This window comes from Blastococcus sp. TF02A-26 (assembly GCF_003319125.1).
Lineage (GTDB): Bacteria > Actinomycetota > Actinomycetes > Mycobacteriales > Geodermatophilaceae > Trujillonella.
The window spans coordinates 1-112541 of record NZ_QOHG01000011.1 but is presented as its reverse complement, the minus strand read 5'-3'; the positions used below and the strand labels follow the sequence as shown (position 1 = coordinate 112541).

Annotated in this window: 113 protein-coding genes, 1 tRNA gene and 1 rRNA gene (1 of these 115 running past the window's edge); 37 read left to right on the top strand and 78 right to left on the bottom strand. The window is 75.0% G+C overall.

Translation table 11 applies throughout. The features are described 5' to 3' along the window. From tatC to DQ240_RS13995, 4 genes are all read left to right on the top strand, one after another. Positions 1 to 380, top strand: partial view of a twin-arginine translocase subunit TatC gene (gene tatC, locus DQ240_RS14010; RefSeq protein ID WP_113840222.1) — the final stretch only. Its footprint begins 481 nt before the window's first position; 380 of the gene's 861 nt are visible here — the last part of the coding sequence; its start codon lies beyond the left edge, outside the window; it ends in the stop codon at positions 378 to 380. A gap of 7 nt (positions 381 to 387) precedes the next feature. Continuing rightward, positions 388 to 1296 (top strand): diacylglycerol kinase family protein, encoded by a 909-nt coding sequence (locus DQ240_RS14005; RefSeq protein WP_113840221.1) that lies wholly within the window; start codon positions 388 to 390, stop codon positions 1294 to 1296. A 173-nt stretch (positions 1297 to 1469) separates the two neighbouring features. Beyond that, positions 1470 to 4334, top strand: coding sequence for an RNA helicase (locus tag DQ240_RS14000; protein ID WP_113840220.1), 2865 nt, complete (start codon positions 1470 to 1472; stop codon positions 4332 to 4334). Between the two features lie 110 nt (positions 4335 to 4444). Continuing rightward, on the top strand, positions 4445 to 5098 hold the full coding sequence (locus tag DQ240_RS13995) for a DUF4333 domain-containing protein (protein ID WP_158548688.1): 654 nt from the start codon (positions 4445 to 4447) through the stop codon (positions 5096 to 5098). 18 nt (positions 5099 to 5116) lie between these two features. Here DQ240_RS13995 and DQ240_RS13990 read toward each other — a convergent pair whose 3' ends face one another. Next, entirely contained in the window at positions 5117 to 6034 is a 918-nt protein-coding gene (locus DQ240_RS13990; RefSeq protein ID WP_113840291.1) for a 5'-3' exonuclease, read from the bottom strand. Between the two features lie 77 nt (positions 6035 to 6111). On the opposite strand from DQ240_RS13990, the gene DQ240_RS13985 reads away from it, so the two are divergent. The 4 genes from DQ240_RS13985 to DQ240_RS13970 are packed head-to-tail and all read left to right on the top strand — an operon-like array spanning position 6112 to position 10028. Beyond that, complete coding sequence (locus DQ240_RS13985; RefSeq protein WP_233498720.1) at positions 6112 to 7251, top strand: Xaa-Pro peptidase family protein; 1140 nt, start codon at positions 6112 to 6114, stop codon at positions 7249 to 7251. Beyond that, complete coding sequence (locus DQ240_RS13980; RefSeq protein WP_113840217.1) at positions 7226 to 7696, top strand: Lrp/AsnC family transcriptional regulator; 471 nt, start codon at positions 7226 to 7228, stop codon at positions 7694 to 7696. The genes DQ240_RS13985 and DQ240_RS13980 overlap by 26 nt, the downstream gene beginning before the upstream one ends. A 10-nt stretch (positions 7697 to 7706) precedes the next feature. Continuing rightward, positions 7707 to 8120 carry a nitroreductase/quinone reductase family protein gene (locus DQ240_RS13975; RefSeq protein WP_158548686.1) on the top strand — a complete coding sequence of 138 codons (414 nt, stop codon included), beginning with the start codon at positions 7707 to 7709 and terminating at the stop codon, positions 8118 to 8120. Positions 8121 to 8156: 36 nt separating this feature from the next. Further along, a complete protein-coding gene (locus DQ240_RS13970) occupies positions 8157 to 10028 on the top strand; it encodes an intein-containing Rv2578c family radical SAM protein (RefSeq protein ID WP_199589298.1) in 1872 nt (623 codons plus the stop codon). Between the two features lie 95 nt (positions 10029 to 10123). Here the strand turns inward: DQ240_RS13970 and DQ240_RS13965 are convergent, their stop codons facing one another. After that, positions 10124 to 10969, bottom strand: coding sequence for a hypothetical protein (locus DQ240_RS13965; RefSeq protein ID WP_113840215.1), 846 nt, complete (start codon positions 10967 to 10969; stop codon positions 10124 to 10126). 143 nt (positions 10970 to 11112) lie between these two features. On the opposite strand from DQ240_RS13965, the gene DQ240_RS13960 reads away from it, so the two are divergent. Further along, on the top strand, positions 11113 to 12288 hold the full coding sequence (locus tag DQ240_RS13960; protein ID WP_233498718.1) for a glutamate--cysteine ligase: 1176 nt from the start codon (positions 11113 to 11115) through the stop codon (positions 12286 to 12288). A gap of 43 nt (positions 12289 to 12331) precedes the next feature. Continuing rightward, entirely contained in the window at positions 12332 to 13192 is an 861-nt protein-coding gene (locus DQ240_RS13955; protein ID WP_113840213.1) for a 1-acyl-sn-glycerol-3-phosphate acyltransferase, read from the top strand. A gap of 4 nt (positions 13193 to 13196) precedes the next feature. Here the strand turns inward: DQ240_RS13955 and DQ240_RS13950 are convergent, their stop codons facing one another. After that, positions 13197 to 13727, bottom strand: a complete 531-nt coding sequence (locus DQ240_RS13950; RefSeq protein WP_113840212.1) for a GNAT family N-acetyltransferase — start codon at positions 13725 to 13727, stop codon at positions 13197 to 13199. Positions 13728 to 13956: 229 nt separating this feature from the next. On the opposite strand from DQ240_RS13950, the gene DQ240_RS13945 reads away from it, so the two are divergent. From DQ240_RS13945 to DQ240_RS13935, 3 genes are all read left to right on the top strand, one after another. Further along, on the top strand, positions 13957 to 15300 hold the full coding sequence (locus tag DQ240_RS13945) for an amidohydrolase (protein ID WP_233498717.1): 1344 nt from the start codon (positions 13957 to 13959) through the stop codon (positions 15298 to 15300). Positions 15301 to 15772: 472 nt separating this feature from the next. Next, positions 15773 to 17413, top strand: coding sequence for an apolipoprotein N-acyltransferase (lnt, locus tag DQ240_RS13940; RefSeq protein ID WP_113840211.1), 1641 nt, complete (start codon positions 15773 to 15775; stop codon positions 17411 to 17413). A 74-nt stretch (positions 17414 to 17487) separates the two neighbouring features. Next, on the top strand, positions 17488 to 17976 hold the full coding sequence (locus DQ240_RS13935) for an FxsA family protein (RefSeq protein WP_113840290.1): 489 nt from the start codon (positions 17488 to 17490) through the stop codon (positions 17974 to 17976). A 73-nt stretch (positions 17977 to 18049) separates the two neighbouring features. Here the strand turns inward: DQ240_RS13935 and DQ240_RS13930 are convergent, their stop codons facing one another. The 4 genes from DQ240_RS13930 to DQ240_RS13915 all read right to left on the bottom strand — a co-directional run bounded on the left by DQ240_RS13930 (position 18050) and on the right by DQ240_RS13915 (position 21024). Then, entirely contained in the window at positions 18050 to 18394 is a 345-nt protein-coding gene (locus tag DQ240_RS13930) for an RNA polymerase-binding protein RbpA (protein WP_113840210.1), read from the bottom strand. Positions 18395 to 18590: 196 nt separating this feature from the next. Beyond that, positions 18591 to 19376, bottom strand: a complete 786-nt coding sequence (locus DQ240_RS13925) for a thymidine kinase (RefSeq protein WP_233498716.1) — start codon at positions 19374 to 19376, stop codon at positions 18591 to 18593. After that, on the bottom strand, positions 19373 to 20251 hold the full coding sequence (locus tag DQ240_RS13920) for a 1-acyl-sn-glycerol-3-phosphate acyltransferase (protein ID WP_233498715.1): 879 nt from the start codon (positions 20249 to 20251) through the stop codon (positions 19373 to 19375). The genes DQ240_RS13925 and DQ240_RS13920 overlap by 4 nt, the downstream gene beginning before the upstream one ends. Next, on the bottom strand, positions 20248 to 21024 hold the full coding sequence (locus DQ240_RS13915; RefSeq protein WP_113840288.1) for a glycerophosphodiester phosphodiesterase: 777 nt from the start codon (positions 21022 to 21024) through the stop codon (positions 20248 to 20250). Before DQ240_RS13915 ends, DQ240_RS13920 begins: the two co-directional genes overlap by 4 nt. A gap of 138 nt (positions 21025 to 21162) precedes the next feature. On the opposite strand from DQ240_RS13915, the gene DQ240_RS13910 reads away from it, so the two are divergent. Next, a complete protein-coding gene (locus DQ240_RS13910; protein ID WP_233498714.1) occupies positions 21163 to 21597 on the top strand; it encodes a hypothetical protein in 435 nt (144 codons plus the stop codon). Positions 21598 to 21616: 19 nt separating this feature from the next. Here the strand turns inward: DQ240_RS13910 and DQ240_RS13905 are convergent, their stop codons facing one another. After that, on the bottom strand, positions 21617 to 21835 hold the full coding sequence (locus DQ240_RS13905) for a hypothetical protein (protein WP_113840207.1): 219 nt from the start codon (positions 21833 to 21835) through the stop codon (positions 21617 to 21619). 491 nt (positions 21836 to 22326) lie between these two features. Continuing rightward, positions 22327 to 23139: a metalloregulator ArsR/SmtB family transcription factor gene (locus tag DQ240_RS13900; RefSeq protein ID WP_233498713.1), complete on the bottom strand. Its 813-nt coding sequence runs from the start codon at positions 23137 to 23139 to the stop codon at positions 22327 to 22329. Between the two features lie 116 nt (positions 23140 to 23255). Here DQ240_RS13900 and DQ240_RS13895 point away from each other — a divergent pair, with 116 nt between their 5' ends. Next, entirely contained in the window at positions 23256 to 23969 is a 714-nt protein-coding gene (locus DQ240_RS13895; protein ID WP_113840206.1) for a dienelactone hydrolase family protein, read from the top strand. A gap of 29 nt (positions 23970 to 23998) precedes the next feature. Here the strand turns inward: DQ240_RS13895 and DQ240_RS13890 are convergent, their stop codons facing one another. Next, entirely contained in the window at positions 23999 to 24460 is a 462-nt protein-coding gene (locus DQ240_RS13890; protein WP_113840286.1) for a tRNA (cytidine(34)-2'-O)-methyltransferase, read from the bottom strand. Between the two features lie 356 nt (positions 24461 to 24816). Here DQ240_RS13890 and DQ240_RS13885 point away from each other — a divergent pair, with 356 nt between their 5' ends. From DQ240_RS13885 to DQ240_RS13875, 3 genes are read left to right on the top strand one after another with little or no spacing between them, the layout of a single operon-like run. After that, positions 24817 to 25176, top strand: a complete 360-nt coding sequence (locus DQ240_RS13885; protein WP_113840205.1) for a VOC family protein — start codon at positions 24817 to 24819, stop codon at positions 25174 to 25176. Positions 25177 to 25193: 17 nt separating this feature from the next. Beyond that, positions 25194 to 25988, top strand: coding sequence for an AraC family transcriptional regulator (locus tag DQ240_RS13880; RefSeq protein WP_113840204.1), 795 nt, complete (start codon positions 25194 to 25196; stop codon positions 25986 to 25988). Positions 25989 to 26043: 55 nt separating this feature from the next. Continuing rightward, the gene (locus DQ240_RS13875) at positions 26044 to 26640 is read left to right on the top strand and encodes a TIGR03086 family metal-binding protein (RefSeq protein ID WP_113840203.1); all 597 of its coding nucleotides are present in this window, start codon (positions 26044 to 26046) and stop codon (positions 26638 to 26640) included. A gap of 31 nt (positions 26641 to 26671) precedes the next feature. Here DQ240_RS13875 and DQ240_RS13870 read toward each other — a convergent pair whose 3' ends face one another. Both DQ240_RS13870 and DQ240_RS13865 read right to left on the bottom strand, forming a co-directional pair. Next, complete coding sequence (locus DQ240_RS13870) at positions 26672 to 27469, bottom strand: ABC transporter permease (protein WP_113840202.1); 798 nt, start codon at positions 27467 to 27469, stop codon at positions 26672 to 26674. After that, positions 27466 to 28386: an ABC transporter ATP-binding protein gene (locus tag DQ240_RS13865; RefSeq protein WP_113840201.1), complete on the bottom strand. Its 921-nt coding sequence runs from the start codon at positions 28384 to 28386 to the stop codon at positions 27466 to 27468. Before DQ240_RS13865 ends, DQ240_RS13870 begins: the two co-directional genes overlap by 4 nt. A 138-nt stretch (positions 28387 to 28524) precedes the next feature. On the opposite strand from DQ240_RS13865, the gene DQ240_RS13860 reads away from it, so the two are divergent. After that, positions 28525 to 29793, top strand: a complete 1269-nt coding sequence (locus DQ240_RS13860; protein ID WP_199589297.1) for a histidine kinase — start codon at positions 28525 to 28527, stop codon at positions 29791 to 29793. Further along, positions 29790 to 30464, top strand: a complete 675-nt coding sequence (locus DQ240_RS13855) for a response regulator transcription factor (RefSeq protein ID WP_113840284.1) — start codon at positions 29790 to 29792, stop codon at positions 30462 to 30464. Before DQ240_RS13860 ends, DQ240_RS13855 begins: the two co-directional genes overlap by 4 nt. Before the next feature lie 9 nt (positions 30465 to 30473). Here DQ240_RS13855 and DQ240_RS13850 read toward each other — a convergent pair whose 3' ends face one another. Beyond that, entirely contained in the window at positions 30474 to 31124 is a 651-nt protein-coding gene (locus tag DQ240_RS13850) for a LysE family translocator (protein WP_113840200.1), read from the bottom strand. A gap of 162 nt (positions 31125 to 31286) precedes the next feature. Between DQ240_RS13850 and DQ240_RS13845 the strand changes: the two genes are divergently transcribed. Then, a complete protein-coding gene (locus tag DQ240_RS13845; protein ID WP_113840199.1) occupies positions 31287 to 31991 on the top strand; it encodes a M50 family metallopeptidase in 705 nt (234 codons plus the stop codon). Here the strand turns inward: DQ240_RS13845 and DQ240_RS13840 are convergent, their stop codons facing one another. Further along, on the bottom strand, positions 31992 to 34355 hold the full coding sequence (locus DQ240_RS13840) for a glycoside hydrolase family 65 protein (protein ID WP_113840198.1): 2364 nt from the start codon (positions 34353 to 34355) through the stop codon (positions 31992 to 31994). Further along, entirely contained in the window at positions 34352 to 35116 is a 765-nt protein-coding gene (locus tag DQ240_RS13835) for a beta-phosphoglucomutase family hydrolase (RefSeq protein ID WP_113840197.1), read from the bottom strand. Before DQ240_RS13835 ends, DQ240_RS13840 begins: the two co-directional genes overlap by 4 nt. 127 nt (positions 35117 to 35243) lie before the next feature. Here DQ240_RS13835 and DQ240_RS13830 point away from each other — a divergent pair, with 127 nt between their 5' ends. Then, positions 35244 to 35789 (top strand): YbhB/YbcL family Raf kinase inhibitor-like protein, encoded by a 546-nt coding sequence (locus DQ240_RS13830; RefSeq protein ID WP_113840196.1) that lies wholly within the window; start codon positions 35244 to 35246, stop codon positions 35787 to 35789. A 12-nt stretch (positions 35790 to 35801) separates the two neighbouring features. Here the strand turns inward: DQ240_RS13830 and DQ240_RS13825 are convergent, their stop codons facing one another. After that, entirely contained in the window at positions 35802 to 36605 is an 804-nt protein-coding gene (locus tag DQ240_RS13825; RefSeq protein WP_233498712.1) for a GNAT family N-acetyltransferase, read from the bottom strand. 115 nt (positions 36606 to 36720) lie between these two features. Between DQ240_RS13825 and coaA the strand changes: the two genes are divergently transcribed. Together coaA and DQ240_RS13815 are read left to right on the top strand one after the other, a co-directional pair. Further along, the gene (gene coaA, locus DQ240_RS13820) at positions 36721 to 37680 is read left to right on the top strand and encodes a type I pantothenate kinase (protein WP_113840282.1); all 960 of its coding nucleotides are present in this window, start codon (positions 36721 to 36723) and stop codon (positions 37678 to 37680) included. Between the two features lie 289 nt (positions 37681 to 37969). Further along, complete coding sequence (locus tag DQ240_RS13815; RefSeq protein WP_113840195.1) at positions 37970 to 38170, top strand: DUF5999 family protein; 201 nt, start codon at positions 37970 to 37972, stop codon at positions 38168 to 38170. A 4-nt stretch (positions 38171 to 38174) separates the two neighbouring features. Here the strand turns inward: DQ240_RS13815 and DQ240_RS13810 are convergent, their stop codons facing one another. The 16 genes from DQ240_RS13810 to DQ240_RS13735 form a co-directional block, all read right to left on the bottom strand. Then, complete coding sequence (locus tag DQ240_RS13810; protein WP_113840194.1) at positions 38175 to 38717, bottom strand: hypothetical protein; 543 nt, start codon at positions 38715 to 38717, stop codon at positions 38175 to 38177. Between the two features lie 41 nt (positions 38718 to 38758). Beyond that, positions 38759 to 41761 carry an aminomethyl-transferring glycine dehydrogenase gene (gcvP, locus tag DQ240_RS13805; RefSeq protein ID WP_113840193.1) on the bottom strand — a complete coding sequence of 1001 codons (3003 nt, stop codon included), beginning with the start codon at positions 41759 to 41761 and terminating at the stop codon, positions 38759 to 38761. 130 nt (positions 41762 to 41891) lie between these two features. Then, positions 41892 to 42386: a MerR family transcriptional regulator gene (locus tag DQ240_RS13800; protein WP_233498726.1), complete on the bottom strand. Its 495-nt coding sequence runs from the start codon at positions 42384 to 42386 to the stop codon at positions 41892 to 41894. A 344-nt stretch (positions 42387 to 42730) separates the two neighbouring features. After that, the gene (locus DQ240_RS13795; RefSeq protein WP_113840191.1) at positions 42731 to 43213 is read right to left on the bottom strand and encodes a bifunctional nuclease family protein; all 483 of its coding nucleotides are present in this window, start codon (positions 43211 to 43213) and stop codon (positions 42731 to 42733) included. Between the two features lie 113 nt (positions 43214 to 43326). Further along, on the bottom strand, positions 43327 to 44067 hold the full coding sequence (locus DQ240_RS13790) for a MerR family transcriptional regulator (protein ID WP_113840190.1): 741 nt from the start codon (positions 44065 to 44067) through the stop codon (positions 43327 to 43329). A 4-nt stretch (positions 44068 to 44071) separates the two neighbouring features. Then, positions 44072 to 44593 (bottom strand): FHA domain-containing protein, encoded by a 522-nt coding sequence (locus DQ240_RS13785; protein WP_029432502.1) that lies wholly within the window; start codon positions 44591 to 44593, stop codon positions 44072 to 44074. A 308-nt stretch (positions 44594 to 44901) separates the two neighbouring features. Then, positions 44902 to 45306: a glycine cleavage system protein GcvH gene (gcvH, locus tag DQ240_RS13780; RefSeq protein ID WP_113840188.1), complete on the bottom strand. Its 405-nt coding sequence runs from the start codon at positions 45304 to 45306 to the stop codon at positions 44902 to 44904. Positions 45307 to 45391: 85 nt separating this feature from the next. Then, positions 45392 to 46222, bottom strand: a complete 831-nt coding sequence (locus DQ240_RS13775; RefSeq protein WP_113840187.1) for a DUF881 domain-containing protein — start codon at positions 46220 to 46222, stop codon at positions 45392 to 45394. Beyond that, positions 46219 to 46551, bottom strand: a complete 333-nt coding sequence (locus tag DQ240_RS13770) for a small basic family protein (protein WP_113840186.1) — start codon at positions 46549 to 46551, stop codon at positions 46219 to 46221. Before DQ240_RS13770 ends, DQ240_RS13775 begins: the two co-directional genes overlap by 4 nt. Positions 46552 to 46554: 3 nt before the next feature. Next, complete coding sequence (locus DQ240_RS13765) at positions 46555 to 47532, bottom strand: DUF881 domain-containing protein (protein WP_113840185.1); 978 nt, start codon at positions 47530 to 47532, stop codon at positions 46555 to 46557. Continuing rightward, a complete protein-coding gene (locus tag DQ240_RS13760) occupies positions 47532 to 48179 on the bottom strand; it encodes a CDP-alcohol phosphatidyltransferase family protein (protein WP_233498710.1) in 648 nt (215 codons plus the stop codon). Before DQ240_RS13760 ends, DQ240_RS13765 begins: the two co-directional genes overlap by 1 nt. A gap of 100 nt (positions 48180 to 48279) precedes the next feature. Continuing rightward, positions 48280 to 50358 carry an elongation factor G-like protein EF-G2 gene (locus DQ240_RS13755; RefSeq protein ID WP_113840184.1) on the bottom strand — a complete coding sequence of 693 codons (2079 nt, stop codon included), beginning with the start codon at positions 50356 to 50358 and terminating at the stop codon, positions 48280 to 48282. A 140-nt stretch (positions 50359 to 50498) separates the two neighbouring features. Next, positions 50499 to 52019, bottom strand: coding sequence for an aldehyde dehydrogenase family protein (locus DQ240_RS13750; RefSeq protein ID WP_113840183.1), 1521 nt, complete (start codon positions 52017 to 52019; stop codon positions 50499 to 50501). A 183-nt stretch (positions 52020 to 52202) separates the two neighbouring features. After that, complete coding sequence (locus DQ240_RS13745) at positions 52203 to 54143, bottom strand: MFS transporter (protein ID WP_113840182.1); 1941 nt, start codon at positions 54141 to 54143, stop codon at positions 52203 to 52205. A gap of 151 nt (positions 54144 to 54294) precedes the next feature. Beyond that, positions 54295 to 55380 (bottom strand): pectin acetylesterase-family hydrolase, encoded by a 1086-nt coding sequence (locus DQ240_RS13740; RefSeq protein ID WP_113840181.1) that lies wholly within the window; start codon positions 55378 to 55380, stop codon positions 54295 to 54297. Positions 55381 to 55477: 97 nt separating this feature from the next. Beyond that, positions 55478 to 56344: a hypothetical protein gene (locus DQ240_RS13735; RefSeq protein WP_113840180.1), complete on the bottom strand. Its 867-nt coding sequence runs from the start codon at positions 56342 to 56344 to the stop codon at positions 55478 to 55480. 169 nt (positions 56345 to 56513) lie between these two features. On the opposite strand from DQ240_RS13735, the gene DQ240_RS13730 reads away from it, so the two are divergent. After that, positions 56514 to 58028 carry an NAD(P)/FAD-dependent oxidoreductase gene (locus DQ240_RS13730; protein WP_113840179.1) on the top strand — a complete coding sequence of 505 codons (1515 nt, stop codon included), beginning with the start codon at positions 56514 to 56516 and terminating at the stop codon, positions 58026 to 58028. A gap of 39 nt (positions 58029 to 58067) precedes the next feature. Continuing rightward, a complete protein-coding gene (locus DQ240_RS13725) occupies positions 58068 to 58889 on the top strand; it encodes an alpha/beta fold hydrolase (protein WP_113840178.1) in 822 nt (273 codons plus the stop codon). Here the strand turns inward: DQ240_RS13725 and DQ240_RS13720 are convergent. Further along, positions 58846 to 59268: an ArsI/CadI family heavy metal resistance metalloenzyme gene (locus tag DQ240_RS13720; protein ID WP_113840177.1), complete on the bottom strand. Its 423-nt coding sequence runs from the start codon at positions 59266 to 59268 to the stop codon at positions 58846 to 58848. The two genes, DQ240_RS13725 and DQ240_RS13720, sit on opposite strands and share 44 nt — an antisense overlap. Before the next feature lie 48 nt (positions 59269 to 59316). On the opposite strand from DQ240_RS13720, the gene DQ240_RS13715 reads away from it, so the two are divergent. The 3 genes from DQ240_RS13715 to DQ240_RS13705 are packed head-to-tail and all read left to right on the top strand — an operon-like array spanning position 59317 to position 61237. Then, the gene (locus tag DQ240_RS13715; protein ID WP_233498709.1) at positions 59317 to 59715 is read left to right on the top strand and encodes an Rv2640c family ArsR-like transcriptional regulator; all 399 of its coding nucleotides are present in this window, start codon (positions 59317 to 59319) and stop codon (positions 59713 to 59715) included. Between the two features lie 5 nt (positions 59716 to 59720). Next, positions 59721 to 60839 (top strand): ACR3 family arsenite efflux transporter, encoded by a 1119-nt coding sequence (gene arsB / locus DQ240_RS13710; protein ID WP_113840176.1) that lies wholly within the window; start codon positions 59721 to 59723, stop codon positions 60837 to 60839. Beyond that, the gene (locus tag DQ240_RS13705; RefSeq protein ID WP_113840175.1) at positions 60836 to 61237 is read left to right on the top strand and encodes an arsenate reductase ArsC; all 402 of its coding nucleotides are present in this window, start codon (positions 60836 to 60838) and stop codon (positions 61235 to 61237) included. The genes arsB and DQ240_RS13705 overlap by 4 nt, the downstream gene beginning before the upstream one ends. A 4-nt stretch (positions 61238 to 61241) precedes the next feature. Here the strand turns inward: DQ240_RS13705 and DQ240_RS13700 are convergent, their stop codons facing one another. From DQ240_RS13700 to DQ240_RS13650, 11 genes are all read right to left on the bottom strand, one after another. Then, entirely contained in the window at positions 61242 to 62312 is a 1071-nt protein-coding gene (locus DQ240_RS13700) for a maleylacetate reductase (RefSeq protein WP_199589296.1), read from the bottom strand. Continuing rightward, positions 62309 to 63196, bottom strand: coding sequence for a dioxygenase (locus tag DQ240_RS13695; protein WP_113840174.1), 888 nt, complete (start codon positions 63194 to 63196; stop codon positions 62309 to 62311). Before DQ240_RS13695 ends, DQ240_RS13700 begins: the two co-directional genes overlap by 4 nt. After that, positions 63193 to 64977, bottom strand: coding sequence for an FAD-dependent monooxygenase (locus DQ240_RS13690; RefSeq protein WP_113840173.1), 1785 nt, complete (start codon positions 64975 to 64977; stop codon positions 63193 to 63195). Before DQ240_RS13690 ends, DQ240_RS13695 begins: the two co-directional genes overlap by 4 nt. A 132-nt stretch (positions 64978 to 65109) precedes the next feature. Then, entirely contained in the window at positions 65110 to 65997 is an 888-nt protein-coding gene (locus DQ240_RS13685) for a helix-turn-helix domain-containing protein (protein WP_199589295.1), read from the bottom strand. Positions 65998 to 66150: 153 nt separating this feature from the next. Then, positions 66151 to 67200, bottom strand: coding sequence for a branched-chain amino acid ABC transporter permease (locus tag DQ240_RS13680; RefSeq protein ID WP_199589294.1), 1050 nt, complete (start codon positions 67198 to 67200; stop codon positions 66151 to 66153). Next, entirely contained in the window at positions 67197 to 68066 is an 870-nt protein-coding gene (locus tag DQ240_RS13675; protein WP_113840171.1) for a branched-chain amino acid ABC transporter permease, read from the bottom strand. Before DQ240_RS13675 ends, DQ240_RS13680 begins: the two co-directional genes overlap by 4 nt. Then, on the bottom strand, positions 68063 to 68776 hold the full coding sequence (locus DQ240_RS13670; RefSeq protein WP_113840170.1) for an ABC transporter ATP-binding protein: 714 nt from the start codon (positions 68774 to 68776) through the stop codon (positions 68063 to 68065). The genes DQ240_RS13675 and DQ240_RS13670 overlap by 4 nt, the downstream gene beginning before the upstream one ends. Further along, positions 68773 to 69528 (bottom strand): ABC transporter ATP-binding protein, encoded by a 756-nt coding sequence (locus DQ240_RS13665; protein WP_113840169.1) that lies wholly within the window; start codon positions 69526 to 69528, stop codon positions 68773 to 68775. The genes DQ240_RS13670 and DQ240_RS13665 overlap by 4 nt, the downstream gene beginning before the upstream one ends. Next, a complete protein-coding gene (locus tag DQ240_RS13660) occupies positions 69528 to 70823 on the bottom strand; it encodes an ABC transporter substrate-binding protein (protein ID WP_199589293.1) in 1296 nt (431 codons plus the stop codon). Before DQ240_RS13660 ends, DQ240_RS13665 begins: the two co-directional genes overlap by 1 nt. Positions 70824 to 70982: 159 nt before the next feature. Then, the gene (locus DQ240_RS13655; RefSeq protein WP_113840168.1) at positions 70983 to 71969 is read right to left on the bottom strand and encodes a helix-turn-helix domain-containing protein; all 987 of its coding nucleotides are present in this window, start codon (positions 71967 to 71969) and stop codon (positions 70983 to 70985) included. 67 nt (positions 71970 to 72036) lie between these two features. Then, positions 72037 to 73014 (bottom strand): alpha/beta hydrolase, encoded by a 978-nt coding sequence (locus tag DQ240_RS13650; RefSeq protein WP_113840167.1) that lies wholly within the window; start codon positions 73012 to 73014, stop codon positions 72037 to 72039. 199 nt (positions 73015 to 73213) lie between these two features. Between DQ240_RS13650 and DQ240_RS13645 the strand changes: the two genes are divergently transcribed. Continuing rightward, positions 73214 to 74446 (top strand): ABC transporter substrate-binding protein, encoded by a 1233-nt coding sequence (locus DQ240_RS13645; protein ID WP_158548684.1) that lies wholly within the window; start codon positions 73214 to 73216, stop codon positions 74444 to 74446. 3 nt (positions 74447 to 74449) lie between these two features. Here the strand turns inward: DQ240_RS13645 and DQ240_RS13640 are convergent, their stop codons facing one another. From DQ240_RS13640 to DQ240_RS13605, 9 genes are all read right to left on the bottom strand, one after another. Beyond that, on the bottom strand, positions 74450 to 74869 hold the full coding sequence (locus DQ240_RS13640; protein ID WP_233498708.1) for a VanZ family protein: 420 nt from the start codon (positions 74867 to 74869) through the stop codon (positions 74450 to 74452). Continuing rightward, positions 74866 to 75012, bottom strand: coding sequence for a hypothetical protein (locus DQ240_RS23285; protein ID WP_158548683.1), 147 nt, complete (start codon positions 75010 to 75012; stop codon positions 74866 to 74868). Before DQ240_RS23285 ends, DQ240_RS13640 begins: the two co-directional genes overlap by 4 nt. A 76-nt stretch (positions 75013 to 75088) precedes the next feature. Then, complete coding sequence (locus tag DQ240_RS13635; protein WP_113840165.1) at positions 75089 to 75862, bottom strand: hypothetical protein; 774 nt, start codon at positions 75860 to 75862, stop codon at positions 75089 to 75091. Between the two features lie 171 nt (positions 75863 to 76033). Beyond that, positions 76034 to 76107 (bottom strand) — tRNA-Pro (locus DQ240_RS13630). 74 nt (positions 76108 to 76181) lie between these two features. After that, complete coding sequence (locus DQ240_RS13625) at positions 76182 to 77078, bottom strand: alpha/beta fold hydrolase (protein WP_113840164.1); 897 nt, start codon at positions 77076 to 77078, stop codon at positions 76182 to 76184. A 67-nt stretch (positions 77079 to 77145) separates the two neighbouring features. Next, on the bottom strand, positions 77146 to 78504 hold the full coding sequence (gene der, locus DQ240_RS13620; protein WP_113840163.1) for a ribosome biogenesis GTPase Der: 1359 nt from the start codon (positions 78502 to 78504) through the stop codon (positions 77146 to 77148). Continuing rightward, positions 78501 to 79187: a (d)CMP kinase gene (cmk, locus tag DQ240_RS13615; protein ID WP_113840162.1), complete on the bottom strand. Its 687-nt coding sequence runs from the start codon at positions 79185 to 79187 to the stop codon at positions 78501 to 78503. The genes der and cmk overlap by 4 nt, the downstream gene beginning before the upstream one ends. A 41-nt stretch (positions 79188 to 79228) precedes the next feature. Continuing rightward, positions 79229 to 79591, bottom strand: coding sequence for a chorismate mutase (gene aroH / locus DQ240_RS13610; protein ID WP_113840161.1), 363 nt, complete (start codon positions 79589 to 79591; stop codon positions 79229 to 79231). Positions 79592 to 79669: 78 nt separating this feature from the next. Further along, positions 79670 to 80452, bottom strand: coding sequence for a pseudouridine synthase (locus DQ240_RS13605; RefSeq protein ID WP_113840275.1), 783 nt, complete (start codon positions 80450 to 80452; stop codon positions 79670 to 79672). Between the two features lie 193 nt (positions 80453 to 80645). Here DQ240_RS13605 and DQ240_RS13600 point away from each other — a divergent pair, with 193 nt between their 5' ends. Beyond that, positions 80646 to 81089 (top strand): hypothetical protein, encoded by a 444-nt coding sequence (locus DQ240_RS13600; protein WP_113840160.1) that lies wholly within the window; start codon positions 80646 to 80648, stop codon positions 81087 to 81089. A 31-nt stretch (positions 81090 to 81120) separates the two neighbouring features. Continuing rightward, positions 81121 to 81363 (top strand): hypothetical protein, encoded by a 243-nt coding sequence (locus DQ240_RS13595; protein WP_113840159.1) that lies wholly within the window; start codon positions 81121 to 81123, stop codon positions 81361 to 81363. A 217-nt stretch (positions 81364 to 81580) separates the two neighbouring features. Here the strand turns inward: DQ240_RS13595 and scpB are convergent, their stop codons facing one another. From scpB to ald, 7 genes are all read right to left on the bottom strand, one after another. Beyond that, positions 81581 to 82417 carry an SMC-Scp complex subunit ScpB gene (gene scpB, locus DQ240_RS13590; protein WP_113840158.1) on the bottom strand — a complete coding sequence of 279 codons (837 nt, stop codon included), beginning with the start codon at positions 82415 to 82417 and terminating at the stop codon, positions 81581 to 81583. A gap of 13 nt (positions 82418 to 82430) precedes the next feature. Continuing rightward, the gene (locus tag DQ240_RS13585) at positions 82431 to 84113 is read right to left on the bottom strand and encodes a hypothetical protein (protein WP_113840157.1); all 1683 of its coding nucleotides are present in this window, start codon (positions 84111 to 84113) and stop codon (positions 82431 to 82433) included. 10 nt (positions 84114 to 84123) lie between these two features. Then, on the bottom strand, positions 84124 to 84957 hold the full coding sequence (locus DQ240_RS13580) for a ScpA family protein (RefSeq protein WP_113840156.1): 834 nt from the start codon (positions 84955 to 84957) through the stop codon (positions 84124 to 84126). A gap of 95 nt (positions 84958 to 85052) precedes the next feature. Beyond that, positions 85053 to 85562: a hypothetical protein gene (locus DQ240_RS13575; protein ID WP_113840155.1), complete on the bottom strand. Its 510-nt coding sequence runs from the start codon at positions 85560 to 85562 to the stop codon at positions 85053 to 85055. Then, positions 85559 to 86404 (bottom strand): AAA family ATPase, encoded by an 846-nt coding sequence (locus DQ240_RS13570; RefSeq protein WP_199589307.1) that lies wholly within the window; start codon positions 86402 to 86404, stop codon positions 85559 to 85561. The genes DQ240_RS13575 and DQ240_RS13570 overlap by 4 nt, the downstream gene beginning before the upstream one ends. 276 nt (positions 86405 to 86680) lie before the next feature. Then, positions 86681 to 87649, bottom strand: coding sequence for a site-specific tyrosine recombinase XerD (locus DQ240_RS13565; RefSeq protein ID WP_113840274.1), 969 nt, complete (start codon positions 87647 to 87649; stop codon positions 86681 to 86683). 8 nt (positions 87650 to 87657) lie between these two features. Further along, positions 87658 to 88773 carry an alanine dehydrogenase gene (gene ald / locus DQ240_RS13560; protein ID WP_113840153.1) on the bottom strand — a complete coding sequence of 372 codons (1116 nt, stop codon included), beginning with the start codon at positions 88771 to 88773 and terminating at the stop codon, positions 87658 to 87660. 153 nt (positions 88774 to 88926) lie between these two features. Here ald and DQ240_RS13555 point away from each other — a divergent pair, with 153 nt between their 5' ends. Next, positions 88927 to 89574 (top strand): hypothetical protein, encoded by a 648-nt coding sequence (locus tag DQ240_RS13555; protein WP_199589292.1) that lies wholly within the window; start codon positions 88927 to 88929, stop codon positions 89572 to 89574. Between the two features lie 159 nt (positions 89575 to 89733). Further along, positions 89734 to 90354, top strand: a complete 621-nt coding sequence (locus DQ240_RS13550) for a hypothetical protein (RefSeq protein WP_147261995.1) — start codon at positions 89734 to 89736, stop codon at positions 90352 to 90354. Here DQ240_RS13550 and DQ240_RS13545 read toward each other — a convergent pair. From DQ240_RS13545 to steA, 8 genes are read right to left on the bottom strand one after another with little or no spacing between them, the layout of a single operon-like run. Then, on the bottom strand, positions 90351 to 90950 hold the full coding sequence (locus DQ240_RS13545; protein WP_113840151.1) for an NUDIX hydrolase: 600 nt from the start codon (positions 90948 to 90950) through the stop codon (positions 90351 to 90353). The two genes, DQ240_RS13550 and DQ240_RS13545, sit on opposite strands and share 4 nt — an antisense overlap. Beyond that, positions 90950 to 92704: a CTP synthase gene (locus tag DQ240_RS13540; RefSeq protein ID WP_113840150.1), complete on the bottom strand. Its 1755-nt coding sequence runs from the start codon at positions 92702 to 92704 to the stop codon at positions 90950 to 90952. The genes DQ240_RS13545 and DQ240_RS13540 overlap by 1 nt, the downstream gene beginning before the upstream one ends. Further along, positions 92679 to 95093: a hypothetical protein gene (locus DQ240_RS13535; RefSeq protein ID WP_113840149.1), complete on the bottom strand. Its 2415-nt coding sequence runs from the start codon at positions 95091 to 95093 to the stop codon at positions 92679 to 92681. The genes DQ240_RS13540 and DQ240_RS13535 overlap by 26 nt, the downstream gene beginning before the upstream one ends. Beyond that, a complete protein-coding gene (locus tag DQ240_RS13530; protein WP_113840148.1) occupies positions 95090 to 96217 on the bottom strand; it encodes a glycosyltransferase family 4 protein in 1128 nt (375 codons plus the stop codon). The genes DQ240_RS13535 and DQ240_RS13530 overlap by 4 nt, the downstream gene beginning before the upstream one ends. Continuing rightward, positions 96214 to 97848, bottom strand: coding sequence for a murein biosynthesis integral membrane protein MurJ (gene murJ, locus DQ240_RS13525; RefSeq protein ID WP_113840147.1), 1635 nt, complete (start codon positions 97846 to 97848; stop codon positions 96214 to 96216). Before murJ ends, DQ240_RS13530 begins: the two co-directional genes overlap by 4 nt. Next, on the bottom strand, positions 97845 to 98690 hold the full coding sequence (locus DQ240_RS13520) for a hypothetical protein (RefSeq protein WP_233498705.1): 846 nt from the start codon (positions 98688 to 98690) through the stop codon (positions 97845 to 97847). The genes murJ and DQ240_RS13520 overlap by 4 nt, the downstream gene beginning before the upstream one ends. After that, positions 98687 to 99634 (bottom strand): copper transporter, encoded by a 948-nt coding sequence (locus tag DQ240_RS13515; RefSeq protein ID WP_113840146.1) that lies wholly within the window; start codon positions 99632 to 99634, stop codon positions 98687 to 98689. Before DQ240_RS13515 ends, DQ240_RS13520 begins: the two co-directional genes overlap by 4 nt. Next, on the bottom strand, positions 99631 to 100818 hold the full coding sequence (gene steA / locus DQ240_RS13510; RefSeq protein ID WP_113840145.1) for a putative cytokinetic ring protein SteA: 1188 nt from the start codon (positions 100816 to 100818) through the stop codon (positions 99631 to 99633). The genes DQ240_RS13515 and steA overlap by 4 nt, the downstream gene beginning before the upstream one ends. A 442-nt stretch (positions 100819 to 101260) precedes the next feature. Between steA and DQ240_RS24030 the strand changes: the two genes are divergently transcribed. Beyond that, on the top strand, positions 101261 to 101842 hold the full coding sequence (locus tag DQ240_RS24030; RefSeq protein ID WP_233498704.1) for a TetR/AcrR family transcriptional regulator: 582 nt from the start codon (positions 101261 to 101263) through the stop codon (positions 101840 to 101842). 8 nt (positions 101843 to 101850) lie between these two features. On the opposite strand, the gene DQ240_RS13500 is transcribed toward DQ240_RS24030, so the two are convergent. The 5 genes from DQ240_RS13500 to DQ240_RS13480 all read right to left on the bottom strand — a co-directional run bounded on the left by DQ240_RS13500 (position 101851) and on the right by DQ240_RS13480 (position 106539). Continuing rightward, positions 101851 to 102561 (bottom strand): methyltransferase, encoded by a 711-nt coding sequence (locus tag DQ240_RS13500; protein WP_113840144.1) that lies wholly within the window; start codon positions 102559 to 102561, stop codon positions 101851 to 101853. Between the two features lie 132 nt (positions 102562 to 102693). Further along, positions 102694 to 104493, bottom strand: coding sequence for a DNA repair protein RecN (gene recN / locus DQ240_RS13495; protein ID WP_233498703.1), 1800 nt, complete (start codon positions 104491 to 104493; stop codon positions 102694 to 102696). Next, complete coding sequence (locus DQ240_RS13490; protein WP_113840143.1) at positions 104471 to 105505, bottom strand: NAD kinase; 1035 nt, start codon at positions 105503 to 105505, stop codon at positions 104471 to 104473. The genes recN and DQ240_RS13490 overlap by 23 nt, the downstream gene beginning before the upstream one ends. Positions 105506 to 105562: 57 nt before the next feature. Beyond that, the gene (locus DQ240_RS13485; protein WP_113840142.1) at positions 105563 to 106360 is read right to left on the bottom strand and encodes a TlyA family RNA methyltransferase; all 798 of its coding nucleotides are present in this window, start codon (positions 106358 to 106360) and stop codon (positions 105563 to 105565) included. After that, positions 106360 to 106539 carry a hypothetical protein gene (locus DQ240_RS13480; RefSeq protein WP_113840141.1) on the bottom strand — a complete coding sequence of 60 codons (180 nt, stop codon included), beginning with the start codon at positions 106537 to 106539 and terminating at the stop codon, positions 106360 to 106362. The genes DQ240_RS13485 and DQ240_RS13480 overlap by 1 nt, the downstream gene beginning before the upstream one ends. Positions 106540 to 106725: 186 nt before the next feature. Here DQ240_RS13480 and DQ240_RS13475 point away from each other — a divergent pair, with 186 nt between their 5' ends. Then, positions 106726 to 107064, top strand: a complete 339-nt coding sequence (locus DQ240_RS13475) for an alkyl sulfatase C-terminal domain-containing protein (protein WP_113840140.1) — start codon at positions 106726 to 106728, stop codon at positions 107062 to 107064. A gap of 31 nt (positions 107065 to 107095) precedes the next feature. On the opposite strand, the gene DQ240_RS13470 is transcribed toward DQ240_RS13475, so the two are convergent. Then, on the bottom strand, positions 107096 to 108184 hold the full coding sequence (locus DQ240_RS13470) for an HAD-IIA family hydrolase (protein WP_113840139.1): 1089 nt from the start codon (positions 108182 to 108184) through the stop codon (positions 107096 to 107098). Next, on the bottom strand, positions 108181 to 108576 hold the full coding sequence (locus tag DQ240_RS13465; RefSeq protein ID WP_113840138.1) for a tetratricopeptide repeat protein: 396 nt from the start codon (positions 108574 to 108576) through the stop codon (positions 108181 to 108183). Before DQ240_RS13465 ends, DQ240_RS13470 begins: the two co-directional genes overlap by 4 nt. A 108-nt stretch (positions 108577 to 108684) precedes the next feature. On the opposite strand from DQ240_RS13465, the gene DQ240_RS13460 reads away from it, so the two are divergent. After that, entirely contained in the window at positions 108685 to 110007 is a 1323-nt protein-coding gene (locus tag DQ240_RS13460) for a DUF1015 family protein (RefSeq protein WP_113840137.1), read from the top strand. A 5-nt stretch (positions 110008 to 110012) separates the two neighbouring features. On the opposite strand, the gene DQ240_RS13455 is transcribed toward DQ240_RS13460, so the two are convergent. The 3 genes from DQ240_RS13455 to rrf form a co-directional block, all read right to left on the bottom strand. After that, the gene (locus DQ240_RS13455) at positions 110013 to 110372 is read right to left on the bottom strand and encodes a single-stranded DNA-binding protein (RefSeq protein ID WP_113840136.1); all 360 of its coding nucleotides are present in this window, start codon (positions 110370 to 110372) and stop codon (positions 110013 to 110015) included. A 106-nt stretch (positions 110373 to 110478) separates the two neighbouring features. Beyond that, a complete protein-coding gene (locus DQ240_RS13450) occupies positions 110479 to 111369 on the bottom strand; it encodes a tetratricopeptide repeat protein (protein ID WP_113840135.1) in 891 nt (296 codons plus the stop codon). A gap of 1052 nt (positions 111370 to 112421) precedes the next feature. Then, positions 112422 to 112538 (bottom strand): 5S ribosomal RNA (gene rrf, locus DQ240_RS13445). Between the last annotated feature and the right edge of the window lie 3 nt (positions 112539 to 112541).

Here is a 112541-nt window from a genome sequence, read left to right as displayed (position 1 = left end):
TCGTCATCTCGCTGCTGCTCGCCTTCGGGGTCAGCTTCGAGCTGCCGCTCATCGCCGTCGTGCTCAACCTGCTCGGCGTGCTGAGCTACGAGGTGCTGCGCAAGGGGCGGCGGTGGATCTTCTTCCTCACCATCGTCTTCGCCGCGTTCATCACCCCCACGCAGGACCCGTTCACGATGCTGCTGATGGCCGCCCCCATGTGCGTGCTGTTCGAGCTGGCGATCCAGATCGCCCGCTTCGTGGACCGGCGCCGGGCCCGGCGGGCGGCGGTCGAGGGCTTCCACGACCTCGACGACGACGAGGCCTCGCCGCTGGACGCCCGGCCCTCGGCGCTCGACGACGAGCCGGTCGCCGGACCGGCCACGCCCACCCCGCGCTGACGCTGCGGTGGGCACCTCCGTCTCCGCGGCCGTCCTCGTCAGCCCGGTCGCCGGCCGCGGGCGGGCCAGGGCCGTCACCGCCGGCGTCCTCGACGCCCTCCGCGCCGGTGGCGTGACCCCGCACGTGCTGCCCGCCACCACCCGCGCCGACGCGGAGCGGCAGGCGGCCGACGCCGTCGCGGGCGGCACCGCGGCCGTCGTCGCGGTCGGCGGTGACGGCGCCGCGCACGCGGGGCTGCAGGCCGTGGCGGGCACGACGACGCCCCTGGCCGTCGTCCCGGCCGGCACCGGCAACGACCTCGCGCTGGCCCTGGGCGTGCCGACCGACCCGGCCGTGGCCGCCTCCGCGATCGCCGAGGACCTGCTGACCGGCCACGCGCGGACCGTCGACGCCGGCCGCACGGGGGACCGGTGGTGGGCCACCGTGCTGTGCTGCGGCTTCGACTCGGCGGTGACCGACCGCGCCAACCGGCTGCGCTGGCCGCGCGGCCCCCGCCGCTACGACGTCGCCATCCTCGCCGAGCTCGCCCGCCTGCGGCCCCGGGAGCTCACCCTCACCCTCGACGGGGAGACGACGACGCTGCCGGTCACCCTGGTCGCCGTCGGCAACACCGCCTGGTACGGCGGCGGCATGCGGGTGTGCCCGGGCGCCGACCCCGCCGACGGCCGCTTCGACGTGACCGTCGTCGGCCCGGTCGGCCGCCTGGAGCTGGTGCGCACCCGGCCGCGGCTGACCGCCGGCACGCACGTGGCGCACCCGGCGGTCACGGTGCACCGCGCCGCCCGCGTGGAGCTCGCCGCGCCCGCGCTCACCACGTACGCCGACGGCGAGCGGGTGGCGCCACTGCCCGCCATCGCCGAGTGCGTGCCCGGCGCCCTGCGGGTCGCCGGCACGGGGCGGCGTCCGGCGGGCTGAGCGTCCGTCCACCGGCAGGAGACCGGATCTCGACCTGTGGTCGACCGTTATCCCCAACATCGTCGCCGCCGGAGGGGGTCGGGGTCACCCGACGAGCAGGGGAGGAGCAGTGACGAGCGCGCCGCACCCGGCTCCGGCTGAGCGCAACGGCCGCAGCGCCTACCGTGGGGGCCATGTCCAGCCCCGCTGAGCGGTACGCGGCTGCCCGGCGCCGGAACGCGCACCCCGCTCTCGCCGAGTTCACCGCGGAGCTGGGGTTCTCCCTCGACCCGTTCCAGGTGGAGGCGTGCGAGGCCCTCGACGAGGGCGCAGGCGTGCTCGTCTGTGCCCCCACCGGCGCCGGCAAGACCGTGGTGGGCGAGTTCGCCGTCCACAAGGCGCTCGCCGAGGGGCGCAAGGCGTTCTACACGACGCCGATCAAGGCGCTGTCCAACCAGAAGTACGCCGACCTCGTGCAGCGGTACGGCGCCGACCGGGTCGGGCTGCTGACCGGCGACAACGCCGTCAACGGCGACGCCCCCGTGGTGGTCATGACCACCGAGGTGCTGCGGAACATGCTCTACGCCGAGTCGCCGGCCCTGGCCGGGCTCGGCTACGTGGTCATGGACGAGGTGCACTACCTCGCCGACCGGTTCCGCGGCGCGGTCTGGGAGGAGGTGATCATCCACCTCCCGCAGTCGGTCACCCTGGTCTCGCTGTCGGCGACGGTCAGCAACGCCGAGGAGTTCGCCGACTGGCTGGTCACCGTGCGCGGCCACACGAAGGTGGTGGTCAGCGAGGTGCGGCCGATCCCGCTGTGGCAGCACATGCTGGTCGGCAACCGCGTGTTCGACCTGTTCTCCCTGCGGCCGGCCGCGCACGCCGCCGAGCAGGGCGAGGAGCCCCGGCAGCTGTCCACCCGCGAGCGCGGCGCCTCGGTGGTCGACCCGGAGCTGGTCCGCTTCGTCCGCGAGTACGAGCGCCGGCTGGACACCTGGGGCGGCGGGGGAGGGGGCAACCGCCGCCGCGAGGGCTTCGACACCCGGCCGCGGTTCCGCCCGCCGGCCCGTCCCGACGTCATCGAGCGGCTCGACCGCGCCGGGCTGCTGCCGGCGATCACCTTCGTCTTCAGCCGCAACGGCTGCGACGCCGCGGTCGACCAGTGCCTGCGCAGCGGGCTGCGGCTCACCGACGAGGCCGAGCGTGCCCAGATCGCCGCGATCATCGACGAGCGCACCGGCTCCCTGCCCGAGCAGGACCTGCACGTCCTCGGCTTCTGGGAGTGGCGGGAGGGCCTGCTCGCCGGGATCGCCGCGCACCACGCCGGCCTGGTGCCCGCGTTCAAGGAGACCGTCGAGGAGTGCTTCGTCCGCGGCCTGGTCAAGGCCGTGTTCGCGACGGAGACCCTGGCGCTGGGCATCAACATGCCGGCCCGCACCGTCGTCCTCGAGCGGCTGGTCAAGTGGAACGGCGAGGCGCACGTCGACGTGACGCCGGGGGAGTACACCCAGCTCACCGGCCGTGCCGGCCGCCGCGGCATCGACGTGGAGGGGCACGCCGTCGTCGTCTGGGCGCCGGGCATGGACCCCTCCGTCGTCGCCGGGCTGGCCAGCACCCGCACCTACCCGCTGCGGTCGTCGTTCCGGCCCAGCTACAACATGGCGGTCAACCTGGTCGGCAGCTTCGGCCGGGCCCGCGCCCGTGAGCTGCTCGCCTCGTCGTTCGCCCAGTTCCAGGCCGACCGCTCCGTCGTCGGCCTCGCCCGGTCCGCCGCCCGCCACGAGCGCGACGCCGAGCGCTTCGCCGCGGAGATGTCCACCGAGGGCGGGGACGTCGCGGGGTACGTGCGGCTGCGCCGGCAGATCTCCGACCGGGAGAAGGAGCTCTCCCGCGACTCCCAGGCCAAGCGCCGGCTCGAGGCCGCCGAGGCGCTGGCCGCGCTGCGCCCCGGCGACGTCATCCGCGTCCCCTCGGGACGGCGTCAGGGGCTGGCCGTCGTCCTGGACCCGGGCGTCTCCGAGAGCGGGCTCGGCGGGGACGGCGAGGCCCGTCCGCTGGTGGTCACCGAGGACAAGTGGGCCGGCCGGCTCGGGCCGGTCGACTTCCCCACGCCGGTGACCGCGCTGGCCCGCGTGCGGGTGCCGCGCAACTTCAACCACCGCAGCCCGCACGCCCGCCGGGACCTGGCGGCCACCCTGCGCAACGCCCGGCTGGAGCACGACCTCGGCGCCCGCCGGGTCAAGCACCGGTCGGCCGCCGCCGACGACCCGGTCCTCGACGACCTGCGCCGCGCGCTCAAGGCCCACCCGGTGCACTCCCTGCCCGACCGGGAGGAGCGGGTCCGCGCCGCTGACCGGTGGTTGCGCGCGGTCTCCGAGGCCGAGGCGCTGCAGCGGCGGATGGCCGACCGCACCGGCTCGCTCACCCGGCAGTTCGACCGCACCTGCGACGTGCTCGAGGAGCTGGGCTACCTCGTCCCGGAGGTCGCGCCGCTGACGCCGGCCGAGCCGGGGGAGGTGCCGGCCGTCGGGGAGACCCCGGTGGTCACCGACGAGGGCCGCCGGCTCGCGCGGATCTGGTCCGAGGCCGACCTGCTGGTGGCAGAGTGCCTCCGCGCCGGCGCGTGGCGGGGGCTGACGCCCGCCGAGCTGGCCGCCGCCGTCTCCACGGTGGTGTTCGAGGCCCGGCGCGACACCCCGAGCCAGCCCGCCGTGCCGGCGGGGAAGGTGGCCACGACGATCGCCGAGATGCGCCGGATCCGCTCCCGGCTGCTCGACGTCGAGGCCGACCACGGCGTGCCGCAGACCCGCGACCTCGACCTCGGCTTCGCGTGGGCGGCCTACCGGTGGGCCGACGGCCAGGACCTCGACCGGGTGCTCGCCGGGGCCGAGCAGGCCGGCACGGAGCTCTCCGGCGGCGACTTCGTCCGCTGGGCCCGGCAGCTGCTCGACCTGCTCGACCAGCTGGGCAAGGGCGCCGACGACGCCGTCGCCACGACCGCGCGCGCCGCGGTCGCCCGGGTCCGCCGCGGGGTGGTCGCCGTCGCCGTGAGCGGCTGACCAGCGCGCCGTACGCCGGTGCGCGGCACGGGAGTGGGGCAGAATGCCACCGCCTGCGTTCCGTGCGGATGCAGCGACCAGCACCAGACACCGTCCGACCGGGAGCGACGATGACCAACCCACCGCAGGGTGGCAACCAGCCGGGGCAGTACGGGCAGCCGGGCCAGCAGCCGGGGCAGCCGCAGTACGGCCAGCCGGCGCCCGGTGGGTACGGGAGCCAGCAGGGCGGGCAGCCCTCCTACGGGCAGCCGGGCCAGCAGGGACAGCCGCAGTACGGGCAGCCGGGCCAGCCGCAGTACGGCCAGCAGTACGGCCAGCCCTCGGGGCAGCAGTACGGGCAGCCGTCCTACGGGCAGCCGCAGGGCCAGCAGTACGGCCAGCCCGGGTACGGCCAGCCCGGCCCGTACGGCCAGCCCGGCTACGGCCAGCAGGGCCCCTACGGCCAGCAGCCGAAGAAGAAGTCGCGCACCGGTCTGATCGTCGGCCTCGCCGTGCTCGCGCTCGTGATCGTCGCCGCGGCGATCGTCCTGCCGCTGTTCGTCTTCGACAAGAAGGTGCTCGACGAGGGCGCCGTCAACCGGGACGTCAGCCAGCAGTTCCAGGAGCAGAACGACCTGGAGCTCAGCGACCTCGACTGCCCCGAGATGGAGGTCGAGGTCGACGCCGACTACCAGTGCTCGGCCACCGTCGACGGCGAGCCCACCACGATCACCATCGTGATCACCGACGAGGACGGCGCCTACACCTGGAACGAGACCTCGTAGCCGGTCCGGCCGGCGCGCTCAGCCGAGCGCGTCGGCCGGCCAGCCCAGGACGGCGGCCATCCGGCGCACCGAGGACTCGATGCCGTGCTGCTCGGCCAGCGCCGCCAGCGCCTCCGGGTCCGCCGGGCGGCGGGGGAGGGCGCCCTCCACGGGCGGCAGGTCGATGTCCTTCGCCACCGCCACCACGACCGGCGCCGCGTCCAGGTACTCCCCGCCGGCGTGCAACTTCTTCAGCACCGCCGCCGTCAGCGGCGCCTTCGGGACGACGGTGCGCGCCGCCGCGGCCCGGATCCCGGCCAGGTCGCCGAACTCGGTGACCAGAGCGGCCGCGGTCTTCGCGCCGATCCCGGCCACCCCCGGCAGGCCGTCGCTCGGGTCCCCTCGCAGGACGGCGAAGTCGGCGTAGGCACGCCCCGGGATCCCGTACTTCGCGGCCACCGCCGCCTCGTCCACGACCTCGATGTCGCTGATCCCCCGGTTCGTGTAGAGGATCCGCACCCCCCGGGCGTCGTCCACGAGCTGGAAGAGGTCCCGGTCGCCGGTGACGACGTCGACCGGGCCACGGGCCCGCGTGGCCAGCGTGCCGATGACGTCGTCGGCCTCGTAGCCGGGTGCGCCCACCCGGTCGAGCCCCGCGGCCGCGAGGACCTCGACGAGCACCGGCACCTGCGGGCCGAGCTCGTCGGGGGTCTCCTCGCCGCCGTCCGGGGAGAGCCGGTGCGCCTTGTACGAGGGCAGCGCCTCGACCCGGAAGGCCGGCCGCCAGTCGTCGTCCCAGCAGGCGACCCAGCGGTCGGGCCGGTGCGCGGCGATCAGCCGGGCGGACATGTCCAGGAAGCCGCGGACGGCGTTGACCGGCCGGCCGTCGGGCGCGGTGACGCTCGTCGGCACCCCGTAGAAGGCGCGGAAGTAGAGGCTGGCGGCGTCCAGCAGCATCGTCGTCACGACCCGGGACGGTAACGGCTGCCGTATCTCGCTCGGGATCGGTCGTGCCCCACCGATAGTCTCCGGGCGTGAGCGCGGACACGGGGGCACTGGTGACGATCGAGCGGGTGCACGCTGCCCGGGACGTGGCGGAGGAGGTGGGGCTGGACCTCCTGGTGCTGACCCCCGGCTCGGACCTGCGCTACCTCAGCGGCTACGACGCGCACGCGATGGAGCGGCTGACCGCGCTGGCCGTGCCGCGCCGCGGTGAGCCGTTCCTCGTGGTGCCGCGGCTGGAAGCCCCCATGGTCGGCGCGAGCCCGGCCGGTGCGCTGGATCTCGAGGTGCTGGCCTGGGACGAGACCGACGACGCCTTCGCGCTGCTGGCCCGGGCGGCCACCGGCCGGCTGGGCTCGGCGCCCGCCCGGGTCGCGGTCGGCTCGCGCACCTGGGCCGAGCACGCGCTCGGGGTCCAGCGGGCGCTGCCGGGCTCCGCGCTGGAGCTCGCCGGGCCGGTCCTGGACCGGCTGCGGATGGTGAAGACCGCCGCCGAGATCGAGGAGCTGGCCACCGCCGGCGCCGCGATCGACCGCGTGCACGCCCGGATGGCCGAGCTGCTCCGCGTCGGCCGCACCGAGGCCGAGGTCGGCGCCGACATCGCTGCGGCGATCCTCGCCGAGGGCCACGTGGCGGTGGACTTCACGATCGTCGGCTCCGGCCCCAACGGCGCGAGCCCGCACCACGAGCTCTCCGACCGGGTGGTGCAGGCCGGCGACCTGGTCGTGGTCGACATCGGCGGCGAGCTGCCCAGCGGCTACCGCTCCGACTGCACCCGCACCTACGTCGTCGGCGGCGAGCCCGACGCCGAGACCGCTGAGTGGTACGCCGTCCTGCAGGAGGCCCAGCGGGCCGCGTGCGCCGCCGTCCGGCCGGGGATCGCCGCCGAGGAGGTCGACGCGGTCGCCCGCCGGGTCATCACCGACGCGGGATGGGGCGAGCACTTCATCCACCGCACCGGGCACGGGATCGGGTTGGACACCCACGAGGCGCCCTACATCGTGGCCGGCAACGACCTGACGCTGGTGCCGGGCATGGCGTTCTCCGTGGAGCCCGGCATCTACCTCGCCGGCCGCTGCGGAGCGCGCATCGAGGACATCGTCGTCTGCACCGACGACGGCGTGCGGTCGTTCAACTCCGGCTCGCATGAGCTCGTCCGCCTCCCCGGCTGAGGCCGGCCCCGCCGACGTCGACCGGGCGCTGCTGGCCGCGCTCGCCCGCGACGGGCGGGCCAGCTACACCGAGCTGGCCGAGCGGGTGGGGTTGTCGGTCTCGGCGGTGCACCAGCGGGTGCGCCGGCTGGAGCAGCGCGGCCTGATCACCGGCTACCGCGCCTGCGTCGACGCGGCCGGCCTGGGGCTGGGGCTGACCGCCTTCGTCGCGATCACGCCGATCGACGTGGACCGCGCCGAGGAGGCACCGGGGAAGCTGGCGCACCTCGCCGCCATCGAGGCGTGCCACTCCGTCGCAGGTTCCGAGAGCTACCTGCTCAAGGTCCGGGTGGCCTCCACGCAGGCGCTGGAGGAGCTCCTGCGCGACATCCGCTCGCTGGCCAACGTGAGCACGCGGACGACCGTCGTCCTCTCCACGGTGTTCGAGGACCGGCCGCCCGTCTAGCCTGCCCGGCGTGTCCTCCGGATTCGCGGTGACCAACCGCCTGGCCAACCCCGTTCTGCGCCGGCTGCTCCGCTCCCGGCTGGGCGCCCGGCCCGGTCGCCGCCTCGCGGTCCTGCGCTACACGGGCCGGGTCACCGGGCAGCCGCACGAGCTGGTGGTCCAGTACGTCCGTGACCGCGGGACCGTCTGGGTGCTGGTGGGGGCCGCCGAGCGGAAGACGTGGTGGCGCAACCTGGCCGAGCCCGCCGAGGTGGACCTCTGGTTGGGCGGGGAGCACCACCGGGCCCGCGCCCGAGCGGTCCGCGGGGTGGATCAGCCGCAGGCGGTCGAGGAGGGCCTCCGCGTCTACCGGGAGTCGGTGCCCGGCGCGCCGGCCGATCCGGCCGGGGCGGTCCTCGTGCGGGCGGAGCTGGTGCGCGGCTGACTGGACAGCCCGTCGAACACGTGTTCGGATGAGCCGGTGCGGTGGGACGGTCAGCGACTGGACGCGGACGACGGGACCACGCTGCCCGGCATGCCGTCGGTCCGCGGCCTGCTGCGCAGCGTCGAGGTGCCGGAGTTCCCCGGGCAGACCTTCCACGAGGTGCTGGCGCGGTCGGCCCTGAACGCCGTCCCGGCCGACTCCGCGATGCCGTTCCGGCACACGGTCAATCCCTACCGCGGCTGCAGCCATGCCTGCACCTACTGCCTCGTGGGCGACACGCTGGTCCTCATGGCGGACGGCCGCCAGAAGCCCCTCGCCGATCTCCGGGTCGGGGACCGGATCGTCGGGACCGAGAAGCGGGACACCTACCGCCACTACGTGACGACGGAGGTCATCGCCCACTGGTCGACCGTCAAGACCGCATACCTGATCACCCTGGGCGACGGGACCGAGCTCGTCGCGAGCGGTGATCACCGCTTCCTCAGCGGTAGGGGCTGGAAGCACGTGACCGGTGCGATGTGCGGACCTGCCCAGCGCCCCCATCTGACGACGAACGACACGCTGCTCGGCTTCGGGCGCTCCGCCGAGCCCGTCACGGTCTGCCCGGACTACCGACGGGGCTACCTCACGGGCATGATCCGCGGCGACGCGAACCTGAAGGTCTACCGGTACGCGCGACCCGGCCGCCGGCACGGCGACCAGCACCGCTTCCGGCTCGCGCTCGCCGACGTCGAGGGCCTGGACCGGACACGTGAGTACCTCGCGGACCGCCGACTCCCGACAGGCGTCAAGACCGTCGGTGTCCGGGGCGGGCTCCGGGAGCATCTGCGGTTCGTCCACGAGGTCGACCCCGCGATCCGGCGAAAGTGCGGCGTCGAGGGCATCGCGGTCGAGAGCGACGCCGATCTCCGGGTGGTCAGCATCGAGCCACTGGGCCTCGACCTGCCCATGTTCGACATCACCACCGGGACCGGCGACTTCATCGCCAACGGCGTGATCAGCCACAACTGCTATGCCCGCGGGTCCCACCAGTGGCTGGAGATGGACAGCGGGCGGGACTTCGACACGCAGATCGTGGTCAAGACGAACCTCGTCGAGGTGCTGCGCCGCGAGCTCGGGCGTCGCTCGTGGAAGCGGGAGCACGTGGCGCTCGGCACCAACACCGATCCCTACCAGCGGGCCGAGGGCCGCTACCGCCTGATGCCCGGGGTGATCGGCGCCCTGGCCGACTCGGGGACGCCGTTCTCGATCCTCACCAAGGGCACGCTGCTGCGCCGCGACGTCCCCCTGCTGGCCGCGGCCGCCCGTGACGTCCCTGTCGGGCTGGGCGTCTCGATGGCCCTCTGGGACGAGGAGCTGCACGCCGCCCTGGAGCCGGGGGTGCCCTCGCCGCGCGCCCGCCTCGACCTCGTGCGCACCCTCACCGACGCCAGCCTGCCCTGCGGGGTCTTCCTCGCCCCGGTGCTCCCGGGCCTGACCGACGGCCGGGCGGAGCTCGACGCCGCGATCGGCGCGATCGCGGCCGCCGGCGCCACGGGGGTCACGGTGGTCCCGCTGCACCTGCGACCGGGCGCCCGCGAGTGGTTCACGGCCTGGCTGGGGCGCGAGCACCCGAAGCTGCTGCCGCGCTACCGCCAGCTGTACGGGCGCGGCGCCTACGTCCCCGCCGAGTACCGGCGGTGGCTGGCCGACCGGGTGGCGCCGCTGCTGGCGGCGCACGGCCTGGACCGGCAGGCCGGGGGAGAGGCGCGCGGGGTCGACGCCGGCATCCCGGGGGACGACGAGGCGGCGTTCCCGGCGGGGAGCCTGCCCGAGCGGCGCGAGGACCCGGCCGCAGGCCTGCCGGCGGCAGCGCCCTCCGCGGTCCGGCCGATGACCGAGGTGCCGGAGCAGCTCTCGCTGATGTGAGCGCCGCCGCCGGCCGAGCGGCATACGCCCCGGGCATGCTCGGGCTCTGCCCCGCATACGGGGCAGAGCCCGAGCGTCGGCGGGGAGGACCGGGGTCAGCCGGCGCGGCGGGCCTCGCGGGCGACGGCCCGCTCCGCACGGACCACGCCCCGGCTGCTGACCGGCGGCGCCCCGGCGGCCAGTGCCAGCCGCCGGAAGGAGTCGTAGGAGAGCTCCCGGTAGGCCTCGGCCAGGGCGGCGGCACGGTCCCGGCGGCCTGGGCCGGCGGTCGCCCGCAGGTGGTGCCCGGTGCCGACGGCGTGCTTGCCGAACGTCACCTGCAGCGCCTGGTTCGACAGCCGCCCGCCGATCCGTGAGTCGAGACCGGGGCCGCGGCGGAGCGCGGGCAGCACCCACGGGCTGCTCGCCAGGGCGGGGAACCGTTCGCGCACCGTCTCCCACGCGTGCCAGGCCGTCGTCGCGCCGGGTACCGACCACTCGCCGTCCTCGGTGCGGACGACGAGGCGACCCGCCGACGGGTGCACCTGGTCGCGCCGCAGCGAGCGGAACTGCCCGACGGCGGCGGGCCAGCCCAGGGCGAGGGCGCACCACGTCACCGCGCGCAGGTGCTCGGGGTCCTCGCTGCGGATCTCGGCGAGCGGCCGCAGGTCCAGGGTGTCCTGGTCCGGCTCCGGCGTCCTCGGCACGGGCAGCGCCACGCCCCCGTACCGGGCCACCTTGCTGTACAGGGTCACCGTCGCCGGCCGCCAGCCGCGCGCGACGGCCACCGGCTCGAGGCCGTCCTCGGCCAGGTCGTCGGGGCCCAGCCCCAGTTCCAGGGCGGCGTCGACCAGCCGCCGCCACTGCGGTTCGTACCCCTCGGGCGCCGTCAACCGTCGCCACGCCCGCTCCGGGGGCGGCGCCGGCATCTCGGGCAGGGGGAGCTGCCACTCGCGTGCCATTGCGGGAGTCTACCGTTATCCCCAACGAACTTGCACATGTTCTTCGGCGCGGGCTGCCATTGACATCCCCGGCGCCTCCGGCGCCGACGCCCCTATCGGGGGACCCCCGCATGCGCGCCACGCGGGCTGGGGACGATGAGCGCGTGCGGACCCTGGGTGTCGAGGAGGAACTGCTGGTCGTGGACCCGGACGGGGTCCCCGTGCCGTGGGGACCCCAGGCCCTGGAGGCGGCGGCCCGCTGGGGTGAGGCCGAGACGGTCACCGAGCACGACCGGGCCACCCGGGGGTCCGGCCCGGAGCGGGACGACGACCGCGGCGAGGGAGACGGCGACGACCCGGTCGGACACCTCGTCCCCGAGCTCAAGGCGCAGCAGATCGAGCTCGGCACACGGGTCTGCCGGGACCTGGCCGGCGTGGCCGACGAGCTGCGGTACTGGCGGGGCAGGGCCGACGCCGCGGCGCGGGAGGTCGGTGCGCGGGTGGCGGCGCTGGCGAGCTCGCCGGTCGCCGTGGAGCCGGTGCCGACGCCGGGGGAGCGGTACGCCGACATGGGGGAGACGTTCGGCCTGACCGCGCAGGAGCAGCTCACCTGCGGCTGCCACGTGCACGTGTCGATCGCCGACGAGGAGGAGGGCGTCGCCGTCCTCAACCGGATCCGCGTGTGGCTGCCGGTGCTGACCGCGCTGACCAGCAACTCGCCCTTCTGGCTGGGCCGGGACAGCGGCTACGCGAGCTTCCGGTCGCAGTCCTGGAACCGGTGGCCGTCCTCGGGGCCGACCGAGCTGTTCGCCGACGCCGCCGACTACGCTCGCGTGGTCGCCGACCTCGTCGCGACCCGGACGATCGTGGACACCGGGATGATCTACTTCGACGCCCGCCTCTCCGAGCAGTGGCCCACGGTCGAGGTCCGCATCGCCGACGTCGCCCTGCACGTCGAGGACGCGGTCACCCATGCCGGGCTGGTCCGGGGCCTGGTGGAGACCGCGGCTCGGGAGTGGCGCGCCGGCGTCCCGGCGCCCGAGGTGCGCAGCGAGGTGGTCCGCGTCGCCGGCTGGCGCGCCGCCCGGTCCGGGCTCGGCGGGGACCTGGTCTCGCCGGTCACCGGCCGGCCGGCACCCGCGGCCGACGTCGTCACGGCACTGCTGGACCACGTGCGGCCCGCCCTGGCCGACACCGGCGACGACGAGCGGGTGAGCGCCGGCGTGGCCGCGATCCTCGAGCGGGGGAGCGGGGCCGACGAGCAGCGCCGGGTACACCGCGAGAGCGGCGACCTCACCGCCGTGGTGCGGGCCGCCGTGGTGGCCACCCATGCGGGCTGATCCGACCCCGGCGGGTCCCCGCGGGGACGGTTATCGTCCGCGCATGGGAACCGTGCGCTGGCGCGACATCGTCCGGTCGGACCTGTACGGGCCGCGACCGGATCCGCGCGACCGGCCGTACCGGTTCGTCGTCCGCCTGGCCATCGTGGTCTTCCAGCTGTTCGGCTTCCGCTTCGACGTGCGCGGCTCCGAGCACGTGCCGCGCAGCGGCGGGGCGATCATCTGCAGCAACCACGTCAGCTACCTCGACTTCACCTTCCTCGGCCTCGGGGCGCTCCCCGCGCACCGCCTGGTGCGGTTCATGGCCAAGGCCTCGGTGTTCGGCCACTGGTTCGCCGGGCCGTTCATGCGCGCGATGCAGCACATCCCGGTCGACCGCCGCGCCGGCGCCGCCGCCTTCGAGGCGGCCGTCCGGGCCCTCAAGGACGGTCAGGTGGTCGGCGTCTTCCCCGAGGCGACGATCAGCAGCAGCTTCACGGTCAAAGACCTCAAGGCCGGGGCGGCGCGGATGGCGATCGACGCGGGCGTGCCGATCATCCCGGCCGCGGTCTGGGGCGGGCAGCGGATCACCACCAAGCACCACAAGCCGCAGCTGCGTCGCGGCGTCGCCGTCACCGTCCTGCTGGGCGAGCCGATCCACCCGCTGCCCGGCGAGGAGGTCGGCGCGCTGCTCGACCGGACCCGTGCGGCGATGGAGGAGCTGCTCGACCGGGCGCAGCGCACCTACCCGCAGCAGCCGGCCGGCCCCGACGACCTGTGGTGGCAGCCGGCCCACCTGGGCGGCACCGCCCCGACGCCCGACGAGGCCAAGGCGCTCGACGTCTCCGACTACACCGGCACCCGCGTCAAGGCGACGCGGCCGCACCCCGTGGCGCGGCTGCGGCGGCTGGTCCGCCGCCACTGACGGCTCACTCCACGACCACCGGCGCCATCAGCCGGTAGGTCTCCAGCTCGACGTCGTACCAGCGGCGGAGCAGGCCGAGCGGCTCCATCCCGAGCCGCCGGCACACGGCGACCGACGCGGTGTTGCCCGGCCGGACGACGGCGTAGACCTCCGGCACCCCGGCCGCGAACGCCCGGTCGATCACCGCCCGCGCGGCCTCCGTGGCGTAGCCGTGACCCCAGCAGTCCGGGTGCAGGTGCCAGCCGACCTCGACCTCGCCGATCCCGTCGGGCAGCGGCTTGAGCAGCACCGTCCCGGCGATCCGCGGCGGGGACGTCGTCTCGATCGCCCAGCAGCCGTAGCGGGGGTCGGCGTCGCTCACCCGGTGCCAGCGCTGCACCAGCTCGACCGGGGTGACCGACGGCGACCCGCCCAGCCACCGGGTGACCTCGGCGCGCCCGTAGAGGTCGGTCAGCCGGCAGAGGTCGTCGCGGCGGGTCGTCCACGGCCGCAGCCGCAGCCGCTCGGTGCGCGGCAGGGCGTCGGGGGCCGGCATGTCCCGTGCCTACCCGGAGGGGACGTCGCAACCCACCGGGGGCGGCCGGTCATGCTCCTGTCATGAGCCTGCTGCTGACCGACGTGACCGTCGGCGACCGCCCGGGGCGTGCGGTGCACGTCGTCGACGGCCGGATCCCCTGGGTGGGGGACGCCGGTGCGGCGCCGCGCGCGGAGCGGACGGTCGCGGGGAGGGGGCGCTGCTCACGCCGGCGTTCGTCGACGCCCACGTGCACGCCACGGCGACCGGACTGGCCCTCACCGGTCTCGACCTCCACGACAGCTCGAGCCTCGCCGACGCCGTCGCGTCCGTCGCTGCCCACGTGCGACGGGTCCCGGACGGCGTGGTGCTGGGAACCGGGTGGGACGAGACGGGCTGGCCGGAGGGCCGCGGGCTGACCCGCGCGGACCTCGACGCGGTCGCCGGGGACCGGCCGGTCTACCTCGCCCGGGTCGACGTCCACTCCGCCACGGTGTCGACGGCGCTGCTGGACCTCGTCCCGGGGATCCGCTCGCTGCCCGGCTTCGGGGAGGACGGCCGGCTGCGGCTGGACGCCCACCACGCCGCCCGCCAGGCCGCCTACGGAGCGGTCAGCACGGTGCAGCGGCGGGCCGCCCAGCGCGCGACCCTCGCCGCCGCGGTGGAGCTGGGGATCGGCAGCCTGCACGAGATGGCCGGCCCCGAGGTGTCGAGCGCGGCCGACCTCGCCGAGCTGCTCGAGATCGCCGCCGAGGGGCCGGGACCGCGGCTGCTCGGCTACTGGGGCGAGCTGTCCGAGCGCGGCGGCCTGGCCCTCGTGCAGGAGCTCGGCCTGGCCGGCGCGGGGGGAGACCTGTTCTGCGACGGCGCCCTGGGCTCCCACACCGCCGCCCTGGCGCAGCCCTACAGCGACCGGCCCGACACCGCCGGCGCGCTGCGGTTCGAGACGGCCTCGCTGGTCGAGCACGTCCGGGCCTGCACGGTCGCCGGGATCCAGGCCGGCTTCCACTGCATCGGCGACGCCGCGGTCGGGCAGGTGCTCGAAGCCATCGGCGCCGTCGTCGACGAGCTCGGTGTGGCCGCCGTCCGCGCCTGTCGGCACCGCCTGGAGCACGTGGAGATGGCCGCGCCGGACGTGATCGCCCGGATGCACGCCTGGGACGTCGTGGCCAGCGTGCAGCCGGCCTTCGACGCCGCGTGGGGCGGCGCGGAGGGGATGTACGCCGCCCGGCTGGGCGTCGAGCGGGCGCTGGCCTGCAACCCGCTGGCCGACCTGGCCGACGCCGGCGTGGCCCTCGCGCTGGGCAGCGACGCCCCGGTGACGCCGATGGACCCCTGGGGCGGCGTGCACGCGGCGGTCGACCACCGCACGCCCGCCTCGGGTCTGCGGCCCTTCGACGCCTTCGACGCGGCCACCCACGGCGGCTGGTACGCCGTGCGGGCGGAACACACCGCCGGTCCGCTGGCGGTGGGTGCACCGGCCGACCTGGCGCTGTGGGCGACGGGGGAGACGCTCTCCCAGGTGCTCGCCGACCGGGCCCGGCCGGCCTGCCGTCAGCTGGTCGTCGCGGGCGAGCCGGTCGACCGCGGATAACGATCCCATCACGTCCCGTCCCGGGGATCGGCACACCCGCGCCGGGCGGCGGTGGGCTTCCTACAGTCGCTGCAGTTCCGTTCCGGGGGCACCGCTCGTGCTCCTCCCGGACGGTGCGCACCCTCCCGGTCGCGCGGACCTCTGCGTCCCCGCCTGCCGGGCCGCCGGAGGGGACGCGCCGGTCGGGGGGCAGCGCGCTCCGGCTCCCGGCGGGGACCGGCACGGCACCGCACGACCCGGACAACGACCCGACGACCGCAGCCCGCGGCCGGCGCGATCGGCCCCGGGAGCGCGGACGCCCTGGCTCCGGTCCGCGCTGCGCGCCCCGGGACGGGAGTGGCACCGGTCGGGCCGACCGGTCGCCGCGCGCGGGGTGGGATGCTGGGCCGGGACCGCGAGGAGCGCGGCCCGGCCGACGCGTGCGCCGGCACCGCCGCCCGCACCCACGGGCACCGAGGACCGGGGAGGCGCCGTGTCGTCAGCCGCGACCGTGGCGACCCCGGCCGAGCGTCCGGAGCCGGCCCCCCGGACGACCCGCGGCCGCCGGTTCCCCTGGCGGACCCTCCTCGCGGCCGCCGGCGGACTCGCGCTGCTCCTGGCCTTCCCCGGGTGGTCGCTGCACGGCCTGGCCGTCCTGGGACCGATGGCGCTGGCGCTCGCCGTCCGCGGGCAGCGCGCCCGGTCCGGCGCCTGGCTCGGTTTCGTCCTCGGCCTGGCGTTCCTCGTGCCGCTGCTGTCGTGGACCGGCGTCTACGTCGGCGCCTTCCCCTGGCTGGCGCTGGCGATCTGGCAGGCGACCTACTTCGCCCTGCTGGGCGCGGCGACCGCCGTCACGTCGGGGCTGCGGTTCTGGCCGCTGTGGACGGCGGCGCTGTGGGTCGCCGACGAGGCGCTGCGCGGCCGCTGGTTCCTCGGCGGCTTCCCCTGGGGCCGGCTGGGGCTCAGCCAGACCGACGGCCCGTTCCTGTCGCTGGCGGCCTACGGCGGCGTCCCGCTCGTGGGCTTCGCCGTCGCCCTGACCGGCGCACTCCTGGCCGCCGCGGTCCTCGTCCTGGGCCGCGCCTGGCGGAGCGCCGGCGACGCCGCGGAGCGGCCGGCCGCCCTGCGCGCCGGGGCGGTCGCCGTGGTCGCCGTGCTCACCGTCCCGCTGATCGGGGCGCTGGCCTGGCTACCGCTGCCCGGGCGGTCGCTGACCGACGGCGGCCCCACGCGGACGGTCGCTGTCATCCAGGGCAACGTGCCGCGCGCGGGGCTGGACTTCAACGCGCAGCGGCGGGCTGTGCTCGACAACCACGTGCAGCGGACGCTGGAACTGGCCGCCGCCGTCGAGCGGGGCGAGGAGCAGCAGCCGGACCTGGTGGTCTGGCCGGAGAACAGCTCCGACATCGACCCGTACACCAACGCCGACGCCGCGCGGGCCATCGACCGGGCCGCGGAGGCGATCGACGCCCCGATCCTGGTCGGCGCGGTCGTCGAGGGGCCCGGCCGCTTCCTGAGCAACACCGGCATCGTCTGGGACCCCGAGACCGGGCCGGGGGAGACCTACGTCAAGCGGCACCCGGTCCCGCTGGCCGAGTACGTGCCGGCCCGGTCGTTCTTCCGCTTCTTCACCGACAAGGTCGACCTCGTCCGCCGCGACTTCCGGGCGGGCGACGAGGTCGGCGTCCTCGACATCGGTGGTGCCCGCATCGGCGACGTCATCTGCTTTGAGGTCGTCTACGACGGGCTGGTGCACGACACGGTCGAGGCGGGGGCGGGCATGCTCGTCGTCCAGACCAACAACGCCACGTTCGGCTTCACCGACGAGAGCGAGCAGCAGCTGGCCGCCAGCCGGCTGCGCGCGGTGGAGTACGGCCGCACCGTCGTCGTGGCCGCGACCAGCGGCATCTCCGCCGTCGTCGCGCCCGACGGGTCGGTGGTGCGCCGCTCCCAGCTGTTCACCCCGGCGACCTTCGTGGAGGACATCGCCCAGCGGGACTCCACGACCGTCGCCGAGCGGGTGGGCGCCGGTCCGGAGTGGTTGCTGACCGCCCTGGGCGTGGGGGCGCTGGCCTCGGTCGCCGTCCCCGGTGTCCTGCGGCGCCGGCGGGCCCGGCGCGCACGCCGCGGCTGAGCTCAGGAGCAAGACGGCCCGCTCGGGCGTTGTACGACCTGCGGGCCGTCGGAGTCCGCACCGAGGAGGAAGTCGTGGGTCGTCGTGTGCGCACCGCGGCCGGCGTGCTCGCGCTGGTCGAGGTCGTCGTCTTCGTGCTCGTCGCCAACTGGATCGGGCTGGGCGCGACCATCCTGCTGACGCTGGCCACCAGCGCGCTCGGGCTGGTGCTGCTCGGCCGGCAGGGCACCCGGGCCCTCGGCGAGCTCCGGGAGCGGGCCGCCGAGCGCCGCCCGGCCGGCCGGGCCCTGGGGGACGCCGGGCTGGTCGCCGTCGGCGGCCTGCTGATGCTGCTGCCGGGCTTCCTGGGCGACGTCGTCGGGCTGCTCTGCCTCCTGCCGCCCACCCGGCCGCTGGTGCGGGGGCTGCTGAGCCGGCTGTTCGTGTCGCGACTCCCGGCGCACCTGCGCGGCCCGGTGCGGGTCCGCAGCGCCCGCACGGAGGGCGTGCCCGGTCCGGCGCCGCACCCGGGCCGGCCGCTGGTCATCGAGGGCGAGGTCCTGCGGGACGACCCGCTGCGCTGAGCGCGGGCCGTCCCGGACGGCGAACGGCCCCGGTGGGAGATCCCACCGGGGCCGTCCTACGAGCTGGTCGCGCTCAGCTGGCGCGGGTGCGGCGACCGCGGAGCACCTCGAGGCGCTCGGCGAGCACCTCCTCCAGGTCCTCCACGGACCGGCGCTCGAGCAGCATGTCCCAGTGGGTCCGCGGCGGCTTCACCTTCTTGGGAGCCGGCTCGGCACCGCCGACCAGCTTCGCGGCAGCGCCGTCGAACTTGCACTCCCAGGTCTCGGGGACCTCGGCGTCGTCGGCGAAGGGCACCGAGAACAGGTGGCCCGAGGCGCACTTGTAATCGACGTACTGACGCTCGATCGGTGCGGTGTTCCGCTCGGTCTCGTAGCTCACGCTGCCCAGTCGGCTACCCCGTAGGGAACGCTCGCCCATGGCACACCGTCCTCTCGTGCTGGTGGTGTCTCGGTCACGACCCGGTCCGTCGCAGGGGCACATACCCAGGAGACGGGGGGATCGAAAGGACCAACGGCAGAACTCTCGAAGAGATTCCGCTTTCGTCGGCCGCTCATCATCGCATGGAGGGAGATCGGAGGCCCCAGCGGCCCCCGGCTGCCCCCCGGACGAGGGATCAGGGGAGCGCGAGCTGCCCCGGACCGGCCGCCGTGGGACCCAGCTGGCCCAGGACGTGGTGCCGCCGGCAGAGCACCTGGTAGTGGACGTCGGGTGCTCCGGCCGCCTCCGGCGAGGGCTCGTCGGGCGCGGGGGTGGGGGCGGTGTCGGCGACGACGACGGTGGCGCCGTGCCGCACCAGTGCGCCGTCCACGACGCGGGCGTTGAGCAGGCCCGGCAGGCCGCACCAGCACAGCACCTCGACCTGCACGCGCTGCACGTCGTCGGCGACCTCCATGAGGCGCTGGGTGCCGGGGAACAGACGGGTGCGGAAGTCGGTGGTCAGCCCGAACGCCCAGACGTCCACGTGCGACTCGTCGACCAGTTCGGCCAGCTGGTCGACCTGTGCGGGCGTGAGGAACTGCGCCTCGTCGACGATCAGGTAGTCCACCCGCTGCCCGTCGGCCCACCGGGTGCGCACGAGCAGCCGCAGGTCGGTCGACGCGTCGACCTCGACGGCCTCGCGGGTCAGCCCGACCCGGGAGCTGATCCGGGGCGCGCCGGACCGGTCGCCCTGGGTGAGCAGGAGGCCGGAGCGGCCCTGGCGGGCCTGGTTGAAGTCGACCTGCAGCGCCAGCGTGGACTTGCCGCAGTCCATCGGCCCGTGGAAGAAGCGCAGGTGCGCCGGTGCGGGGTGGCTGCGCCGGTTGCCCGCGGCGGGGACGGCGGACGGTCGTTCCCGCCGCCGCGGGTCGGGGTCGGGGACCGTCATCGCGACAGCGGTGTCGTCGGGCGCGTCCGTCACGGGACGTCCTCGGGGACGACGCCGCCGGGGAACGCCGAGACCGCGGTGGTGGGGCGCGTCGGGTCGACGAAGGCCGGCCGGTCGCGCTCGGCGGCACGCAGCGGTACCAGTCCGCGGGTGATCGCCGCCGCGATCCGGTACCGGGCGCGGTTGGCGTCGCCGACCCGGCCCATCTGCAGGTCGTCCAGCAGCACCGGCGGTCCGACGTGCACCTTGAGCGCAGGCCGGCGGACGACGGCGCGGGCGAGGGTGCGCAGCTTCCCCCAGTCGTTGCCGTACTGGAGGACCTCGTGGGCGCCCCACTGGCTGACCGGGATCACCGGGACTCCCATGCCCAGCGCCATCCGGGCCATGCCGGTGCGGCCGCGTTCGGGCCAGCCGTCGGCGGCGAGGCCGACCCGGCCCTCCGGGTAGGCGACGACGTGGCCGCCGTGGACCAGCGCGACCTCGGTGACCCGGACGGCGTGCCGCGCGAGCTCGGTGCCCCGCTCCACCCTGATGGCACCGGTGCGCTCCAGCAGCGGCCCGGCGACCGGCGCGGAGATGATCCCGCCGGTGGCCATGATCCGCGGCATCACACCGACCCGGTGCAGCGCGACGGCGACGACGAACGGGTCGAAGTCGCCGATGTGGTTGGCGGCCAGGAGGAGTGGCCCGTTCCGTAGCTCCTCGGGCACGGAGCCGGTCACCTCGACCCGGCCGACGAGGCTCACGAGCCAGGAGAACCGCCGCAGCACGAACCGCCAGAACCACCAGGGTGGCGCGGCGGCGATGGCGAGCTCCCGGGCGAACCACTCGGGGTCGTCGTCCTTCACGAGCTGCTCGAGGTGGTCGGGCAGCGGCGGGGTGTCCGGTCGCCAGTCGCGCAGGCTCACCGCGGCACCCACTCGCCGCGCTGCTCCAGCACGGCACGCAGCATCGCTGGCCGGTCGGTCATGATCCCGTCCACCCCGAGGTCGAGCATGGTGGTCGCCTCCTCCTCGGTGTCGACGGTCCAGACGTGCACCTGCAGGCCCCGGTCGTGCGCGGCCGCCACGAACCGCTCGTCGACCAGGGCACGGCCCCCCAGGCGCAGCGGCACCTGGGCGCAGCCTGCCTCGATGCGGACCAGCCCAGCAGCCCGAGGGGAGTAGGACGACAGCCGGAGCGCGGCCACCCCGCGCGGCCCGAGCGAGGTGCACACCGATGGGCCGAACAACCGCCGTGCGGCGGCGATGCGGGCGTCGGAGAAGGACCCCAGGCAGATCCGGTCGGTCATCCGCATCCGGCGGACCAGGCGCACCAGCGGCGCCAGGACGCCGGCGGCCTTGATGTCGAGGTTGAACCGGACGTCGGGCCAGGCGCCCAGCAGGTCCTCCAGCCGCAGGATCGGCTCCCGGCCACCGATGAGCGCCGTCGACACCTCCGACCACGGGAGCTGGTCGAGCCGGCCGCTGCGGTCGGTGACCCGGTCCAGCGTCGGGTCGTGGAACACCACGGGGACGCCGTCGGCGGTCACCTGGACGTCGGTCTCCAGGTAGCGGTACCCCATGTCCACGCAGGCGGCGAACGCCGGCATGGTGTTCTCCACGTGCTCGATCGCGCCGCCGCGGTGCGCCATGGCCAGCGGGGTCGGCGCGTCGAGGAACGCGTAGCGGGCCGGGGGCACGGTCGACACGCTAGTGGCGGACGACGACACGCTGGTCAGGCCCTCGCCGCAGGGTGCCGTGAGCGGCGGCCGGCCGGCTCGCGGGTGTGTCGGGCGTGTCCCCGGAACCTGTCGTCCGCGCCGTCTACCGTGCCTCCCGTGGCAGAGCAGCAGGGATCCGCGGTCCTCGACGACGACGAGGTCCGTGCCCCGGGAGGCGCCTCGGCGGCGGCTCCGGCGGGGCGTCGGGGGAGCGGGACGGAACGGCGGTGCGGGTGGTGCCGGCGGGTGCTCCCGCAGCAGGGTTCGGTGGGCCGCCCTCGGTTGTACTGCGGTCAGGCGTGCCGTCAGCGGGCCTACGAGCAGCGCACCGCGACCGCCAAGGCCAGCCTGTCCGGCGACGTCGTCCTGGTGACCCGCGCCGAGCTCGACGGTCTGCAGGACCGGCTGTACCAGCTGCGCTGCGCCCTCGAGGACGTGCAGACCCTGCTGACCGAGCGGCCCACCAAGGCCGAGCTGGAGAGCTCGCTGGCCGAGGTGCTGCGCTCCACCGGCCGGCTCGACCGCCTCTGGGTGTCCGAGCGCGCCGGCTGACCCGATCGGGCTGTCCCGGTCAGTCCGGGTCCTGGTTGTCCTCGCCCTCCTCGACCTCGCGCTCGGGGTCGGAGTAGTTCGGACCCGGGCCGGGCCCCTGGTTGACGTCGTCGTCGGTCGTGCCGTCGTCGCGGGTCGTCTCCGAGCCCGAGGGGTCACCGCAGGCGGTCAGCGTGGCGGTCCCGCCGAACAACGCGACGGCGGTCAGGACGGCGGCGACAGGTCGACGGAGGTGCATGCCTCGACCCTATTCAGGTCGTCGTCGGTGCGCCCGTCGGACCCGGTTCTCCGATCCTCATTGCGTCACTGTGACGTAAGAGGGGTGGTCTCCCAGGGTCCCGGGGAAGGGGCGCCGGTCGGAGCGGACGGTGACCGAGGGTTGCTGGACGCCGAAGGACGAGCTGGATCAAGATCAATACGAGTCGAGATCCACACGGGGGAGTCGGACGGTGATCGGCCGGCACGCCGAGGTCCCGGATTCTCGGACCGAGCCGACGAGCCGACGCGCGCGACGGCGCCGACCGCAGACCGAACCTGGGCAAGAGTGCGACATTGCCCCGGACAAGAGCGCGATGGTGCACCCTGCGACGGATCGGCTGGCCGGTGCGCGGACGGCCGGCAAGCGGTCGACGGCGATCCGGCCCCTTCCCAGGCCCGCATCCCTACCGCCGATAATGCACATTATGTCAACTCATCGGCGGAGCGGACCCCTCCCGGCCTCCTGACGCCTCACGCCGACACGGTGGGCATCTCCCACGGTGCCGACGGCAGCACCTGCCCCGTCTCCAGCAACGACTTGAGGTTCGCGAAGACCGCCGGCCAGCCCTGCGAGACGTCGCTGAGCGCCCGGGCGTCCGCGAGTCGCTCGTGCGTGACGGTCAGCCGGACGATGCCCTCGTGCGGCTCGACCAGGAAGGTCGCTCGCGACGCCGTCGCCGGGTCCTCGTCCGGTTCGCCGAACGTCACGACGAGCCGCCGCGGCGGGTCGACCTCCAGCACCCGGCCGCCGGCGTCGACGACTCCGGAGCCGTCGGTCCGACGGTGCTCCCAGACCGACCCCGGCTGCCAGTCGGAGACGTTGGCGTGCCCCCAGTAGCTGGCGGTGAGGTCGGCGTCGGTCAGGGCGTGCCACACCTGCTCCGCCGTCGCCCGGATGTAGGTGACGTAGACGTAGGTCGGCACGGTGGCCTCGTCGACGGTGCGCTCGCTCATGGCGTACTCCTCCGCTCTCTGCGTGATGGCGTCGATGGCGTGCAGCCGGGGCCGGTCGAAGGCGGAGATCCAGCGCTGCTCGATCGCGTGGATCGGTCCCGGGTCCAGGAAGTGCAGCCGCTCCCTGCCCCGGCGGACCACGACCACCAGACCGGCGTCCCGCAGCAGGTCCAGGTGCTGGGTCGCCGACTGGCGGGCCATGGAGAGCTCGGCGCACAGCTCCCCCAGCGTCTGGCCGTTCCGCGCCCTCAGCCGGTCCAGCAGTAGCCGGCGGGTGGGGTCGGCCAGGGCCCTGAAGACCGGCTCCAGGTCTTCCGCTCCCCTGCCCACCACTTCATCATGCAGGTATCCACCTGCATGATGCAAGGAGTCGTCAGTGTCGTGTGCCGATCGGCACGTCCCACGGGCTGGGCTCCGACCGTCCGGTGCTCTGTTTGGATGCTGTCGTGGTCGCCACCCGCAGCGAGACGATCTCCACCCCGGACGGCAGCTTCGAGGCCTTCTGCGCTCTGCCGGACGTGCCCCGCGCTCCGGCCGTCCTGGTGCTGCAGGAGGTCTTCGGGATCAACGACAACATCCGCGGTCTGGCCGAGCGGCTGGCCGCGGCGGGCTACCTGGCCCTGGCGCCGGACGTGTTCTGGCGCATCCAGCCAGGTTTCGAGCGCAAGGACGAGTCCGGGCTCGCCGAGGGCATGTCGATGGTCGACCAACTCGACTTCGACCTCGTCCCCGGCGACCTCGCCGCGACCATGGCGCACGCGCTGGCGCTGCCGGAGTGCAACGGGCGAGTCGGTGCCGTCGGGTTCTGCCTCGGCGGCACGCTCGCCTACCTGCTCGCCACCACCCGGGTGCACGGGCGTGGGCCCGACGCCGTCGTCTCGTACTACGGGTCGGGCACCAACGGAGTGCTCGGCCTCGCCGATCAGGTGCAGTGCCCCGTGTTGTTCCACTACGGCACCCGCGACCCGTGGATCTCCGTCGAGCAGGTCGACGAGGTGGAGCACGCGTTCGCCGACCGCCCGGACGTCACCGTCCGCCGCTACGACGCCGGCCACGCCTTCTCCAACTGGGACGCCCCCTCCATGTACGACGAGGCCGCTGCCACGACGGCGTGGGCGGAGACCAACCGGTTCCTCGATGAACGGCTGCGCGGGGCCTGACGTACAGCCTGACCGGGGCGGGGCGCCGCTCAGGCGCCCTGGAACCCGTGCTGCCGCCAGGCCTCGTAGGCAGCGATGGCGGCGGCGTTGGAGAGGTTGAGCGACCGGCGGCCCGGCAGCATCGGGATGCGCACCCGCTCCCCGACCCGCGGATCGGCCAGCACCTCCGGGGGCAAGCCGGTCGGCTCGGGTCCGAACATCAGCACGTCGCCCGGCCGGTAGTCGACGTCGGTGTGCCTTAGCTCGGCGCCCGCGGTGAAGGCGAGTACCCGCGCGTCCGGCACGGCCGTCCACAGGGCGGGAAGGTCCTCGTGCACCGTCACCGACGCCAGGTCGTGGTAGTCCAGGCCGGCGCGGCGCAGCTTGGCATCGGACAGATCGAACCCCAGCGGGCCGACGAGGTGTAGCTGCGCCCCGGTCGCCGAGACCAGCCGTATGGCGTTGCCGGTGTTGGGCGGGATCCGCGGCTCGAAGAAGGCGATCCGGAACACCCGGCCAGTCTGCCCCGATGGGCCCGCCCCGCTGGCGCTGCCCCATGTCACCCTCCGTGGTGTCCCTCCCCGTGGGTCGTCCTCGGTCCAGGTCCGGCGCTCGCGGCCGGCCGCGGTGGCGTGCACCAGGCCGACGCGGTCGAGGACGGCGAGGTGCTCGGCCACCGCCGGGTACGGCCGGGTTCTCGGCCTCGTCCGGCCGCCACTGCCGGACGTGCTCGGGGTTGCTCACCACGTCGAAGACCAGCGGTGGCGGCAGCGACTGGCAACCTTCGGTGGCAGATGTCGGGGCGCTCCGATGAGTCCGGCTCCGGCCGCCGGTCTGCACCGGGAACACCCACCCCTGGAGGAGACCCGTGCCCAGCACCGTCCAGCCGACCCTGATCACCCGGGACGTCGGCCGCCTGCTCCGCTTCTACGCCGGCGTGGCCGGCGCGGAGCTGACCGACCGGCAGCCAGCGGAGGGGCCCGTCTTCTACCAGGGCCTGCGGATCGGGGACTCCGACCTCGGAGTCGTCGCCGTGGACAACGCGCCTGCGGACGCGGGCCGGGTCCTCCTGAGCATCGAGGTCGCCGACGTCGACGCGGCCCTCGCCCGCGTGGAGGAGTTCGGCGGGGTCGCGCCGGGCCCGGCGAACGACATGCCGTGGGGACAGCGGGTGGCGCACGTCCGGGACCCCGACGGCAACGCCGTGAACCTGACCGCGCCCGTCTGAGTCGTACCGTCTGCGCCGTGGACGGCGAGGGCGGTGGGACGCGGGGCATCCTCTCCCCCGGGGCGATCCCGGAGGTCTTCCGCATCGAGCGGCTCGTGCCCTCGGCGGACCTGGCCGATCTGGTCGCGGTGCACTGGCGTGTGGCGTGGGACCTCCCGCCGGGGCAGGTGCACGAGTCGCTGGTGCTCTCCTACCCGGCGGTCAACGTCTCGTTCGAGCCGGACGGCGCCTGGGTCACCGGCCCGGTCTCCGGCACCTACCGCCGGTCGCTCACCGGCCGGGTCGCCGTGCCCGCCGTCCGCTTCCGGCCGGCGGCCTTCCGCGCGCTGGTCGACCGGCCGGTGTCCTCGCTGCGCGACCGCGTCGTCCCGGCCGGCGAGCTGCTGCCGCTGCACGCCGCCGCCGTCGACCGGATCCGGGCCGCGCCCGACCTCGCCACCGCGCGACCGCTCGTGGAGGACTGGCTGCGGGGTCTCCCCCACCGCCGGACCGCTGAGCAGGCGGAGCTCGACGCCGCCGTCGACCTGGTGGAGCGCGACCGCACGGTGACCCGGGTCGACGAGCTCGCCGAGCGCTGCGGCCGCTCGGTGCGGTGGCTGCAGCGCGCCTTCGCCGACGCGGTCGGCCTCCCGGTCAAGCAGGTGATCCGCATGGCTCGGCTGCGCGAGGTGGCCGAGCGGGCGCTGGTCGAGGACGTCGACTGGGCCGCCGTCGCCGCCGACCTGGGCTACACCGACCAGGCGCACCTCGTCCGGGACTTCACCGCCGCCGTCGGCACCCCGCCCGCGCGCTACGGCCGCCAGGCCCGCTGACGCCCGTCGCGTTCCTACAAGACGGCCGCCGGTCGGCGGCGCGAGCATCGACGACATGACGACGCCGACGCTGCCCTCCCTGCACGCGCACCTCGCCGACGCCGCCCGGGCCGCCGCCGCGGTCGCCCGCGGGGCGCAGGGTGCGCCGCTGGACTCTCCCACCCCCGCCGGCGAGTGGGACCTGCGCACGCTGGTGGACCACTGGGTCCTCTACACCGGCCACGGGCTCGAGCACCGCGCCCGCCGCACCGACCTGCCGGCCGAGCTGGTCGACCGGGACTTCGCCGCCGAGCCCGACTGGCCGCAGCGCTACGCCGAGCAGCTGGACCGCGCGGTGGCCGCCTGGCGCGACCCGGCCGCCTGGCGGGGCGAGATCGACCTCGGCGGAGGGATGGCCGTGCCCGTCGAGGCGGTGGTCGGGATGAACCTGGCCGAGCTCGTGCTGCACGGCTGGGACGTCGCCGCGGCCACCGGCCAGACGATCGAGCTCGCCGCGCCGACGGCGGAGGCGGTGCTCGCCGCCGTCGAGCAGTGCGCCGAGATGATGCGCCAGTACGACGGCTTCGCCGAGGCCCTGCCGTCGGACGACGCGATGCCGGCGCTCGAGCGGGCCCTGCGGCTGTCCGGTCGCGATCCGCACTGGCGCCCCTGAGCGCTCCGGCGCGCCGTCCGACGGCGGGGACTCACGCGATCTCGCTCCGCTCGATGCGCAGCCATCCGGCGACCATCGGCAACACGCCCCACAGTCCGACCGAGGTCGCCACCTGCAGCCACCCCTGGCCGTCCAGCTCGCCGAGGTACATCGGCGCGGTCGTGGTGGTGAGGTCCAGCCAGTCCCGCATCCAGGTGAGGGCCTCGACCAGGTTGGACACGATCGTCACCACGGTCGGGGCGACGAAGTACAGGACGATCGCCAGGGGCGAGCTCAGCAGCAGCATGCCGAAGGCGACACCGATGAGGATGCCCAGGACCTGGACCACGACGACCTGTCCCACCTGCGCGCCGCTCACCGTCCAGTCCGTGCCGTCCGACGTGAGCACCGGGGTCAGCAAGGAGCCGAGGGCTGCGGCGAGCACGGTGGCCAGCACACCCAGCACGCCCAGCACCGTCGCGGCGAGCACCTTGGCGCCGAGCACCCGCGAGCGGTCCGGGACCAGCGCGAAGGTCGTGATGGCGGTGCGCTGGGACCACTCGCTGGTCACCAGGAGGATGCCCAGCACGGGCAGCAGCAGCGCCACCGGCAGCTGCGTGTTGGCCAGGAACATGGAGAAGGTCTTGTCCTCCTCCTCCGCGAACAGCATCTGCAGGACCGCCACCGCCGGCGAGGTGAGCGCGACGACGAGCAGCAGCCAGAAGCCGGCGCGGGTGTCGGCGCTCTTGCGCAGCTCCACCTGCGTGAGCCGGAGCAGGGTCGGCCCCGGGACCGGGGCTCGGGAGGCGCTCGGCACCGCGGTCGGGGTCGGCGTGGTCTGGGTGCTCATACCCGGGTCTCCTGGATCTGCGGGGCGGCCGGACCGCTGTCGGACGTGGAGGTGAGGGACCGGAACAGCTCCTCCAGCCGGTCCCCGCCGGCCGGGCGCAGCTCCAGCAGCGCGACCCCGGCCGCGGCGGCGGCGATCCCGACGGCCTCGGCGGAGGCGTCGGCGACCAGGGCGCCGGCCGGAGCGCCGGTCACGCCGATGCCGGCGGCGGCGAGCGCGGCGGCGAGGGCGGCGGTGTCCCGGGCCCGGACGAGGACCCCGGTACCGGCCAGCAGCTCCTCGGTGCTGCCCTGCGCGACCACGCGCCCGCCGGCGATGACGACGAGCTGATCGGCCACCGCCTCGACCTCGCGGAGCAGGTGGGAGGACAGCAGCACCGTGCCGCCCCGGTCGGCGAACTCTCGCAGCAGACCGCGCATCCAGAAGATGCCCTCGGGGTCGAGCCCGTTGGCCGGCTCGTCCAGGACGAGCACCTCCGGGTCGCCGAGCAGAGCCGTCGCCAGGCCCAGCCGCTGCCGCATGCCGAGGGAGTACTTCCCCACCCACTTGCCGGCCGGCTTCCCGGCCAGCCCGACCTGGTGCAGGACCTCGTCCACCCGGCTCGACGTGACACCGAGCACCATCGCCGACAGCGCGAGCGTCTCGCGCCCGGTGCGCCCGGCGTGCTGGGCACCGGCGTCCAGCAGCACCCCGACGTGCCGGCCGGCGTTGGGCAGGTCGCGGTACGGGCGGCCGCCCACGGTGGCCGTGCCGCTGGTGGGCCGGGCGAGCCCGCACAGCGCGCGCAGGGTCGTGGACTTGCCGGCGCCGTTGGGCCCGAGGAAACCGGTCACCGTGCCCGGTGGGCAGCGGAAGCTGACGTCGGAGACGGCGACCTGGGTGCCGTACCGCTTCGTGAGGTGCTCGACGGCGATCATGGAGCCAGCGTCGCGGGCGCCCGGCTGACGGCACATCGGCCGCACGGCGGGATGCGTCCGACGAAGGTCGACGGCGGGCGCCGCAGACCTAGACCTTGGTCGGTGTCCCGGAGCGGTCGCCCTCCGTAGCCTGACGCGGTGAGCACCGCCGTCGCCCCGTCCCCGGGACCCGCGCCGGGGGTCGACCACCCTTCCCTCGTCCCGGCGCTGCTGCTCGCCGACTCCCTGTCCGCCGACGCCGGTCGGGCCCGTCCGGTGCGGCGCTCGGTCCGGGACTGGGTCGTGGACGTCGCGGTCTTCGTGCTCGCGGTCGGCTGCGGACTGCTGCTGGTCGCGGGCGCGACCGCGGGCCCGCAGCCGCCGCAGGACGGCGTGCTGTTCGCCGACCTCGTGCTGGGATCGGCGGGCTGCCTGGCGCTGTGGGCGCGTCGGCGGTGGCCGGTCGGGCTGGCCCTGGCGCTCGCGGCGATCGGCACCTTCTCCGACATGGGCGCGGTCGCGGTCCTCATCGCGCTGTTCACCGTCGCCGTGCACCGCACCTGGCGCACCGTGCTGGCGGTCACCGCCGTGAACATGCTGTCGGTCCTGGTCTACGCGTTCATCCGGCCGGACCCCGAGCTGCCCTGGGGAGTGTTCCTCGCCCTCGGCGTGGCGCTCACCGCGGCCGTGGTCGCCTGGGGAATGTTCGTCCGCGCCCGCCGCCAGCTGGTGGCCTCGCTGCGCGACCGGGCAGAACGGGCGGAGGCCGAGCAGCGGCTGCGGGTCGACCAGGCGCGGCAGCTCGAGCGCACCCGGATCGCGCGGGAGATGCACGACGTCCTCGCCCACCGGCTGTCGCTGCTGAGCATGCACGCCGGCGCCCTGGAGTTCCGTCCCGACGCCCCACCGGAGGACGTCGGCCGGGCCGCGGGGATCGTGCGGGCGACCGCCCGGCAGGCCCTGGAGGACCTGCGCGAGGTCATCGGCGTGCTGCGCGAGACCGGGGAGACCGCCGATCCGGACCGCCCGCAGCCCACCCTCGCCGACGTCCCCGCCCTGATCGAGGAGACCCGGCAGGCCGGCGTCCGGGTGACGGTCGACTGGGCGGTGCCCGACCGGGCGGGCGCCCCCACCGTCACCGGCCGCACCGCCTACCGCGTGGTGCAGGAGGGCCTGACCAACGTGCGCAAGCACGCCGACGGCGCCGTCGCCTCGGTGGCGCTGGCCGGTGGCCCCGGGGACGGTCTCACCGTGGAGCTGGTCAACCCACCGCGGGTCGGCACGCGGGTCCCGCCGCTGCCCGGCACGGGCACCGGCTTGGTGGGGCTCCGCGAGCGGGTGGGGCTGGCCGGGGGCCGGCTGGAGTCGGGGTGGACGCCGTCCGGCGGGTTCCGGCTGCGCGCCTGGCTGCCCTGGCCGCCGGCGTGACGGCGCCGGTCCGGGTCCTCGTCGTCGACGACGACCCGCTCGTCCGTGCCGCACTGACCATGGTGTTCGGCGGTACCGAGGACCTGGTGGTCGTCGGGGAGGCCACCGACGGGGACGAGGTCGCGGACGCCGTCGAGGCGGGCGCTCCCGACGTCGTCCTCATGGACATCCGGATGCCCCGGCTGGACGGCCTGTCCGCCACCGAACGCCTGCGCGCCCGACGCGGCGGGCCGGAGGTCATCGTGCTGACCACGTTCGACGGCGACGCGGAGGTCCTGCGGGCGCTGCGCGTGGGTGCCAGCGGCTTCCTGGTGAAGGACACGCCGCCGGCGGCCATCGTCGACGCCGTGCGGCGCGTGGCCGGTGGGGAGCCGATGCTCTCCCCCACCGTCACCCGCCAGCTCATGGCGCACGTCAGCGGGCAGCCCGGGCCGGGACCCACCCGGGACGACCGGCGGTCCCCCGCCGTGGCCGCGCTCGACCGGCTCAGCGAGCGGGAGCACGAGGTGGCCCTCGCCGTGGGCCGGGGGCTGTCGAACGCCCAGATCGGAGCCGAGCTCTTCATGAGCGTGGCGACGGTGAAGGCCCACGTCTCCCGGCTGCTGGCCAAGCTCGACGTCGACAACCGGGTGCAGATCGCACTGCTGGTCCACGACGCCGGTCTGGGCTGACGCCCGCGCTCAGCGGGCGGTGGTCGCGACCCGCAGTCCGAGCACGACCAGCACCGTCCCGCTGACCGCCTCCAGCCGACGCCGGATCCGGGGCCGGCGGAACCACTCCCCCGCCCGCGCCACCCCCGCGGCCAGGGCGAGGTAGAGGCCGACCTCGACGGTGACCTGCACGGTCGCCAGGACGACCGTGGCGGCGAACGGCGAGTCCGACGCCGGGACGAACTGCGGGTAGAAGGCGATCACGAAGACGGCGAGCTTCGGGTTGGCCAGCTGGACGACGAGCCCCTCGCCGAACGCCGGCCACCAGCGGAGCCGGCCCCGCTCCCCCACCTCCGGCAGCGCGGCGGCCGCGACCCCGGACCGCCGCTCCCGCCACACCCCGAGCAGCGCCCGCCCGCCCAGGTACAGCAGGACGCCCGCGCCGGCGACCCGCAGCACGAGGTAGGCGACCTCGGAGGCGGCGACCAGGGCGGCGAGACCCGCGCCGGCCAGCAGCGCCCAGACGAACAGGCCGGCCTCGACGCCGAGCACCGTGGGCACGGCGCCGGGCAGCCCGCGCAGCGCGGCCCGGCGCACGATCAGCGCCATCGCCGGACCCGGGGACGCGGCGATCAGCAGCACCGCCGGGAGGAAGGCGGGCAGCGTGCCGAGCAGGTCCACGGCAGGAGCGTTCCCGCCCGACCTCCCGGCGTCGAGCGAGTTCCCCGTCGTCGGTGCCCTCCGTCCTCGGGGGTCGGCCCACGACGGCCATCGGCATTGTGTTGTTGGGGATAACGGTCGACGTCCGGTTGGACTGCCAGGGTCGTCTGCGACGCTGACCCGGTGGACGCCCTGGGCCGGTTCTGGACGCGCGTCACCACCCCGGTGCCGGACCTGCCCCTCGAGCACGTCCTGGTGGCCGCGGCGGCCGCCCTCCTCGTCGTCCTCACGCCGGCGCTGTGGCGGCCGGCCCGCAACGTCGTGACCATCGCCCACGAGGGCGCGCACGGGGTGGTGGCGCTGGCCGCGGGCCGGCGGCTGTCGGGGATCCGGCTGCACTCGGACACCTCGGGGCTCACCGTCTCCGCGGGGCGCCCCACCGGTCCGGGCATGGTGGCGACGTGCGCCGCCGGTTACACCGGCCCCGGCCTGTTCGGCCTCGGTGCGGCGACGCTGCTGGCCGCGGGGCACGCGGTCGGGCTGCTGTGGGCGCTGCTCGGCCTGCTCGCGCTGCTGCTGGTGCAGATCCGCAACTGGTTCGGCCTGTGGTCGGTGCTCGCCACCGGCGCCGCGGTGTTCGCCGCGACCTGGTGGCTCCCGCCGGCCGGGCAGGCGGTCTTCGCCGCCGGCCTGACCTGGTTCCTGCTGCTCGCCGCGCCCAAGGCCGTCGTCGAGCTGCAGCGGGCCCGGCGGCGGCGCACGGCGCGCGACTCCGACGCCGACCAGCTCTCCCGGCTCACCGGCCTGCCGGCCCTGTTCTGGGTCGGCGTGCTGCTCGCCGTCGACCTGGGCTGCCTCGCCCTCGGCGGCTGGTGGTTGGTGCGGTGATCAGGCCCGGGCGCGGCGCCGCGGCTCGGCACCGTGCGGCTGGCGGACCGGCGTGACCTCCGGCGCGGGCGGGAGGTCGACGCTGACCTCCCGCTCCCCCACCGTGATCCACCGGCCGTGGTGCCGGACCTCCAGCGGCTCGCCCTCGACCAGCCGGTAGACCGCCCGGTCGGTGCCGATCTCCACCTCGAGGATCCGGCCCTGGTAGACCACCCGGAACCGCAGCCGGGTCAGCCGGGGTGGCAGCCGCGGGGCGAACTGCAGCCGACCGTCGTGGTCGCGCATCCCGCCGAACCCCGCGACGGCGACGGTCCACCCGCCGGCCAGCGACGCGATGTGCAGGCCGTGGCCGGAGTTCCCGTGCAGGTTCTGCAGGTCGGTGAGGGTGGCCTCGGCCCAGTAGTCGTAGGCCAGTTCCAGGTGCCCGGTCTCCGCCGCGACCACCGCTTGCTGCGCGGCCGACAGCGAGGAGTCCCGCACGGTGCGGGCCTCGTAGTAGGCGAAGTCGGCGGCCTTCTCCTCCGGGGTGAACGCGTCGCCGCGCAGGTGCAGCGCCATCACCAGGTCGGCCTGCTTGATGACCTGCTTCCGGTAGATCTCGAAGTAGGGGTAGTGCAGCAGCAGCGGGTAGGACGACGCCGGGGTGCCCTCGAAGTCCCACTCCTCGTGGTGGGTGAAGTTGTCCGACTGCATGTGCACACCCAGCCGCGGGTCGAACGGGATGCGCATGAGCCGGGCGGCCCGCTCCCACCGCTCGACCTCCTCGTCGGTGACCTGCAGCCGGCCGGCGACGTCGGGCTGGCGGGCCACCGCCGCGGCGGCCTCGCGCAGGTTCCGCTGCGCCATGAGGTTCGTGTAGACGTTGTTGTCCACCACGGCGGTGTACTCGTCGGGCCCGGTGACCCCGTCGATGCGGAAGCCGTCCTCGGTGTCGAAGTGCCCCAGCGACGCCCACAGCCGGGCGGTCTCGATCAGCAGCTCGGCGCCGTAGTCGCGGTCGAACTCGTCGTCCTCGGTGGCGTGCCAGTAGCGGACGACGGCGTCGGCGATGTCGGCGTTGATGTGGAAGGCCGCCGTCCCCGCCGGCCAGTAGCCCGACGTCTCCTCGCCGCGGATGGTGCGCCACGGGAAGGCCGCCCCCTGCCGGCCCAGCTCGCGGGCCCGGTCCCGGGCCAGGTCCAGCGTGGAGTGCCGCCAGCGCAGCGCGTCGCGGGCCGCGTGCGGCGCGGTGTAGGTGAGCACCGGCAGCACGTAGGTCTCGGTGTCCCAGAAGGTGTGCCCGTCGTAGCCCGGGCCGGTGAGGCCCTTCGCCGGGATCGGCTGGCGCTCGGCGCGCAGGCCCGCCTGCAGGACGTGGAAGAGCCCGACGCGGACCGCCTGCTGCAGCTCGTCGTCGCCGTCGAGCTCCACGTCGGCCTGGGCCCAGAACTCGTCGAGCACCGACTTCTGCTCGGTGCACAGCCGCTCGAAGCCGGCCAGCTTCGCCGTCGCCAGCGCGCCCTCGACCTGGTCGCGCAGCGCCGGCGCCGACCGCCGCGACGACCAGCCGTAGGCCAGGTACTTCACGATCTTCAGCCCGCGGTGCTGCGGCAGCCGGGCGGCGAGGGTGAACCGGGCGAGGTCCTCCCCCGCCTCCATGTCCTCGGTGGCGGAGTCCGGGACGTCGATGACGTGGTCCATGCCGGCGGCGACCCGCAGGCCGCTGCGCCGGGTGCGGTGCACCAGCACCGCCCGCTGCCCGCGGCCGACGGCGAGCTCGCTGGCCAGGGGACGGCGCAGCGCCGCGGCGGCCCGCGGGTCGTCGCTCTCCATGCCGCTGTCGACCGGCTCGTTGGCCAGCAGGTCGGACTGCAGGGCGACGTAGAGGTCGCCGCGGTCGTCGGTGCACTCGACGGAGTACTCGATGGCCGCGATCGACCGCCGGCTCAGCGACACCAGGCGGGTACTGGTCACGCGGACGGTCCGGCCGGCCGGCGAGCGCCACTCGGTGACCCGCCGCAGCACGCCGCGGCGCAGGTCCAGCGTGCGCCGGTGGTCGACGATGTGCCCGTAGTCCAGGTCCAGCGGGGTGTCGCCGACCAGCAGCCGGATCAGCTTGCCGTCGGTGACGTTGACGACCGTCTGCCCCTGCTCGGGGAAGCCGTACCCGGCCTCGGCGTAGGGCAGCGCCCGCTCCTCGAAGAAGCCGTTCAGGTAGGTGCCGGGGACGACGACCGGCTCGCCCTCCTCGAACGACCCGCGCATGCCGATGTGCCCGTTGGCCAGCGCGAACACCGACTCGTGGGTCCCCAGCGAGGCGTGGTCCAGGCCGATCTCGGTCAGGGCCCACGGCTCGATCGGGAAGGTCGCGCGTCCCTCGGTCACTGACTCTCCTCCGTCGTCGGCTGGTCCCCGATCGGCTCAGGCCCGATCAGGTCGGCCAGGTCCTCGACGACGACGTCGGCGCCGTTCTCGCGCAGCGCGTCGGCCTGCCCGACGCGGTCCACCCCCACCACGTACCCGAACTCCCCCGCCCGTCCGGCTGCCACCCCGGAGAGCGCGTCCTCGAACACCACGGCCTGCGCCGGCTCGACGCCCAGCGCCCGCGCCCCGGCCAGGAAGGTGTCCGGCGCCGGCTTGCCGCGCAGCCCCTCACGGGCGGCGACGACGCCGTCGACCCGCGCGTCGAGGAGGTGCCCGAACCCGCCGGCGGCGACGACCTGGTCCCCGTTGGCCGAGGCGGTGACGACGGCGGTGGCCAGGCCGGCGGCCCGCGCCGCCTCGAGGTAGCGCATCGAGCCCGGGTAGACCTCGACGCCGTGCTCCTCGAGCTCCCGCAGCAGCAGGACGTTCTTGCGCCGACCCACGCCGTGCACCGTCGGGGTCTCCGGGCCGTCGTCCGGTGTGCCCTCGGGGAGGGTGATCCCGCGGCTGGCCAGGAAGTCGCGGACGCCGTCGGCCCGCGGCTTGCCGTCGACGAAGCGGTTGTAGTCGAGCTGGGTGAACTCGGCGGCCTGCGGGTCGCGGGCACGGAGGAACTCGTCGAAGGTCCGCTTCCAGGCGGCCATGTGGACCGTCGCGGTCCTGGTCAGGACGCCGTCCATGTCGAAGAGACAGGCCCTGATGCCGTCCGGGAGTCCGAGCACGCTGCGACGCTACCGGCGCTCCCGGCCCGGTGACCTGTCGGGACGGAGTGGGGTGCGCGACGACGGGCGGCGTCAGCGGTGGCTGCCTAGGGTCGCCGGTAGACGTCCGACCTGCGAGGAGACCCCCATGGCCGACCGGCCCGTGCCGCCCAGCCCGTACGACTTCCTGCCCTCCGTGCCCTCGTTCTCGGTGACGAGCACCGACGTCCGCGACGGCGAGACGATGCCGATGCCGCACGTCAGCGGCGTGATGGGCGCCGGCGGCGAGGACCGGTCGCCGCAGCTGTCCTGGTCGGGCTTCCCCGAGGAGACCCGGGGCTTCGCCGTCACGGTGTTCGACCCCGACGCCCCCACCGCCAGCGGCTTCTGGCACTGGGTGCTCACCGCGCTCCCCGCCTCGGTGACCTCGCTGCCCTCGGGCGCCGGGAGCCAGGACGGCAGCGGCCTGCCCGAGGGCGCGCGGCAGCTGCGCAACGACGCGGGCTTCCCCGGCTACGTGGGCGCCGCTCCCCCGTCGGGCCACGGCCCGCACCGCTACTTCGTCGTCGTCCACGCCCTGGACACCGACGACATGGGCGTGCCCGCCGACGCCTCCCCCGCCTACCACGGGTTCAACCTGTTCTCGCACACGATCGCGCGGGCCACGCTGGTGGTGACCTACGAGGAGTCCTGACCCGGCGCGGTCTCAGCCGACGGGCAGGTCGGCGACCCCGGTCGTGCCGATCCAGGCGCAGCCGACCCGCTCGTAGACCCGGGCGACGTCGTCGTCGCCGGCGGTGAGGAAGACCAGGTCCGCGGTCTCGCGGGCGTGCTCGGCCAGCGCCGAGGTCAGCCCCGCGCCGAGACCGCGGCCGCGCAGCCGCGGCAGCGTGGCCACCCCGGTGATCTCGCTGACCTCGCGGCCGTCGACGTCGAGCGGGTGGTGCGAGCCGACGGCCACCGGCTCGCCGTCCTCGACGGCCACCATCATCACGGTACGGCCGGTGGCGATCCGCTCGCGCAGGACCTCGGTGCGCGGGCCGGCCTCGACCCGCTCCTCGACGGCGGTGGCGGTCGCGGCGCCACCGTGCGGGGTGGCGAAGGCCAGCTCGACCAGGCGCTGGTAGCGCGGCAGCTGCGGGTCCTCGGCGCCCACGAGGTAGAGCCGGACGCCGAGCGGCAGCAGCAGCTCCACGGGGTCGGCGAGGACCAGCAGCGGCATGTACTCGACGGTGAGACCGGCGCCCCGGGCAGCGGCCGCCGTCCCGGCGGAGCGCTCCCAGATCCACTCCAGCGCGATCGGGAGTCCGGACTCCTCCTGCAGCGCGATCGCGGCGCGGACGTCGTCCACGGTCACCGCTCCCCCACCGGGCCGGGGACGGGCGGGGTACGGCCAGGCCGGCGCCACCACGGGGACCTCGAGGCCGCCCACGGTCTCGATCCGGCCGTCGGGCAGCGGAGCGGCGGCGTGGTACCGCTCGATGCAGTCGAGCAGCCCGGAGTTCGCCACGGCGCCGACACTAGACGCCGGACGCCCGGCGAGCGCCCGCCCGCACCCGTCGGGGGCCCCGTCCCACCCCGGTCGGGTGACCCGGCGCGCGGGATCCCCGCGGGTGGACGGCACGATGGGCGGCGTGACGGCAGGAACGCGGGCCATCTCGCCCTACGCGGTCTTCGACCGCGACTCGTGGCGGGCGCTGGCGGCCGGTACGGCGCTGCCCCTCGACGAGGGCGAGCTGGCCGACCTGAAGAGCCTCGGTGACCGCATCGACCTCGACGAGGTCGCGACGGTGTACCTGCCGCTGGCCGGGCTGCTGAACCTGCACGTCGAGGCCAGCCGCGGGCTGTGGGCGGCGCGCAACCGCTTCCTCGGCGACACCAGCGCCAAGGTCCCCTACGTCATCGCGGTGGCCGGCAGCGTCGCGGTGGGCAAGAGCACCACCGCCCGCCTGCTGCAGACCCTGCTGGCCAAGGGCCCCGGCTCGCCCCGGGTGGACCTGGTGACCACCGACGGGTTCCTGCACCCCAACGCCGTCCTCGAGGCCCGTGGCCTGCTGGGCCGCAAGGGCTTCCCCGAGAGCTACGACCGGCGGGCGCTCATCCGCTTCCTCGCCGAGGTCAAGAGCGGGCGGGGCCGGGTCAGCGCGCCGCTGTACTCCCACCAGTCCTACGACGTCGTCGAGGGTGCCACCCAGGACGTCGACCGCCCCGACATCCTCGTGCTCGAGGGGCTCAACGTGCTGCAGGCCGGACGCCGGGCCGACGGCAGCGCGCCCGAGGTCTTCCTCTCCGACCTGTTCGACTTCTCCGTCTACGTCGACGCCGCCGAGTCCGACATCCAGGAGTGGTACGTCGAGCGCTTCCTGGCCCTGCGCCGGACCGCCTTCGCCGACACCAGCGCCTACTTCCACCGCTTCGCCGACCTGACCGACGAGCAGGCCCGGCAGACGGCGCTGGAGATCTGGCGCTCGGTGAACGTCCCCAACCTGCGGGAGAACATCGTGCCCACCTGCTCCCGGGCGCGGGCGGTGCTGCAGAAGGCCGCCGACCACTCGGTGCGGCGGGTGCTGCTCCGCAAGATCTGAGGGCCGTTCCCCGGCTCGGCGCTCCCCCGCCGCGCCGGGGCGCCGCGGTCGCTCCGCGACGAGAGTGTTGGGGATAACGGTCGACCAGCGAGCGCCGGCCCGGCGCGGCATGGTCCTCGGCGGGCGACACCAGGCCCATGGCAGAAGTCGACGACCCGGAAGGGTGACTCCGTCGGCGCGGTGCCTGACACCGCCAGTGATCCGGAGCACACTCATCGTCGTCCGGTCACCGACCGGACACGAACCGTGATCTCCAGGCCCACGACGGCCGCCGATCGGGAGTGCTCCCATGTGCCACCACGTATCGCCCTGCCCCGACGCCACCAGCGACGCCCGCGACCTCGCCGCGGTGGTGAGCAGCCACCCCGAGCAGGGCTGGAGCCTGCTGTGCAACGGCGTCGTGCTGTTCGACGACGACGGCGAGCTGCTGCCCGACGGCCGGGCGGTCGCCCGCCACCGCGACTTCGTGCCGGTGCTCGCCTCCGCCTGACCCCTCAGCCGGCCGCGTCGCCCTCGTCGCCGGCGTAGCGGAACCGCGCGCCGCCGACGGGGTCCACGAGCACCGTGACCGGGCCCTCCGCCAGGCCCGTGGTCACCGCGACCCGGCGCCGCCGGGGCCGGGCCAGCCGGTCGCGGACGACGGTCACCAGCCGGTCGAGGAGCTCCTCGCGGTCGGCGGCCTCGACGACGTGCACCGCACCGTCGACCGGCACCTCCAGCGACCGCGGGGACCGCACGGTCGCGGACAGCTCCAGCGGCGGGTCCCACGGCTCGTCGAGCGCCCGACGGAGGAGAGCCAGCTCGTCCTCGGCCCGCGCCCGGCGCTCGCCGGTGAGGACGGAGAACTGCAGGTCGAGCACGACCCGTGCCTGGAACGCGGTGAACCCGTGGGCCTCCCGGAGCCGGCGGACGGCGTCGGCCTCCCCGTCGGCCGCGCTCAGCAGCGCGACGAAGGCGGCGGGGTCGGCCAGGACGTGCGACACCGCCGTGAGGACGACGAGCCGCACGTCCTCCTCGGGGTCACCGTTCGACGTCACGGCCGGGATCCCACCACGGCGCGGACGCCGTCGGGAGTGGATCAGGCCTGGCCGGCGCCGACGACGTCCTCCGTGGTGCCCAGGTCGTCCGGCGCACCGGCGGCACGGTCCGGCGTCGCACCGGCCGACGCCGGCGGGTGGTCGCCGAAGTCGTGCTCGGCGAACGCCTCCGGCGGCGGGCAGGAGCAGACCAGGTTGCGGTCGCCGTAGGCCTGGTCGATCCGGCGGACCGGGCTCAGGTAGCCGCGGCCGACCAGGCCCGGAACCGGGTAGACGGCCGCCGTGCGCGGGTACGGCCGGCCCCACTCCCCCGCCACCATCGCCAGCGTGTGCGGGGCGTTGCGCAGCGGGTTGTCCTCGCGGTCGTACTCCCCCGACGCCACCTTCTCGATCTCGGCGCGGATGGTGACCATGGCCTCGACGAACCGGTCGAGCTCGCCCTTGTCCTCGCTCTCGGTCGGCTCGACCATCAGCGTGCCCGCGACCGGGAAGCTCATGGTCGGTGCGTGGAACCCGAAGTCGACCAGCCGCTTGGCGATGTCGTCGTTGGTGATCCCGGTGGCCTTGGTCAGCGGCCGGATGTCGAGGATGCACTCGTGCGCGACCAGACCGTCGCGGCCGGTGTAGAGCACCGGGAAGTGCTCGCGCAGCCGGGCGGCCAGGTAGTTCGCGCCGAGGATCGCGTGCTCGGTGGCGCGCTGCAGCCCGTCGGGGCCCATCAGCCGCAGGTACGCCCAGGAGATCGGCAGGATGCCCGCCGACCCCCAGGGCGCGGCGGAGACGGTGGGGCCCTTCCCGCCGGTGTCGGCCAGCGGGTGACCCGGCAGGAACGGCACCAGGTGCTCGCGGACGCCGATCGGCCCGACGCCGGGCCCGCCGCCGCCGTGCGGGATGCAGAACGTCTTGTGCAGGTTGAGGTGGCTGACGTCGGAGCCGAACCGGCCCGGTCGGGCCAGCCCGACCATGGCGTTGAGGTTCGCGCCGTCGACGTAGACCTGGCCGCCGGCGTCGTGCACCGCGGCGCAGATGTCCTGCACCTCGGTCTCGAACACCCCGTGGGTCGACGGGTAGGTGATCATGATCGCGGCGAGCCGGGAGGCGTGCTGGTCGACCTTGGCCCGGAGGTCGGCGAGGTCCACGTTGCCGGCCTCGTCGCAGGCCACGACGACGACGCGCATCCCGGCCATCACCGCGCTGGCGGCGTTGGTGCCGTGCGCGGAGCTGGGGATCAGGCAGACGTCGCGGTGCTCCTCGCCGCGGGACCGGTGGTACTCGCGGATCGCCAGCAGCCCGGCGAACTCGCCCTGCGAGCCGGCGTTGGGCTGCACGCTCACCGCGGCGTAGCCGGTGATCTCCGCCAGGCCCTCGCACAGCTCGTCGATGAGCCGGCGGTAGCCGCGGGTCTGCTCGACCGGGGCGAAGGGGTGGATGCCGGCGAACTCGGGCCAGGTGATCGCGGCCATCTCCACGGCGGAGTTGAGCTTCATCGTGCACGAGCCCAGCGGGATCATCGTGCGGTCCAGCGCCAGGTCCTTGTCGCTCAGCGAGCGCAGGTAGCGCAGCAGCGCCGTCTCCGAGCGGTGCGCGGAGAAGACCGGGTGGGTCAGGTAGGCGGTGCGGCGGCGCAGCGCGGCCGGGAGGGCGTCGGCCCCGTCGTCGTCCAGCGCCGCCTCGTCGGCGGTCACCCCGAAGGCCTCGGCCACGAGCCGCAGGACCTCCGGAGTCGTCGTCTCGTCGCAGGCGACGGCGACGGTGTCGGCGTCCACCTGGCGCAGGTTGATCCGCCGCTCGGCGGCCGCGGCCACCACGTCGGCGGCCCGGCCCGGGACGGCCACGGTGACGGTGTCGAAGAACGCCTCGTGCACGACCTCCAGGCCGCCGGCCCGCAGCCAGCCGGCCAGCGCGACCGCGCTCCGGTGCACGCGGGCCGCGATCGCGGCCAGGCCCTCGGGACCGTGGTAGACGGCGTAGGCGCCGGCCATGACGGCGAGCAGCACCTGGGCGGTGCAGATGTTGCTGGTCGCCTTCTCCCGGCGGATGTGCTGCTCGCGGGTCTGCAGCGCCAGCCGGTAGGCGACGTCGCCGTCGGCGTCCACGGAGACGCCCACCAGGCGGCCGGGCAGCTGCCGGGCCAGGCCCTCGCGCACCGACAGGTAGCCGGCGTGCGGGCCGCCGAAGCCCAGCGGGACACCGAAGCGCTGGCTGCTGCCGCAGGCCACGTCCGCCCCCCACTCACCCGGCGCCTCGAGCAGCGTGAGCGCGAGCAGGTCGGCGGCGACGACGACGGCCGCGCCGGCCTCGTGCGCCGCGGCGGCCACGGCACGGTGGTCCCGGACCGCCCCGCTGGCGCCGGGGAAGGACAGCAGGACACCGAAGGCACCGGCGTCGGGCAGGTCGGTGGGCCAGCCCTGCGAGAGGTCGGCGACGTGCAGCCGGATGCCCAGCGGCTCGGCGCGGGTCTCCAGCACGGCGAGGGTCTGCGGCAGGGTGTCGGCGTCGACGACGAAGACCGCGTCGGCCTTCGCCCGGCCGGCCCGGCGGACCAGCGTCATCGCCTCGGCGGCCGCGGTGGCCTCGTCGAGCATCGACGCGCCGGCGACCGGCAGGCCGGTCAGGTCGGCGACCATGGTCTGGAAGTTGATGAGGGCCTCGAGCCGGCCCTGGCTGATCTCGGGCTGGTAGGGCGTGTACGCGGTGTACCAGGCGGGGTTCTCGAGGATGACGCGTTGGATGACCGCCGGGGTCACCGTGCCGGAGTAGCCCAGCCCGATCATCGAGGTGAACACCTCGTTGGCCTCCGCGCGCTCGCGCAGCGCGGCGAGGACGGCGGACTCGTCGGCCGCTGCCGGGAGGTCCAGCGGACGACGGTCGCGGACGGTCTCCGGCACGGTCGCGTCGACCAGTGACTGCAGCGAGTCGTACCCGACGACGGCGAGCATCTCCGCAGTCTCGGCCGGGCGCGGGCCGATGTGCCGGGCGGCGAAGGACCCGGCCGGGCTCAGAGCGCGAAGCGAAGGAAGGGGGCTCGGTGCAGCGTCCGCCATTGCCACGACGCTACCAGCGGGCGACGACGTCCTCCCTCGGCGTGGAGCGTCCTCCCCCACCGCGGACCGTGCGGGAGGAGGCGCTGGGATCAGGTCACCTGATCCCGGCGCGGTGCGGAGTCAAGTCCGCTCAGACCGCCTTGCGGCGGCGGCGCAGCGAGAGCTCGTCGTCGGCCTGCTGCACCGGGGCACCGTCGAGCCGCTCGGCGGGGAGCTCGGCGAGCTCGCCGGACAGCTCGCGGAGCGCTCCGGAGACGGCGATGCCGAAGACGCCCTGGCCGCCGGCGAGCAGGTCGACGACCTCCTCGGCGGAGGTGCACTCGTAGACGGTGGCGCCGTCGGAGAAGAGCGTGACGTTGGCCAGGTCCTTGATCCCGCGGTTGCGCAGGTGGTCCACGGCCTTGCGGATGTTCTGCAGCGAGACGCCGGTGTCCAGCAGCCGCTTGACGACCTTCAGCACGAGGATGTCGCGGAAGGAGTACAGCCGCTGGGTGCCCGATCCGGTGGCGCTGCGCACCGAGGGGGCGACGAGACCGGTACGGGCCCAGTAGTCGAGCTGGCGGTAGGTGATCCCCGCGGCGGCACACGCGGTCGGGCCGCGGTAGCCGACGAGGTCGGTGTCCACCTCGTCGTACGAGGGGGCGCCGACGGCGGCGTCACTGAAGAGCTGACCCTGGGAGCCGTTGCTCTGGTCGCTCACGCGGCGTCCCTCCTCCGTGTCCCGCCCCCGGTCGGGGCGGTGACCCCGGCGTCGCACCCCGCTGGCCCGACCCGCGGACCCGGCGTGTCACACCGGTGTTGTTCGAGCAACGTAAGCCGGGCCCTGGGGTGGGTCAACTGAGCGAGGCGGCGTGTCGGCCGCTCGTGACCCGAAGGAAGGCTATCGACGGGGATGCGACGGCACTCAAGCCGTCGTGTGACCGGTGGGACTCGTGGGACGACCGGGTCCCATGGGGTCCCACCCGCCCCTCAGCCCGCGGAGCCCGAGCCCGCTCCGAAGTCCTCCGGCGAGATCTGGTCGAGGAACTCGCGGAACTTCTCCACCTCGTCCTCCTGCTCGTCGGGGATCTCGATGCCCACCTCGTCGAGCAGGGCCTCGGCGCCGTAGATCGGCGCACCGGTGCGGACGGCCAGCGCCACGGCGTCCGACGGGCGGGCGCTCACCACCCGGTCCTCGCCGAGGACCAGCTCGGCGATGTAGATGCCGTCGCGCATCTCGGTGATGTTGACGGCCTCGAGCGTCGCGCCCAGCGCCCGGACGACGTCGCGGAGCAGGTCGTGGGTCATGGGCCGGGCCGGCCGCACGCCCTGCTGCTCGAACGCGATGGCGGCGGCCTCGACCGCGCCGATCCAGATCGGGAGGTACCGCTCCCCCTGCGTCTCCTTGAGCAGCAGGATCGGCTGGTTGCCGGGCAGCTCGACCCGGACCCCGACGACTCGCAGTTCCTGCACGGAGGCTCCTCAGCTGCGGCGGTACGGCTGGACGACCGCTCCCGGGAGGCGCTCGGGTCGTCGTGGTCCGGCGGCGCTCCCCGGGATCCGGTGCCGTCCACCGTACGCCCGCCCTAGGACCGCAGGAGGTCCCGGAGTCGCGCCTCCAGCAACGCGCCGTGCAACTGCGCGGACAGCCCGGCCAGTTCCCGCAGCTTCTCGGTCGCCCGGGCCCGCGCGTCCTCCGAACGGGCCCGCAGGACCGGGGTGACCAGCTGCTCCACCAGCCCGGCCTCGCGCTCGGCACCGGTGCGGTACACCCGCAGGTGCCGGGGTTCCAGGCCGTGCCGGGCGAGGCCGGCAGCGGCCCGGGCGACCGGGAGGTCCGCCGCCGGGTACCGCCCCTCGGGGTCGGTGGCGAGCAGGCCGAACTGCAGGCAGTCGGCCAGCTGGTCCAGGTCCATGCCCGCCGCCTGGGCGAACTCCTCCGGGCTCATCGAGCCGTCGGCGTCCCCGGCGTCGGCGGCCGCGCGTGCCGCCTCGGCCGCCGCGACCGCCGGGGCGTCGGACCCGGGCAGGGGCAGCCCCCGGTCCAACGCCGCCAGGTGCTCCTTGATGACCCGCAGCGGGAGGTACTGGTCGCGCTGTGCCGCCAGCACGTACCGCAGCCGCGCGACGTCGGCCCCGGAGAACTTCCGGTAGCCCGACGGCGTGCGCTCCGGGTGGACCAGGTCCTCGGACTCGAGGTAACGGATCTTGCTGATCGTCACGTCGGGGAAGTCGTCGCGGAGGACGTTCAGCACCTCGCCGATGGTGAACCGCGGGGTCTGCTCGTCGGCGGCGTCCCCGGACGCGCGGGCTCGCGCTCCGGGCACCGGGTCAGCGGGCGGCGGGCTCGCCGGTGCGCGGGCCGGTGAGGTAGACCAGCCGGAACTTGCCGATCTGCACCTCGTCCCCGCCCGCGAGGGTCGCGACGTCGACGGGCTCGCGGTTGACGTAGGTGCCGTTCAGGCTACCGACGTCGTGCACGGAGAAACCGCCGCCCTCGCGGTGGAACTCCACGTGCCGCCGGCTGACGGTGACGTCGTCCAGGAAGATGTCGCTGTCGGGGTGACGACCCGCGGTGGTGACGTCCTGGTCGAGCAGGAAGCGGGAACCGGCGTTGGGGCCGCGCTTGACGACCAGCAGCGCCGAACCGGCCGGCAGGGACTCGACGGCCCCGGCGTGCGCGTCGGTGCCGGGGTCGACCGCGACCTCGACGACCTCACCGGAGTCCTCGCCGCCCACCTTGGGGATGACGCTGGTCGACTCGCCCATCCGCTCCGGGGCGAGGGCCGAGCCGCACTGCGCGCAGAAGCGACTGCCCTCGGGGTTGTTGTGTCCACAACGAGTGCAGTGCACGTCTGTCTCCTCCGGTGCAGGGGGCACCGCCGCGGACCGGGGGGTCTGGCCACGGGCGGCCGGCGGACGACGGACCGGGCAGTCCGTCGCGGGTCGGCCGCCGCGCTGGGCACGGCGGGCCGTTGGTCATGGAACCAGCGGTGGACCCGAGGGTCAACCGCAGGTCCAGGGATGGCGCCCGCCTCCCCGCGGGGGTGCGGGCGCAGACCGAGCATAGTGACGCGCCGGCCGCGGCGGACGCGGGCCACTCCGGCGCGCGGCGATGCTGCGCCGCTGGTCGGGCGACCGGCGGGCGGCGCGGCGGGCGGTCAGGAGCCGTCGACCAGCACCTGGTACGCGGCGGCGTCGAGCAGGTCGGTGGTGGGGTCGTCGCCGTCGGCGTCCACCCGGATGTCGACCAGCCAGCCGGCGCCGTAGGGGTCGGCGTTCACCGTCTCCGGGGTGTCGGCGAGTGCGTCGTTGACCGCCACGACGGTGCCCGCGACCGGCGCGTAGACGTCGGACACGGACTTCGTCGACTCCACCTCGCCCATCGGGTCACCGGCGGCCAGCTCGGCGCCGACGTCGGGCAGCTGCACGAACACGATGTCCCCCAGCGCGTCCTGGGCGTGGTCGGTGATGCCCACGCGGACGACGGTGGCGCCCTCGTCGCCGGCCTGCACGAGGGTCCACTCGTGCTGGTCGGTGTAGCGGCGGTCGTCGGGCACGGTCATGCGGTGATCTCCGGGGGGTCGTGGTGCGACGGCCACCCTCCAGGGGCCGCGCGGAGCGTGGCGTGGGGAGGAGGGTGGTCCCTGCTCAGTCCGGCTCAGCGTATTGAGGCGTCTCCAGCGGTCGCAACGCGTCGACCAGGACCCGCTCGGCCTGGGCGATCACCACGCTGCCGCCGCGGCGGTTCACGGTGTCCACGACCCCGCCGGGGATGTTCATCGCCGTCTCGAGGTCCTGGGGGGAGCCGATCACCACGATCTCGAAGGGCGTGGAGATCTCCTGCCCGTCGATGCCCAGGTCCCCCGGCGAGCCGGTGACGGCGGAGGTGACGCCGATCCGGACGCCGTCCACCTGCATGGTCTCCGCGCCGGCGCCGCGCAGCTCCTGGATGGCGCCCAGGAGGTCGGCGACGCGGACCTCGTCCTCGGGGTCCCGGATGGTCATGAGCAGTCCCGGTCCCTCCGCGGCGACCGTGCCGTTGAGGATGGCCAGGGCGTCGGCACGCCGCTGCGCCTCCTCCAGCGCCGCGTCGGCCCGGCTGTCGGAGTCGCTCAGGTCGCGCAGGGCCGCGCGCTGGTCGGCGAGCTGGGCGCGCAGCCGCGCCTCCTCGGACTCGAGCTCGTCGAGGATGCGGACCAGGTCCTCCTCGCGGGCGCCGGTCAGCGCCTGCTCGGTGTCGGTGACCCGCACCTGGACGGCGAAGGCGAAGCCGAGGAGCAGGGTCAGCACGCCGATCAGCGCCGCGGCCATCGGGTCGCGCCGGCGGCGCGGGGCGGGCCCGGCGCCGGGGGTCGGGTCGGCGGGAGGCGTCGGGTCGTCCGCCGGGGCCGGGGTGTCGTCGGCGGCGACGGCCGGCTCCGCCGGCGGGGTCGCAGGCGCCCCCTCCGGCGTCTCCTCGGGGCGCGGGTCGCCGCTCATGCCCGGAACACGTGCCGGCGGATCGCCGCGGCGTTGCCGAAGATGCGGATGCCGAGGACGACGACCACGGCGGTGGACAGCTGCGCCCCCACCCCGAGCTGGTCACCGAGGTAGACGATCAGGGCCGCGACGACCACGTTGGAGACGAACGAGATCACGAAGACCTTGGCGTCGAAGATCCGGTCGAGCCGGGCCCGCACGCCGCCGAACACCGCGTCGAGCGCGGCCACGACCGCGATCGGCAGGTACGGCTGCAGCCACAGCGGGACGGTCGGGTCGAAGACCAGACCGAGCACGACGCCGACGGCCAGCCCGAGGACGGGGATCACGGGTCAGCCTCCGGGGGTCGGGTCGGGGGTGGTGCCGGGTCCGCCGGGAGCGGTCCCGGCCGGTGGCGGGGCGTCCGGCTCGGGGACGCCCTCCGTCGCGGTGCCCTCCGTCGCGGGCTCCTCGGGGACGAGCCCGGCCGACCGCAGCTGAGGGGTCCGCCCGGCCGGCAGCGACAGCTCGTCCCGCTCGGCGAAGTCGAAGCGCAGGCCGAACGCCTCCGACGTCCCGGCCAGGCCGATGACCTCCGGGACCGTCAGGAACCGCGAGCGCAGCGTCTGCGGATCGCCGATGGCGCTGATCTCGTAGGGGTTGGTGACCGGCCGGAAGTCCACCAGCACCGCCTCGCCGGCGAAGCGGATCGCGGTCGTGGCGCTCAGCCGCTGGCCGTTGATGCTCACGGCCTCGGCGCCGGCGGCCCACAGGGCGTTGACCACGACCTGGATGTCGTCGTCGCGGATCCGGCCGCGGGGGTCGGCCTCGGCGTCCCCGCCCACCGGGTCGTCCTCGGCCTCGGCCTCGGCGTCGGCGAGGGTGACGAGCAGGCCCGGCCCGGTGACGGCGACGGTGCCCGCCATCTGCTCCGCGGCGTCCAGCGCCCCCAGCACCTCCCGCCCCTCGGCGGAGGCTGTGAGCGCGGACTCCTGCGCGGTGGCGACCGCGGCGCGGGCCTCCTCGAGGTCGGCCGCCAGCGCGTCGGTGACGTCCTGCGCGTCGTCGATGTCGGCGATCAGCGCGGCCCGGACCTCCTGGCGGCCCTCGGCCCCGGCCGCCGTCAGGTGGTAGGTCACGGCGGCCAGCAGACCGGCCGCGACCATGACGAGCGCGACCGCGACGCGGCCCCACGTGCGCCGCGCCGGCTGCTCCGGGCGGCCCTCGCGCGCGCGGGCGGCCTGGGCGTAGGCGGGGTCGAGCGTCTCGGCCAGCACCTGGTCCAGCAGGGATGCGCCCGCGGAGCGCAGCCCGCCCCCCGGGGTGGTCATCACGGTGTCCCCTGTGCGGCGGCCGCACGGCGCTCGGCGGCGACCAGTCCCAGGACCTGGACGACGTAGAGGACGCCGGCGGCCACGTAGAGGACGCCGCCCCAGATCGTCAGCGCCCAGGCGATCGGCTGGCAGACGGTGGCCAGGGTCCCGTCGCCGTCGGCCAGCAGCAGGCCGGGGAAGGCGTACAGCAGGATGAAGGTGGCGGCCTTGCCCAGGTAGTGCACCTGCAGCGGCGGGTACCCGTACCGGCGCAGCACCAGCAGCATCACGCCGAGCACGAGCTCCCGGCCGACCAGCACCGCGACCACCCAGAGCGGGACGACGTCGCGGATCACGAACGCGACCAGCGTCGCCACGATGTACAGCCGGTCGGCCGCCGGGTCCAGCAGCGCGCCGAGGCGGCTGTACTGCCCGAGCGCCCGGGCGAGAGCGCCGTCGGCCCAGTCGGTGACGCCGGAGACCATCAGCACCGCGACGGCCCACCCGTCGGCCTCGGGGCCGAGCAGCAGCCAGAGGAACAGCGGCACGCCGAGCAGCCGCAGCACCGACAGCGCGTTCGGCAGGGTCCAGACCCGCTCGGGGAGCTCGTTGCGGTCGGTCACCCGGTCGACGGCGGGCACGGACGACCCGTTCGACGACGTCACCGATCCTCCGCCCGACCGACAGCCCAGGACTTGCGCTGCCGAGGCTAGTCGACGGACCCCCTCCCCCTCACCGCTCGCCGGCGCACGGCGAGCCCCGACGCTAGGCGGGCACCGCCAGCCGCGAGGCCGGCGCGGGCTCGTGGCCCAGCGGCGACCGGGTGAAGGAGCCGGTGCCGTGCGAGACCGAGCGCAGCGCCCCGGCGTAGGTCAGCAGCTCCGCCTCCGGCACCTCGGCGCGCACCGTGGTCCGGTCGCGCTCGGGATCGGGCTCGGTGCCGGTGACCCGGGCCCGCCGGGTGGCCAGGTCGCTCATGACCGGGCCGACGTACTCGCCGGGGACCACGACCGACACCTCGCACCACGGCTCGAGCACCCGGGTGCCGGCCGCCGCGGCGGCCTCGCGCAGCGCCAGGGCGCCGGCGGACTGGAAGGCGGCGTCGGAGGAGTCGACCGAGTGCGCCTTGCCGTCGACCAGCGTGACGCGGACGTCGACCATCGGGCGGTCGCCGGTCACCCCGCGGGCGGCCTGGGCACGGATCCCCTTCTCGACGCTGCCGTGGTACTGGCCGGGCACGGTCCCGCCGACGATCCGCTGCTCGAAGACGATCCCCGACCCCGGCGGCCCCGGTTCGGCCTCGACCACGACGACGGCGTACTGCCCGTGGCCGCCGGACTGCTTCACGAGGCGGCCGGTGACCCGTGCCGGGCCGGCGAGGGTCTCCACCAGCGGCACCCGGACCGGCACGGTGGCCACGGCGACGCCGTGCCGGGTGCGCAGCCGGTCCAGGAGCACCTCGGCGTGCCCCTCCCCCACGCACCACAGCAGCAGCTGTCCGGTGGTCTGCGGCCGCTCCACCCGCACCGTCGGGTCCTCGGCGGCGAGCCGCCCGAGAGCGGTGGCCAGCCGGTCCTCGTCGGCCCGCGAGGAGGCCTCGATCGCCACCGGCAGCTGCGGCACCGGCAGCTCCCACGGCGCCATCAGGTACGGGTCGTCCGGGGCCGACAGCGTGTCGCCGGTCTCGGCCGACGTCAGCCGGGCCACCGCGCACACGTCGCCGGCGGGACAGGCGGCGACCGGCCGCAGCACCGCGCCCAGCGGTGCGGAGATGGCCCCGACCCGCTCGTCGACGTCGTGGTCGGGGTGACCGCGGTCGGCCAGGCCGTGCCCGGAGACGTGCACGGCGGTGTCCGGTCGCAGGGTGCCGGAGAAGACGCGGACCAGCGAGACGCGGCCGAGGTAGGGGTCGGTGGTCGTCTTGACCACCTCGGCCACCAGCGGCCCGTCGGGGTCGCAGGCCAGCGCCGGCGCGGGCCGGCCGTCGGGCCGCGTGACGGCCGGGCACCCGTGCTCCCTCGGGCACGGGAAGGCGGCGACGAGCAGGTCGAGCAGCTCCGGGACGCCGACGCCGGTCAGCGGGGACACGCAGAGCACCGGGTGGAAGTGGCCGCGGGCGACCGCGGTCTCCAGGTCGGCGACGAGGTCGGCGACCACGAGCTCCTCGCCGGCGAGGTAGCGGTCCATGAGCGTCTCGTCCTCGCTCTCGCCGATCACCGCCTCGATCAGCTCGGCCCGCAGCCGGTCGGCCTCGGCCTCGTCGGGGGCGTCGGGGTGCGGTTCGAGCAGGGAGACCAGCCCCCGGACGCCGCCGTCGGCACCGCGTTGCACCAGGTGCAGCGGGAACACCCCCTCCCCCAGCATCGTCTGGCACGCGCGCACCGTGTCGTCGACGTCGGCGCGGGAGCGGTCGAGCTGGGTGAGGACGACGGCCCGCGGCAGGCCGACCGCCGCGCACTCCTCCCACAGCTGGACCGTCGCGGCGTCGACCCCGCCGGCGGCGGAGACGACGAAGAGGGCGGCGTCCGCCGCGCGCAGGCCGGCCCGGAGCTCGCCCACCGAGTCCGGGGACCCGGGGGTGTCGAGCAGCGTGATGCGGTGGCCGTCGTGCTCGACGGTGGCGACACCGAGCCCGACGGAGCGCTGCAGCCGGACCTCCACCTCCTCGCTGTCCAGGCAGGTGGTGCCGTCCTCCACCCGCCCGGCCCGCGGGAGGGCGCCGGCGGCGACCAGCAGCGCCTCGGCCAGCGTCGTCTTGCCCGCTCCGGCGTGGCCGACCAGCGCCACGTTGCGGACCCGCTCGGCGGCTCGCGGGTCGGGTGCGGGGGCGGTCTCCTTGGCCATGGCGGGCTCCTACGCGGCAGCGACTGGCTGGTGTGGTGTGGGTCACACCCTGCCCGGACCGCCGCGTCGCGGGCAAGAGCCCCCGGACACTGCTGCGCCGCCGGACCCGGCTGGGTCCGGCGGCGCAGCGCTGCCCTACCTCAGTCGACGACCCGCGGGCCGCTGGGCTCGCCGTCGCGGATCGGCAGGCCGATGGCCTTGATCTCCAGGTACTCCTCGAAGCCCCAGGAGCCGTTGCGCCGGCCCAGGCCGCTCTGCTTGTAGCCGCCGAGCGGGGTCTTGAGCCCGAAGTACGAGCCGCCGTTGACGACCATCGTGCCGGCCCGCATCTGGAGGGCCACCTCGAGAGCGCGGTCCTCGTCGGCACTGGCGACCTCGCCGGAGAGGCCGTAGATGGTGTCGTTGGAGATGGCGATCGCCTCCTCCTCGGTGTCGTAGGGCGTCACCGTGAGGACGGGGCCGAAGATCTCCTCCTGGCCGATCCGGGACCTGGGGTCGACGTCGGCCAGCACGGTCGGCTTGGTGAAGTAGCCGGGCAGGTCGGCCGGGGCCTCGCCGCCGGTGACCAGCCGGGCGCCGGACGCGATGCCGTCCTGGATGAGGCCGAGGACCTTCTGCTGCTGGGTCCGGCTGATCTGGGCGCCCTGGATGTTGTTGGGGTTCCACGGGTCGCCGTACGGCATCATCTCCATCGCGCCCTTGAGGATCGCGATGCCCTCCTCGTAGCGGGCGCGCGGCAGCAGGATGCGGCTGGCCAGCGTGCAGCTCTGACCGGAGTTGAAGCAGGCGGTGCCGGCCGCGGTGGGCAGGACCGACATGAGGTCGGCGTCGTCGAGGACGATCAGGCTGGACTTGCCGCCCAGCTCGAGCATCACCTTCTTCACCGTGGAGGCGCCGGCGGCCAGGATCGAGCGGCCGACGGCGGTGGAGCCGGTGAAGGTCACCATGTCGACGTCCGGGTGGGCCGCGAGCGCGCCGCCGACCTCGTTGGACTCGCCCACGACCACGTTGAAGATGCCCGGCGGGATGTCGGTCTTCTCGGCCACGATGCGGCCGAGCTCCGTGCCCATCCACGGGGTGAGCTGGGCCGGCTTGAGCACCACGGCGTTGCCGGCCATGAGCGGCGGCACCGACTCGGCGATGTTCAGGTACAGCGGGGTGTTCCACGGGGTGATGGCCGCGACGACGCCGATGGGGTCGTACTGGATCACGCGGCGGGAGCTCATGCCCATGGCCGTGTCGGTGCCGAGCTCGCGCAGGTACTCGAAGGTCCGGCCGAACTCGGGCCAGTGGGCCGACTCCTCGACCGGATGCGCGATCTGGATGCCGTAGGTGCCCATGATCGGCGTGCCGGTCTCGGTGACGACGATCCGCCGCAGCCGCTCCTGCTCCTCCTCCAGCGCGCGGTGGAGCTGCATCAGGCAGTGGTAGCGGAACTCGACGTCGCGCTTCCAGTTCGTCTGCTCGAAGGCGCGCCGGGCGGCCTTGACGGCGCGGTCGACGTCGGCGGGCGTGCCGTCGGTGCACTGGCCGGCGATCTCGCCGAGGGCCGGGTTCTCGACGTCGAACTTGGCGCCGCTGGCGGTCTCCACCAGCTCGCCGTCGATGAGGATGCGCTCCTCACCGGCCAGGACCCCGGACTCGCTCTGCACCGCTGTCATCTACTTGCTCCCACAGGTCGGACGACGTCGCGCCGCGCCGGAGGTCCCGGACCGCGATCCATCGACAGTTCGGCAAGTGTGTAACAGTCGTCACAGGCCTGACAAGGTCCGCGACCGCCGCGGTCCGCCCCGCCCGCGGGGAGCACCGGACGCACCGCGTCCGGCACTCCCCGCGGACGGCGCTCAGCCGACCCGGTCGCCCTGGAGCTCGGCGAGCTCCCGCTGGACGAGGGCCTCGTGCTCCTCCTCGTCCTGCCGGGCCTTGCGCGGGCTCCAGCGGCCGGCGAGGACGAACACGAACGGCAGGAAGACGATCTGCCCGGCGACGCAGACCCACCACCAGGTCTGCCACTGCCCCGGGTTGTCGTCGGCGGCCTCGGCCACCTCCGGCCCGTTCGCGGCCAGGTAGTCCAGCTGCTCCTCGGTGAACGTGCCCGAGGCGGCCGTGAGGTCCGCGCCGTAGCGCGCGCCGGCCTCCAGGGCCTCGGGGTCGGCGCCGGACAGGTCGATCAGCCGCTGCAGGGCGGCCGCGGAGTCGACACCCAGGCCGTCCTCGATCTGGCCGACCGCCGCGCCGATCGCCGTGGCGTCGGTCGGGTCGGCCTGCAGGGCCGACAGCGTGTCGGGCTCGATCGCCTGGGCGGTCACGAGCTGCTCCGAGACGCCCGCGATCCCCTGCACCGTGTCGGCGTCGGCCCCTTGGACCGTGGCGACCTGGCCGAGGAGCGTGCCGAGGGCGTCGGCGTCGGTGGGGTCGCTCTGCACCCGCTCGGCGAGCTCCGGGTCGATGCCCGTGATGATCGCGAACTCCTCGGGGTGCTCGGTCTGCATCTCCTGGATCGGCTCGGCCTTGTCGACCAGCACCGAGGTGGCGGGGACGACGAGCGTGAAGACGGCCAGGGAGACGGTGACCACCAGCCGCAGGATCCAGCCCCAGATGGCCAGGCCGGTCGCGGTGGCGGCCGGGTTGTGCCGCTCGACGGTCTCGGTGAAGCTCGCCATCCACGCCACGTAGGCCATGCCGCCGCCGGCCGCCGACAGCACGAAGTAGAACGCGATGGTGTGGTAGCTGGTGTCCGGGTCGGTGGCCGACAGCGCGAACAGGACGCTGCCGACCAGGCCGATGGCCGCGCCGAGGACCATGAACGGCTTGCGGACGCGGAACCGGTCGGTCAGCACGCCGGTCACGACCAGCGCGATCGCGTTGGTGATCCAGTACCAGTTGGCCAGGGCGTTGGCGCGGGCCTCGGAGTAGCCGTAGACGGTCGCGAAGTAGACGACCGTGAAGCCGACGAGGATGTAGTACAGGAGCAGGAAGACGCTGATCGCGAAGGCCGAGCCGACGACGTCGAAGCGCAGCATCTGCTTCCAGTGGCCCTGCAGCGCCTTCTCCGGGTCGATCCCCGCGGCCCGCGCCTCGATCAGCGCCCGGTCGCGCATGCTCACCATGAGCTGGTCGCGCAGCGCCGGGGACAGCTCGCGCAGCCCGATGAACGCGATGACGAAGACGACGAGCCCGGCGATCCCGCAGACGTAGAACTGGAACCGCCAGTCGGGGTGGCTGTCGAGGGTGTTGCTGGAGACCAGGGTGACCACCAGGCTGCCCAGCACCGGCCCGAGGGTCCAGAAGCCCATCGCCACGCCGCGGCCGACCTGCGGGGAGAAGTCGCGGATCAGCGCCGGCGTGGCGACCAGGACGACGCCCTCGACGAAGCTCAGCAGGGCGAAGAGCACGGTGAACAGCGTCTTGTCGCCCGCGTGCGGGAGCCCGGCCAGGGTGATGAGGCCGGTGGCCAGCAGGCCGTAGACGACGAGGTTGGCCCGGCCCCACCGGTCGGCCAGGCCGGCGAACAGCGAGGCGAACGCCCCGACGAGGTTGCCGATGACGGAGACGAAGACGTAGAGCGTGAAGGAGAAGTCGAGGTCGGCGATGATCTGGGTGGCGACCGACCCGCCGACGTACAGCTCGTAGTACAGGATGATCGTGGCCAGCACGGTGATGCCGAGGTACAGCGAGCGCGGCCCGTTCTCGGGGTAGCGCTGCAGCTGGCGGTCCCAGATGCCGGCCCGTCGGCCGGCGGGGAGGCCCTCGTCGCGCAGCGACGGCACGGTCGTGGAGCTCATCTACGTCCCTTCTCCGGGTGTGTGGCATGGGCCACACCGCGGCGGAACGATAGGGATCCGGGCCCGGCCGCGCAAAGCAGGCGCCCCGGACGACGTCGGGGGCCGCTCCGGAACGCTCCCGGAACGGCCCCCGACGGGGTGTGCGGATCGATCAGCTGTGGACGTCCCCGACGTCCTCGCCGGCCAGGAAGTCGGCGATCCAGTCGATCAGCCGGGTGCCGTCGACCTCGGTCTCGTACAGCTCGTCACCGGCGGAGAGGACGTGCGTGTCCCCCGGGCTGACCCAGTGGTCGAGGTCGACGCCGGAGCTCTCGATGAACGCGTTGTTCTCGTCGATCATGTCGACCAGCGGGGTGTCGGAGAACCCGATGAGATCGGAGAACCGGCGCTGCACCTCGTCGTCCTCGGTGTTGATCGTGGCCAGCTGGATGCCGGGCACGTGCTCGCTCGTCTGGACGAACAGCGCCGGCAGCGACCAGGCGGCCGGCGGGTCGCCGGCGGCCTCCGGCCAGTCCGGGAGCCCGTCGAAGATGCCCCACAGCCCGCCGATGGCGGTGGTGATCGCCTCGTCGCCGGGGTAGGCCCCCGAGGCGTCGGCCACGACGCTGATCTGGGCGTCGGGCAGCAGGTCGTGCGCCAGGCCACCGTAGAGCGGGGCCCCTGCCGAGCCGGCGCTCTGCCCGAGCACGATCACCTGCTCGGCGTCGGGGAACCGCTGGGCCATGTCCTCCAGCGCCGTGGTGGCGTTGGTGCGGCCCTTGTGCTGGACGACGACGCCGTTGCCGTAGTCGTGCGTCGCGGTGCCCAGGTGCAGGTCACCGGTGCAGTACGGCACGTAGACGATGCTGGCGCCCGCGAGCGGGTTGTCCGGGTTGGAGAGGTCGAGGATGCCGGCGTCCCCGCGGGGCTCGCCGTCGTACTCCTGGAGGTTCGGCGTGAACGTGGCGCCCTCGCCGGGCGCGCAGGTCTCGGCGCTGAAGCAGGCGCCACCGCCCTCGAGGAAGAACACGACGCGATCGGCGTCGCCCTGGTGGACCCAGTAGTGGTACTCGGTGGCGTCGCTGCACTGGCAGTCGGACGGGGCCTCGACCTTCTCCCAGGAGATCTCCTCGGCGGCGCTGATCTCGGGAGCCGCCGTCGACGCGGCGTCGCCGCCGGAGGAGTCGTCGTCGGAACAGGCCGCGAGCCCGGAGAGGGTTAACGCGGCGACAACAGGGGGCAACAGGCGCCGGAACATGGGCGGACTGTAGCCGGACGGTCCGGGGCCGGAACGCAGCCCCTGTGACGTGGCGCACGGACGGGACCGCGCAGGCCGCGGTCCCGTCCGCCGGCCGTCAGACCACCTGGAACGCGTAGGACGCCGCGGTGACCGCCCGGCCGGCGGAGCCCTCGTCGACCAGGGTGAGCTGCACCCCCACCGGCCCTCCGTCCCCGGCGCCCCGGACCGCACGGGCGTCGGCCCGGAAGGGCCCCTCCTTGCCGCGGGCCAGGAACATGACGTGCGCGCTGGTCACCTGGAGCCGGTCGGTGCCGACCACGGCGGAGGCGGCCTCGATGGCGGCCGTCTCCAGGACGACGTGCTGCGGGCCGATGTGCAGCGCGGCGTCCGGGGAGGCGAGCTCCCCCCGCAGGTGCGGCAGCTGCCAGTGCCCGTCCGCCCGCCGGGAGGCGCCGAACACCTGCCACAGCGGGGGCAGGTCGGGCGAGTCCTCGACGTGCATCACGGCGTCGTCGTCGAAGCGCTGCAGGCCCTCGGGCACCTCGCCGATGGAGGCCCCCTGGGACTCGACGAGCGCGATGACCCGGTCGTGGTCGTCGGCGTCGACGATGCGCGCCCGGCCGAACTCCATGGTCCGGCCGGTCTTGAGCGAGACCACGTCCACCACCTCGATCCGCCGGACGCCGCGGGCGTCGTCCAGGACCTGGAGCGAGTGGACGACGGGGTTGGGCACCGTCTGGAGGTCCGACCTCCCCCCGGCGGCCGGGCAGGTGATCGCCAGCGGAGCGGCCAGGACCCCGCCGGCGGCGTTGCGCATGTCGTGCCGCAGCGCCACGGTCTCGTCCACCGCCGTGGTGTTCATCCCGGCGAAGGCGCGGCCGATGTAGCGGTAGCTCAGCAGCGCGCCCCAGCGGGCCCGCAGCTCCTCCGCGTAGTCCTCCGGCCGCACCTGCCGGATGTCCCCGTGGACGTTCCCGGCCATCGCCCCCACCTCACCGCACCGACCGCAGGGCCCGGACGGGCCGCCCGACCGGCGGTCACGCTATGCCCCCGGCGACAGCGACGGGAAGGAGCCGCCGCAGGGCTGTCCCGGGCCGGCCGGCTGAGTAGCGTCTGTGATGCACACCACAGCACGAAGGGTGGGAGTTGCCATGACCGCCACCGAGCAGCGCACCCTCCCGGAGCAGGGCGGGCAGGCGCCTCCCCGGGAGCACGTCGACGTCCTGGTCGTCGGGGCCGGCGTCTCGGGCATCGGCGCCGCACACCACCTGCGGGAACGCTTCCCCGACCGGTCGTTCGTGCTGCTCGACGCCCAGGACGCGCGCGGCGGCACGTGGTGGACCCACCGGTACCCGGGGGTGCGCTCCGACAGCGACCTGTTCACCTACGGCTACCGGCACAAGCCCTGGCGCGGCCCCTCCATCGCCGCCGGCGGGGAGATCCTCGCCTACCTCGACGAGGTCATCGCCGAGGACGACCTGGCGCCGCACATCCGCTACCTGCACAAGGTGACGGCGGCCAGCTGGTCGACCGGGGACCGGCGGTGGACGGTGCAGGTCACCCGGCTCGACACCGGGCAGGAGCTGCAGTTCACGACGGACTTCCTGTGGATGTGCCAGGGCTACTACAACCACGCGGAGCCGCACCAGCCGCGGTGGGAGGGCATGGAGCGGTTCGCGGGCCGGGTCGTGCACCCGCAGGACTGGCCCGAGGACCTCGACCTGACCGGCACGCGCGTCGTCGTCATCGGGTCCGGCTCCACCGCCGCGACGCTGATCCCGGCGATCGCGCAGCAGGCCGAGCACGTGACCATGCTGCAGCGCTCGCCGTCCTACTTCCTCGCCCCGCCGCTCACGCACGAGCTCGCGGTCACGCTGCGCCAGCTGGACATCCCGGAGGACTGGACGCACGAGATCCTCCGCCGCGCCTACACCGCACAGTTCAACGAGCTGGCCCGGCTGGCGCACGAGGCGCCCGACGAGCTGCACACCTTCCTCATGGAGTCCATGCGGCCGCTGCTGCCCGAGGGCTTCGACGTGGAGAAGCACCTCACCCCCCGCTACCGCCCGTGGCAGCAGCGCATCGCGATCGTCCCCGAGGGCGACCTGTTCGCCGCACTCCGGGAGGGGAAGGCCTCGATCGTCACCGACACCATCGACACGTTCACCGAGACGGGGATCCGGGTCGGCTCCGGCGAGGAACTGGAGGCCGACGTCGTCGTCACGGCCACCGGCTTCGACCTGTCGGTCTTCGGCGACGTCGCCTTCACCGTGGACGGCGAGGCGGTGCACTTCCCCGAACGCGTCACCTGGCGCGGCATCATGATCAGCGGCATCCCGAACATGGCCTACGTCTTCGGGTACTTCCGGCACAGCTGGACGCTGCGCGTCGACCTCGTCAGCGACCTGGTGATCCGGCTGATGGAGACCATGCAGCTCAAGGACGCGACCATGGTGGTCCCGACGCTGCGCGACGAGGACGCCGGCATGCAGGTGCGCCCGTGGTCGGACCCGGAGGACTTCAACGCCGGCTACGTCATGCGCTCGCAGCACGTGCTGTTCAAGCAGGGCGACCGCGAGCCGTGGATCCACATGCTCGAGCACGCGGCCGAGATGGAGATCCTGCCGAAGGTCGACCTCGACGACGGATCGCTCGTCTACCGCTGACACTCCCCCACCGCCCCGACCCACCCGCGAGGAGCCCTCATGCCCCAGGTCGCCGTCCGGACCGGAGTCCCGCTCAACTACGAGATCAGCGGAGAGGGCGACCCCCTCCTGCTGGTCATGGGGACGTCGGGGTCGATCCTGCTCTGGGGGGAGATGGTCCAGCGGCTGTCCCAGCGGTTCCGGGTGATCGCCTTCGACAACCGCGGGCTCGGCGGCAGCGGGCGCGGCGAGGGCGCGATCTCGGTGGCATCGATGGCTGAGGACACCTCCGCCCTGCTCGAGGCGCTGGAGATCCCCCGGGCGCACGTCATGGGCTGGTCGCTGGGCTCGGCCGTCGTCCAGGAGCTGGCGCTGGCCCACCCCGAGCAGGTCGCCAGCGCGGTCATGTACGCCACCTGGGGCCGGTGCGACGGCTTCCAGCGGTCCGTCCTCGCGGCGCTGCGGTACCCCTACGTGCACCGCGACCTCGAGACGGCGCTGGCGACCGCCGGCCTGGCCTTCTCCCCGCAGCTGCTCGACTCCCCGGATCTCGAGGCGATGCTCGGGGCGATGCTGCCGGCGTTCCCGCAGGACGAGGACCAGATGCAGGTCACGGTCGAGCAGTGGGACGCCGACCTGGCGCACGACACCCTCGACCGGCTCGGCGGCATCACCGCCCCCACCCTGGTGCTCGTGGGCGAGCAGGACCTGCTGACCCCGCCCTGGCAGGCGAGGAAGGTCGCCGACGCCGTCCCCGGTGCCCGCTTCGAGCTGCTGACCGGCCCCGGGTCCAGCCACTGCGTGCACATGGAGCGGCCCGACGACGTGGTCGGGCCGGTCACCGCGTTCCTGGCGGAGCACTCCCTGCTCCAGCAGACCTGACGGCTCCGAAGGTGTCGCTGTCGGCCAGCACCGTGTAGACCTCCCACCGCTCGCCGTCGGGGCCGGTGACCCAGGCCTTGTCCTGCCGGGCGTAGCAGCAGGTGGTGCCGATCTCCTCGTCGGCGACCAGGCCCTCGCCGGACAGCCGCGCGATCTCGTCCCGCACCTGCTCGGTGGCCTCCACCTCGATGCCGAGGTGGTTCAGCACCCCGCCGCGCCCAGGGTTCTCCAGCAGGACCAGCTTGAGCGGCGGGTCGGCGACCGCGAAGTTGGCGTACCCGGGCCGGCGCTTGGCCGGCTCGGTGCCGAGCAGGGCGCGGTAGAAGGCGACGGCGGCGTCGAGGTCGTCGACGTCCAGGGCGAGCTGGATGCGGGACACGGGCACTCCTGGGTCTGAGACGTACGTCGAAGGGGTGACGACACCACCGTGCCCACCTCTTTGACATTCGTCAAGAAGGTGGGCACGATCGCCGTCATGCCCAAGGCCCTGCCCGTCATCGACGCCACCGCGCCGGTCTGCTGCGCGCCGGTCGCTGCCTCGCCGATGGACGAGGACTCGGCGGTCGAGGTCGCCGTCCGGCTCAAGGCGCTGGCCGATCCCGCCCGGCTGCGGCTGCTCTCGCTGCTCCTCGCCGAGCAGGAGGTCTGCACGTGCGACCTCGCCCCGGCGGTCGGGCTGACCGAGGCGACCGTCTCCCACCACCTGGGGCAGCTGAAGAAGGCCGGGCTCGTCTCCGGGGAGCGCCGCGGGATGAACGTGTACTACCGCGCCCACCGCGACGCGCTGGGCGCCCTGGCACGGGTCCTCGACCCGGACTGCTGCTGACGGCGATGAGCGATCTCGTCTCCAGGAACGCCCGGGGCGCCGCGTCCGCGCCGGTGCTGACCCGGCTGTCCACCCTGGACCGCTTCCTGCCGGTGTGGATCATCGCCGCGATGGCGCTGGGCCTGGGGCTGGGCCGCCTGGTGCCCGGCCTGGACGGCGCGCTCGACGCCGTCCGGATCGGTGAGGTCAGCCTCCCGATCGCGATCGGCCTGCTGCTGATGATGTACCCGGTGCTGGCCAAGGTCCGGTACTCCGAGCTCGACCGGGTGACCGGCGACCGCACGCTCCTGGTCGCCTCCCTGGTGCTCAACTGGCTGCTCGGCCCGGCGCTGATGTTCGCGCTGGCCTGGCTGCTGCTGCCCGACCTGCCCGAGTACCGCACCGGCCTGATCATCGTCGGGCTGGCCCGCTGCATCGCCATGGTGCTGATCTGGAACGACCTGTCCTGCGGCGACCGCGAGGCCGCTGCGGTGCTGGTCGCGATCAACTCCGTGTTCCAGATCGTCGCCTTCGCCGCCCTGGGCTGGTTCTACCTGCAGGTCCTGCCCGGCTGGCTGGGCCTGTCGACCACCTCGGCGGAGTTCGGCGTCGGGGCGATCGTGCTCAGCGTCCTGGTGTTCCTCGGCATCCCGCTGGTGGCCGGCTTCCTGACCCGCACCGTCGGGGAGCGCACCCGCGGTCGCGACTGGTACGAGGGCCGGTTCCTCCCCCGGATCGGTCCGGTCGCCCTCTACGGCCTGCTCTTCACGATCGTGATGCTGTTCGCCCTGCAGGGCGACGCGATCACCTCGCAGCCCGCGGACGTCGCCCGGATCGCCCTGCCGCTGCTCGCCTACTTCACCCTGATGTTCGGCGGCTCGTTCCTGCTCGGGCTGCGGCTGCGGCTGGGCTACGCGAAGACCGCGACGCTGGCCTTCACCGCCGCGGGCAACAACTTCGAGCTCGCCATCGCCGTCGCCATCGGCACCTTCGGGATGACCAGCGGCCAGGCGCTCGCCGGCGTCGTCGGGCCGCTCATCGAGGTCCCGGTGCTCGTCGCGCTGGTGTCGGCGTCCCTGTGGGCCGCCCGCCGGTGGTTCCCCGGCGATCCCACCGTCCCCGATCCCGCCCGGAGCGCCCCGTGACCCGACCCAGCGTCCTGTTCGTCTGCGTGCACAACGCCGGGCGGTCCCAGATGGCCGCCGGCTGGCTGCGCTCCCTGGCGGGCGACACCGTCGAGGTCCGGTCCGCCGGCTCGCTGCCCGCCGACCGGATCAACCCCGCCGCCGTCGAGGCGATGGCCGAGGTCGGGATCGACATCACCGACCAGGTGCCGACCGTGCTCACGACCGAGGCCGTCGAGGTCTCCGACGTCGTGATCACCATGGGCTGCGGCGACGCCTGCCCGGTCTTCCCCGGCAAGCGCTACCTCGACTGGCCGCTCGACGACCCGGCCGGCCGGGGCGTGGACGCCGTCCGCCCCATCCGCGACGAGATCGAGGCGCGCATCCGGGCGCTGCTCGCCGAGCTGCGGGCCCGCTGAGCCACTACGGCGAGCTGGGCTCCTCCCCCGCCCACGCGGCCCGCAGGAGGAACTCGACACCGTCCCGGGTGACCGGGCGCGGGTTGGCGTACGGGCTGGCGACCGCGAGCTCGGCGATCCGCGGGACGTCGTCCTCCCGCATGCCCAGCTCGGCGAGCGAGCGCGGGGCTCCGAGCCGGCCGGCGAGCTCCCACAGCGCCCGGGCCGGGTCCGCCACCCCACCGAGCGCCCGCGAGAGCGCGGCGACCGCGCCGGGGGCGGCGGGCTGGTTGTAGGCCAGCGCGTGCGGCAGCACGACGGTGTGCGTCTGCGCGTGCGGCAGGTCGAGCGTGCCGCCGAGGGTGTGGCAGAGCTTGTGGTGCAGCGACATGGTCGTCGCGGCGAGCACGGCACCGCACAGCCACGCGCCGTACTGCGCCTCACCACGGGCGTCGACGTCCTGACCGTCGGCGACCACGCGTGGGAGAGCGGCGGCCAGGGCGCGGGCCCCCTCCTCGGCCATGAGCGACACGATCGGCGTCGCGTCCGGGGCGTAGAGCCCCTCGACGGCGTGCGCGACGGCGTTCATGCCGCTCGTGGCCGACAGCTGCGCCGGGAGGCTCAGCGTCAGCGCCGGGTCGTAGACGACGGCCCTCGGCAGCACCCGGAGGTCGCGGCCGGTGCGCTTGGCGCCGCCCTCGGTGAGCCCCCAGACCGGCGTCATCTCCGAGCCGGCGTACGTCGTCGGGACGGCGATGATCGGCAGGCCGTGCTCGAGCGCGATCGCCTTCCCCAGCCCGACCGCCGACCCGCCGCCCACGGTGACGCACCCGTCGGCCCCGAGTTGCGCCGCGACCTCGCGGGCCCGGTGGGCCACCTCGACCGGCACGTGCATGCGTGCCTCCGCCAGGACGCCGGCGGCCCGGCTCCCCAGCGCGGCGGCGACCTGCCGGCCGGTGTCCTCCTGCTCGGGTGAGCACAGGACCAGCACCCGGTCCAGTCCGAGGCGGTCGACCTCCGCCGGCAGCCGGTCCAGCGAGCCGGCGCCGAACAGCACCCGCATCGGCAGCGCCTCGTAGGTGAACGGGGCGATCACGACGGCTCCTCCACGGTCCGCAGCAGCGTCACGTCGACCGTGAGCGTCCGGAAGGGGTTGGGCAGCCCGGCCTCCGCGGCCCGCGCCGGGTCGTCGACCTCCGGTACCTCCCGGACGAGGCTCCCCTTCACGCCGAAGACGGCGTCGGAGTCCAGGTAGGGCGAGTCGGCGACGAACACGTGCGTGGTCACCGGCCGGTGGCCCTCGGCCGCCACGATGAAGTGCAGGTGCGCCGGCCGGTTCGGGTGCCGCCCGGTGGCCGTCAGCAGTTCCCCGACCGGCCCGTCGTCGGGGATCGGGTAGTAGCGCGGCACGACCGACCGGAACCAGAACCGCCCGTCCTGGTCGGTGCGGAACAGCCCGCGCAGGTTGCCCGCCGGCTGGACGGTGGGCTGCTGCACGTCGTAGAAGCCGTCCTCGTTGGCCTGCCACACGTCGACGGAGGCGCCGGCGAGCGGCTCTCCGTCGGGACCGGTCACCCGCCCCGACACCAGGCACGGGGTCCCCTTGCCGTCGAGGGCGATGTCGTCGCCGAGTGCGCGCGCCGGTGACTCCACCATGTGGAAGGGCCCGAGCACGGTCGACTCCGTCGCGGCACCGCCGGTCCGGTGGTTGATCGTCTCGACGAGCATCGAGACCCCCAGGACGTCGGACAGCAGGATGAACTCCTGGCGCACCTCGTTGCTCGTGTGCCCGGTGCGGGTGAGGAAGTCGACCGCGGACTCCCACTCCTGCTGGGTCAGCTCGACGTCCTTCACGAACGCGTGCAGATGGTGCACGAGCGAGGTCAGCACCCGTTCCAGGCGTGGATCGGGGGTGTGCCGGAAGCTGGCGGCCACCACCTCCGCGGAGGCCTCCTCGCTGAACAGCTGCACGTCGCTCATGCCGGCAGGCCCGCCGGGCGGTCGAGCACGGCGCGCAGCGCCTGCTCCAGCTGCGCCTCGGCCTCGGCGTCGGACACGGCCCGGGCGGAGCGGAAGGCGACGTAGTTGTCCGGGCGGGCCAGCAGGGCGCCGCCGTCATCGATGCCGCGGACCCGGGCCCAGTCGCCGTACAGGTCGTCGTACAGGTCGTCGTAGCGCCGACCGGGACCGATCACCGCGGCCGCGACCTCGACCCCCAGCCGCTCCCCCACGACCTCCGCCGCGCGCACCCAGCTGTCGCCGCCGATCCCGGTGAAGACCGTGAACCGCCCGTGCCCGCCCAGGTCGAGGGTGGAGATCTGGCGCCGGTGGTCGGTGGTCAGCCAGGCGTGCGGCAGCTTCGCGCCGGGGCGCGAGGTCGCCTGGGAGTAGAGCTCCGGGTCCCGGAGCGGCTGCTCCGGCGGCGTCCCGTCGGGCACCACCGCCGAGGACGCGTAGCGCTGGTCCATCTCGACGCCGTGGCAGTTGAACTCGTAGTCCTTGAAGGCGATCGCCTCGCGCAGCGCCGCGCGCTGCTTCTCCGCCTCCGGGGTGGCGTCCTTGCGGGCGGCCATGTGCTCGACCATCAGCTCGGGGTCGGCGGTGTCCAGCAGGCCGAGGGCGTCGAAGATGCGGGCGGTGTCGCCGATGCTCTGGTTGGCCCGGTCGACGATCTGCCGGCCGACCGGCGCCCGTTCGGCCGTGTAGCTGTCCAGCAGCCCCGGACCGGCCTGCCCCTTCACGACCATCGCCAGCTTCCACGCCAGGTTGTAGGCGTCCTGGATCGAGGTGTTGGAGCCCAGCCCGTTCGACGGCGGGTGCCGGTGGACCGCGTCCCCGGCGCAGAACACCCGGCCGGCGGAGTAGCGCTCGGCGGACATGTGGTTGACCGTCCACGCCGAGCTGGAGCTGATCGACACCTCGACCGAGTCGTCGCCGACCAGCTTGTGGACGATCGAGCGCGCGTACTCCTCGGTGAGGTCGGGAGCCGGGCCGTTGATGTCGTAGCCCCAGACGATCAGCCACTTGTGCCACGGCCGCACCATGCGGACCAGGCCCGCGCCGATGCCGCCGACGTCGGCGCCGGGCTGGAGCACCCAGTAGAGGACCGAGGGCCGGTCGGCGACGAGGTGGGACAGGTCGGCCTCGAAGACGATGTTGATGCTGCCGCCGACACCCATCTGCCCCCGCAGCGGCAGGCCGATGTCGTCGGCGATCTGGCTGCGGCCCCCGTCGGCACCGATGACGTACCGGGCGCGGATGTCGTACTCGTCACCACGCAGGCGGTCGCGCACCCGCACGGTCACGCCGTCGTCGTCCTGCTGCAGCGACAGGTACTCGGTGTCGAACCGGACCCGCGCGCCCCGGGACTGCGCGTTGTGGAGCAGCACCGGCTCCATGAGGTCCTGCGGCATGTCGCACATCCGGGAGGGGCTGGCCGCCGAGTAGTCGGCGAACCGGTCCGGCCGGGTCCCCCAGCTGTGCAGCCGGCCGAGCTCCTCCCCGGCGATGGACGTGCAGTAGACGAGGTTGCCCATCAGCTCCTGGGGCGTCGCCTCGGCCATCACCTCCTCCTCCACCCCGAGGTCGCGGAGGGCCTCCATCGTGCGCTGGTTGGTGATGTGCGCCCGCGGCGTGTCGGCCAGCCGGCCGTACTTCGTGATGACCGTCGTCGGCACGCCGTAGGTCGCCAGGGCCAGCGCCGCCGCGGACCCGGCCGGGCCGCTGCCGACGACGAGGACGTCCGTGTCGAGGTCTGCCATGGGGTGGCTCTCCTTTGTCGCTCGGGTCACAGCTCGTCTGCGAGTGTGCGGCGCGCCGAGGAGGAGCTCCTGCATGATCCGGCCGTCTTCGCTGCACGAAACGCGCGCGGCGGAGGCCGGCGAGGCGGCCGGTCAGGCTCCGCGCCGGACCGCCCCGGGCGTGGTGTCCAGGTGGGCGCGCATGACGCGGGTCAGGTGCTCCTGGTGCGAGAACCCGCACCGGACGGCGACCTCGGCGATGGGGGTGCGGCTCGTGCGGAGCAGCCGGCAGGCGGAGTCCACCCGCAGGCCCAGCAGGAACCGGTGCGGCGCCAGGCCGGTGCGCGCCTTGAACTGCCGGCTGAACTGGCTGACGCTCAGCCCGACGACCGCGGCCAGCTCCGCCAGCGGTACCGGCTCGGCCAGCCGGTCCTCCATCACCGTGCGCACGGCGGCGAACTGGCGGTCGCTCAGCCCGACCGTCGACCGGTCGTCGGCGGCGTGCTGGGCCGCCCGGGCGGTGCCGTGCCGGCGGACCAGCTGAGCGGCCACCATGGTGCCCAGCTGGTCGACGTAGGTCCGGGCGGCCGGCTGCCAGCCGCGGAGGGTCTCGTCCATCGCCAGGACCAGCTGCTCCAGCAGCCGGTCGCTGGTGCCGAGCTCCTCCGCCAGCTCCGCCGGCTGGTCACCGCCCGCGGCGTCCTGGAGCACCTCGTCGCTGAGGTAGAGGTGCGCGGTGTGCAGGAGGCCACCGAGCTCGACGGTCAGGTCCCGCCCGGCCGGGTGGATGAACAGCCCGCCCGCGGGCACCTCCCGGGACCGGCTCGCGCGCCCCTGGCCTCGTCGGACCACCACCGGGCCATCCAGGTGCAGGATCACCAGGTGGGTGTCGGCGGCCGCGAACGACTGGCTGTACGGGCGCTCCCGCTGGACGGAGAGGTACTGCCTGTCCCACCCCAGGCCGGCGCTGGTCCGCTCGGGCTCCACCCACGGCTGCCGGAGGATGCCGTTGGTGTGCGCAAGGCCTAGTTCACTCGACACGGACCGTCCTTCTGGCCAACCGGGTGCGCGCTCGTCGTGTGGCTCGCACCACAGGATAGGCGCGCCGGCGCAGGCCGGACCCCGATCGGACGGTCGCCCGTGCCGTCCGTCCTCCGATCGTGTCCCGCGTGGGGCGGTGGGCCTCCGGGCCGCTCAGGTCCCCCGTCCCACCCGGTACCCGGTCGGGAAGACCGACAGCCGGCCGCGGGTGAGCCCCCACAGGCCCTTGGGCGCCAGCAGCGTGACGGCGATCGCGATGACCCCGACGACGACCAGGTACCAGTTGCCCAGGTCGGCGAGGCCGTCCTGCAGCAGGTAGTAGACGACCGCGCCGATGATCGGGCCCTCGATCGTGCCGAGGCCGCCGATGACCACGATGAAGATCATCGTGGCCGAGTAGTCGACGCTGAAGATCGAGCCGGGCTGGACCCGCAGCGTGTTGGCCACGATCACCGCGCCGGCCAGTCCGCAGCCCACGGCCGCGAGCACGAAGACCAGGCGCTTGGCGCGGGTGACCGGGACGCCCGAGGAGCCCGCCGCGGTCGGCTCGTCGCGGATGGCGGTCAGCGCGAGCCCGATGCGCGAGCGCATCAGCAGGTACACGGCGAGCACGACGACGACGGCGACCCCCAGCGCGACCCAGTAGACGTAGGCGATCCGGTACTGCGGGTCGATGCCGCTGAACGCGGTCAGCGAGGCACCCGATCCCGCGCCCACCTCGTCGACCTGGATGACCAGCAGCCGCACGACCTCCGCGATGACCCACGTGCCGATCGCGAAGTAGCCGCCGGACAGCCGGAACGCGAGGTAGGACGTCGCCCACGCCACGAGCCCGCACGCCAGGGCGGCGAGCGGGATCGACACGAAGGGGTCCAGGCCGAGCGTCCCGGCGAGGTACACCAGGCCGTAGCCGCCGAGCCCGATCCACGCCTGCTGGCCGATGGACACCATGCCGCCGTAGCCGGCCAGGAGGTTCCACATCGTGCCGAGCACGATCAGCGAGAAGAGGCCGACCAGGTCGATCTGGGTGCCCCGCGAGGAGACGTAGGGCAGGTAGGCCAGGACGGCGACGGCGACCACCAGGACGCCGCCACCGATCCACGCCGCCGGGCCGCTGCGCCGCACCCGGACGCCGCCCGACCCCGCCGAGGGCGGGACGGCGTCCTGCCCGGCACCGCGCGCCGCGGGCTCGACCCGGGTCACCGGGCCACCGCCGCGGGGAGCAGGCCGCGGGGGCGCACGGCCAGGACCACGAGGAAGACCAGGTGGCCGGCCAGGATCCCGTAGGCCGGGTCGATCGCGGCCCCGACGGTCTGCGCGACCCCGAGCACCACTCCCCCGGCGAGGGTCCCCCAGAGGGAGCCGAGCCCACCGATGACGACGGCCTCGAAGGCGAAGATCAGCGTCGTCGCCCCGGCGCCCGGGTCGAACGTGGTGCGCGAGCCGAGGAAGACCCCCGCCACCGCGACCGTGCCGAGTGCGATCGCCGTCGCGATGGCGTAGAGCCGCCGGTTGTCGATGCCCATCAGGCGGGCCGCCTCCTGGTCGTCGCTGGTCGCCCGCATGGCGCGGCCGGTCCGCGTGCGGGCGAGGAACTGGCCGAGGCCGGCCACCACCAGCAGGCCGACCACCGCGGAGAGGAGCGGGAACCAGCCGATGGAGAGGCCGTCGGTGACGCGGATGCTGGCCGTGCCGAGGGACCCCACGTCCAGGCGCTGGGCGTCGGCGGAGAACTGCTCCAGGAGCAGGTTCTGCAGCACGATCGCCAGGCCGAAGGTCACCAGCAGCGGAGCGAGCTCGCCCCCGCGCAGGGCCCGGTCCAGCAGCCCGCGCTGCAGCACGTACCCGACCGCCGCCATGACCGGGACGACGACGAGCAGGGAGAGGAAGGGGTGCCAGCCGAGGCGGTCGGCGACCTCGAGGGCGAGGTACGCGGCGCCGATGGCCAGCACCCCGTGCGCGAGGTTGACGATGCGCATGACCCCGAACATCAGCGACAGTCCCGCCGCGACCAGCGCGTAGAGCCCGCCGAGCAGGATCCCCTGCACGACGGCGTTGACCCAGGTCATCGCGCCTCCACCCCGAAGTAGGCCGCCGCGAGCTGCGCGTGGTCGACGTCGGCGGCGGCGGCCTCGAGGACGGTCCGGCCCTCGAGCAGGCACTGCACGCGGGAGGCGACGGCGAGCGCCTGGTTCACGTCCTGCTCGACGACGAGGACGGTCGTGCCCTGCTCGGTGATCCGGGGCAGCGCCGCGTACAGCTGCGCGACCACGACCGGGGCCAGGCCCAGGGACACCTCGTCCAGCAGGAGCAGGCGGGGGTTGGCCATCAGCGCGCGGCCGATGGCGACGGCCTGCTGCTCCCCTCCGGAGAGGTTGGCGGCGGGCCGCGCGCGCCGCTCGGACACCAGCGGGAACAGGTCGTAGACACGGGCCAGGTCCCAGGGGCCCGGACGGCGGGCGTGACCGCCGACCCGGAGGTTGTCCTCGACCGTGAGGCTGGGGAACAGCCGCCGTCCCTCCGGGGACATCGCGATGCCCCGGGCGACACGGACGTGCGCGGGCACGCCGTCCAGCGACGTCCCGTCGAGCCGCACGTCGCCCCGCTGCGGCCGGAGCAGCCCCGCGATCGTCTTGAGCAGGGTCGACTTGCCGGCGCCGTTGGCCCCGATGACGGCCAGCGTCTCCCCCTCGGCGACCCGGACCGACAGGCCGCGCAACGCGGGCAGGTCGCCGTAGGCCACGGTGACGTCGTCGACCTCGAGGAGCGGGGTGCTCACGTCTCCTCCACGACCGGGTCGTCGCCGGCGATCGTCGAGCCCAGGTAGACCTCGACCACCTGTGGGTCGGCGAGCACCGCGTGCGGGTCGCCCACGGCCAGCACCCGGCCGTAGGTGAGGCACATCAGCCGGGTGACGACGGCGACCAGTGCGTGCACCACGTGCTCGATCCAGACGACCGCCACCCCGGCGCGGACCAGGTCGCGGACGGTCTCGACCAGCGCCGGGACCTCGGCCTCGGTGAGTCCACCGGCGATCTCGTCGAGCAGGACCAGCCGGGGGTCGGTGGCCAGTGCCCGGGCCAGCTCCAGCCGCTTGCGGTCCAGCAGCCGCAGGGACCCCGCCGGGGTGTTGGCCGCGTCGGCGAGCCCGGCGGTCTCGAGCGCGCGGTGCGCGGCCTCGGCGGCCGCGCGACCGGTGTGGCCGCCGCCGAAGGACGCGGCCACCAGCGCGTTCTCGAACACCGTCATGCCGCCGAACGGGCGCGGGATCTGGTAGCTGCGCCCGATGCCGGCGCGGCAGCGGGCCGCCGCGTCGGCACGGGTGACGTCCGCGCCGTCGAAGCGGACCGTGCCGCCGTCGGGCCGCAGCACGCCGTTGACGACGTTGAGCAGGGTCGACTTCCCGGCGCCGTTCGGGCCGACGATGCCGAAGGCCTCCCCCGGGGCGATCGAGAAGGAGACGTCGTCGAGGACGGTGAGGCGGCCGAACCGCTTCCCGACCCCGGCGACCTCCAGGAGGGGCGCGGTCATCAGGACAGCGGCTCCACCGTGCCGGCGGCTGGGATCTCCGGCGCCTCGCTGTTGCTCACGACGACCAGCTCGAACGGGTGCTCGCCACCCTCGGCGGCCCGCCACTGACCGCCGACCAGCGGGGTCTTGGCGACGTTGGGCACCGGTCCCGAGGTCCAGTCCAGGTCGCCGACGATCGTGGACACCTGGAGTCCGGACAGCGCGTCGGCGACGGCCTGGGAGTCGGTGCTGCCGGCCTCCTCCAGCGCCGCGACGGCCACCTCGAAGAGGGCGTGCACGAACCCGATGGGCTGCGTCCACTGCTGGCCGGTCTCCTGCTCGTACGCGTCGGCCAGCTCCTGGGCGCTCTGGTCGGTGAGGGAGCTGGTGAAGGGGTGCTGCGGGCTCCACCAGACCTCGGTGCTCAGGCCGTCGGCCGACGGGCCGATGGCCTCCACCGCCGAGGGGAACAGGATCGCCTTGGCGACCGTGGCGATGACCGGCCGGAAGCCCTGCTGCTGGGCCTGCTGCCAGAACGTCGCGAAGTCCGGCGGGATCGGGACGCCGGCGAGGATCTGCGCGTCGGCTCCCTGGAAGGCGGCGATCTGCGCGGAGAAGTCCTGCGTGCCGTTCTCGTACAGGCCGGGGTCGTTGATGGTGTAGCCGTTGGCGTCGACGGCGCCCGGGAAGTCACCGCTCCACGCGTTGCCGTCGGGGTCGTTCGGCCAGAGGGCACCCACCTGCTGGTTCGTGGTGACCTGGCCCCACATGTCCTGGTAGACGGCCTCGACGTCCTCCAGACCCCAGAAGAAGTGGTAGGTCCAGTCGAACGCCTCGTCCTCGGTGCCGCCGCGACCGAAGAAGAACGGCTGCCAGGGGGCGACGGTCGTGATGCAGGGGACGCCGTTGGCCTCGCACTGGTCGGCGACGGGGTTGACCGTGTCGGGGGTCGAGGCGGCCAGGATGAGGTCGGCGCCGTCGTCGTTGATCAGCTCACCGGCGACCTCGCCGGCCCGGCGGGAGTCCGACTGGGTGTCCTTGACGACGATCTCGACGTCGTAGCTGGTGCCGCCGACCTCGATCGGGTTGTCGGCGAAGTACTCGGTCATCTGGTCGACGACGAAGGAGTCGGCCTCCCCGAAGGGCGCCAGCGCCCCGGTCTGCGGGGTCACGTAGCCGATCACCAGGGTGTCGCCGTCACCTCCTCCGGCGTCGTCGTCGCCGAGACCGCCGCCGCACGAGCTGAGTGCGAGCACGCCGGCTGAGGCGAGGGCGAGCCCCCGGAGGGGCCCCCAGGGCAGGGTGCGACGGTGCACGGCTTCTCCTTCGGAGGACGGGAGCGACGGCCTCCGAGTGTGAGGGCGACCACACGCCCGCTTCCTGCACGATCGGGCTCTCTTCCCTGCACGAAACGCGCGCCCGGCACTGCCCGATGGAGGAGCGCGGTCAGCCGCTGAGCCGCCCCCGACCCGCGGTCACCGCGAGCCCGTCCCGCGCGCGGCGCGCCGGAGGGCGAGGGCCAGGTGCAGGCGCAGCCGGCCCTCGGCGCACCGGAGGTCCCAGCCGAGCATCGACTCGGCGGAGGCCAGCCGGTCCTGCAGCGTCGAGTGGTGCACCCGCAGGACGCGCGCGGCGCCGCGCAGGCTGTCGGCGCGGACGACCGCGTCGAGGGTGGCCAGCACCCAGGGCGCGTTCGCCGCGGCCCGGTCCAGCGTCCGGACGTCGGGCTGCGGCCCCGGCTCGGCGTCGGCCGCGCGGACGAGGAGCGCGAGCGCGCCGAGGGACTCGGCGGAGACGACCCGCGGGCCCGGGTCGTCGTCGGTGCCCGCGGCCGTGAGGCGCAGCGCGAGCCGGGCCCCGGCCCAGGAGGCCGGCAGGTCGGCGACGCCACCGACCCCGCCGATCCCGGCCCGCTGCCCGGGCGGCGGACCGTCGCCGGCCGCCACGACCAGGGCCCCGCCGTCCGGCAGGGCGACCGCACGGCAGGACGCGGGCAGGCCCAGCCGCCGGGCCACCGCGAGCCGTTCCGCCTCGTCGACGTCGTCGTCGAGCACCACCCGCAGGAATGCGGGGTCGTGCCCGCGGCCGCGGGACGGGCTGCGCGCGAGCACCGCCGCCGCGGCCGCGGCGGCCCGCTCCAGGACGACGGCCTCGACGGTCCCGACCGGGCCGGTCCGCTCGAGGACGAGGACCGCACCGTCGGCGGACACCTCGGTGGCGGGCCACGCCGGGTCCGGCTCGCCCTCGGGCGGGACCGCGACGCCGTCGGCGAGGACCCGGACCGTGAGCCGCCGGGCCGGGTCGACCAGCCGGACGGGACAGCCGGCGAGGGACGCCGCGCCGCGCACGATCGACTGCAGCCCCGCCCGGGAGGCCATGAGCGAGTCGAAGTGACCGACGACCCGGACCGCCGCGCTGGCCTGCGGGTCCAGCTGGGCCAGGCGCAGGGCGAGGTCGTTCACGCGCTCATGGTGCTCTGCCGGGCACCGGGTGACCAGCGGTCCGCGGCGCCGGAGGGAGCCCGCGGGGTCAGGGCGCCAGGAGCCGGCGCAGCCACCGCAGGCGGGCGGCCTGCGCCTCCTGCGACAGCTGCGCCTGGGGCGCGATGGTGTCGAACCCGTGGAAGCCCCCCGGCCAGACGTGCAGCTCGGCGCGCCCGCCGGCCGCCCAGAGCCGGCGGGCGTAGTCGACGTCCTCGTCGCGGAAGGTCTCCGCAGAGCCGACGTCGATGATCGCCGGGGGCAGCCCCGACAGGTCGGTGGCCCGTGCGGGGGCGGCGTACGGGGACACGCCGTCGCTGCCGCGGTCGGCGCCCAGCAGGGCGTTCCAGCCGACCTCGTTCGCCGCCCGGTCCCACACCCCGGTGCCGGCCATCTGGAGCGCCGAGGCCGAGTCGTTGCGGTCGTCGAGCATGGGCGCCATGAGCACCTGGCCGGCCAGCGCCGGGCCTCCGCGGTCGCGCGCCATCAGGGTGAGCGCGGCGGCCAGCCCACCGCCGGCGCTCGTGCCGGCGACCACGATCCGGTCGGGGTCGATGCCCAGCTCGTCGGCGGAGTCGGCCGTCCAGACCAGACCGGCGTAGCAGTCCTCGACCGGTCCGGGGTGGGGCGTCTCGGGGGCGAGCCGGTAGTCCACCGAGACGACGGCGAGCCCGAGGTCCTGCGCCCAGGTGAGCGGCTCGGTCACACCCATGCGGTTGTCGCCGAGGATCATCCCGCCACCGTGCATGTAGTAGACCGCGCCGACCGGTGCCGGGGCGTCGGTCGGGCGGCAGAGCAGCAACCGGACCTCGGGCGCGCCGGCCGGACCGGGGACGGCGCGCTCCTCGACGGTGAACCGGCCGCCGCAGGCGAGGTCGTCGTCCGTCGGCGCCATCGGGTTCGGCCGGCGCAGCAGCGGGATCATCTCGGCCGTCAGGGGCGGCAGCCCGGTGAAGGCCGCGAGCGCGGCGGCCAGCTCCGGGTCGACGGGGACCGCGGCCTCGGCGGGGGGCGACGTGAGCGTCATGGGACCTCCGGTGCGACGGGCGATCGGCGGTGACCGCGAGCCCAGCCTGTCCCGCCCGGCTCCGGCCGACCAGGCGCCGAACGGCGGGTTCTCACCGCCACTTGTCGGGTTCAGCCGCGGTGTGGCCGCTGTCACTGTGGCGCTCGGCCGCCCACCCGCCGGTGGGTGCCGGTCGCCGAGCACGAGGAGAGCACTGCCCATGCGAACGAGGACCCTCACGGCGGTCGGCGCCGCGTGCGCCCTGCTGCTGGCCGCGTCGGCCTGCGGCACCGACGACGAGAAGGAGGACGGCGGGCCCTCGACCGGCGGCGGCTCGCAGACGCTGGAGCTGGGTGTGATCACGCCCATGAGCGGCCCGGCCGCGTCGACCTACGGCGAGGCGGCCCGCACCGGGGTGGAGGCGCGGATCGCCGCCTACCGGGAGGAGGGTGGGGAGTGCGCGGACGTCGAGATCGAGATCGTCGACGGCGACGACGCCTCCACCCCTGCCGGGGCGCTCACCGCCGCGCAGCGACTGGTCCAGCAGGAGGACGTCTACGCAATCCTCTCCAGCAGCGCCAACCTGTTCGGGGCCACCCAGTTCCTGACCAGCCAGGCCGCGGACGTCCCGATCCTGGGTGACGTCACCGACCAGAGCCCCGAGTGGCGGCAGCCGGGCAACAACATGTTCCCGGCCCAGCCGGTCCCCGACCCCGAGGCCGTCTACTCCATCCTCGGCGAGTACATGGCGGCGATCGGCGGCACGAGGATGGGCGGCGCGGCCTTCCAGATCCCGGCCTCGCAGGGCGCGCTCGAGGCAGCGGCCCGGTCGGCCGAGGCGGCGGGCCTGGACGTCGGCTACCTGAACACCAGCGTGCAGCTCGGCAGCACCGACGTCGGTCCGATCGTGCTCGGGGTGGAGGAGTCCGGCACCGACGTCCTGTACCTGCCGATCACCTTCGACACCGCCCTGGCCGTGGTCGAGGGACTGGAGCAGGAGGGCGTCGAGCTGGCCGGCGTCCTGGCGGCCACCGGCTACGGCAACGACCTGCTGGACAACCCGCTCGCGATCGACGCCGCGCAGGGGGTCAGCTTCTCGGTCGGCTACGCCCCGGTGTCCCTGGGCACGGAGGCGACCGAGCGGCTGGCCGACGCCGTCCGCGACCAGGGCGTGGAGTCCGGCATCCCCGGTTATGCGATGTCGTCCGGGTGGATCAACGCCGACCTGTTCCTGCACGGGCTGGAGCTGGCCGGCTGCGACGCGACCCAGCAGGAGTTCATCGACGCGCTGAGCTCCGACGACACCTACGACGCGAGCGGGCTGTTCCCGAGGCCGATCGACTTCACCGTCGCCGACCAGCCGGAGTCGTGCTCCTACTTCGTGACGCTGGAGGGCGAGGAGTTCGTGACCGTCGAGGAGGCCTCGCCCGTCTGCGGCGAGCGCATCGACTGACGGCTACACGACCCAGGTCCGGGAGGCTGATCGGGCGACGCCGGCCACCAGCAGTGCCGCGACGACGGCCCCGATGGCGTTCAGCACCGCGTCGACCGGGGACACCACCCGACCCAGCGGGAGCAGCCACTGCAGCACCTCGATGCCCGCACCCGCGGCGAGTGCCACCGCGGCGATCCGGCGGGGGCGGCCCAGCGCCGGCCAGAGGACGACGGCGAGGGCGGCCGGGACCACGAGCAGGCTCAGGTTGCCCACCAACTGCAGCGCCGTGGCCGCGGAGTCCGGGGCGGTCGCGTACCAGCGGAGCTCCGTGAGCGGGTCCCCCCAGGACCACCCGGTCCCCTCCGGGGTCAGCGTCACCATGGCCACGACGGCGAGCGCGCCGGCCAGGAAGGCGTGCAGCCCGACCCGTGCCGAGGTCACCCGGGCTCCTCGACGGCCCACGACCGGCCGCCGTCGCGCGTGGAGACCACGAGGGTCACGGCACCGCCGTCGGGAAGTCGCAGTCCGCCGGCCGTCGGGTACCGGGTCGGGCCGGGCAGGTCGCGGGCGGGGACGTCGTCCATGAGGACACCGTCCGCGCGGCACCTCGGACCTGACCGGGAGCCGGCTGGACGTCCGCTGGGAACGGGCTCTGACGGATCAGGGGATTCGTCGGCTCAGCGTCGGCGACGTCCTCGGTGATCCTTCGCCGTCCTGCACCTGAGCCAACTGGTACTGGGCGTAGCCGCGGAGGTGGATCGCATGCAGCCCGCCGACTGCCGCGACGGGGATCAGGTAGCACGTCAGCGCACCGTCGATGATGAAGGAGTCCTCGATCTCATCGGGGTCGTACGTCCTCGGCCCCTGGCGGGACGTCGACAGGTAGACCTTCCACGAGTCCCCGGCCCGCACCGTCGTCGTCTTCACCTGGACCCGACGGACCCCGTCACCGGTGCAGACGAGGAGGTCGTACCGGCAGGGCTCCAGCGGCCAGGAGACATCGTGACCGCACAGTGCGAACCAGGAAGCCGCGAGCAGGGAGCCGGCTCGGTCGAGGTGAGCGGTACTGGGCCGCATCTCGCCCCTGGCGACCATCGGCGTCGCGCTCAGGTGCTGGTGGTCGAGACCGAGCCGAGCAGCGTGACCCTTCAGGCTGAGCACCGCCGATGAGTCACGGATCCCCAGTGATCCGGCCACATCTGACCAGGTCTGGGCACCGTCGATAGCCGCGGCAAGGGCGTCGTCGGTCCAACGACGCCGTCCTCTGAAATGGCCGTAGTCAGCGCCCAGACGATCGGCGTGGGACCGCACGGACCGCATCGCTCCCGCAGACGTCGCGACCAGCCCCAGCTCACGCAGCACCCCGCGCCAGGAGTCCGAGGTTGCGATCGCCTCGACGAGTTGCTCGTCGGAGAACGTCCGCTTTCGCGTCATGTCCGGGACGCTACGGCGAGTCGGTGACAGCTCTGCGTCACTCGCTTCTGAGCCCGGACGCAGACCATGGCGTCCCGGGTCCCGGCCGGCCACGCCGACCTGCCGAGAAGACACCGGCCCGGACCCACGAGCGTGAGTCCGGGCCGAGACGATGTCCTGCGACATCACGTGTCGGGCTGACAGGATTTGAACCTGCGACCCCCTGACCCCCAGTCAGGTGCGCTACCAAGCTGCGCTACAGCCCGAGCGCCGGGCGGTTCGCACCGCTCGATCGCTGCCAGAGCAGGTTACCGCACCCGCCACCCGGCTCCCCCAGGGGTCAGCCGCCGACCGGGGCCTCCCGCAACATCCCCACGGTCAGCACCTCGCGCAGCCGCGCGGCGAACGCCACGGCGTCGGCTGGATCGCCGTCCCCGCCGTCGGTCCAGCTGCCGTGGTCGCCGGGGAAGACCACCGCGGCCGTGCCGAGCGCCTCGGCCACGGCCTCGCCGCCGCGGTGCGCGAGCTGCCCGACCGAGCCGGCACCCACGGCGGGGACGATGCGGGTGGACGCCGTCCGCAGGGCCTCGAGGTCGAACTCCGACGTCGGGTTGGTGTCCATGTTCTGCCCCAGCAGGACGTCGTCGCGCGAGCCGTCGTCCTCGGTGCGGAGGCCGAACGCCGCCGGGTCGGCGGGGGTGTCGGCCCAGTCGGCGGGGATCGGCCCCGAGTGCACGACCAGCCGGATGAACTCGGCCATGCCGGCGCCGAACCCCGCGCGCTGGTAGGTCTCGGACACGTGCCGGCAGGCGGCAGCCGCCTCCTCGCGATCCGGCAGCAGCGCGACGGCCGGGGGTTCGTGCGCCACGAGCGTGCGGACCAGCTCCGGGCGCCGGGACACCAGCACCAGCGCGTTGACCGCTCCCCCGCTGGTGGCCAGCATGTCGACCGGTCCGCCGCCGACCGCCTCGACCAGCCGGGCGAGGTCGTCGGCGTGCTCCTCCGGGGTCGACGTCGTCGCGCCGTCGGTCCGCCGGCTCCGCTCGGCGCCGCGCGGGTCGTAGGTGACGACGGTGCGGTCGGGGAAGAGCCCCGCGAGCGTGCCGAAACCCGACGCCGCCATCGGCGAGCCGAACACGAACAGCGGCGGCTCCCCGCTCGCCCCGTCGCCCGGGCGGACGTCGTAGGCCAGCACGGCCCCGGGGACCTCGAGCGTGTGCGTCTGCGGCGCGGTCATGACTGCCTCCGGAACCGGATCGGGACGTCTCGTCCTCCTCGACCCGGCCCGGAGGCGGAAGTCATCGCTACCCGCCGAGCCCCTTGCGCCGCTCGGTCTCCCGGCCCTCGCGGACCTTGACCGAGATCTCGATCGGTGTCCCCTCGAAGCCCCACCGCTCACGCAGCTTGCGCTCCAGGAACCGGCGGTAGCCGGCCTCCAGGAAGCCGGTGGAGAAGACGACGAAGCGCGGCGGGCGGACGTCGGCCTGCGTGACGTACTTGATCTTCGGCGCGCGACCGCCCCGGGCCGGCGGCGGCGTCTCCTGCACGAGCGCGCGGACGTACTGGTTGAGCTCGGCCGTCGGGATCCGGCTCTCCCACGAGGCCAGCGCCGACCGCAGATGGCCGGCGAGCTTGCCGACGCCCCGGCCGCCCTGCGCCGAGATGTTCACCCGGCTGGCCCACTTGACCCGGGCGAGGTCCCGCTCGACCTCGCGCTCCAGCTGGTAGTGCCGGTCCTCGTCGAGCAGGTCCCACTTGTTGATGGCGATGACCAGCGCGCGGCCGGCCTCGATCACCTGGGTGATCACCCGCTGGTCCTGCTCGCTGATCACCTCGTCGGCGGCGAGCAGGACGACGGCCACCTCCGCGGCCTGGATGGCGGCCTCGGTGCGCAGGCTGGCGTAGTACTCCATGCCGCTGGCGGTGTTGACCTTGCGGCGCAGCCCCGCGGTGTCGACGAAGCGCCACTCCTCGCCGCCGAGGGTGATGATCGAGTCGACCGGGTCCACGGTGGTGCCGGCGACCGAGTCGACGACCGATCGCTCCTCCTTGGCCAGCCGGTTGAGCAGGCTCGACTTGCCCACGTTCGGCCGGCCGACCAGGGCCACCCGGCGCGGGCCGGTCTCCTCTCCGGTCTCGCGCGGTGCCTCGGGCAGCGCGTCGAGGATCATGTCGAGCAGGTCGCCGGCGCCGCGACCGTGCAGGGCACTGATCGGTTGCGGCTCCCCCAGCCCGAGCGACCACAGCTCCGAGGCCCCGGCCTCGCTGCGCTCGTCGTCGACCTTGTTCGCCACGAGGATCACCGGGCGGTCGCTGCGCCGCAGGATCCGCGCCGCCGCGAGGTCGGTGTCGGTCGCCCCGACCTGGCTGTCGACGACGAGCACGATCACGTCCGCGGTCCGCATCGCGAACTCCGCCTGACGGCTGATCGAGGCGCCCAGCCCCTCGGCCTTGGGGTCCCAACCACCGGTGTCGGTGACGGTGAACCGCTTGCCGTTCCACAGCGCCTCGTAGGAGATGCGGTCGCGGGTCACGCCCGGCACGTCCTGGACGACGGCGGCGCGGCGGCCGAGCACGCGGTTGACCAGCGTCGACTTGCCGACGTTGGGCCGGCCGACGATCGCCACGACCGGCAGCGGACCGCCGGTGCCCTCCTCGGTCATCGGGACACCCCCACCGACTGCTGGGCCAGTTCCACGACCCGGTCGACGACCTGGTCGCGGTCGAGGTCGGTGCTGTCGACGACGACCGCGTCGGCGGCCGGCCGCAGCGGGCTGTCCTCGCGGCTGCTGTCGTAGTCGTCCCGGCGGCGCAGGTCCGCGGCGATCGCCGCGATCTCCGCCGGGTCGGTCACCCCGAGCTGGCCGGCCCGGCGCTGGGCGCGGGCCTCCGGCGCGGCGGTCAGGTAGATCTTGCAGGTCGCCTCGGGGAGGACGACGGTGCCGATGTCCCGGCCCTCGACGACGACAGCGTCGGCGGCCTGCACGAGCGCGCGCTGCTGGTCGACCAGCTGCCGGCGGACCGCGGGCACCGCCGAGACCGCGGACACCGCCCGGGTCACCTCCGCGCCGCGGATGCGCACGGCGACGTCGACGCCGTCCACCCGCACCAGCTCGGTGCCGGCCGTCGTCCCCACCTCGATGCGGGCCGCGGCGACGACGCCGGCCACCGCCTCGCCGTCCTCCGGGTCGACGCCGGCGTCGAGGACGGCGACGGTCGCGGCGCGGTACATCGCGCCGGTGTCCAGGTAGGCCGCGCCCAGCCGGGCGGCGACGGCGCGGGCGACGCTGGACTTGCCGGTGCCCGACGGCCCGTCGAGGGTCACCTGCCCCCGGAACCCGCTCACTGCGCGATCACCCCGCACAGTGGTGTCCGCTCGTCCCTCGCTCACTGTGCGATGTCCCGTCGCAGGGCGGTCGCGCCGCGCAGGTACACGTGCGCGATCTCCGAGCGCGGGCGGTCGGTCTCCACGTGCGCCATCAGCCGCAGCACCCGCGGCAGCGCGTGCGGGACGTCGATCTCGGTGGCGCACATGAGCGGGACGTCGCCGAGGCCGAGCTCTCGGGCGGCGAGCGCCGGGAACTCCGACGTGAGGTCCGGCGTGGCGGTGAACAGGATGCTGATCAGCTGCTCGCCGTCGAGACCGTTGCGCTCGATCACGGTGCTCACCAGCTCACGGGTGGCCGCCAGCACCTCGTCCCGGTCGTCGGCGTCGACCTGCGTCGCGCCCCGGATGGCTCGGACGGCCATGCACACTCCTCGTTCGTCCCACGGCTCCCGCACCACGGGAACCGGTCGAGTCTAGGCGCGCCCCACGAGCGGCCCCCGTCACAGACCGACGAGCTCGTTCAGCTGGCCGACCTCGGCGCGGGTGAGCTTGCGGATCGAGCCCGACCGCATCCGGTCCAGCTTCACCGGGCCGATCGCGGTGCGGGTGAGCCGGGACACCGGCAGGCCGACGTGGGCCAGCAGCCGCCGGACGATGTGCTTGCGCCCCTCGTGCAGGACGACCTCGACGACCGACTGACCGGCGTGGGTGTCGACGACCTGGAACGCGTCGACCTTGACCGGACCGTCCTCCAGCTCGACGCCCTGGCGCAGTCGCTTGAACATGTCGCGCGGCACCGAGCCCGAGACCTGGGCGAGGTAGGTCTTCTTCACCTCGTAGGAGGGGTGGGCCAGCCGGTGGGCGAGCTCCCCGTCGTTGGTGACCAGCAGCAGGCCCTCGGTGTCCTGGTCGAGCCGGCCGACGTGCACCAGCCCGGGTGCGAGGTCGCCGACCATGTCGCCGACGGTCGGCCGGTTGCGGTCGTCGCTCATCGCGGTGATGACCCCGGCGGGCTTGTTGATCGCGTAGGTGACGCGGTCGTCGCGGAGCTCCAGGCGGACTCCGTCGACGGCGATGTGGTCGGTGCGCGGGTGCACCCGCATGCCCTGCACCTGGACGACGGCGCCGTTCACGCTGATCCGGCCCTCGTCGATCATGTCCTCGCAGACGCGGCGGGAGCCGACGCCGGCGCGGGCGAGCACCTTCTGCAGCCGCTCCCCCTCGGGGTGGCCCTCGGTGGGCTCGGCGGAGCGGTCGCCGGGGTGCGCCGGAGCGAGCTCCATGTCCTCCGACCAGCCTGCTCCGCCCCCGGTCGTGGTGGTCTCGTCGGGGGTCTCGTCGGTCGGTACGGCGTTCATCGGGTCCAGTCTCCCACCGCGGCCGGCCGCGCCTCCGGGCGCGTGCGGTCGGACCCGTCCGGGTGACGGCGTCCCCGACCGCACCTCCCCGGTGGCGCAGGACTGGTATCCACGCGACATGCCACCGCTCGAGGTGCCGGCGGCGCCCGCTCTCCAGCGCCGCCGCACCGGTCTCCTGGCCGGGGTGTCCACCCTGCTCGCCTGGCCCGTCTCCATCGTGCTGCTCGCGGCCGCTGACCAGCCGGAGGTCGGGTGGGTGGTCGGGGCGGTCATGGGCTTCACCGCGCTCATCGCCACGGTCGTCGCGCTGGTGGCCCTCCACCGCGCCTGGTCCGAGTCCCCCGTCCCGGACCCTCGGGCGACGCTCGGGCGCCGGCTGGTGCACGTCGTCGTCGCGCTGTACGTCCTGCGCACGGTGCTCCGGACCGCCGACGGGACCACGTTCTTCGACGTGGTCGGCACCGTGGTCGCCTACGCCGACCTGGCGGCGCTCGCCGCCGTCGTCGTCACCGCGTGGCGCTGGCGGCCCGTCGCCGCCGTGTCCGAACGCGCCTCCCCGTAGCTCCGGCACGGCGATCGGAGAGGATCAGCCCATGCGGATGGAGCAGGTCATGGGGTTGGTGCTCGCGGTGATGGGCGTCGCCCTGGTGCTGCTCTCCCGGCGGCTGGTGTGGGAGCACTCCCCCGACAACCCCGTCGCCCGCGAGCGGAGCGGGTCGGCGGGGGTCTGGTCCGACCGCGCCCGGAACTTCCACCTGTGGCGCGGCCGGATCGGCGGAGGGGTCTTCGTGCTCGTCGGCCTGCTGCTGGTGACCGGCGTCCTCTGGGGCGACTGAGCGGCGTCCCCGTCCTGGTCGCCCGCCTCGGCCCTGTCGCGCCGCCTCGCGGAACCACCGCATCACGTGATCGCCACCCTCACCGCAGGGTCGCCGGCCCCGCGTCCGGCGGCGAGTTCGGCGACTGCAGGGCGTGGGTGTCGATCACCGCGCCCGGACAGCCGGGTGAGGGCCGCGCGCGGCCGGCCCCCGAGCGGTGGGTGTCGGGTGTCCTCGATCAGTGGGCGTCGGGGTGGTCGGCCAGCAGGGTCGCCGTCTCCGGCAGCAGCGGGCCCAGGTCGGGGAGGTCGGTCAGGCTGCCGAGTCCCAGCCGCTCGAGGAAGAGCGGTGTCGTCCCGTAGAGACCACCGCCGGAGTCCGGGTCGCTCCCGACCTCCTGCACGAGGCCGCGGGCCAGCAGGGTGCGCATCACGCCGTCGACGCCCACCCCGCGGATCGCCGCGATCCGGGACCGGGTCACGGGCTGCCGGTAGGCGATGACGGCGAGGGTCTCCAGCGCCGCCTGGGTGAGCCGGCTGCCGCGACCGTGGCCGAGGTAGCGCTCGATCACCTCGGCGTGCTCGTCGCGGGTGTAGAGCCGCCACCCCTCGCCCACCCGGCGCAGCGTGATGCCGGCGCCGCGGCGGTCGTAGTCCTCGGCCAGCTCGGCCAGCGCCTCGCGCGTCCGGGCCACCGGGCAGCGCACGGAGGCGGCCAGGGTCTCGTCGTCAACCGGGCTGTCCAGCACGAACAGCAACGCCTCCAGCTGGGCGCGCAGCGTCGCCGGGTCGACCTCGACCACGAGCTCGGGCTCCGGGGCGGGCTCCGGCGAGGGCGGGGGCAGCCCGGGCAGCGGCAGCTGCGGCTCCTCCGCCGGCACCGGCGGCGGCTCCTCCGGCAGAGCCAGCGGGCGCTCGGCCACCCGGGCGGCCAGCTCGGCGGCGACGGCGTCCCAGACAGCCGGGTCGTCGTCCCGCTCCCCGGCCGCCTCCCGGGTCGCGGCGAGCTCGGCGGCCAGCGCGTCCCAGGAGATCGGGGCCGGCTCCCTCGGGGGACGATCGCCCTCGGTGTCCATGCCGTCATCCCCCTCAGTAGCCGGGCGCGGCCAGCCTCACCGGCTCGCCTCCGGCGGGGACGACGGTAGCCGTGGCGATCAACGGCAGGTCCGCGTACAGGTACTCGAGCTCGAGGTGCACCGTGCCGCACGAGTCCTCGTCCCCGGCGATCCGCTCGAGCTCGGCCGGCGTGACGGTCTCGTGCACCCCCCGGTCCAGCAGCAGGTTGACGTAGGCCCGGACCCCGAGATCGCTGCCGATCGTGGCGCACTCGAGGTCGATCACACCGCGGATCCGGTCGACCATGTCCTCGTTCGTCCGCACCGCCCCCGGCCACGCCCCGTAGAACGTGGCCTCGCTCCGGTCGCCGGCGATCCCGAGCACCCCGGCGACACCCACCGCGATCCCGGCCACGAGGATCCCCGCACGGGTGAGCCGCGCGATCGTCAGGCCCGCGAGGAGTGCCAGCGGGATGCCGAACTTGAGCCGGTCGAAGGTGAACTGGCTGGCGTGCTGCAGCAGGATCACGTTCTCCGCGACGGCGACGAGCGAGGCGGCGACGAGCACCGGGCCCACCGCGTCCCGGCGCCCCCGGTCCGCGGGCCAGTACGCAGCCAGCGCCACGATGACGAGCACCGCGAGCAACGCCCCGCCGAAGGACTGCGCGTAGCCCAGGAGCAGGTGCTGGTAGGTGGCGCCCGACCCGGCACGGTCCACGAAGCGCCCGCTCCACGCCTCGACGGCGTCCCCGAGGCCGAGGGCCAGCACGTAGTGCGTGGCGAGGACGACCGCCGTCCCGAGCCCGACGGCCACCAGCACCACCCCGGCCGCGCGGGCCCGCCGGCGCAGCGCCGGGACGGCGAGCACCAGGGCGCCCGTGCCGAGGGCGAAGACGAACGCCGTCCACTCGGTGTAGCAGCCGACCGCCGTCAGCACGCCCAGGCCCCACAGCAGCCGTCGACGCGAGGCGTCCGACGTGCCGGGCAGCAGCAGGCGCTCGAGGAGGACGAGCTGCCCGAGGAGCACCGGCTGCAGCAGCGAGTGCGGCCAGTAGACGGCGCCGTGCGACTGCAGCGCCTCGGGGCTGAGCAGGTAGAGCAGCGCGGCGCACACCCCGGCGAAGCGCGCGAGCCCGATCGACCGCTCCATCCGGACGACGGCGCGCGTGACGAGCGCGTAGAGCAGCACCCCGCAGATCGCGGCGAGCACGCCGTTGAGCGCCACGAGGCCGGCGAGGCCGAGCTCACCGCCGCGGACCGCAGCGAGCAGGGTGGGCAACCAGAAGCCGGCGGGCGGGAACGACGTGTAGACGAAGTCGCCGTGCTCGGTCGCCACGGCGGCACCCCAGCCGATCCACTTGTCGTTGGGCGCACCCAGCGTCAGCGTGGGCAGTCCCCACGACTCGCTCAACGGATTGCGCAGCAGCGACTCGACGGTGAGCAGGACGTGGTACGAGGCCTCGAGGTTGCGCGTCCCGTAGCCGTCGCGGACCTGCCCGACGCGCAGGACGGTGATCACCGCCTGGAGCACCACCAGGAGCACCGGCGCCGCCAGCACGACGGCGCGCTCACGCAGCGCTCGGCGGCGGACCGTGCCGCCGGACACCGCGTCACCGGACACCGCGCCACCGGACACCGCGCCGCCGGGCGCATCCGTCCCGTCGGTCACGTCCGCGTCCGGTCCCTCGTCGAGCCGGGATCCGAGCAGAGGTCGCACGCCGCGGACCTTACGGTTCGGGATCGACCCGGACCCGGTTCCGCGGAGCAGGTGGGGTGTCTGCGACGCCCGGGGAACCGGGGGTCGATCCGGGCCCTCCGATCCACCGGACGTGCAGGTCGCCGAGCGGAGTCACCTGGTCGAAGGAGACCCGCTGCTGGCGGTAGAGCTCGAGCAGCGCGAGGAAGCGGGCCACCACCTCCAGGGTGTGCTCGCAGTCGGCGGTCAGCGACCGGAAGCTGACCGTGCCCCCCGCCGCCAGCCGGTCGCGCACCAGCACCAGCTGCTCGGCCACGCTGACGGCCGGGGCGTGCAGGTGGGAGACGCTCACCGTCGGCGGCGCCTTCGGGGTGAGCACCCGGGTCGCCAGCGCCGCGAACTGCTCCGGGGTGATCCCGAGCAGCACCTCCGGCACCTGCTCGGCGAACCGCGGGTCGGGCCCGGCATCCCGGCCGTACCGGAGGGCGGCACCGGCCTCGCGCTCGCGGAGGAACGCGGCCGCCTCCTTGTAGGCGCGGTACTGCAGCAGCCGGGCGAACAGCAGGTCCCGGGCCTCGAGCAGCTCGAGGTCGTCCTCGTCCTCCACGTCGGCGGCGGGCAGCAGCCGGGCGGCCTTGAGGTCCAGCAGGGTCGCAGCGACGACCAGGAACTCGCTGGCCTGGTCGAGGTCCAGCTCGTCGCCGAGCGCCCGGAGGTGGGCGATGAACTCGTCGGTGACCTGCGACAGGGCGATCTCGGTGACGTCGAGCCGGTGCTTGCCGATCAGCTGGAGGAGGAGGTCGAAGGGCCCCTCGAAGTTGGTCAGCCGGACGGTGAACCGCCCGTCCGCCCGCGCCTCGGTCACGCGAGCAGCCTAGGACCGGTCGGTGTGCGCGGACGTGCAGCTCCGGGCGGCCCGGATGCACCTGCGCGCACGGTGTCGAGTGTCGTACCGCCGGCTCAGCGACCCCTCAGCCGACGGACGAGCACCGAGTCCTCGCCGGACTCGGCCAGGTCGGCGAGCAGCACCGAGATCGCCTCGCGGACGATGCGACCGCGGTCCGCGGCCACGCCGTGCTGCGCGCGCAGGGACAGCCGGGCGCTCTCCAGGGCGAGCAGCTCGTCGGCGGAGATGTAGACGGTGATCTTCTCGTCGTGCTTGGTGCGCTCGGCGCGGACGGCCTTGCCGCGGCTGCGCGGCGGCTGGGGTGCCAGCGTCGGCGCCGACGGGGCCGCCGTGCGGAAGGCCGCGAGCGGGTCGGCGTCGGCACCGGCGGGGACCAGCGTCAGCCCCGGCATCGACTCCTCGACGCCGGGCACCTCGGCGGTGCGCCGCGGGGTGGCCGCGCGCAGCGCCGGCGAGCTCGTGGTGGCCGCGACGCTGGGGAGCTCCGTGACCTCCGGCTGGGCCGGGGTGTCGGTGCGCCGGAACAGCTCCGAGGCGCCGGGCAGGACGGGACGCCGCGTCACAGGGCGATGACCTCCTTGGCCAGGTCGCGGAACGCCGCGGCACCGGACGAGGTGGGCGCCCAGGTGGTGATCGGCTGGCCGGCGACGGTGGTCTCGGGGAAGCGCACCGTGCGGTGGATGACGGTCTGGAACACCGTGTCGCCGAAGGCCTCCACGACCCGGCTGAACACCTCGCGGCAGTGCACGGTGCGGGTGTCGTACATCGTGGCGAGGATCCCGGAGATCTCCAGGTCGGGGTTGAGCCGCTCCTTGACCTTCTCGATCGTGTCGACGAGGAGGGCGACGCCGCGCAGCGAGAAGAACTCGCACTCCAGCGGGATGATCACGCCGGAGGCCGCGGTCAGGGCGTTGACGGTCAGCAGGCCGAGCGAGGGCTGGCAGTCGATGAGGATGTAGTCGTACTCGTCGCGGACGTCGGCCAGGACGCGCAGCAGCGTCTGCTCGCGGGCGACCTCGCTGACCAGCTGCACCTCGGCGGCCGACAGGTCGATGTTGCTCGGCACCAGGTCCAGGCCCGGGATGTCGGTGGGTACCCGGACGTCGGCCAGGGTGGTCCGCCGCTCCATGAGGGCGTTGTAGATCGTGCGGTCCAGGTTCTGCGCCGGGACGCCGAGGCCGACCGAGAGCGCACCCTGCGGGTCGAGGTCGATGAGCAGCACCTTGCGGCCCTGCTCGACCAGCGCCGCGCCCAGGTTGATGGTCGACGTCGTCTTGCCGACGCCGCCCTTCTGGTTGCACATGGCGATGACCTGGGCCGGACCGTGCTGGGTCAGCGGCCGGGGCTCGGGCAGCGGTCGCTGCCGGGCGCGGGCCGGGTCCTGCTTCGAGGCGGTCCCGCCCATCTCGGGCTCGGTGTCGCGCGGGCGCGCGACGACGGGTGCCGCATCCCCTCGGATCGCCATGGTCGGTGTCGCCTCCAGCTCCGGCCCGGCCGGCGCGCTGCGCGCCGGATGCGGTCTTCCCCACCGCTCGGGTCGCCGACGACGGTAGGGATCTGGCACGCGATTGCCGTGGAGGCACGCCGTGTCGCGGGTCGGCATGTCGAGCTGTGCCAACGGTCCCGGCCGATCAAGTCGAACGGTCGGGCACTTCTCGACGAGCCGACGACGGATCCGCTGTCAGGTGAGCGCCCTCGGGTGACTGGTCGCGTACACCTCGCGCAGCCGGTCGACGGTCACCAGCGTGTACACCTGCGTCGTCGTCACCGACGCGTGCCCCAGCAGCTCCTGCACCACCCGGACGTCCGCGCCGCCGTCGAGCAGGTGCGTGGCGAAGCTGTGCCGCAGCGTGTGCGGGGAGACGTCGGCCACGGAGATGCCGGCGGCGTCGCCCACCCGCTCGGCGGCGGCCCGCAGGATCGACCAGGCGCTCTGCCGCGACAGCGGCCCGCCGCGGGCGTTGAGGAACAGCGCCCCGGCGCGTCCGCGCGAGTGGGTGGGCGGGCGCGTTCCAGCCGCGAGCGCGGGCCGGGCGCGGACCAGGTAGTCCTCGACGGCCCGCAGCGCGTAGCTGCCGACGGGCACCACCCGCTGCTTGCCGCCCTTGCCGGAGAGCCGGACTGCGGCCTGGCCCTGGTCCAGGTCGTCGACGCTGAGCCCCACGGCCTCGGAGATGCGGGCGCCGGTGCCGTACAGCAGCTCCAGCAGCGCCCGGTCCCGCAGGCCGCGCGGGCCCTCCAGTGCGCCGGCCGCCTCGATGAGCGCGACCACGGACTCCACCGGCAGCGCCTTGGGCAGCCGCCGCGCCGGGGCCGGCGGGCGGACCTCGTGCGCCACGTCGTCGGGCACCAGGCCGTCGAGCAGGGCAAAGCGGTGCAGCCCGCGGACGGCGACGACGGCGCGGGCGGCCGAGGTCGCCGACAGCGGCGGGTGCTCGTCGTCCCCGCGGCGCAGTGCGGCGAGGAAGGCGGCGACGTCGGACTCGGCGACCTCCCGCAGCCCCCGCACCCCCGCGGCGGCGAGGAACTCCGTGTAGCGGCGGAGGTCCCGGCGGTAGGAGGAGATCGTGTTGGCGGCGAGACCGCGCTCCACGGTCAGGTGGTCGAGGTAGCCGGTGACGGCGCGCTCGACGTCCGGTCCCGCGCTCAGCGTGCTGGTCAGACGAGCACCTCCTCCAGGCCCACGGCGGTCATCCCGTGCGCCTCGGCGACCTCGGGCAGCACCACCTGCCCGGCCGCCACGTTGACGCCGTGCGCCAGCGCCCGGTCGCCCCGCACCGCCGCCGTCGTCCCCTCGTCGGCCAGGCGCACGACGTAGGGCAGCGTGACGTTGGTCAGCGCGTGGGTCGAGGTGTTGGGCACCGCGCCCGGCATGTTCGCCACGCAGTAGAACACCGAATCGTGCATGCGGTAGGTCGGCGCGTCGTGCGTGGTGGGGCGCGTCCCCTCGAAGCACCCACCCTGGTCGACGGCGATGTCGACCAGCACCGAGCCGGGCTTCATGCGGGCCACCAGGTCGTCGGTCACCAGCTTCGGCGCCCGCGCGCCCGGCACCAGCACCGCGCCGATCACCAGGTCGGCGTCGAGGACCGCGCGCTCGACCTCGTAGGCGTTGGACGCCACGGTCTGCAGGTGCCCCCGGTACACGCGGTCGGCGGCGCGCAGCTTGTCCACGTCGCGGTCCAGCACGATGACCTCGGCCTGCATCCCCAGCGCGATGGTGGCGGCGTTCATCCCCGAGACCCCGGCGCCCAGGACGACGACCTTCGCCGCGTACACCCCGGGCGCCCCGCCGAGCAGCACCCCGCGCCCGCCGTGCGCCCGCTCCAGCGCGGTGGCACCCACCTGCGGCGCCATCCGGCCGGCCACCTCCGACATCGGGGCCAGCAGGGGCAGCGCGCCGTCCGCGGTCTGCACCGTCTCGTAGGCGATCGCGGTGGTGCCCGAGTCGACCAGCGCCTGGGTGCACTCGCGGGAGGCGGCCAGGTGCAGGTAGGTGAACAGCGTCTGCCCGGCCCGCAGCCGCCCGTACTCCTCGGCGATCGGCTCCTTGACCTTGAGCAGCAGGTCGGCGTCGGCCCAGACGTCGTCGGCCGCGGGCACGATCCGCGCACCGGCGGCGACCATCTCGTCGTCCGGGATGGAGGAGCCCTCTCCCGCACCCCGCTCGACGAGCACCTCGTGCCCGGCGCGGGTCAGCTCGTGCACCCCCGCGGGCGTCAGCGCCACCCGGTACTCGTGGTTCTTGATCTCCCGTGGCACCCCGACGCGCATCTGCTGGCTCCCGGTCCGGCCCTGCCCCGAGGTCGTCGGGGTCGTGGGCCTGTCAGTGGCGCCCCGGTCGGGGGCGCTCGGCGCGGAGTCTAGGAGCGCACGGGCGGACCGGCTCGGCCTGCCGGACGGCGCCTGCTGACCCACCATGAGCCGGTGCGTCTGTACCCCGAGCGGCCCGACAAGCGGCTGACCCACGTCCTCGCCGACCTCGGCATGCTCGCCTGGGTCGTGCTCTGGGTGGTCGTCGCCCGGGTGGTGCACGGAGCCGTGCTGGTGCTCGCCGAACCCGGCGAGGCGGTGGAGTCCCTCGGCGCCTCCGTCGCCGACAGCATGGGCTCGGCCGCCGACGTCGCCGACGACGTCCCGGTCGTCGGCGACGAGCTGGCCGTCCCGTTCGACGCGCTCGGCTCGGCCGGCGACTCGGTGAACGGCGCCGGCCAGTCCGCCCAGGACGCCGTCGGCACGCTCGCCTTCTGGCTGGCCGTCGTCCTCGTCGTCCTCCCGGTGGGCTGGCTGCTGCTGCGCTGGCTGCCGTGGCGGCTGGGCTGGGCGCGGGAGGCCACCGCGGTCTCCCGGGTGCTCGACTCACGGGCCCCCGACCTCGACCTGCTCGCCGCGCGGGCGGTGGCCACCGCACCCCTCCCCCGGCTGGCCGCGCTGCCGCCCGGCACCGCCGCCGCCTGGCGCACCGGCGACCCCGCGGCGACCCGCGCCCTGGCCGCGCTGGAGGCCGACCGGCTGGGTCTGCGCCTCCCCGCGGCCGCGGCGGCCGGCTCCGGGGCGACCGCGCCGCCGGGCTGACCCCGGACTCGGCTCAACTCCCCCCGCCCGGTGCCGATGGACTCCGTGAGACCGGAGGTGGGGATGGGACAGGCGGGCCGCCGGCCGAGCCGACGACGCACGCCCGCGCGGAAGCGGTCGCGGCGGCGCGGGCACCCGGTCGCCTCCGGTGCCGGGACCGTGGCCGCCGTCCTCGCGGTCGGCCTGGTCGTCCTGGGCGCACCCGCCACCGAGATCGCCGCGCAGGTGACCGCCTCCTGGGCGCCGTTCCGCGACGCCGGGACGACGATCGACCGCGTTCCGCAGGTGCCGCAGGTCGTCGAGCGGACCGGCTTCGACGTCCCGGAACCGGCGATCGCCGCGCCGAACGTCGCGATCCCCGTGCCCCGCGGCATCGACCTCGAGTTCGTGCCGCCGACCGTGCCCCGGGGCGTCATCCCCGAGTACACGCCCCCCGAGGCCACCTGCGGCGGGTACACCAGCCCGCGGCGCATCGTGCCGGCCATCGTCCCCGCGGTCGGCTCGGCGACGCTCACCTGGATGGCCGACAGCGACAACAGCAGGGTGACCGGCTACCGGGTGCAGGCGGTCAGCCAGCAGCTGGTGACCGGCGTGCAGCCGGCGCCGCCGCAGCAGCTGGTCGGCCAGCGCGACGACTGCGGCGAGGTCAGCACCACCATCGCCGGGCTGACCTCGGGCGTCCACTACGTGTTCTGGCTCGAGGAGCAGACCTGGGACGAGGACGCCCAGCTGGTGGAGTTCGTCCAGGTCGGCACCTCGGCGCCGGTGCTCATCCCCTAGGTCGCGTCGGCCGGGCGGAGCTCCACGCCACCGGCGCGGTACCGGTCGGCGGCCAGCAGCCCGATCACCGCGGCGGGGTTGCGGATCCCGCCGGCCATCACCCGGCGCACCGCCTCGGCCAGCGGCACCCGGTCGACGGTCATGTCGAGCTCCTCGTGCTCGACGGTGAACCCCTCGGGCCGGTCGGCCGGCGACAGCCCCTCGGCGAGGTAGACCAGCACCTGCTCGTCGCAGAAGCCGGGGCTGCTGAAGTAGGTGGCCAGCAGCGACCAGCGCTCGGCCGCCAGCTGCACCTCCTCGGCCAGCTCCCGCTTCGCCGTCTCCAGCGGCGGCTCGCCGTCGGCGTCGCGCAGCCCGGCCGGCAGCTCCCAGAGGTAGCCGCCGACCGGGTGCCGGTACTGCCGGAGCAGGACGACGGAGCCGTCCTGCTCCAGCGCGACGACGGCGACCGCTCCCGGGTGGCGGACCACCTCGCGGACGCTGTCCCCGCCGCCGGGCATGGCCACGGTGTCGAGGTCGAGGCTGATCACCCGGCCGTCGTGCACGCGCTCACTGGAGATGAGCCGGTAGTCGCCGTCGGCGGCCGGTTCGCTCATCAGATGCCGACCTTCTCCGCCTCGTCGATCGGGACCGGCAGCCGCGCGGACTCCTGGAAGTCGATCGCGGCCTGCACGAAGGCGGCGAACAGCGGGTGCGGCCGGGTCGGGCGGCTCTTCAGCTCCGGGTGTGCCTGGGTGCCGACGAAGAACGGGTGCGACTCCCGCGGCAGCTCGACGAACTCCACCAGCAGCCCGTCCGGGGAGGTGCCGGAGAAGACCAGGCCGGCCTCGGAGAGCCGGTCGCGGTAGGCGTTGGCGACCTCGTAGCGGTGCCGGTGCCGCTCGGTGATGTCGGTGCTGCCGTAGGCGCCGGCCACGACCGAGCCCTTCTGCAGCGCGGCGGGGTAGCTGCCGAGGCGCATCGTGCCGCCCATGTCCCGCTCGCCGGCGACGACGTCGACCTGGCTGGCCATGGTCGCGATGACCGCGTCAGGGGTCTCCGGGTCGAACTCCGCGGAGTTGGCCTCGGGGAGCCCGGCGACGTCGCGGGCGTACTCGATGACCATGCACTGCAGGCCCAGGCACAGCCCCAGGGTCGGGATGCCGTTGACCCGGGTGTGCCGGAGCGCACCGAGCTTGCCCTCGATGCCGCGGACGCCGAAGCCACCGGGGATGCAGACGCCGTCCACCCCGGCCAGCGCCTTCTCCGCGCCCTCCGGGGTCTGGCAGTCGTCGGAGGGCACCCAGCGCAGCTTCACCCGGCTGCGGTGGGCGAAGCCGCCGGCGCGCAGGGCCTCGCTGACCGACAGGTAGGCGTCGGGCAGGTCGATGTACTTGCCGACCAGCGCGATCTCCACCGTCTGCTTCGGCGCGTGCACCCGCTCGAGCAGGTCGCCCCACACGGTCCAGTCGACGTCGCGGAAGGGCAGCCCGAGCCGGCGGACGACGTAGGCGTCCAGGCCCTCCCGGTGCAGCACCTTGGGGATGTCGTAGATCGACGGCGCGTCGGGGCACGAGGTCACGCCCTCGGCGTCGACGTCGCACATCAGCCCGATCTTGCGCTTGATGCCCTCGTTGATCGGGCGGTCCGAGCGGCAGACCAGCGCGTCGGGCTGGATGCCGATGCTGCGCAGCTGGGCGACCGAGTGCTGCGTCGGCTTGGTCTTCAGCTCGCCCGACGGCGCGATGTAGGGGATCAGCGAGATGTGCAGGAAGAAGCAGTTGTCGCGGCCGATCTCGTGCCGCACCTGGCGGGCGGCCTCGAGGAAGGGCAGCGACTCGATGTCGCCGACGGTGCCGCCGATCTCGGTGATGACGACGTCGACGCGGTCGCCGTCCCCGGCCGCGTCGGCCCCGGCCAGGATCCGCGCCTTGATCTCGTTGGTGATGTGCGGGATGACCTGCACGGTGTCACCGAGGTACTCGCCGCGCCGCTCCTTGGCGATCACGTCCGAGTACACCTGCCCGGTCGTGACGTTCGCGCGGCCGGAGAGGTCGATGTCGAGGAAGCGCTCGTAGTGACCGACGTCGAGGTCGGTCTCCGCGCCGTCCTCGGTCACGAAGACCTCGCCGTGCTGGAACGGGTTCATCGTCCCGGGATCGACGTTGAGGTAGGGGTCCAGCTTCTGCATCGTGACCCGCAGGCCACGGCTGGACAGCAGGGCGCCCAGCGAGCTCGCTGTCAGCCCCTTGCCGAGTGAGGAGACAACCCCGCCGGTGACGAAGACGAACTTCGTCGGCTGGGAGTTGTGGAGGAGGCTCCGGGATGCGAGAGATCCGGACTGATCAAGCGTTCCTGACGGTCGACCCACGGGAGACCACCGTAACAGCTCCGCCCTCGTCCCCACCGCCGGAGGCGGTGGTGCCGTCGGCCACGTCGGGCCCGACGGCGGTGCCGTCGCGCGGTCCCCCGGCCAGCCACACCAGCAGCGGTACCAGCAGCGTGGCGGCCGTGCCCGGCACCGCGACGCCGGAGTCGTTGACCACCGCGCCGATCGTCAGGCTCAGCGCGGTGCACACCAGGGCCGCGCGGACGACGGAGGCGTCGGCCGGACGCAGCCGCGCCGTCCCCGCCGCCGCGCCCGGCACCGCCGGTCCGGTGCGGGACGTGCGCAGCAGCCCGCCGCGCCGGATCAGCCAGACCGCGGCCACCAGCGCGACCGGCAGCATCCACGCCAGCGGGCTGCGGGTGAGGATGTCCAGGTTGGCCTGGGCCTTGCGGCTGACGACCGTCCAGGCCTCGCCGGTGAGCACCTGCTCGACGAACCGGCCGAGGTGGGTGCGGTCGCCGGCCGGGCGCAGCCAGTCCAGGACGGCGACCGTGCCGACGGCCAGCACCGCGAGGCCGAGGATCGCGCCCAGCCGGACCACGGTGACCCGCGTGCGGGTGAGCAGCATGGCCAGCAGCAGGAAGCCGGGCAGCGCGGCCAGGACCCCGCCGAAGTCGCGGCCCAGCGGCGGCGCCCCGACGACCCCGACGACGACGAGCCCCGCCGCGAGCACGGTCAGCGCGACGGCCCGGCGGGCCCGGTCCGGGCGCGCCCGGCGACCGGCGACGGTGGCCAGCCCCGCGGTGACCAGGAGGGCGGAGACCGCCAGCAGGCCGAAGCTGAGGTTGCCGTAGCCGGTGAACCGGCCGGCGACGATCGGGTCGTAGCCCAGCGGGGACATCAGCTCCAGGTGCGAGCCGGTGACGACGTCACCGACCAGTGTGGCGAGGGTGATCCCGACGACGACGGCGCCCGGGCCCAGCCGCCGGCGGCGCCAGGGGCCGATCAGCGCGACGGCCGTGAGGACGACGTCGGCGGCTGCCACGCTGCCGACGAGCGCCGCGAACGGTGCCCCGGCGCGCTCCCACGGCACCAGGCCGCTGAGGTAGGTCGCCGCGGGCAGCGCGGCCGCGGCGAGCGCGAGGACCCGCACGGCGCCGCGGGCACGCGGCCCCCCATCGGCTGTCCCGGGCCACGGCAGCCGGCGCGCCCACCGCGGGCGCTGCCCGGCGCCCAGCACCGCGACCCCGGCGACGACCACCGCCGTGGAGACGGCGACCAGCGACCAGAACCAGAAGGCGGTGTGCCGGTGGTGCACGGTGGCGGCGGTGTTCGCCCGGTCGAGGACCTGCACCGCCTCGGCCAGGGCCGGCCGCTCGCCGGAGACCCGCAGGGGCTGGCCGTTGAACGACGAGGGCGCCTCCTCTCCCAGCGCCCGCAGGACCGTCGGCGCGACGTCGATGAGCTGCGCGTACGGCGCCCGTCCGGTGCTGGCCGAGGTGAGCCAGCCCGAGGCGTCGAAGCCGGGGCCCACGGCCATCCCGACGTGCAGCTGCGGACGGCCGTCGTTGACCTCCGAGATCCCCTGCACGAGCAGCAGGGTGTCGCCGGGCAGCGCGTCGACGGCGGCCCGCAGCCGGCCGACCGACTCGTCGATGCGGGCCAGCGCGGCGGCGCGCGGGGCGGGGTCGGTGCCGTCGTCGGTCTGGTCGACGCCCGGGCGGCCGGCGGTCAGCAGGGCGTCCAGCGAGACCAGCGACAGCGGGCAGCCCGACAGCAGCGCGGCGACCCCGTCCGGCTCGGTGGGCAGCACCTCGGCCGGGGTCAGCGGCACGCCCGGCGCCGCCACGGCCACCGAGGCGGCCCGGCCGACCACGGTCGCGCAGCCGACCGCCGCGCCCAGGGCCGCGGGCTCCGCGCCGAACCGGATCGTCCCGGCGTCCTCGGCGGTGCGCCGCACCGCGGCCTGCGGGTCCTTCAGCCCGGCGCTGACCAGCCGCTCCTGGAGGCCGCAGTAGGTCAGCGAGGAGTCCAGCACCGGCTCCTGGTCGGCCGGCGGAACGGTCGGCGCGGCCGGGTCGGCGGGGTCCTCCGGGACCGGCACGGTGGGCAGCGGCACGGGGGGCAGTCCGTCGTCCGGACCGGGCACGCGGACCCGGTTGCCGGCACCGATGGTCGCCCAGCCGTCCAGCACGCAGGTGGTCGCGCGCGCGGCGCGGACCGACATCGCGCCGATCGCGGCGTCCTCGGCCAGCGCCCACAGCTGCGGCGTCTGCTCCGGCGTCACGTCGGCCCAGGTGAGCCCGGGGACGCCGACCACCACCACCCGGTCGGCGCGGAACCCGTCGGCCGGCGCCGCTCCCGCCGTCCCCGGCGCCGCCAGCAGGAGTCCCAGGGCGGCGAGCAGCACGGCGAGCAGGCGCCGGGTCACGCGGAGCCGTCCGGCGACCCCAGCAGTTCCCGGTAGAGCGCCACCAGCGTGCGGGCGGTGGCCGCCTCGTCGGGCCAGGACTCCGCCTGCCGGAGTCCCGCCTCGGCCAGCGCGCGGGCCCGGGCGGGATCGCCCAGCACCCGGGTCACCGCGGTGGCCAACGCGCCGGCGTCGCCGACCGGGACCAGCTCCGCGGCGTCCCCGAGCAGCCCGGGCAGACCGCCGGTGCGGGTGGCGACCAGGGGCGTCCCGGACCGCAGCGCCTCCTGGGCGGTCAGCGAGCGGGCCTCCCACCGCGAGGGCAGCACGCACAGGTCCGCGGCGGCGAGCAGGTCGGCGACGTCGTCGCGGCGGCCCAGCAGCACCACGGGCAGGCGCTCGGCGGTGATCCGGTCCTGCAGCTCGTGGTGCAGCGGCCCGTCGCCCGCGATCACCACGAGCGGGCCGTCCGCCCAGCTGCGTGCGGCGTCGAGCAGGACGTCGTAGCCCTTCTGCGGGTGCAGCCGGCCGACGGCGACGACCAGCCGCCGCCCGTCGGCCAGCCCCAGCTCGGCGCGCACGTCGTCGCGGGTGCGGGTCGCCGGGGGCAGGGCGGGCGCGCTCACGGGGGCCATCCGGACGTCCGGTGCACCGAGCCGGCGGGCGTTCTCGGCGAGGTCCTCGGAGGCGGCCAGCACGACGTCGGCACCCCGGATGGTGGCCCGCTCCGCCGTCGCCAGCACCCGGCGCTGGAGCCCGCCGCCCTCGGGCAGCGCGTTGTGCAGGGTCAGCACCAGGGGGCGCCGCCGTCCGCCGGGCGCGCGCAGCGCGGCCGCGGCGACCAGGCCGGCGCGCAGACCGTGCGCGTGGACCAGGTCGGCGCCGGTCAGCGCGCGGCGCAGCTCGACGATCGCGCGGACGTCGGCCACCGGTGCCAGGCCGGCACCGATGCCGACGGGCGCGAACTCCGCTCCCCCGGCGCGGAACCCGAAGAGCTCCTCGGTCGGGGCGGCGCCGCACACCAGGACCTGGGCGCCGGCGGCGACCACCGCCGGGACGACGGCGCGGACGTGGGTGCCCACGCCGCCGGTGCTGGTGGCCAGCACCTCGGCCACCCGGCGTCCGCTCAGGGGGGTCCCGCTCACCGCGCACCTCCCACCATCTCGTCCGGCCGCGGGTCCGGCGCCCGCAGCGCGCGCACGGCCGCGGTGAGCGGTCGCCGCGCGGTGCCCATCATGACCGCCGCGGCCAGCACGAGCACGACCCCGCCCACGGCCACACCAGCGGCCACGGCCCCCAGCGGGCCGGTGTCGGGCACCGGGTCGGCGTCCAGGAGGCGGGCGACGACGAGCCCGCCGGCCGCGCCCACGCCGGCCGCGAGCAGCGCCGGCCCGCCGGCGCGCAGCGCGCCCGCCAGCGCGGCCGGCCCCGCGACCCGGGCGACGACCGCGAGCAGAGCGACGCCGGCGACCGTGACGCCGATCGTGTGCCCGAGGCCGAGCGCCAGCCCGCGGTGGGCGGGGTCCAGGACGCCGGCGAGGACGACGTCGGCGACCACCGCGAGGGTCCAGCCGCCGACCACGCAGACCGTCGGCGCCTTCCACAGTCCCTGCGCGTACAGCGCCCGGGTGAGGACGGCGACCAGGCCGTAGCCGACCAGCCCCGGGGCGAACGCGACGATCGTGTCCCGCAGCGCGGCCACGCGGTCGTCGGCCTGGCCCACGAGGAACACGCGGGCGATCGGGCCGGCGGCCGCGACGAGGAGCGCGGCGGCCAGCGCCGAGGCGACCGCGACCAGCGTGGTCACCGGGGCGAGCGCCGCGGCGAAACCGGTCCGGTCACCGCGCTCGGCCCGCTCGGCCAGGCCGGGGTAGGCCGATGTGGCCAGCGGCACGGCGAGCGCGGCCCACGGGACCAGGAAGAGGGTGAGGCCCGCGGTGTAGACGACCTGCGTGCCGTCGGGACCGGAGCTGGCCAGGCGGATGGCGACGGCGGCGACGAGCTGCTGCCCGGCGAGGGTGAGCACGCCCGCGATCGCCAGCCGGGCCACCCGCGGGGCGACACCGGCGGGGAAGCGCAGCGACGGCCGCAGTCCGAGGCGCAACCGGCGCAGCGGCACCAGCAGGCACAGGGACAGCGCCGCGACGCCGAGCGTCGTCCCGACGCCGAGGACCAGCTCGGCCGGCCGGTCGAGGTCGGCCACGTCGCGACCGCCGTCCATCGCCGCGAAGACCAGGTACGCCACCGCCACCACGACGCTGGACAGCAGCGGGGCCAGCGCGGGGCCCGAGAACCGGCGGTGGGCCTGCAGCACGCCGGCGACGACGATGCCGATGCCGTAGAGGACGACCTGGGGCGCGAACACGACGAGGAAGCGGGCGGCCAGGTCCACCTCGGCGTCCGGACCACCGCCGAGCAGCAGCCGGGCGATCGGCCCGGCCAGCACCGCCACGAGAGCAGCCAGCGGGACGAGGACCAGCAGCGTCCAGCCCAGCAGCGCCGAGGCGGTCCGGCGCACCTGATCCCGGTCCCCCGCCGCGATGCCGCCGGCCAGCATCGGGACGACGAGACTGGCCAGAGCGCCACCCGCGACGACCTCGAAGACGATGTTCGGCACGGTGTTGGCCGCGATGTAGGTGTCGCCGGTGGTGCCGGCGCCGACGACGTTGGTGAAGACCAGCGTGCGGCCGAAGCCGGCGAGCCGGGCGAGGACGGTGAGCACCGCGATGACCGCGGCGGCGCCGGCGACGCCCCGGGCCACCTGCCGGGCGGTCACGGGCGCAGGCGGCCGAGCCGGTCCAGCTCGCGCAGGACGGGGGTCGCCTCGATCACGCGGGTGAAGCTGACCTTCTCGCTGGCGAGGGTGAGCGCGACGACGACGCCCAGCAGTGCGGTGCGCGCCGGGCGGCCGGGCAGTTCGGCCAGGCGCAGGCCGAGCAGCGCACCGACGGCGTTCGCGCCGCTGTCGCCGAGCATGACCCGCTCCCCGAGATCGGCGGGGAGCACGGCGACGGTGGCGCCCAGCGGGCCGGCGGACAGCCCGCCGGACGGGCCGCGCAGGGTGCCGGCGGCCAGCGCCGCGGCGACCTTGCCGGCGCGGCCGGGCCGCAGGTCCAGCAGGTTGAGCAGGTTCGCCGTCCCCGCCACCAGACCCGTGGTGAGCACGCCGTCGGCCAGCGCCGCGCCGCGGGACGCCCCCGGCCGGCGGGTGAGCGCCGCAGCCGCGACGGCGGCCGCGCCGATGCCGGCCACCTTGACCGCGCCCGCCGAGACCCGCCCGGCGCGCAGCGCGCGGAGGTGTCCGGCCAGCCCCTTGTCCCGGGCCTGCTCGGGCCGGGCGCCGGCGAGGTCGTCGTAGCCGCCGACCACGCCGGAGACGGTGCCGACCAGCGCCGCCGCGGCTGCGGTCCCCGCCGGGGCGCCGAGGGCGGCGGTCGTGGTGGCGGCCAGCGCGAGCGCGGGTCCGCCGAGCAGCGTCACGGGCCGCCCGGCGTAGTTGCTGCGCCGCCAGGGCGCGCCGGCCGGGCGGGCGGTGAGCGCGGCGGCGGCGGCGAGCCCGGCCCGGGCCGCCGCGGCGCCGCCGGCCGCGAGGAGCAGCCGGCGGGGTCCCCCGGTCACGGGGTCGGCGCGAGGACCGGCGGCACCGGCTGGGTGTCCTCACCGGTGCCGTACTTGCCGGAGGTGCCCTCGCCCTCCTGGCTCAGCGCGAGCACGGTGCTGATCCGGCCGGCGGCGGACTCCACGTTGTCCACGGTCGAGACGAGCGCCGAGGTCTCGGGGTCGGCCCGGACGACCCCGACCAGCCCGTTCTCGCGCGCCGAGGCGGCGTCCCCGGCGACCACGGCCCCGGAGCCGGCGGCGTCGAGGGCGGTGACGAGCTCCACGAGGGTCGACAGGCGGTCCTCCGCGTCGTCGCCGTCCTGCACGCCCCCGGTCAGCACGACCACGTGCTGGGCGGCCTGGATCGACGGCGACTCCTGGGTCAGCACGTCGAGGGCGGAGAGACCGGCGAGCACGGAGGACAGCTGCGCGGAGTCCGGCGTCGCGCCGTCGGACGGGACGACGAGCACCTGGGCGAGCACGGAGCCGACCAGCTCACCGGTGTCGTCGGTCTCCGGGAGGGTGACCGACGCGGGCCGGCCCGGGCCGGTCACGTAGCTCTGCAGCTCGGACTCCTTGGCCGGGTCGGCGTAGGACTCGGTCAGCCGGAGGGTGCCGGTCACCGTCCCGCCGGCCTGGTCGACCAGCAACTGGACGGCCTCGATGGTCTCGTCGGCGACGTCCTCCCCGTCGACCACCAGCACGACGCTGCGCTCGGTCAGGGTGCCCTCGACCAGCGCCGGGCCGACGGCCTCCTCGAACAGGTCACCGGTGTCCAGGCGGGCCTGGAGGGCCTGGGTCGTGTCCTCGAGGCTGCGCTTGTCCTCCTGGAGGCCGGTGACCTGGTCCTCGAGGTCGTCGAGGACCCGGCCGTTGAGGGCCGTCGTCCCGATGACGATGCCGAGGGCGATCGCGAGGAAGACCGCGACGAGGGAGACGATGTGGTACCGGAAGTCGATCACGAGAGGAGGTTCTCCAGCCAGAACATGTAGCCGTCCCACTTGTCGACGAGCAGGTCGAAGTAGATCTGCCCGGCCGTGGACGCCGCGAGGGCCGCGCCGATCGAGACCAGCGCGGCCAGGACGAGGACGACGAGGGTGAGGGTCGAGATCCGGCTGCGGTAGAGCCGGCTGACGCCCTTGGCGTCGACCAGCTTGCCGCCCAGCCGCAGGCGGGTCAGGAACGTGGAGGCCATGCCGCCGCGGCCCTTGTCGAGGAACTCCACGAGCGTGGCGTGGGTGCCGACGGCGACGATGAGCGAGGCGCCCTTCTCGTCGGCCAGCAGCATCGCGATGTCCTCGCTCGTCGCCGAGGCGGGGAAGGTGATCGCGTCGACGCCGAGTTCCTGGACGCGGGCCAGCCCGGGTGCGCGCCCGTCGGCGTAGGCGTGCACCACGACCTCGGCGCCGCACCGCAGCACGTCGTCGCTGACCGAGTCCATGTCGCCGATGATCATGTCGGGCGTGTGGCCGGCCTCGATGAGCGCGTCCGCGCCGCCGTCGACGCCGATCAGCACCGGCCGGTAGTCGCGGATGTAGGACCGCAGCGCCTGCAGGTCCTCCTTGTAGTCGTACCCGCGGACGACGATCAGGACGTGCCGGCCGTCGATCCCGGTCCGGACGTCGGGCACGCCGACGCCGTCGAGCAGGAGCGCGCGCTCCCGCTTCATGTACTCCATCGTGTTGGCCGCGAACGCCTCGAGCTGCGTGGACAGCCCGGCGCGGGCCTCGGCCATGGCCTCGGCGATGGTGTCGGGGGTCTGCAGCGTGCCCGTGGCGACCGCGGTGCCGTCGGCCCGGTACAGCGTGTCGCCGTCGAGCCGGACCTCGGTGCCCTCCTTGAGGGCGGTGAAGACGTCCTTGCCGACGCCGTCGAGCAGCGGGATACCGGCCTCGGCGATGATCCCGGGCCCCAGGTTCGGGTAGCGCCCGGAGATGCTGGGCGCGGCGTTGACCACCGCGGCGACCTTGCAGGCGACGAGGGAGTCGGCGCTCACCCGGTCGATGTCGACGTGGTCGATCACCGCGATGTCACCGGGCCGCAACCGCTTGGTCAGGTTCTTGGTGCGGCGGTCGAGCCGGGCAGTGCCGGGAACGCCTGACACCTGCTCCTGGCCCCGGCCCCGTCGCAAGGTGCCGATGCGCATGGGCCGATGCTGCCACGCAGGCCTCCGGGCGCCTCCCTCCGACGCGCGCCCGCGACCGGTCGGTCACGCAGAGTGGTCGACACCACCCTGCCGCGACACGCTGGCACCGGCCGCTCGGGGCGCCCCGCCGGAGCGGCCGAACCGGCTGTCTAGCGTTGCCGGTGTGACTCACGGGGCGCCTGCAGTGATCCGTCCGGCCGGTTCCGACGAGGTCGTCGAGCCGGTCCCGAGCCAGGGCGCCGACGAGCCGGTGGAAGCGGCGCAGGCCCCCGCCCCGATCAGCTCACCTGATCCTGCAGCGACCTCCCTCACGGTGGACGGCGAGGGAGGACGCACTCCGGAGGGGGAGGACGCTCCGGGCCGCGGTCGGCGGGGCCGCCGCGCCGCTCTGCGGGGACCGGGTCTGCGGGAGCGGCGCCGCCAGGCGACCCGGGCCCGGATCGTGGACGCCGCGGCCGAACTGTTCGCCGAGCGGGGCTTCGACGCGGTCAGCGTGGTGGAGATCGCCCAGCGGGCCGGCGTGGTGGAGAAGACGGTCTTCAACCACTTCCCGGTCAAGGAAGGCCTGGTCTTCGAGGCCGACCCGCCGGTACGCGCGGCCCTGTTGGACGCGGTCCGCCGCCGGCCGGCCGGGGAATCGGTCTCGGCGGCGGCGGGCAGCTTCGTCGTCGCCGCGATGAGCGGGCTGGGATCGGCGGAGGCGGCCAGCGGCGTCGCGGAGATGGCCGCCGTCATCCGGGGCAGCCGCACCCTCCAGGTCCGGGAGCGGGAGATCCTCGGCGAGCTGACCCAGGCGCTGGCCGAGCTGATCGCCGAGGAGACCTCCGCGGCCCCCGGTGCCCTCGAGCCGTGGCTGACCGCGCACGCCGTCCTCGGGCTGTACGCCGGGCTGCTCGAGCTGGCCCGCGACCGCGTGCTGGCCGGCGTCACCGGCCCGGCGCTGACCGCCGAGCTGCTCGCCGCCGGCGAGCGGGGACTGGCCCTGCTGCAGTTCGGCCTGGCGGGGTACGCCAAGCGCCGCTGACGAACGGCTCAGAGCTGGAGGGCCCTCTTCAGCTGGTCGGACCGGTCGCCCGGGATCGCGTCGTCCCGGGTGAACAGCGCGACGGCGACCATGTACTCGGCCTCGCCTGCCCAGCCGCGGCCCTCCTCGACGATCCGCCGGATGTGCCGGGCGACCTTCGGCTCGGCGCTGTACGGGCCGAAGTCCAGGCCCATGGCGAGGAAGTTGACCACCCGGTAGCCGAGGTCGGCGGCGGTCCCGAGCGTGGTGACCGGGTCGGAGTAGCTGGGCACCGCGACGACGACGTTGTCGTAGCCGGCCTTGAGCAGCGCCAACGACAGGTCGTTGCCGTAGATGCCGCCCCACAGCTCGGGCATGAGGATGTCGCGGTCGGGCGCCGGGATGTAGGGCGGGTTGGAGATCACGGTGCGGGCCGCCGGGGCGCCGGAGGAGTCGGCGCCGTCGAAGAAGTCGCCGAGCTCCACGGTGTAGCGGTCGGCGACGCCGCGCTCGGCGATGTTGGCCCGCGCCTGCTCGACCGACGTGGCGCTGATGTCGAAGCTGCGCACCCGCAGCCCCGGCAGGCCGGCGACGACGTCGGCGATGGCGGTGGCGTCACCGGTGCCGAGCTCGACGACGCCGTCGTGCTCCCAGCCGAGCTGCTCGCGGTAGTGCTGGAGCAGCATGCAGACGCTGAACCCGTAGTGCGCCGACTCGTCCGCGGACGAGAAGCAGCTCACTGCACGGACCCGGGACGCAGGGCGGACGGTTCCCGGCGGTCGTCGTCGACCTCGTGTCGGTTGCGCACGACCGTCCGCTACCCCGCTGCCGGGACGATCACTCCTCCACCACCCGATCGGTGGCAGGGAGTGTCAGTTGCGGGCGTCGGCGGCGACGGCCAGCAGCTCGCGGGCGTGGGCCTGTCCGGTGTCGCTGTCGGCGAGCCCGGAGAGCATCCGCGCCAGTTCCCGCACCCGGTCCTCGTCGGCCACCGCGCGGATGTCGGTGGCGGTCACCCCGGCGCCGGTGTCCGGCGTCTTGTCGACGACGAGGTGGGTGTCGGCGAACGCGGCGACCTGGGCCAGGTGGGTGACGACGACGACCTGGTGGTCGCGCGCCAGCCGGGCCAGCCGGCGGCCGATCTCGCCGGCCGCCTGCCCGCCGACGCCGGCGTCCACCTCGTCGAAGACCATGACCGGCACGGGGTCGGCCCCGGCGAAGACCACCTCGATCGCCAGCATCACCCGGGACAGCTCGCCGCCCGAGGCGCCCCTGTGCACCGGCCGCGGCGGGGCACCGGGGTGGGCGGCCATCAGCAGCGCCACCTCGTCGACGCCCTCCGGCCCGGGCTCGTCGGGGTGGCTGTCGACGGAGAAGGACACGCGGGCGCTCTTCATCGCCAGGCCCGCCAGCTCGCGGCCGACCTCCGCGGCGAACCCGTCGGCGGCGGCGTGCCGGCCCTCGGAGACCGCCCGGCCGAGCTCGTCGACCTCGGCCCGGGCCGCGTCCCGCTCGGCGGTCAGCGCCTCGAGGGCCTCGTCGGAGACGTCGAGCTGCTCCAGCCGGTCGCGGGCGTCGTCGGCCCAGGCGAGGACGCCGGTCACCCCCGTCCCGGCGTCGGCGTACTTGCGCACCAGGGCGGTGAGGGCGGCGCGGCGGTCGAGCACCTCGGCGAGCCGCGCCGGGTCCGCGTCCAGATCGGCGACGTAACCGGCGAGCTGCCCGGCGACGTCGGACACCACGGCGACGGCGTCGGCGAGGTCCTGGGCGAGCAGGACGAGCGCCGGGTCGCCGGGGGCGGCCAGCGCGCGCTCGGCGATTGCGAGGGCGGCGGTGGCGTCCTGGGGCAGCTCCCCTCCCCCACCGAGATCGCCGGTGACGTCGCCGACGAGCGCGACCCGGGCCTCCTCGACCGCGGCGCGCAACGCGTCGGCGTCACCGAGCCGGCGGGCCTGGGCGTCGAGCTCGTCGTCCTCCCCCGGCTGCGGGGCCAGCGCCTCGATCTCCTCGAGACCGTGCCGGAGCACGTCGGCGGCCTGGGCCAGCTCGCGGGCCTGGCCCAGCCGGCGCTCGAGGTCCGCGGCCAGCTCGCGCCAGCGGGCGTACGCGGCGCGGTAGCGGTCCAGCAGCGCGAGGTGCTCGGCACCGGCGTAGCGGTCCAGGGCCCGGCGCTGCTCGGCCGGGCGGGACAGCCGCAACTGGTCGCTCTGCCCGTGCACGGCCAGGAGCCCCTCCGCGATCTCGGCCACCACCCCGACCGGCACGCTGCGCCCGCCCAGGTGGGCGCGGGAACGGCCCTCGGCGCTGACGGTCCGGGCGAGGATCAGGCTGCCGTCGTCGTCGGGCTCGGCGCCGGCCTCGGCAGCGCGCTCCCACACCGGGGAGTCCGCCGGCAGTGCCAGCCGGCCCTCGACGCCGGCGCGACCGCTGGCGCGCACCCGGCCGGGGTCGGCGCGACCGCCGAACAGCAGGGTCAGGCCGGTGACGACCATCGTCTTGCCGGCGCCGGTCTCGCCGGTGACGACGGTCAGCCCGGGACCGAGTTCGAGGGTGACGTCGTCGATCGCGCCGAGACCGCGGATCCGGAACTCGGTGAGCCGGCCCAGGGGGGCCTCCTCCGCCGGAGCCGGCGCCGGGTCGGGCGTGCGCTCACGCGTCGTCGTCCGCGGCACCGGCCACCTCCTCCCGGCCGTCGGCGTCCTGGACGTCGCGGGCGAGCACGTTGTGGCCCGACGTGGGCGCCTCGTGCCCGGGGCCGTGCGCCCGGGCGTCGCGGAAGCCGCGGACCGGCAGACCGAACTTGGCCACGAGCCGGTCGCCGAAGCTGGTGGTGTGCACCCGGGCGATCCGTACCGGGCGGGCGGCGCGGCGGACCTGCACCCGGCCGCCGTCGGGCACCTCGAGCGTGCGCCGGCCGTCGGCGGAGACCCGCGCGCGGTTGCCGTCGGGCGGGATCGCCACGGTGAGCACGGAGTCGGGGCTGGTGACCAGCGGCCGGGCGAAGAGCGCGTGGGCGTTGGTCGGCACCAGCAGCAGCGCCTCGACGTCGGGCCACACGACCGGGCCACCGGCGGAGAAGGCGTAGGCGGTGGAGCCGGTGGGGGTGGCGAACAGGACGCCGTCGCAGCCGAAGCTGGTCAGCGGCCGGCCGTCGATCCCGATGACGACGTCGAGCACCCGGGACCGCTCCGCCTTCTCCACCGAGATCTCGTTGAGCGCCCAGGTGCCGCCCACGACCGAGCCGGAGGCGTCGAGGACGTCGACCTCGATGGCCAGCCGCTTCTCCACCGAGTACTCGCAGCGCTCGATCGCGGCGAGGGTCTCCTCGACGGCCTCGGGCTCGGTCTCGGCGAGGAAGCCGACCCGGCCCAGGTTCACGCCCATGAGCGCGGCGTTGCTGTAGCGGGCGAGCTCGGCGGCGCGGAGGAAGGTGCCGTCCCCGCCGAAGACCATGACGATCTCGGCGTGCCGGGCGGCCTCGGCGTCGGCGGGCACCACCTCGGCGCCCTCGATGGCCAGGTCGGGTGCCTCGTCGGCGAGCACGCGGACGACGATGCCGGCCCGGGTGAGCCGGTCGGCGGAGCTGCGGGCCAGATCGACGATGTCGCGCCGGCCGGTGTGCACCGCGAGGAGCACGTGCCGGGGCTGGTCGGTGGCCTGTCCGGCTGCGTTGCCGTCTGTCACGTGCCCTGCCTCTCCTGCTGTGGGTCCTGGGCTGCTGGTGCCAGTCTCACCCTGCCCTCACCGGGGCCCCTCCTCGACCGCGCGGCGGACGTCGTCCTCCTCAGGAGGGCCGGCGTCGCGGCGCAGGTGCAGGAAGAACTCCACGTTGCCTGCCGGGCCGGGCAGCGGGCTGGCCACCACCCCGGCGGTGCCCCAGCCCAGCTCGGCCGCCGCTCGGGCGACCTGGAGGACGGCGTCCTGGCGGTGCGCCGGGTCGCGGACGACCCCGCCGGAGCCCAGCCGCTCGCGGCCGACCTCGAACTGCGGCTTCACCATGGGGAGCAGGTCGGCACCGGGGGTGGCGCAGGCGGTGAGGGCGGGCAGCACCAGGCGCAGCGAGATGAACGACAGGTCGGCGACGACGACCTCGGCCGCACCGCCGATCTGTTCCGGGGTCAGCGTGCGCACGTTGGTGCGCTCGTGGACGTGCACCCGCTCGTCGGTGCGCAGCGACCAGGCCAGCTCCCCGTAGCCGACGTCCACGGCGACGACCTCGGCCGCGCCGCGGCTGAGGAGCACCTCGGTGAAGCCGCCGGTGGAGGCGCCGGCGTCCAGGGTGCGGCGTCCGGTCACGTCGACGTCGAAGGCGTCCAGGGCGCCGAGGAGCTTGTGCGCGCCGCGGGAGACCCAGCGCGGCTCGTCGGGATCGGTGCGGACGACGACGGGGGTGCCGGCCTCCACCCCGGTGGCGGGCTTGGTGGCCGCCTGCCCGCCGACGGCGACGCGGCCCTCGGTGATCAGTTCGACGGCGTGCTCGCGGGAGCGGGCCAGGCCCCGCCGCACGAGCTCGCTGTCGAGCCGGCTGCGGCGTGCCATCAGAGCTGGTCGATCGTGCGCAGTTCGCGCTCGAGTCGGGCGTGCTCGGCCTCGAAGACGTCCACGTGCTCGGCGACGGGGCGCTGGTCGAGGTCGGCGAAGGGGGCCGGGGTGCTCGCCTCGGACGCCGCGCCCGGCGGGGGGCCGGGGACGGGACGGGGGCGGCTCGGCTCGGTCATGGCGGCCGCCTCTCCAGGTCGTCGGGGGGAGGCGGCGCGCGGCCGCCCGGTACGTGTGGTGGGCTCGTGTCCCGCCGGCGAGGTTACCGGCCGGGGACGACGGGCACGGCCGCGTCGGCCACCCGCGGTGGCCGGGAGCGGTGGGGGAACGCTGCAGGGAACGAGAGAACGAGGAGGTCCGCCCGCGTGGCGACCATCGAGCAGTGCATCACCGCCCTCCAGGGGGTCCTCGGTGGGCTCGCCACCGCGCCGGCGGCCCAGGGGCTGGACCGGTCGCTGTCGTGCCGGCTGACCGATCACGGGCAGGTCCTGCGCGGCCGGCTGGCCAGCGGGGCGGTGCGCGACCTGCACGCGGAGGACGACGTCCCCGGTGCGCCGAAAGCCGACATCCGGCTGACGATGAGCAGCGACGACCTCGTGGCGCTGACCAGCGGACAGCTGTCGTTCGCCCCTGCCTGGGCGTCGGGACGGGTCAAGCTCGAGGCCGGGCTGCGGGACATGCTGCGCCTGCGGGCGCTGCTCTGAGCCGTCGCGCCTGACCACCGGACCCACCGCGTCAGCTCCCGGCCAGGCCCCACCGCCGCAAGGCGTCGCGTGCCGCCTCGTCGGCCGCGGTCACCACGGCCTCGGCCCCCTGCCCGGGATGGGTCGCCCAGTGGGTGACGCACAGCGCACGAAGGCCGTCCAGGCCGTCTCCGGCCGCCGTGCCTCCCGCCGGGTTCGTCCCGGTGTCCGTACCCAGCTCGAGCCCGGCCGGCCCCGACCGGGCCCACCAGGTCCCGCAGCGCCGGCGCTCCCCGTCCGCGACCACGGCGGGATGGGCCACCAGCAGGCCGGCGCAGTCCGGCGCCAGCAGGTCGGGGCGCCGGTCGGGCCGGGCTGCCAGCAGGGTGGCGGGATCGGTGACGCCGGTGAGGACCAGAAGGCTGGCCGCGCCGGCGCGGCGGGCGCCCTCGATGTCGGTGTCCAGGCGGTCGCCGACGACCAGGGGCGTGCGGGCGCCGGTCCGCCGCACGCACTCGGCGTGCATGGCGGGATCGGGCTTCCCGGTGACCAGAGGCGGACACCCGGTCACGCCGGCGACGACGCCCACCATCGCCCCGTTGCCCGGCAGCGGCCCGCGCGGCGACGGGATGGTGGCGTCGGTGTTGGTGGCGACGTGCCGGGCACCGGACCGCACGGCGACGACCGCCTCGGCGAGCTGCGCCCAGCCGACGTCCCGTCCGTACCCCTGCACCACCGCCACGGGGCCGTCCTCGGCGCGCTCGACGACCGTCAGGCCCGCCTCCCGCAGCGCCGTGGCGACCCCGGGCCCGCCGACGGGCAGGACGCGGGCCCCGCTCCCCCACCGCTGCGCGACGACCGTGGCCGCGGCCTGGGAGCTGGTGATGACGTCGGCGGCGGAGGCGGGGACCCCGAGCTCGGTGAGATGGGTGGCGACCTCCTGCGGAGGGCGAGCGGCGTTGTTGGTCACGAACCCCAGGCGCATCCCCTCGTCCCGGGCGGCGGCGAGCGCCCCGGGGACTCCCGGCACGGCGTCCGGGCCGACGTAGACGACGCCGTCCAGGTCCAGCAGGGCCACGTCGTGCACCGAGGTCGGCGGGGCGCTGCCGCCGGACAGCGGCACGTCCTCCGGCCGGGTCACCGGGCTCCCCTCGCCCGCCGCGCGCGGACCCCGCGCAGTTCCCGGGCGTAGTGGTCGAGGTCCGGGCGCAGCGCCACGGCCAGTGCCAGGTGCTCGGCGGCCAGCTCCAGCTCGCCCGCACGGCTCGCCGCCAGGCCCAGGCCGAAGTGCGCGTAGTCGTCGGCGGGGTTGACCGCGATGAGCCGGGTGAAGCTGTCGATCGCCTCCCGGTGCCGGCCGGCGTCGAACTGCGCCCGGGCCAGGGCCTCGCGCAGGCTCCGGGAGTCCGGTTCGACCTCCGACGCCCGCGACAGCAGCGTCGCCGCCGCCGCGGGATCGCCGCTGGCGAGCAGCTGCAGGCCGCGCTGGTACCACTCGTAGACGCCGCCCTCGGGCGTTCCCGTCTCGGTCACCGCCGAGGCCTCCCGTCCGTGCGTCCGCCGTCCTCGACCGGTCCCCCGTGGTGCGCCCACCGGCAAGCGCCCTCGGGGCCGTGGGAGGCCGCTCCTACCATCGCCGTTGTGCCGTCCCCGCCGACCGAGGTCCCACCCGCCGCGGCGGGAGGGCTGGAGGTGCGGCCCTTCCGGGCCCTGACCTACCGGCGGCACGACCCCGGACAGTTGGCCCGGGTCAGCTCGCCAGCCTACGACCTGGTGACCGTCGCGGCCCGCCACCAGCTGGCCCAGGCCGATCCGCACAACGTCGTCCGGCTCATCCTCCCGGAGCTGGGTGGTACTGCTCCCGGCGCGGACGCGCGCACCCCGGCCGGGACGGAGCGGATCGTCGACCACGCCGCCCGGACGCTGCGGGAGTGGGAGGACCAGGGCGTCCTGGTCCGTGACGCCGAGCCCGCACTGTGGGTGTACGAGCTGCGGCCGTCCGACGGCACGCCGGCCACCGTCGGCTGGCTGGGCGCCGTCACGCTGCCGGAGCCCGGCTCCCGGGCCGTCCTGCCCCACGAGGACACCTTCCCGGTGGCGGTCGAGGGCCGCCGGGCGCTGCTGGCCGCGACCCGCACCGATCTGGAGCCCATCGTGCTGGCGCACGACGCGGAGCCGGCCGTGGCGGAGCTGACCGCGGCCGCACGGGCCGGTGAGCCCGACCTGCGGCTCGTGGACTCCGACGGTGTCGCCCACAGCCTCTGGCGGGTGACCGACCCCGCGGTCCTGGCAGAGCTCGGGGCGGGGTGGCGCCGCACCAGCGCGGTCATCGCCGACGGCCACCACCGCTTCGCCGCCGCCCTGGCGCATGCACGGCGGGAGGGGGCTCCCGGGCGGTCGGCGGTGCTGGCGCTCGTGACGCCCATGGGTGCCGGCGGGCTCCGCGTGGAGCCGATCCACCGGGTCCTCCCCGGGCTCTCCCTCGACGCGGCGGCCGCCGCGGCGGCGCGGGGGTTCCGGGTCACGCCGCTGCCGGTCGGGAGCCGCTCGGACCTGGTCGAGCACGTGCGCCGCTGGCAGCGCGACCCGAGGCAGTCGGGGTTCCTCGTGACCGACGGCCGCGGGCTGCAGCACCTCGACCGGCCCGCCGACGTCGTGCGTGCTGCGGTGCCGGCCGAGGCTCCTGACGCCTGGCGGCGACTGGACGTCGTGCTGGCCCACCACGGGCTGGCCGAGCAGCTGTGGGGCCGATCGGACGGGCCGGACGACGTCCTCATCGCCCACGACCTCGACCAGGCCCTGGACCTGGCGGACGAGCGGACCGGTGTGGCCCTGCTCCTGCGGGCCCCCTCCCCGGCGGCCGTCGCCGCTGTCGCCCGCGAGGGGGCGCGCATGCCCCGGAAGTCGACACTGTTCGTGCCGAAGCCGCGCACCGGACTGGTGTTCCGCCCGCACGAGGACTGAGCAGCTCACGCCGACGCGCTGGCCGCACCGGCGGAGGGCCGGGTCACCTTGCGGCCCCGCCGGCAGTTGACCTCGACCATCGAGGCCGTCCCCGTGGGGGTGCGCCAGAAGCGGCGCTGCAGGGCGCCCTCCACCTCCACCACGTCCCCGGGCTCCCAGGCGGCCACCCGACGCTGCAGCGCTCGGTCGTAGGTGACGCACTGGAGCACGTCGACCGTCTGACCGCGCACCTGCGGCTCGGGCCGGCGCACCTTGAGCCGGAAGGACACCACCGTGTCCCCGCTGGGCAGCTCACGGTGCTCTGCGGGGGCGGCCATCCGCCCCCGCAGCACCACGTCGTTCCGGTCGATCACTGCGACGCTCATGGAGGGAGCCTCCCGGCGGGACCGGGCCGTCGGGTCCGGCCGGAGCGGTCTGTGGACGCGCCCCGAGGGTGTGGACGACCCGCGCCGGAGTGTCGGCGCCCCGTGCTCAGTCGGCCGGCGTCTCCGCCTCCGCGTCGTCGCCGGTCTCACCGAGCAGCTCGGCCACCTCGGCCTCGATGTCGGCGTCGGAGACACCGGGCAGGTCCAGCAGGTCGTCGTCCGAGTCGTCGTCGGTGGCGACGGGACCCTCGTCGTCGGCGCTGTCGCCGCCGGCGAGGACGAGGTCGGCCGGGAGGTCCGCCTCGCCGAAGACCACGTCCTCCTCCTCGGGCTGGGCGGCGGTGACGGCGTCCTGCCACGGCTCGGCCTCGGGACGTCCGGCCTCGGTCAGCAGGTCCGCGTACGCGGTGGCCAGCCGGAGGACCGCCTCGTCGGTGAGGTCCAGCGCCTCGAGCCGCGGGCGTCCACCCAGCGCACCCTCGAGAACGAGCAGCGCGGCCGGCAGCTCGCCCAGCTCGGCCCGGGCGCCGGCCTCGACGAGCCGCAGCTCCGTAGCCTCGTCAGCCGCGGTGCCGGAGTCCAGCGCCTCGCGGACCAGGCGCAGGGCGACCTCGGGCCGGCCGAGGGCACGTTCGCAGTCGGCCAGGACGGCGCGGTACCCCTCGTCGCCGCTCATCCGGCGGTACGCGCGCAGCTCCCGGGCGGCTTCGGCGAAGTCCCCCGCGTGGTACGCGGCCACCCCGACGGCCTCGCGCACCGCCGCGATGCGGGACGCACGGTCACGCGCGGCCCGGGCGTGGGCGAGGGCCTGTTCCGGGTCCTCGTCCACCAGGGTGCCCGCCGCGACCAGGTGCGCCGCGACGCGCTGCGCGTTGCGCGCCTCCAGGCTGCGTAGAGCACCGCGCACCTCGGGGTCGAGATCGCGGGGGTCGACCCAGTCCGGGATCTCGGGACCGCTGGAGAGCGGAGGCGTGCGCTCGGTGTCCCGCGGCCGCACCGGCCGGTCAGCGGCGCCACGACCGGCACCGGGTCGCCGGTCCCGGCGCTCCGCGCCCTGGGTGGTCCGCTCGCCACCGGGCCGGCGCTCGCGCCAGTTCCCCGAGGGGGCACCCGGCCGGGCGCCGTCGACGGGCGGACGGCGGTCCCGCCAGTTGCCACCCGGCGCGCCACCGCGCTGCTGCGGCCGATCCGACCGGTCGCCGGGACCACCGAAGGGACGGCGATCCCGCCAGTCGCCACCGGTTCCGCCGGCGCCGCGCTGCGGCCGATCCGACCGGTCACCTGGCCCACCAGTGGGACGGCGATCCCGCCAGCCTCCGCCCGCCGGGCCGGAGTCCCGCGCCGGCCGGTCCTGCCACGACGACCCCGTGGGACGACCGCCGCTGCGCGGGCCAGAGGTGCGGTCCGCGGACCGTGCGCCACCGCGGTCACTGCCACGACCCGGCGCACCGGATCCGGCGCCGCGGGGACGGTCGCCCTGTCCGGCCGGTGCATCGCGACGCCACTGGGGACGATCCCCCGCGGGACGACCGCGGCCACTGCTGTTCTGGTCCGAGCGCTCCCCCCAGGACGATCGCCCAGCCCGATCACCGGCTGCCGGGCGCCCACCCGCACCGGCTCCGGACGGCCGACCGCCAGAGGGGCGACGGTCACGCCAGTCACCACTCGCGGAGCCGCCGGTGGACTCGCCGTTCCGCCGCGGACGGTCCTCCCGAGCGCGACGCTCCTCCCACTGGCGACGCTCGCCGGCGGGACGCTGCCCCCGATGACCGCCGGCGGAGCCGCCAGCCCCCGCACGTCCATCCGGCGACGACGGACGTCCGTCACCGCGGCCCCGCTGACCGCCGGCGCCGCCGCCGTCCCTGCGGGGACGCCCGGCACCTCCGCTGCGGCCGTCTCGTCCGGCGCCGTCTCGTCGCGGTCCAGTCATGGTCGTCTTCTACCTCGATGCTCAGGAGCGTGCCGGGCACGCGGATCGTGCCGATGAGTGCGGACAACGCAGAAACGGGGGCCGGAGCCATTGGCTCCGACCCCCGTTCTGGAATGGTTGTCCGGCGGTGTCCTACTCTCCCACCCCGTCTCCAGGGCAGTACCATCGGCGCTGAGAGGCTTAGCTTCCGGGTTCGGAAAGGGACCGGGCGTTTCCCTCTCGCCATGACCGCCGTAACT

What these genes read in the sequence shown, in the direction of transcription:
- DQ240_RS13600 (WP_113840160.1), top strand. Translation starts at nt 80,646, where the DNA reads ATGCCACCGCTCGAGGTGCCGGCGGCGCCCGCTCTCCAGCGCCGCCGC.
- coaA (WP_113840282.1), top strand. Translation starts at nt 36,721, where the DNA reads ATGGGCGGCGTGACGGCAGGAACGCGGGCCATCTCGCCCTACGCGGTC.
- DQ240_RS13695 (WP_113840174.1), bottom strand. Translation starts at nt 63,196, where the DNA reads ATGAGCGACGTGCAGCTGTTCAGCGAGGAGGCCTCCGCGGAGGTGGTG.
- gcvH (WP_113840188.1), bottom strand. Translation starts at nt 45,306, where the DNA reads ATGACCGTGCCCGACGACCGCCGCTACACCGACCAGCACGAGTGGACC.
- DQ240_RS13755 (WP_113840184.1), bottom strand. Translation starts at nt 50,358, where the DNA reads ATGGCCAAGGAGACCGCCCCCGCACCCGACCCGCGAGCCGCCGAGCGG.
- DQ240_RS13455 (WP_113840136.1), bottom strand. Translation starts at nt 110,372, where the DNA reads ATGAGCGTCGCAGTGATCGACCGGAACGACGTGGTGCTGCGGGGGCGG.
- DQ240_RS13595 (WP_113840159.1), top strand. Translation starts at nt 81,121, where the DNA reads ATGCGGATGGAGCAGGTCATGGGGTTGGTGCTCGCGGTGATGGGCGTC.
- DQ240_RS13665 (WP_113840169.1), bottom strand. Translation starts at nt 69,528, where the DNA reads ATGACCGCGCCCCTCCTGGAGGTCGCCGGGGTCGGGAAGCGGTTCGGC.
- DQ240_RS13485 (WP_113840142.1), bottom strand. Translation starts at nt 106,360, where the DNA reads ATGGCACGCCGCAGCCGGCTCGACAGCGAGCTCGTGCGGCGGGGCCTG.
- der (WP_113840163.1), bottom strand. Translation starts at nt 78,504, where the DNA reads ATGACCGAGGAGGGCACCGGCGGTCCGCTGCCGGTCGTGGCGATCGTC.
- DQ240_RS13635 (WP_113840165.1), bottom strand. Translation starts at nt 75,862, where the DNA reads ATGACGCGAAAGCGGACGTTCTCCGACGAGCAACTCGTCGAGGCGATC.
- DQ240_RS13775 (WP_113840187.1), bottom strand. Translation starts at nt 46,222, where the DNA reads ATGAGCGGCGACCCGCGCCCCGAGGAGACGCCGGAGGGGGCGCCTGCG.
- DQ240_RS13750 (WP_113840183.1), bottom strand. Translation starts at nt 52,019, where the DNA reads ATGACAGCGGTGCAGAGCGAGTCCGGGGTCCTGGCCGGTGAGGAGCGC.
- DQ240_RS13650 (WP_113840167.1), bottom strand. Translation starts at nt 73,014, where the DNA reads ATGACGCTCACGTCGCCCCCCGCCGAGGCCGCGGTCCCCGTCGACCCG.
- DQ240_RS13875 (WP_113840203.1), top strand. Translation starts at nt 26,044, where the DNA reads ATGACGACGCCGACGCTGCCCTCCCTGCACGCGCACCTCGCCGACGCC.
- DQ240_RS13905 (WP_113840207.1), bottom strand. Translation starts at nt 21,835, where the DNA reads ATGCACCTCCGTCGACCTGTCGCCGCCGTCCTGACCGCCGTCGCGTTG.
- DQ240_RS13605 (WP_113840275.1), bottom strand. Translation starts at nt 80,452, where the DNA reads ATGGAGCTCGCTCCGGCGCACCCCGGCGACCGCTCCGCCGAGCCCACC.
- DQ240_RS13625 (WP_113840164.1), bottom strand. Translation starts at nt 77,078, where the DNA reads ATGACCGCGCCGCAGACGCACACGCTCGAGGTCCCCGGGGCCGTGCTG.
- DQ240_RS13995 (WP_158548688.1), top strand. Translation starts at nt 4,445, where the DNA reads ATGACCAACCCACCGCAGGGTGGCAACCAGCCGGGGCAGTACGGGCAG.
- DQ240_RS13930 (WP_113840210.1), bottom strand. Translation starts at nt 18,394, where the DNA reads ATGGGCGAGCGTTCCCTACGGGGTAGCCGACTGGGCAGCGTGAGCTAC.
- DQ240_RS13645 (WP_158548684.1), top strand. Translation starts at nt 73,214, where the DNA reads ATGCGAACGAGGACCCTCACGGCGGTCGGCGCCGCGTGCGCCCTGCTG.
- DQ240_RS13675 (WP_113840171.1), bottom strand. Translation starts at nt 68,066, where the DNA reads ATGACCTGGGTCAACGCCGTCGTGCAGGGGATCCTGCTCGGCGGGCTC.
- DQ240_RS13965 (WP_113840215.1), bottom strand. Translation starts at nt 10,969, where the DNA reads ATGGCACGCGAGTGGCAGCTCCCCCTGCCCGAGATGCCGGCGCCGCCC.
- DQ240_RS13545 (WP_113840151.1), bottom strand. Translation starts at nt 90,950, where the DNA reads ATGAGCGAACCGGCCGCCGACGGCGACTACCGGCTCATCTCCAGTGAG.
- gcvP (WP_113840193.1), bottom strand. Translation starts at nt 41,761, where the DNA reads ATGGCGGACGCTGCACCGAGCCCCCTTCCTTCGCTTCGCGCTCTGAGC.
- DQ240_RS13950 (WP_113840212.1), bottom strand. Translation starts at nt 13,727, where the DNA reads ATGCCGGCCCCCGACGCCCTGCCGCGCACCGAGCGGCTGCGGCTGCGG.
- ald (WP_113840153.1), bottom strand. Translation starts at nt 88,773, where the DNA reads ATGCGCGTCGGGGTGCCACGGGAGATCAAGAACCACGAGTACCGGGTG.
- DQ240_RS13955 (WP_113840213.1), top strand. Translation starts at nt 12,332, where the DNA reads ATGGGAACCGTGCGCTGGCGCGACATCGTCCGGTCGGACCTGTACGGG.
- DQ240_RS13765 (WP_113840185.1), bottom strand. Translation starts at nt 47,532, where the DNA reads ATGACCACCCCGGGGGGCGGGCTGCGCTCCGCGGGCGCATCCCTGCTG.
- DQ240_RS14000 (WP_113840220.1), top strand. Translation starts at nt 1,470, where the DNA reads ATGTCCAGCCCCGCTGAGCGGTACGCGGCTGCCCGGCGCCGGAACGCG.
- arsB (WP_113840176.1), top strand. Translation starts at nt 59,721, where the DNA reads ATGAGCGATCTCGTCTCCAGGAACGCCCGGGGCGCCGCGTCCGCGCCG.
- scpB (WP_113840158.1), bottom strand. Translation starts at nt 82,417, where the DNA reads ATGGACACCGAGGGCGATCGTCCCCCGAGGGAGCCGGCCCCGATCTCC.
- DQ240_RS13690 (WP_113840173.1), bottom strand. Translation starts at nt 64,977, where the DNA reads ATGGCAGACCTCGACACGGACGTCCTCGTCGTCGGCAGCGGCCCGGCC.
- DQ240_RS13570 (WP_199589307.1), bottom strand. Translation starts at nt 86,404, where the DNA reads ATGGGCGGGACCGCCTCGAAGCAGGACCCGGCCCGCGCCCGGCAGCGA.
- DQ240_RS13725 (WP_113840178.1), top strand. Translation starts at nt 58,068, where the DNA reads ATGCCCCAGGTCGCCGTCCGGACCGGAGTCCCGCTCAACTACGAGATC.
- DQ240_RS13480 (WP_113840141.1), bottom strand. Translation starts at nt 106,539, where the DNA reads ATGACCGAGCCGAGCCGCCCCCGTCCCGTCCCCGGCCCCCCGCCGGGC.
- DQ240_RS13815 (WP_113840195.1), top strand. Translation starts at nt 37,970, where the DNA reads ATGTGCCACCACGTATCGCCCTGCCCCGACGCCACCAGCGACGCCCGC.
- DQ240_RS13830 (WP_113840196.1), top strand. Translation starts at nt 35,244, where the DNA reads ATGGCCGACCGGCCCGTGCCGCCCAGCCCGTACGACTTCCTGCCCTCC.
- DQ240_RS13740 (WP_113840181.1), bottom strand. Translation starts at nt 55,380, where the DNA reads ATGTTCCGGCGCCTGTTGCCCCCTGTTGTCGCCGCGTTAACCCTCTCC.
- aroH (WP_113840161.1), bottom strand. Translation starts at nt 79,591, where the DNA reads ATGGCCGTCCGAGCCATCCGGGGCGCGACGCAGGTCGACGCCGACGAC.
- DQ240_RS13730 (WP_113840179.1), top strand. Translation starts at nt 56,514, where the DNA reads ATGACCGCCACCGAGCAGCGCACCCTCCCGGAGCAGGGCGGGCAGGCG.
- DQ240_RS13980 (WP_113840217.1), top strand. Translation starts at nt 7,226, where the DNA reads ATGAGCTCGTCCGCCTCCCCGGCTGAGGCCGGCCCCGCCGACGTCGAC.
- DQ240_RS23285 (WP_158548683.1), bottom strand. Translation starts at nt 75,012, where the DNA reads ATGGACGACGTCCCCGCCCGCGACCTGCCCGGCCCGACCCGGTACCCG.
- DQ240_RS13735 (WP_113840180.1), bottom strand. Translation starts at nt 56,344, where the DNA reads ATGGCCGGGAACGTCCACGGGGACATCCGGCAGGTGCGGCCGGAGGAC.
- DQ240_RS13870 (WP_113840202.1), bottom strand. Translation starts at nt 27,469, where the DNA reads ATGAGCACCCAGACCACGCCGACCCCGACCGCGGTGCCGAGCGCCTCC.
- DQ240_RS13745 (WP_113840182.1), bottom strand. Translation starts at nt 54,143, where the DNA reads ATGAGCTCCACGACCGTGCCGTCGCTGCGCGACGAGGGCCTCCCCGCC.
- DQ240_RS13990 (WP_113840291.1), bottom strand. Translation starts at nt 6,034, where the DNA reads ATGCTGCTGGACGCCGCCAGCCTCTACTTCCGCGCCTTCTACGGGGTG.
- steA (WP_113840145.1), bottom strand. Translation starts at nt 100,818, where the DNA reads ATGCGCATCGGCACCTTGCGACGGGGCCGGGGCCAGGAGCAGGTGTCA.
- DQ240_RS13865 (WP_113840201.1), bottom strand. Translation starts at nt 28,386, where the DNA reads ATGATCGCCGTCGAGCACCTCACGAAGCGGTACGGCACCCAGGTCGCC.